67 protein-coding genes, 3 pseudogenes and 1 riboswitch are annotated in these 84164 nt (G+C 66.7%); of the genes and pseudogenes, 41 read left to right on the plus strand and 29 right to left on the minus strand.

Translation table 11 applies throughout. The annotated features are described in order from the left end of the window. Nucleotides 1-3 precede the first annotated feature (3 nt). The gene (locus tag AWB92_RS04855) at nt 4-246 is read right to left on the minus strand and encodes a hypothetical protein (RefSeq protein WP_085184289.1); all 243 of its coding nucleotides are present in this window, start codon (nt 244-246) and stop codon (nt 4-6) included. A gap of 94 nt (nt 247-340) precedes the next feature. Here AWB92_RS04855 and AWB92_RS04860 point away from each other — a divergent pair, with 94 nt between their 5' ends. Continuing rightward, a complete protein-coding gene (locus tag AWB92_RS04860; RefSeq protein ID WP_085184290.1) occupies nt 341-1330 on the plus strand; it encodes an LLM class F420-dependent oxidoreductase in 990 nt (329 codons plus the stop codon). 50 nt (nt 1331-1380) lie between these two features. On the opposite strand, the gene AWB92_RS04865 is transcribed toward AWB92_RS04860, so the two are convergent. Next, the gene (locus tag AWB92_RS04865; protein WP_085184291.1) at nt 1381-1674 is read right to left on the minus strand and encodes an antibiotic biosynthesis monooxygenase; all 294 of its coding nucleotides are present in this window, start codon (nt 1672-1674) and stop codon (nt 1381-1383) included. A gap of 315 nt (nt 1675-1989) precedes the next feature. Between AWB92_RS04865 and AWB92_RS04870 the strand changes: the two genes are divergently transcribed. Together AWB92_RS04870 and AWB92_RS04875 are read left to right on the plus strand one after the other, a co-directional pair. Then, on the plus strand, nt 1990-2403 hold the full coding sequence (locus tag AWB92_RS04870; RefSeq protein WP_085184292.1) for an OB-fold domain-containing protein: 414 nt from the start codon (nt 1990-1992) through the stop codon (nt 2401-2403). Nucleotides 2404-2469: 66 nt separating this feature from the next. Then, nucleotides 2470-3615 (plus strand): thiolase family protein, encoded by a 1146-nt coding sequence (locus AWB92_RS04875; RefSeq protein ID WP_085184293.1) that lies wholly within the window; start codon nt 2470-2472, stop codon nt 3613-3615. Here the strand turns inward: AWB92_RS04875 and AWB92_RS04880 are convergent. Both AWB92_RS04880 and AWB92_RS04885 read right to left on the minus strand, forming a co-directional pair. Next, on the minus strand, nt 3612-5261 hold the full coding sequence (locus AWB92_RS04880) for a DNA repair helicase XPB (RefSeq protein WP_085184365.1): 1650 nt from the start codon (nt 5259-5261) through the stop codon (nt 3612-3614). The two genes, AWB92_RS04875 and AWB92_RS04880, sit on opposite strands and share 4 nt — an antisense overlap. Before the next feature lie 8 nt (nt 5262-5269). Continuing rightward, entirely contained in the window at nt 5270-7522 is a 2253-nt protein-coding gene (locus AWB92_RS04885; RefSeq protein ID WP_085184294.1) for a helicase-associated domain-containing protein, read from the minus strand. Between the two features lie 105 nt (nt 7523-7627). Between AWB92_RS04885 and AWB92_RS04890 the strand changes: the two genes are divergently transcribed. The 4 genes from AWB92_RS04890 to AWB92_RS04905 are packed head-to-tail and all read left to right on the plus strand — an operon-like array spanning nt 7628 to nt 9236. Beyond that, on the plus strand, nt 7628-7828 hold the full coding sequence (locus AWB92_RS04890) for a hypothetical protein (protein WP_173817347.1): 201 nt from the start codon (nt 7628-7630) through the stop codon (nt 7826-7828). 3 nt (nt 7829-7831) lie between these two features. Beyond that, nucleotides 7832-8332, plus strand: a complete 501-nt coding sequence (moaC, locus tag AWB92_RS04895; protein ID WP_085184295.1) for a cyclic pyranopterin monophosphate synthase MoaC — start codon at nt 7832-7834, stop codon at nt 8330-8332. Next, nucleotides 8332-8814, plus strand: coding sequence for a MogA/MoaB family molybdenum cofactor biosynthesis protein (locus tag AWB92_RS04900; RefSeq protein ID WP_085184296.1), 483 nt, complete (start codon nt 8332-8334; stop codon nt 8812-8814). Before moaC ends, AWB92_RS04900 begins: the two co-directional genes overlap by 1 nt. Further along, nucleotides 8811-9236: a molybdenum cofactor biosynthesis protein MoaE gene (locus tag AWB92_RS04905; RefSeq protein ID WP_085184297.1), complete on the plus strand. Its 426-nt coding sequence runs from the start codon at nt 8811-8813 to the stop codon at nt 9234-9236. Before AWB92_RS04900 ends, AWB92_RS04905 begins: the two co-directional genes overlap by 4 nt. A gap of 74 nt (nt 9237-9310) precedes the next feature. On the opposite strand, the gene AWB92_RS04910 is transcribed toward AWB92_RS04905, so the two are convergent. The 4 genes from AWB92_RS04910 to AWB92_RS04925 form a co-directional block, all read right to left on the minus strand. Beyond that, complete coding sequence (locus AWB92_RS04910) at nt 9311-9928, minus strand: transglycosylase family protein (protein WP_085184298.1); 618 nt, start codon at nt 9926-9928, stop codon at nt 9311-9313. Nucleotides 9929-9939: 11 nt separating this feature from the next. Beyond that, nucleotides 9940-10159: riboswitch (cyclic di-AMP (ydaO/yuaA leader) on the minus strand. 205 nt (nt 10160-10364) lie between these two features. Beyond that, complete coding sequence (locus tag AWB92_RS04915; protein WP_085184299.1) at nt 10365-10655, minus strand: MoaD/ThiS family protein; 291 nt, start codon at nt 10653-10655, stop codon at nt 10365-10367. Further along, nucleotides 10648-11727, minus strand: a complete 1080-nt coding sequence (gene moaA / locus AWB92_RS04920; RefSeq protein ID WP_085184300.1) for a GTP 3',8-cyclase MoaA — start codon at nt 11725-11727, stop codon at nt 10648-10650. Before moaA ends, AWB92_RS04915 begins: the two co-directional genes overlap by 8 nt. Continuing rightward, nucleotides 11724-12137 (minus strand): YccF domain-containing protein, encoded by a 414-nt coding sequence (locus AWB92_RS04925; RefSeq protein WP_085184301.1) that lies wholly within the window; start codon nt 12135-12137, stop codon nt 11724-11726. The genes moaA and AWB92_RS04925 overlap by 4 nt, the downstream gene beginning before the upstream one ends. Before the next feature lie 162 nt (nt 12138-12299). Here AWB92_RS04925 and AWB92_RS04930 point away from each other — a divergent pair, with 162 nt between their 5' ends. The 3 genes from AWB92_RS04930 to AWB92_RS04940 all read left to right on the plus strand — a co-directional run bounded on the left by AWB92_RS04930 (nt 12300) and on the right by AWB92_RS04940 (nt 15843). Next, nucleotides 12300-12710, plus strand: coding sequence for a cold-shock protein (locus tag AWB92_RS04930; protein WP_068107525.1), 411 nt, complete (start codon nt 12300-12302; stop codon nt 12708-12710). A gap of 134 nt (nt 12711-12844) precedes the next feature. After that, on the plus strand, nt 12845-14806 hold the full coding sequence (locus tag AWB92_RS04935) for an acyl-CoA dehydrogenase family protein (RefSeq protein ID WP_085184302.1): 1962 nt from the start codon (nt 12845-12847) through the stop codon (nt 14804-14806). Between the two features lie 32 nt (nt 14807-14838). Next, a complete protein-coding gene (locus AWB92_RS04940; protein ID WP_085184303.1) occupies nt 14839-15843 on the plus strand; it encodes a glutathione S-transferase C-terminal domain-containing protein in 1005 nt (334 codons plus the stop codon). Between the two features lie 4 nt (nt 15844-15847). Here AWB92_RS04940 and AWB92_RS04945 read toward each other — a convergent pair whose 3' ends face one another. The 3 genes from AWB92_RS04945 to AWB92_RS04955 are packed head-to-tail and all read right to left on the minus strand — an operon-like array spanning nt 15848 to nt 18334. After that, a complete protein-coding gene (locus AWB92_RS04945) occupies nt 15848-16150 on the minus strand; it encodes a hypothetical protein (protein ID WP_068138498.1) in 303 nt (100 codons plus the stop codon). 19 nt (nt 16151-16169) lie between these two features. Continuing rightward, nucleotides 16170-16673: a DUF2771 domain-containing protein gene (locus tag AWB92_RS04950; protein ID WP_085184304.1), complete on the minus strand. Its 504-nt coding sequence runs from the start codon at nt 16671-16673 to the stop codon at nt 16170-16172. Further along, nucleotides 16670-18334: an MFS transporter gene (locus tag AWB92_RS04955; RefSeq protein WP_142281944.1), complete on the minus strand. Its 1665-nt coding sequence runs from the start codon at nt 18332-18334 to the stop codon at nt 16670-16672. The genes AWB92_RS04950 and AWB92_RS04955 overlap by 4 nt, the downstream gene beginning before the upstream one ends. A 131-nt stretch (nt 18335-18465) precedes the next feature. Here AWB92_RS04955 and AWB92_RS04960 point away from each other — a divergent pair, with 131 nt between their 5' ends. Beyond that, nucleotides 18466-19395 carry a DUF3027 domain-containing protein gene (locus AWB92_RS04960; RefSeq protein ID WP_085184306.1) on the plus strand — a complete coding sequence of 310 codons (930 nt, stop codon included), beginning with the start codon at nt 18466-18468 and terminating at the stop codon, nt 19393-19395. On the opposite strand, the gene AWB92_RS04965 is transcribed toward AWB92_RS04960, so the two are convergent. Together AWB92_RS04965 and AWB92_RS04970 are read right to left on the minus strand one after the other, a co-directional pair. After that, a complete protein-coding gene (locus tag AWB92_RS04965) occupies nt 19392-19847 on the minus strand; it encodes an SRPBCC family protein (protein WP_085184307.1) in 456 nt (151 codons plus the stop codon). The two genes, AWB92_RS04960 and AWB92_RS04965, sit on opposite strands and share 4 nt — an antisense overlap. Before the next feature lie 22 nt (nt 19848-19869). Next, on the minus strand, nt 19870-20145 hold the full coding sequence (locus AWB92_RS04970) for a DUF2530 domain-containing protein (RefSeq protein WP_085184366.1): 276 nt from the start codon (nt 20143-20145) through the stop codon (nt 19870-19872). Between the two features lie 174 nt (nt 20146-20319). On the opposite strand from AWB92_RS04970, the gene AWB92_RS04975 reads away from it, so the two are divergent. From AWB92_RS04975 to AWB92_RS04985, 3 genes are read left to right on the plus strand one after another with little or no spacing between them, the layout of a single operon-like run. Further along, nucleotides 20320-20751, plus strand: coding sequence for a MarR family transcriptional regulator (locus AWB92_RS04975; protein WP_067154866.1), 432 nt, complete (start codon nt 20320-20322; stop codon nt 20749-20751). Continuing rightward, nucleotides 20748-21572: an RNA methyltransferase gene (locus AWB92_RS04980; protein ID WP_241523362.1), complete on the plus strand. Its 825-nt coding sequence runs from the start codon at nt 20748-20750 to the stop codon at nt 21570-21572. The genes AWB92_RS04975 and AWB92_RS04980 overlap by 4 nt, the downstream gene beginning before the upstream one ends. Then, nucleotides 21569-21841, plus strand: a complete 273-nt coding sequence (locus AWB92_RS04985; protein WP_085184367.1) for a DUF2537 domain-containing protein — start codon at nt 21569-21571, stop codon at nt 21839-21841. The genes AWB92_RS04980 and AWB92_RS04985 overlap by 4 nt, the downstream gene beginning before the upstream one ends. Before the next feature lie 141 nt (nt 21842-21982). On the opposite strand, the gene sepH is transcribed toward AWB92_RS04985, so the two are convergent. Continuing rightward, nucleotides 21983-22738 (minus strand): septation protein SepH, encoded by a 756-nt coding sequence (gene sepH, locus AWB92_RS04990; RefSeq protein WP_068107543.1) that lies wholly within the window; start codon nt 22736-22738, stop codon nt 21983-21985. 121 nt (nt 22739-22859) lie between these two features. Next, nucleotides 22860-23978, minus strand: a complete 1119-nt coding sequence (serC, locus tag AWB92_RS04995) for a phosphoserine transaminase (RefSeq protein WP_085184309.1) — start codon at nt 23976-23978, stop codon at nt 22860-22862. Nucleotides 23979-24188: 210 nt separating this feature from the next. On the opposite strand from serC, the gene AWB92_RS05000 reads away from it, so the two are divergent. Both AWB92_RS05000 and AWB92_RS05005 read left to right on the plus strand, forming a co-directional pair. Beyond that, on the plus strand, nt 24189-25214 hold the full coding sequence (locus AWB92_RS05000) for a diiron oxygenase (protein ID WP_085184310.1): 1026 nt from the start codon (nt 24189-24191) through the stop codon (nt 25212-25214). Between the two features lie 17 nt (nt 25215-25231). Beyond that, a complete protein-coding gene (locus AWB92_RS05005) occupies nt 25232-26920 on the plus strand; it encodes an FAD-dependent oxidoreductase (RefSeq protein ID WP_085184311.1) in 1689 nt (562 codons plus the stop codon). Here the strand turns inward: AWB92_RS05005 and AWB92_RS05010 are convergent. Together AWB92_RS05010 and AWB92_RS05015 are read right to left on the minus strand one after the other, a co-directional pair. Next, nucleotides 26917-27375 (minus strand): VOC family protein, encoded by a 459-nt coding sequence (locus AWB92_RS05010; RefSeq protein WP_085184312.1) that lies wholly within the window; start codon nt 27373-27375, stop codon nt 26917-26919. The genes AWB92_RS05005 and AWB92_RS05010 overlap by 4 nt on opposite strands. Nucleotides 27376-27529: 154 nt before the next feature. Next, entirely contained in the window at nt 27530-28651 is a 1122-nt protein-coding gene (locus AWB92_RS05015) for a citrate synthase 2 (RefSeq protein WP_085184313.1), read from the minus strand. 72 nt (nt 28652-28723) lie between these two features. Here AWB92_RS05015 and pdxH point away from each other — a divergent pair, with 72 nt between their 5' ends. The 11 genes and pseudogenes from pdxH (at nt 28724) to AWB92_RS05065 (ending at nt 54622) form a co-directional block, all read left to right on the plus strand. Beyond that, nucleotides 28724-29383, plus strand: coding sequence for a pyridoxamine 5'-phosphate oxidase (gene pdxH, locus AWB92_RS05020; RefSeq protein WP_085184314.1), 660 nt, complete (start codon nt 28724-28726; stop codon nt 29381-29383). Nucleotides 29384-29451: 68 nt separating this feature from the next. After that, nucleotides 29452-32067, plus strand: a complete 2616-nt coding sequence (locus tag AWB92_RS05025; RefSeq protein ID WP_085184315.1) for a tetratricopeptide repeat protein — start codon at nt 29452-29454, stop codon at nt 32065-32067. A 676-nt stretch (nt 32068-32743) separates the two neighbouring features. Further along, nucleotides 32744-33748, plus strand: a complete 1005-nt coding sequence (locus AWB92_RS05030) for a class I SAM-dependent methyltransferase (RefSeq protein ID WP_085184316.1) — start codon at nt 32744-32746, stop codon at nt 33746-33748. Nucleotides 33749-33754: 6 nt separating this feature from the next. Then, nucleotides 33755-41269, plus strand: a complete 7515-nt coding sequence (locus tag AWB92_RS05035) for a type I polyketide synthase (protein WP_085184317.1) — start codon at nt 33755-33757, stop codon at nt 41267-41269. Continuing rightward, complete coding sequence (locus AWB92_RS05040; protein ID WP_085184318.1) at nt 41262-46934, plus strand: non-ribosomal peptide synthetase; 5673 nt, start codon at nt 41262-41264, stop codon at nt 46932-46934. Before AWB92_RS05035 ends, AWB92_RS05040 begins: the two co-directional genes overlap by 8 nt. Next, entirely contained in the window at nt 46931-48097 is a 1167-nt protein-coding gene (locus AWB92_RS05045; protein ID WP_085184319.1) for an NAD(P)/FAD-dependent oxidoreductase, read from the plus strand. The genes AWB92_RS05040 and AWB92_RS05045 overlap by 4 nt, the downstream gene beginning before the upstream one ends. A 162-nt stretch (nt 48098-48259) precedes the next feature. Then, nucleotides 48260-50560, plus strand: a complete 2301-nt coding sequence (locus tag AWB92_RS05050; RefSeq protein ID WP_085184320.1) for an MMPL family transporter — start codon at nt 48260-48262, stop codon at nt 50558-50560. Further along, nucleotides 50560-51492, plus strand: coding sequence for an SDR family NAD(P)-dependent oxidoreductase (locus tag AWB92_RS05055; RefSeq protein ID WP_085184321.1), 933 nt, complete (start codon nt 50560-50562; stop codon nt 51490-51492). The genes AWB92_RS05050 and AWB92_RS05055 overlap by 1 nt, the downstream gene beginning before the upstream one ends. After that, nucleotides 51489-52943 (plus strand): cytochrome P450, encoded by a 1455-nt coding sequence (locus AWB92_RS05060; RefSeq protein ID WP_277622276.1) that lies wholly within the window; start codon nt 51489-51491, stop codon nt 52941-52943. Before AWB92_RS05055 ends, AWB92_RS05060 begins: the two co-directional genes overlap by 4 nt. A gap of 29 nt (nt 52944-52972) precedes the next feature. Further along, nucleotides 52973-53749 (plus strand): annotated as a pseudogene (locus tag AWB92_RS30160) (phthiotriol/phenolphthiotriol dimycocerosates methyltransferase); the annotation flags it as partial. 87 nt (nt 53750-53836) lie between these two features. Then, on the plus strand, nt 53837-54622 hold the full coding sequence (locus AWB92_RS05065) for a phthiotriol/phenolphthiotriol dimycocerosates methyltransferase (RefSeq protein WP_241523368.1): 786 nt from the start codon (nt 53837-53839) through the stop codon (nt 54620-54622). 32 nt (nt 54623-54654) lie between these two features. On the opposite strand, the gene AWB92_RS05070 is transcribed toward AWB92_RS05065, so the two are convergent. After that, nucleotides 54655-57876 (minus strand): AAA family ATPase, encoded by a 3222-nt coding sequence (locus AWB92_RS05070; protein ID WP_085184323.1) that lies wholly within the window; start codon nt 57874-57876, stop codon nt 54655-54657. Nucleotides 57877-57998: 122 nt separating this feature from the next. On the opposite strand from AWB92_RS05070, the gene AWB92_RS05075 reads away from it, so the two are divergent. Together AWB92_RS05075 and AWB92_RS05080 are read left to right on the plus strand one after the other, a co-directional pair. Beyond that, on the plus strand, nt 57999-58937 hold the full coding sequence (locus tag AWB92_RS05075) for an amidohydrolase family protein (protein ID WP_085184324.1): 939 nt from the start codon (nt 57999-58001) through the stop codon (nt 58935-58937). A 179-nt stretch (nt 58938-59116) separates the two neighbouring features. Further along, nucleotides 59117-60412 (plus strand): citrate synthase, encoded by a 1296-nt coding sequence (locus AWB92_RS05080; protein ID WP_085184325.1) that lies wholly within the window; start codon nt 59117-59119, stop codon nt 60410-60412. Nucleotides 60413-60452: 40 nt separating this feature from the next. On the opposite strand, the gene AWB92_RS05085 is transcribed toward AWB92_RS05080, so the two are convergent. Both AWB92_RS05085 and AWB92_RS05090 read right to left on the minus strand, forming a co-directional pair. Then, nucleotides 60453-62036: an NAD(P)/FAD-dependent oxidoreductase gene (locus tag AWB92_RS05085; RefSeq protein WP_085184326.1), complete on the minus strand. Its 1584-nt coding sequence runs from the start codon at nt 62034-62036 to the stop codon at nt 60453-60455. A 2-nt stretch (nt 62037-62038) separates the two neighbouring features. Beyond that, nucleotides 62039-62302 (minus strand): DUF2630 family protein, encoded by a 264-nt coding sequence (locus AWB92_RS05090; protein WP_068107953.1) that lies wholly within the window; start codon nt 62300-62302, stop codon nt 62039-62041. A 107-nt stretch (nt 62303-62409) separates the two neighbouring features. Between AWB92_RS05090 and AWB92_RS05095 the strand changes: the two genes are divergently transcribed. From AWB92_RS05095 to AWB92_RS05100, 3 genes and pseudogenes are all read left to right on the plus strand, one after another. Beyond that, nucleotides 62410-63390, plus strand: a complete 981-nt coding sequence (locus tag AWB92_RS05095) for an OmpA family protein (protein WP_085184327.1) — start codon at nt 62410-62412, stop codon at nt 63388-63390. A gap of 11 nt (nt 63391-63401) precedes the next feature. Next, nucleotides 63402-63551 carry a hypothetical protein gene (locus AWB92_RS29985; protein WP_173817348.1) on the plus strand — a complete coding sequence of 50 codons (150 nt, stop codon included), beginning with the start codon at nt 63402-63404 and terminating at the stop codon, nt 63549-63551. Nucleotides 63552-64549: 998 nt separating this feature from the next. Next, a pseudogene (locus AWB92_RS05100) lies at nt 64550-64816 on the plus strand (hypothetical protein); the annotation flags it as partial. Nucleotides 64817-64825: 9 nt separating this feature from the next. On the opposite strand, the gene AWB92_RS05105 reads toward AWB92_RS05100, so the two are convergent. The 3 genes from AWB92_RS05105 to AWB92_RS05115 are packed head-to-tail and all read right to left on the minus strand — an operon-like array spanning nt 64826 to nt 68101. Beyond that, on the minus strand, nt 64826-66166 hold the full coding sequence (locus AWB92_RS05105) for a HAMP domain-containing sensor histidine kinase (protein ID WP_085184328.1): 1341 nt from the start codon (nt 66164-66166) through the stop codon (nt 64826-64828). Nucleotides 66167-66192: 26 nt separating this feature from the next. Then, complete coding sequence (prrA, locus tag AWB92_RS05110) at nt 66193-66903, minus strand: two-component system response regulator PrrA (protein ID WP_142276448.1); 711 nt, start codon at nt 66901-66903, stop codon at nt 66193-66195. Nucleotides 66904-66961: 58 nt separating this feature from the next. After that, nucleotides 66962-68101 carry an FAD-dependent monooxygenase gene (locus tag AWB92_RS05115; RefSeq protein ID WP_085184329.1) on the minus strand — a complete coding sequence of 380 codons (1140 nt, stop codon included), beginning with the start codon at nt 68099-68101 and terminating at the stop codon, nt 66962-66964. 101 nt (nt 68102-68202) lie between these two features. On the opposite strand from AWB92_RS05115, the gene AWB92_RS05120 reads away from it, so the two are divergent. Beyond that, entirely contained in the window at nt 68203-68757 is a 555-nt protein-coding gene (locus AWB92_RS05120; protein WP_085184330.1) for a TetR family transcriptional regulator, read from the plus strand. Here AWB92_RS05120 and AWB92_RS05125 read toward each other — a convergent pair. Next, nucleotides 68752-70221 (minus strand): annotated as a pseudogene (locus AWB92_RS05125) (carboxyl transferase domain-containing protein); the annotation flags it as partial. The gene AWB92_RS05120 and the pseudogene AWB92_RS05125 overlap by 6 nt on opposite strands. Nucleotides 70222-70247: 26 nt before the next feature. Between AWB92_RS05125 and AWB92_RS05130 the strand changes: the two are divergent. Both AWB92_RS05130 and AWB92_RS05135 read left to right on the plus strand, forming a co-directional pair. After that, nucleotides 70248-70982 (plus strand): enoyl-CoA hydratase, encoded by a 735-nt coding sequence (locus AWB92_RS05130; protein ID WP_068107963.1) that lies wholly within the window; start codon nt 70248-70250, stop codon nt 70980-70982. 5 nt (nt 70983-70987) lie between these two features. Next, the gene (locus AWB92_RS05135) at nt 70988-72106 is read left to right on the plus strand and encodes an MBL fold metallo-hydrolase (RefSeq protein ID WP_085184332.1); all 1119 of its coding nucleotides are present in this window, start codon (nt 70988-70990) and stop codon (nt 72104-72106) included. Nucleotides 72107-72110: 4 nt separating this feature from the next. Here AWB92_RS05135 and AWB92_RS05140 read toward each other — a convergent pair whose 3' ends face one another. After that, the gene (locus AWB92_RS05140) at nt 72111-72635 is read right to left on the minus strand and encodes a hypothetical protein (RefSeq protein ID WP_142281938.1); all 525 of its coding nucleotides are present in this window, start codon (nt 72633-72635) and stop codon (nt 72111-72113) included. A gap of 248 nt (nt 72636-72883) precedes the next feature. Between AWB92_RS05140 and AWB92_RS05145 the strand changes: the two genes are divergently transcribed. The 6 genes from AWB92_RS05145 to AWB92_RS05170 all read left to right on the plus strand — a co-directional run bounded on the left by AWB92_RS05145 (nt 72884) and on the right by AWB92_RS05170 (nt 78872). Continuing rightward, nucleotides 72884-74452 carry a serine hydrolase gene (locus AWB92_RS05145; protein WP_085184334.1) on the plus strand — a complete coding sequence of 523 codons (1569 nt, stop codon included), beginning with the start codon at nt 72884-72886 and terminating at the stop codon, nt 74450-74452. Next, nucleotides 74449-76836 carry an HAD-IC family P-type ATPase gene (locus tag AWB92_RS05150; RefSeq protein ID WP_085184335.1) on the plus strand — a complete coding sequence of 796 codons (2388 nt, stop codon included), beginning with the start codon at nt 74449-74451 and terminating at the stop codon, nt 76834-76836. The genes AWB92_RS05145 and AWB92_RS05150 overlap by 4 nt, the downstream gene beginning before the upstream one ends. 35 nt (nt 76837-76871) lie before the next feature. Further along, nucleotides 76872-77057, plus strand: coding sequence for an antitoxin (locus tag AWB92_RS05155; protein ID WP_085184336.1), 186 nt, complete (start codon nt 76872-76874; stop codon nt 77055-77057). Between the two features lie 5 nt (nt 77058-77062). Further along, nucleotides 77063-77536, plus strand: a complete 474-nt coding sequence (locus tag AWB92_RS05160) for an SRPBCC family protein (protein ID WP_085184337.1) — start codon at nt 77063-77065, stop codon at nt 77534-77536. Nucleotides 77537-77623: 87 nt separating this feature from the next. Continuing rightward, the gene (locus AWB92_RS05165; RefSeq protein ID WP_085184369.1) at nt 77624-78397 is read left to right on the plus strand and encodes a VOC family protein; all 774 of its coding nucleotides are present in this window, start codon (nt 77624-77626) and stop codon (nt 78395-78397) included. 49 nt (nt 78398-78446) lie between these two features. Further along, complete coding sequence (locus AWB92_RS05170; protein WP_085184338.1) at nt 78447-78872, plus strand: hypothetical protein; 426 nt, start codon at nt 78447-78449, stop codon at nt 78870-78872. A gap of 3 nt (nt 78873-78875) precedes the next feature. Here the strand turns inward: AWB92_RS05170 and AWB92_RS05175 are convergent, their stop codons facing one another. From AWB92_RS05175 to AWB92_RS05190, 4 genes are all read right to left on the minus strand, one after another. Then, complete coding sequence (locus AWB92_RS05175; protein WP_085184339.1) at nt 78876-79358, minus strand: VOC family protein; 483 nt, start codon at nt 79356-79358, stop codon at nt 78876-78878. Between the two features lie 2 nt (nt 79359-79360). Further along, entirely contained in the window at nt 79361-80875 is a 1515-nt protein-coding gene (locus AWB92_RS05180; protein WP_085184340.1) for a carotenoid oxygenase family protein, read from the minus strand. 2 nt (nt 80876-80877) lie between these two features. Then, nucleotides 80878-82104 carry an acetyl-CoA acetyltransferase gene (locus AWB92_RS05185; RefSeq protein ID WP_085184341.1) on the minus strand — a complete coding sequence of 409 codons (1227 nt, stop codon included), beginning with the start codon at nt 82102-82104 and terminating at the stop codon, nt 80878-80880. A gap of 224 nt (nt 82105-82328) precedes the next feature. Then, entirely contained in the window at nt 82329-83645 is a 1317-nt protein-coding gene (locus AWB92_RS05190) for an MFS transporter (RefSeq protein WP_152531365.1), read from the minus strand. Between the last annotated feature and the right edge of the window lie 519 nt (nt 83646-84164).

The following is an 84164-nucleotide window of genomic DNA, read 5'->3' on the forward strand; positions in this document are numbered from 1 at the left end:
GCGCTAGTTCTGCTCCTGGGCGTTCTGGGTGAAGATGTCGCCCGAGGTCTGGCCGTTGTCGTTGACGAAATTGGTGTCGTCGGTGGCGAAGGGCGCGGTGGCCGACGGGCCGGATGCTGCGTCGGTCGCGGTCTTGCAAGGTGGCGAGGCGATGAACAGTGTGAGCGCCGCGATGGCCGCGGCACCCGCGAAGATCAGTCGGAGCGCACGGACTTTGCGGTGGCGAGCGTGCCCGAGGTTTGTCATGCGTCATGTCTAAGGGCTGGTTGTCGGCGACGGCTGGGCCCACGCTATGCATCGCCTATGAGGTGCATCCGGCACCGGGCTAAAGTCCCTTGCTATGCGCTTCGGTCTCTTCATTCCGCAAGGCTGGCGGATGGATCTCGTCGGCATCGAACCCGAAAAACACTGGGCGGTGATGCGCGAGTTGGCAGCCCACGCCGACAACGGCGCATGGGACTCGCTGTGGGTCTACGACCACTTCCACACCGTCCCGATGCCAACGGGCGAGGCCACCCACGAGGCGTGGTCGCTGATGGCGGCTTACGCGGCGACGACGTCGCGGATCAAACTCGGTCAGATGTGCACGGCGATGAGCTACCGCAATCCGGTGTACCTGGCCAAGGTGGCCGCGACCGCCGACATCATTTCCGGCGGCCGCATCCAGATGGGAATCGGCGGCGGCTGGTACGAACACGAATGGCGCGCTTACGGTTACGGATTCCCGTCGGCCAAGGTGAGGTTGGCCCGGCTGGACGAGGGCGTACAGATCATGCGCGACGCCTGGCGCGACGGCAAGGTCAGCTTCGACGGCGAGCACTACCAGGTCGACGGCGCGATCGTCGCCCCGAAGCCGTTGCAGGACAACGGCATACCGCTGTGGATCGCCGGGGGTGGCGAGAAGGTGACCCTGCGCATCGCCGCGAAATACGCGCAGTACACCAACTTCACCCCGGAGCTCGAGGCGTTTGCACACAAGTCGTCGGTGCTGGAAGGGCATTGCCGCGAGGTGGGCACCGACTTCGGGGCGATCGTGCGTTCGGTCAACGTCAACGCGATCATCGGGACATCGGAAGACGACGTCAAGGACCGGCTGCGCCGCGTGCGCGACCGGTTGGCCGGCTATGTGCCCGAGGCCGCCGCCGATGCGATGGTCGCCGGCACCACCGGGCCGGACTCGGCGGTGGGCACCGCGGAACAGGCGATCGAGCGGCTCCAGAAGATCCGCGACCTTGGGTGCGAGTACGCGATCTGCTATTTCCCGGAGGCCGCGTACGACCGCTCGGGCATCGAGCTGTTCGAGCGGGAAGTCATTCCCGCGCTGAGCTAGGAGCGATCGCAAGCGCGGCGAAGCCGGGCGAAGCGGGTCGCGACCATGTCCTAGATGTCGGTGGTCGCGTACCGCGTCTTGACGGGCGGTGCGGCAAGCAGCGGCGGCAGCTCGGCGATCTTGCCCTCGCCGGCCCGGAACGCGCGGTAGGCCTCGTCGTGCTCGACCGTGTCCCAGAGCTCGTAGACCACCCAGTGCGCGTCGTCGTCCTCGTCGACGAGCACGTCGGTGACGAGGTTCCCGTCGAACGCGCGGGTGACTTGCAGCGCCCGGCCCATGACCTCGCTCGCCGCGGACACCGACTCGGGCTTCAACCTGAGTTCGAGCAGCACCGTGACCGACATAGTCGTCTCCTTATCGTCGCTCGGGGCTCCGACACCATAACGTGCCGGCGACGGTCACACCGGTCACACCAGTCTCTCGCCGAAGGGATGTCCAATGTGCCCGCCTCATAGCGACAATGCCAGGGGAGAACGCGGACCGTGGCCGGGGTTGTAGCTCGGAGGCGGGCAAAACGTCGACCCCCTCCGCCAGGCACTGTGGGCCCGGTGGTTGGACGAGATTCGGCTAAGCGACAATGAGAATGCGGTTTCCACTTTTCGGAAAGCTGTTATACGGTTCAGTTAGCATTGTTCTGTTCGGACGCTGGAGGATCCTTAATGCAGAAGGCGCTGGCCCCTGAAATCTCCACCTGGCCCGACGAGAACCCGCAGCTGATCGGGAGTCGCTGCGGCGACTGCGGTGCCACAACCTTCCCGGTGCAGCAGTGGTGTCCACGCTGCAGCGGCGGTGAGATGACCGAGGTGCTGTTGCCGCGCCGCGGCACCCTGGTGGCGTGGACCACCCAGGGCTTTCCGCCCGGCGCCCCCTATGCCGGCCCGACCGGCAACGATTTCGTGCCCTTCGGCGTCGGCCTGGTGCAGCTGGGCGACATCATCCGAGTCGAGGCGCGGCTGACCGAAAACGACCCGGCCAAGCTGCAATTCGGCCAAGAGGTCGAGCTGACGATGGTGCCCTTGACCACCGACGACGAGGGCGCCGAGGTCATGACGTTCGCTTTCCAGCCGGTGTAGTGGCGATCGCGAGCGCGGCGGAGCCGGGTGAAGCGGGTCGCCACCAATAATCAAAAGGAGCCTGAGATGACTAACGACGTTGCCATCATCGGTGTGGGCTTGCACCCGTTTGGCAGGTTCGACAAGACCGCGATGCAGATGGGGGCCGAGGCCATCCAGTCCGCGCTGGCCGACGCCCACGTGGAGTGGAAGGACATCCAGTTCGGCTTCGGCGGCAGCCACGAGGTGTCCAACCCGGACGCGGTGACCCGCCTGGTCGGGCTGACCGGCATCACGTTCACCAACGTGTTCAACGCCTGCGCCACCGCCGCCAGCGCGATTCAGCAGACCGCCGACACCATCCGGCTGGGCAAGTACGACCTCGGTATCGCGATCGGGTTGGACAAGCACCCGCGCGGCGCGTTCACCGACGACCCCGCCAAGCTGGCGCTGCCGCAGTGGTACGCGCAGAACGGGCAGTTCGTCACCACCAAGTTCTTCGGCATGAAGGCCAACAAGTACATCCACGACCACAACATCTCCCAGGCCACGCTGGCCAAGGTGGCGGCGAAGAACTTCCGCAACGGCGCTCTGAATCCGAATGCGTTCCGCCGCAAGCCGATTACCGAGGAAGAGATCCTTAACTCGGCCGTCCTCAACTACCCGCTGACGCAGTACATGTTCTGCGCGCCCGACGAAGGCGCCGCGGCGGTGATCATGTGCCGGGCCGACATGGCGCACAAGTACACCGACAAGCCGGTATATGTGCGGGCCTGCGAGATCCGTACCCGCCGTTACGGCGCCTACGAGGTGCACGCCACCTTCGCTCCGCTGGACGAGGATGTCTCCCCGACGGTGTACGCCGCCAAGGCGGCCTACGAGGCCGCCGGCATCGGGCCCGAGGACGTCGACGTGGCCCAACTCCAGGACACGGACGCGGGCAACGAGGTCATCCACATGGCCGAGACCGGCCTGTGCGCCGACGGTGAGCAGGAGAAGCTGCTGGCCGACGGCACCACCGAGATCCACGGCTCGATGCCGGTCAACACCGACGGCGGGCTGATCGCCAACGGCGAGCCGATCGGCGCGTCGGGCCTGCGGCAGATGCACGAGCTGGTGCGTCAACTGCGCGGCGAGGCGGGCGAGCGTCAGGTGCCCGGCAACCCGCGCGTGGGCCTGGCGCAGGTGTACGGAGCACCCGGCACGGCCTCGGCGACGATCCTGTCGCTCTAAATCGCAGGGCCCAGTAGGTCGTCCGCGTCGCGGATGATGTAGCCGTAACCCTGCTCCGCGAGGAAGCGCTGGCGGTGCGCGGCGTAGTCGGCGTCCAGGCTGTCGCGGGCCACCACCGAATAAAACATGGCCCCGCCGCCGTCGTGCTTGGGCCGCAGTAACCGGCCCAGCCGCTGGGCCTCCTCTTGGCGCGAGCCGAAGGTGCCCGAAACCTGCACGGCCACCGACGCTTCCGGCAAATCGATGGAGAAGTTCGCCACCTTGGACACCACCAGGGTGGACACCTCGCCGCGGCGAAAGGCGTCAAACAACGCCTCCCGTTCCTTGGTTCGCGTCGATCCCTGGATCACCGGGGCATTGAGCTCGGCGCCGAGTTCGTCGAGTTGATCGAGGTACGCGCCGATCACCAGCGTCTGCTCGCCGGGATGCTTTTCCAAAATCGACTTGACCACAGCGATTTTGGTGTGCACCGTCGAGCACAGCCGGTATCGCTCTTCGGGTTCGGCGGTGGCGTACATCATCCGCTCGTTGTCGGTCATGGTGACTCGCACCTCGACGCATTCCGCCGGCGCGATCCAGCCCTGCGCCTCGATGTCCTTCCACGGCGCGTCGTAGCGCTTTGGGCCGATCAGGGAAAACACGTCGCCCTCGCGGCCGTCTTCGCGGATCAACGTGGCGGTCAGGCCAAGTCGCCGCTTGGACTGCAGGTCGGCGGTCATCCGGAACACGGGCGCCGGCAGCAGGTGCACCTCGTCGTAGATGATGAGTCCCCAGTCGCGACTGTCGAAGAGTTCCAGGTGGCGGTATTCGCCCTTGGTGCGCCGCGTGATCATCTGGTATGTCGAGATGGTGACGGGCCGAATCTCCTTGCGCTCGCCGGAGTATTCGCCGATCTCGTCCTCGGTCAGCGAGGTGCGCGCGACCAGCTCGCGTTTCCACTGCCGGGCGGCGACGATGTTGGTGACCAGAATCAGCGTCGTCGCACCGGCTTTGGCCATCGCGGCCGCGCCGACGAGCGTCTTGCCGGCGCCGCAGGGCAGCACCACCACCCCGGAACCGCCCGACCAGAACGAGTCGGCGGCCAGCTGCTGGTAGTCGCGCAGGTGCCAGCCGTCCTGCTCGAGGTTGATCGGGTGCGCCTCGCCGTCGACGTAGCCTGCGAGATCCTCTGCGGGCCAGCCGATCTTGAGCAGCATCTGCTTGACCCGGCCGCGCTCGCTGGGATGGACGACGACCGTGTCCTCGTCGATGCGCGCGCCCAGCATCGGCGCGATCTTCTTGTTGCGCAGCACCTCCTCGAGCACGGCGCGGTCGAAGCTGACCAGCGTCAGGCCGTGCGCCGGATGCTTGACGAGCTGCAGCCGGCCGTAGCGGGCCATGGTGTCGACGATGTCGACCAGCAGCGGCTGGGGCACCGCATAACGGGAGAAGCTGACCAGCGCGTCCACGACCTGTTCGGCGTCGTGGCCGGCGGCGCGGGCATTCCACAGCGCCAGGGGCGTGATGCGGTAGGTGTGCACGTGCTCGGGCGCGCGTTCCAGCTCGGCGAACGGCGCGATGGCGGCGCGCGCGGCGCCGGCCAGCTCGTGATCCACTTCGAGCAGCACCGTCTTGTCGGACTGCACGATCAACGGTCCGTCGGTCATTTGACCCATTATCCGGACTCCGCCGACACCACCGATGTGATGCGGTGGATGGCGAAGTCACGCAGCCGCCCGGACGCCGAATCGAAGGCGACCAGCTGACCGCCCCGCACGGAGATCGGCGACACGACGCGCTGGGTGGCCACGCCGGCGGCGTCGAGGTAACCGATCACCAACGTGTCCTGATCCTTGGCCGCGCGCTGCAGCATCGACATAGTGACCGCGGGGTCGACGCGGATATTCCCGAACGGCGCGGCGGTCACCTTGCGCAGCACCGAGACGACGGCGTTCAGCGTCTCACCGCTGGGGCGCGGCGCGGGCCGGTAGGGCCGCCGCTGCTGGGGGGTGGGCACCCTCGCTCCGCGAGGCCGGACGTCGACGATCGAACCGGAGGAGTCCTCGGCGGCCGGGGCAAAGCCCGCCTGCCGCAACCTGACGAGCACCTCGGCGATCGGCGCCGGCGACACCGCGACCGTCGGCGCCAGGGCGCGCAACTGCAGGTCCTCCGCGGCCGCGACGGCCTGGGCGAGCAGCACCGGGTCCTCGCACCGCACGAATGATGCGGCCATGCCGATTCGGAGCTGGCCATGCCGACGCGCGACATCGTCGATGAGGTACGTGAGCCCTTGCGGCACCGGGGTTTTGGAATGCTTGGTGAAGAGCTCGTGCATCCAGTCGCGGGTCTTGCCGATGTCGAGGGCGTGCCGGATGGACTGCTCGCTGATGCGGTACACCATCGCCGTGCCGGCCGATTCGACGGTGGCGACGGTGGCCAGGTCCTCGGCGAGGTCGCGTTGCAGTGGGCCGGGCACCACGACGGTCAGGTCGGCCTGCAGCAGGAAGTGGTCGATCGGAGCGGGCATCGCGCGCGTCATCGCCTGCACGGCGAGCTCCGGGTCGCCGGCGTCGTCCAGCAGCGCTCGCCCGGGCGTGCTGAGCGCTCCCCGACCGACCAGGCCCAGCGCGTGGCATTCGGTCAGCAGATCGGATACGGGTTTCGGCTGCAGCCGTCTGGCCCAGCGCGGACGGCGCCAGATCAGCGCGGCCGAGGCGGTGACGGCGTCGACACCGGCCCCGGGCGGCAGCTCGGACAGCATGCCCAGCAGCAGTCGCCGGTCCAGCGGCGCGGCCGTCGAGTAAAGCGAATCGGTCAGGGCGCCATAGGGTTTCGCGTCGGGGCCGCGGGTGCCGACCAACGCGGGGCGGCCCGGAAGGTCGAGCCAGGTGCCGGCCAGCAGGTGCCAACGCTCGGCCGCGGTCATCGCGGAGAACCGTTCGGTGGCCGCCGTCGGCGCCCAATACGGTCCCTCGCCCTCGGCGGGCTCCGGGTCGGGCATGCCGCTGGCGATCAATCCGGCCGCGGCGGCGACCTCGAGGATCAGGCCCAGCCGCGGTTCGTCGACGCCGGTCGTCTTGGCCAGCCGTTTGAGGTCGCGAATTCCCAGTCCGCCGCTGCGAAGCTCGGAAACCGGTGCAGCGCCGAGGGTTTGGAGCAGCACGTCGAACTCGCGAAGCAGGTCGATGACGGCTCCCGCGGCCACCGCGTCCACGTCGTCCGCGGTGGTGGTCGACACCACCGGGTCGGGGGTCGTCAGCTGCATGGGCCCGGGATCCTCGCCGCGCAGCACCTGCCCGACGTGCCGGGGCAAGATCACGGTCTCGGCGTCGATGCGCCGCAGCAGACCCTTCGCCAGCAGCTGCGGCACCGGGCGATCCGCCGGGGCACCGGGGGCGGCGTCGCGGGTGCGGCCCATCGGCGAACCCTCGAGCAGCTTTTGCAGGACGTCGAGCTGGGCCTGATCGAGGGCGTCGATGAGACCGGCGATCTCCTCGCCGGTGCGGGAGCTGTCCTCGAGCGTCACTTGCCCCGGGTGCCACGGCAAGGCCGTGCCGGCATCGGCGGCCACCCGGACCGCGGCTTCGCCCCAGACCAGCGCGCGCTGCCGCAGGTCGTCCAGCGCGCCGAGCACGTCGGCCTCGGGGGCCCGGTCACCGATGAGCGCGAGCAGCTTGGCGATTTGTACCGGGGCCGAATCGGCCTGCAGGACCAGCAGCGCGTCCAGCACCGCCAGCCGCAAGAAGTCCAGGTCGTCGGTGGCGGCCTTGACCGACTGGCGCGCCTGGGCGCGCGCGGCCAGCGCCGCGATGCTGCCAGGCGGGGGCTGGGCGAGGTCTGGCCGGAGTTCCAGCAGTCGGATCAGCCGCTCGTCGGGCAAGTCGGCCAGCCAGGACCCCAGCGGGATGTCCGGGGTGTTATCGGTCATTGCTGACCAGCGTAAAGCAGTCCTCGCGACCCGCTGGTACGCAAATCCCACGGTCAGCGTGGCCTTGCGCCGCGGGCGTGGGCGCCACCTGTCAGAATGGACCCCGTGGCTGACTCTGCTGAAGGCAAGGCGCGCAAGACCAACTACGTCGACAACGGCTGGCCGACGACGGACCCGGACGACCACGCCGTGAGCGAACTGGTGAGCGACCGGACGGGTGCGCTGTCACCCTTCGGGGAGCTGGTCTTCCCGTTGCCCGCGACCGACCTGCCCTACGTTCATCCGGTCACGGTCGTCAACCGATAACCCATGGCTAGGGCCCCGGAGGCCGCCAAGGCCTCGGCAGGCACGCTCTCGCACCTGGACGAGCGGGGTGCGGCGCACATGGTCGACGTCACGGAAAAGGACGCCACTCGGCGCACCGCCGTCGCGGCGGGCGCCCTGCGCACCTCGACTGAGGTGGTGGCGCTCGTCTCGACCGGCGGCCTGCCCAAGGGCGACGCGCTGGCCACCGCGCGGGTGGCGGGCATTCTGGCGGCAAAGCGCACCAGCGACCTGATCCCGCTCTGTCATCAGCTCGCGCTCACCGGGGTGGACGTCGATTTCGCCGTCGGCGAGTCGGACATCGAGATCACCGCGACCGTGCGCAGCACCGACCGTACGGGCGTGGAGATGGAGGCGTTGACCGCCGTCAGCGTGGCAGGGCTCACGCTGTACGACATGATCAAAGCTGTGGACCCGGCCGCCCGTCTCGATGACATTCGGGTGCTTCGCAAGCAGGGCGGCAAGACCGGAACCTGGGAGCGGTGATGGGCGCGCGATCCGCACGAATAATCATCGCCTCGACCCGTGCGTCGTCCGGCGTGTACGACGACCGATGCGGGCCCATCATCGCGGAATGGCTTGAACAGCATGGTTTTTCGCCCGTGGAGCCCGAGGTGGTGGCGGACGGGGAGCCGGTCGGTGAGGCGCTGCGTGGGGCGCTCGACGCCGAGGTCGACCTGATCATCACCTCGGGGGGCACCGGTATCTCGCCCAGCGACGTCACACCGGACCAGACGGTCGCGGTGCTGGACTACATGATCCCCGGGCTCGCCGACGCGATCCGCCACTCGGGCCTGCCGAAGGTGCCGACGTCGGTGCTGTCGCGCGGCGTATGCGGCGTGGCCGGCCGCACGCTGATCGTGAATCTGCCGGGATCACCCGGCGGAGTGCGCGACGGGCTCGGGGTGCTCGCCGACGTGCTCGACCACGCACTCGACCAACTCGCCGGCGGGGATCACCAGAGATGACCCGCGTGCTGCGCGCCGCCATGACCGAAGAGCCGATCGTTCTGGCGGAGCACGAAGAGCTGGTGGGCCATCAGTCGGCCGGGGCGATCGTCGGCTTCGTCGGCATGATTCGCGACCACGACGGTGGGCGCCGAGTGGTGCGGTTGGAGTATTCCGCGCATCCTTCGGCCGAGCAGGTGCTGGCCCACGTCGTCGGCGAGGTCGCCGAGTTTTCCCGGGGGGTGCGCGCGATCGCGGCCAGCCACCGCATCGGCGTGCTGCACATCGGGGAGGCGGCGCTGGTGGCCGCGGTGGCCGCCGACCATCGGCAGGAGGCGTTCGACACCTGCGCGCAGCTGGTGGACACCATCAAGGCGCGGTTACCGGTGTGGAAGCACCAGTTCTTCGACGACGGCACCGAGGAATGGGTGGGCTCGGCCTAGAGACGACCCGGGCGCCCTCCCGCAATCGGCAGGTTTAGCGGGAGAGCGCCGGGCGTCTGGGATGAGTGGAGGCGTCAGCTGGCCTGGGGCGGCGGCGCCAGGGCGTCCAGCGCGTCGTTCCCGTGGATGTCGGCGCCGCGGATCGCGTCCAACAATTGCCGGGTGAAGCCCACGCCCGCAGTGTGCGGCGAGTCGGCCGGCGGCGGAACGTCCGTCGGCGGCGCGGCGTCCGCGGGCGGCGGAGCCAGCGGCGGCAAGCCGTTGAGGCCGGGCGCATCGATGGGGTTGTCCATGCCCGCGGGTACGGGCGCGGGAACCTGACGCGGAGTGGGGCCCGACAGCGGACCGCCGCACACCGGCCACGCGCCGCGACCCTGGGTCGCTAGCACGCGCTCGGCGACCGCGATCTGCTGTTCCCGGGTTGCCATCTCGGCCGACGGGGCGAACTCGCCGCCGCCGTGCGAGGCCCAGGTGCTCGAGCTGAACTGAACACCGCCGTGGTAGCCGTTGCCGGTGTTGATTCCCCAGTTGCCGCCGGACTCGCAGCGGGCCACCTGGTCCCATTCGCCGTCGGTGGCCGCGGCGGCCTGGCCGGCCAGGGCGATGCTGCCGCCACCAATTACCGCCCCGGTGAAGGCGATCTTGGCGACGCTGATGCTGGATGTTGTGGGCTTACGGTGACGTCCACTCATACGCGCCGAAATATTCCTCTCTCGTGACGCGCCTACGAGGTCAGCTGTCGGGTTCGGGTTGGAGAGGCCACCCGGCCGCCGCCGCGCTCCGCATGGGAGCCGGCGTTGGCTTCACCCCTAGGAGCCGCAAGCGGCTCCGGTCCGATCACGGTGGACCGGTGGGTCCCCCGCCTCCATCCGCTTTTGGTCGGTGATCCCCGCCTAGTGGATGGAGCTCGGCGCGATAGGAGGGGAGGAACGCCGTTCGGTAGATCGACGAACCGTCGGTGACGCTAGCGCGTTCTGTTCGTCTCGTCACGTCTTGCGAAACCCGGCGTTTCCCTCTCGGCCATTTGCGAAAAGCCCAGGAACGCTAGGGATTTCCGCTGGTCATAACCCCTGATATCGGAGCGTGATTTTGCCGTTATCGTTCCGTTACGTGAGGTATCTCACAGTTTCATCCGCCGGCGAAGGGCGGCAGAACGTCGATCGTGTCACCGGTCTGTAACGGTGTGGTTTCGTCGCGAACGGCGATGCCGTCGCGCAGGTAGGAGCACCGGCTCAACACGGTGGCGAGGCGCGATCCGCGGACTGCGAGACGCTCGGTCAACTCGGCGACCGTGGTGCCCGGGCGCACCACCAGAGTCTCCGATTCCGCGCCCGCCGCGGCGCGCGCGGCCGCGAAGTAGCGGACGGTCACCTGGATTCCCTCCGCCTCGGTCGCGGCCTGGCCCGCTGGGCTAGCCACCGATCGCGCTCATCGGACGGGCGGGCTGGATGAAGTCCGGATCGTTGATGCCATGGCCGGCGGGCTTGGCCCACATTGCGGCGCGCCACGCGGCCTCGATCGCGTCGTCGTCGGCCCCACCGCGCAGCAGGCCCCGAAGGTCGGTCTCGTCGGTCGAGAAGAGGCAGCTGCGGATCTGGCCGTCGGCCGTGAGCCGGGTGCGGTCGCAGGTCGAACAAAAGGCGTGCGACACCGACGCGATGACACCGAACTTCGCGCTCGGCGTGTTGGGGCCGGTGTCGACCAGCCAGAGCTCGGCCGGAGCCGAGCCGCGCGGCGCCGGGTCGGGGCGCAGCCGGAAGTGCGGGCGCAGCACCGCCAACACGTCGTCCGCCGTCAGCGCGGCGCCACGGCGCCACTGATGCCCGGCATCCAGCGGCATCTGCTCGATGACCCGCAATTGATAGCCGTGCTCGAGGCAGAACCGCAACAGGCCGACGACGTCCTCCCTCCCGGTCGCGGTGTCGAGCACGGCGTTGACCTTCACGGGAGTCAGGCCGGCCGCTTTGGCGGCCGCTAAGCCGTCCAGCACGTCGGCGAGCCGATCCCGGCGGGTGATCGCCGCGAAGTGATCTCGGTCCACGCTGTCCATCGACACGTTGACCCGATCCAGGCCCGCCTCGGCGAGGGCCGCGGCGCGCCGCGCCAGCCCCACGCCGTTGGTGGTCAGCGAGATCTCGGGGCGGGGTCGCAGAGCCGCCGCCGCGGCGATCACCTCTTCGAGGTGGCGCGACAACAGGGGCTCCCCGCCGGTGAACCGCACGCTGGTGATGCCCAGCCGCGTGACGGCGATGTGCATCAGCCTGGCCAGCTCGTCGGGGCTCAGCAATTGCTCGCCGGGGAGCCAGTCCAGGCCCTCGGCCGGCATGCAGTAGCTGCACCGCAGGTTGCAACGATCGGTCAGCGACACCCGCAGATCGGTGGCGGCACGTCCGTAGGTGTCCAGCAGCGGGCCGCTGCCCGGAATGTTTTGAGCGACGGGTCGGTCCGCGCGGCCGCGCACGGTCGGTAAGCCCAAAGCGGTCAGCGTCATGCGGCCACCGGCGCGAATCGGGTCGGCGGGGTTGGCGAGTTCGAGGGAACGATTTCTTTGCCCAGCGGCATCAACGACACCGGGATCAGCTTGAGGTTGGCCAGCGCGAGCGGAATGCCGACGATCGTGACCGCCATCGCCACCGCGCTCACCAGATGACCGATCGCCAGCCAAAACCCAAAAAGCAGCACCCAGACGACATTTCCGATCAGCGCGCCGGTCCCGGCGGTCGGTTTGTCGACGATGGTGCGGCCGAACGGCCACAATGCGTAGGACGCGATGCGCAACGATGCGAAGCCGAAGGGAATGGTGACGATGAGCAGGAAACTGATCAGCGCCGCCAGAAGATATCCGGCGGCCATCCACAGGCCACCGAATACCAGCCAGACGATGTTCAGGATCAGGCGCATCTCTCCTCCTGCGGTAATGCCCAGACTACCGAGTGACGGGTAACGGGGGTGCTCGTCAGGCGGGCATCCGAGTAGGATCAGAATCCAACATGCGTCCTGCGCAGGCGGGACGCTTCTTGCGTTGCCCATCCTAGTGTTCCGTCAGACAAGCAGGTGAGACCAGTGCCGACCGGCAAGGTTAAGTGGTACGACGCCGAAAAGGGGTTTGGCTTCCTGTCGCAGGAGGACGGCGAGGACGTCTACGTCCGTTCGTCGGCGTTGCCCGAAGGGGTCGAGGGGCTCAAGTCCGGGCAGCGGGTGGAATTCGGCGTCGCCTCGGGCCGCCGTGGCCCGCAGGCCTTGAGCCTCAAGCTGATCGATCCGCCGCCCAGCCTTGCCAAGACGCGCCGCGAGGCGGCGCCGGTCGAGCGCAAGCACAGCCCCGACGAGCTGCACGGGATGGTCGAGGACATGATCACGCTGTTGGAAAGCGCCGTGCAGCCCGAGTTGCGCAAGGGGCGATACCCCGACCGCAAGACCGCGCATCGCGTCTCCGAGGTGGTCAAGGCGGTCGCCCGGGAGCTCGATTCCTGAGCTTCGAGCCACTCGCGACGAACCGGTATGCCGAGAAGCTACTCGGTGGTAACTTCGACATGCGTAGGTCGTAATACTCCGCCCACCGGCGGGTACCCATGACCTCGATGTGAGTCGTTAGCGAGGAGGCGGCGATGGCACAGCAAGCTCAGGTCACCGAGGAACAAGCGAGGGCCCTGGCCGAGGAATCCCGCGAAAGTGGTTGGGATAAACCGTCATTCGCCAAAGAGCTCTTTCTCGGGCACTTTCCGCTAGAACTCATCCACCCGTTCCCCAAACCCTCCGACGCCGACGAGGCGCGCATCGGCGCCTTCCTCGGCAAGGTGCGCGAGTTCCTCGACACCGTCGACGGCAGCGTCATCGAGCGCGACTCGCAGATCCCCGACGAATACGTCAAGGGCCTGGCCGCGCTGGGCTGCTTCGGCATGAAGATACCCACCGAATACGGTGGCCTGGGCATGTCGCAGGTGGCCTACAACCGCGCGCTGGTGATGATCTCTTCGGTTCATCCCAGCCTCGGCGCACTGCTATCGGCCCACCAGTCGATCGGGGTGCCCGAGCCGCTCAAACTTGCCGGCACGCCGGAACAAAAGCGAAAGTTCTTGCCGCGCTGCGCCGCCGGCGCCATATCGGCGTTCCTGCTCACCGAGCCCGACGTGGGCTCGGACCCGGCGCGCCTTGCGTCGACGGCGACACCGCTCGAGGACGGCAAGGCGTACGAACTCGAGGGCGTGAAGTTGTGGACCACCAACGGCGTGGTTGCCGAACTGCTGGTGGTCATGGCCCGGGTGCCCAAGAGCGAGGGGCACCGCGGCGGCATCAGCGCCTTCGTCGTCGAGGCCGATTCGCCGGGGATCACCGTGGAGCGGCGCAACAAGTTCATGGGGCTGCGCGGTATCGAGAACGGTGTGACCCGACTGCACCGGGTGCGGGTGCCCGCAGAAAATCTGATCGGCCGGGAGGGCGACGGCCTGAAGATCGCGCTGACCACGCTCAACGCCGGGCGCCTGTCGATTCCGGCGAGCGCGACGGGATCGTCGAAGTGGGCGTTGAAGGTAGCCCGCGAATGGTCGGGGGAGCGCGTGCAATGGGGCAAGCCGCTCGCCAAACACGAAGCGGTCGCGAGCAAGATCTCGTTCATCGCCGCCACCACCTACGCGCTTGACGCGGTGCTCGAGCTGTCCGCCCAGATGGCCGACGAAGGCCGCAACGACATCAGGATCGAGGCGGCGCTGGCCAAGTTGTGGTCCAGCGAGATGGCCTGCCTGATCGCCGACGAGCTCCTGCAGATCCGCGGCGGGCGCGGGTACGAGACCGCCGAGTCGCTGGCCGCGCGCGGTGAGCGCGCGGTGCCGGCCGAGCAGGTGGTGCGCGACCTGCGGATCAACCGCATCTTCGAGGGATCCAGCGAGATCATGCGGCTGCTGATCGCGCGCGAGGCGGTCGACGCCCACCTGACCGCGGCCGGCGACCTCGCCAAGGCCGACACCGGCTTGCGGCAAAAGGCCGCGGCGGCCGTCGGCGCGAGCGGATTCTACGCAAAGTGGTTGCCGCAGCTGGTGTTCGGCGAAGGGCAGCGGCCCAGGGCCTATAGCGAGTTCGGCCAACTGGCGTCCCACCTGCGGTTCGTCGAACGCTCCACCCGCAAGCTGGCCCGCAACACCTTCTACGGGATGGCGCGCTGGCAGGCCAAGCTCGAGCAGCGGCAGGGATTCCTCGGGCGCGTCGTCGACATCGGCGCCGAGCTGTTCGCGATGTCGGCGGCGTGCGTGCGCGCCGAGGGGCAGCGGGCGGCGGACCCCACCGTCGGCCGGCAGGCCTACGAGCTGGCCGACACGTTCTGCCAACAAGCCACACTGCGGGTCGAGGCCCTGTTCCAGGCGTTGTGGGCCAACACCGACAGCAGCGACGTGCGGCTGACCCACGACGTGCTGGAGGGCCGGTACACCTGGCTGGAGGACGGGATCGTCGATCAGTCCGAAGGCACCGGACCGTGGATCGCGCATTGGGAGCCCGCCGAATCGACGGAGGCCAACCTGGCCCGCCGGTTCCAGACGGGCGCGAAGGCCGACGCGATGGGCGGAATCGCCGATTAGTTGATGCCCGGCGAAGGGGCAGAATTGTCGTCATGGCCTCTTATGTCGCCCCAGCGGGCGAATTCACCCGCGACACCAATTACATCAACACCCGCATCACCGCCGACGGACGTGACGGCTATCCGGTAGAGCCGGGCCGGTATCGGCTCATCGTCGCCCGCGCGTGCCCGTGGGCCAACCGCGCGATCATCGTACGGCGGCTGCTGGGCCTGGAAGACGTTCTCTCCATTGGGTTTTGCGGCCCCACCCACGACGAGCGCAGCTGGACGTTCGACCTGGACCCGGGCGGCGTCGACCCGGTGCTGAAGATCCCGCGGCTGCAGGACGCCTACTTCAAACGCTTTCCCGACTACCCCAAAGGCATCACGGTCCCGGCGATTGTCGACATTCAGACCGGCGCGGTGGTCACCAACGACTTCGCGCAGATGACGCTGGACCTGTCCACCGAGTGGACGGCCTACCACCGCGACGGCGCGCCGCAGCTATACCCGGAGCTGCTGCGCGCCGAGATCGACGAGGTGAGCAAGCGGATCTACACCGAGATCAACAACGGTGTCTATCGTTGCGGTTTCGCGGGCTCGCAGCAGGCCTACGAAGCTGCCTACGACCGACTGTTCACCGCGCTGGACTGGGTCAGCGACCGCCTGGCCAACCAGCGATACCTGGTGGGCGACACCATCACCGAGGCCGACATCCGGCTGTTCACCACCCTGGCCCGGTTCGACCCCGTCTACCACGGGCACTTCAAGTGCAATCGCTCGAAGCTGTCCGAAATGCCGGTCCTGTGGGCCTACGCGCGCGACCTGTTCCAGACGCCCGGGTTCGGCGACACCGTCGACTTCGTCCAGATCAAGCAGCACTACTACATCGTGCACGCCGACATCAACCCGACGCGCATCGTGCCCAAGGGGCCGGACCTTGCCGGCTGGCTTGCCCCACACAGCCGGGAAACCTTGGGCGGCAGGCCTTTCGGGGACGGAACTCCTCCCGGGCCGCCGGTCGACGGGGAACGGGTGCCGGCCGATCACAGCGCGTAACCGGCTACTCGTCTCGCCATTCGCTGCGCGCTCGCATGTCGTCCTCGTACGCCTGTGCTTCCGCCGCCATCTGCCGGAAGGCCGAGGCGGTTTCGGGTTTGTTGAATTCTTCGTTCAACCCGGCGGGCAGCAGGCGGATCAACTCGACCACGAACTGCAGGGACCGGCCGCTGTTCAGCGCGTCCGTGATCGAGTCGATCATGTCCTGAAACTGCATGTCGCTGTTAGTCGCCGCGGCCAGTGCGAGCGTCACGGCGGCGCGGCGGGTGTCGTCGGGCCAGATCGAATCGTTGTGCGGTGGTTTCATTTTGGCCTTCGGCGGAATGTCAGGAGTTCAGCCGCACCGACCATTCCGCGTGCGGGACGGCGCGAACGGCGTTGATGTCATTTTGTTGGCCGTCGTCGACCACCAACGTCAGCAATTGCACGACGATCCCGGTCAGCTTGCCGCGCTGCGGGTCCACCGCCGGAATGGTGACCGCGAGGCGCGCGCCCGGTCGAAACATGGTCGCGGTCGTGTTGGCGGGATCCTCATAGACCTGCAACAGGCGCCAGGGTGCCCGTGCGATGGCGTCGGGAACCGAAAGTTGCACCGGGTAGTGCTCGTTGAGCGGTAGCTCGCCCTGGGTCTGCGGCGTCTGGCAGTCGTTGAGGTTGAGCACATCGCAGTACAGGTACGGCCCCACCCGGGTGAGGTGCCCGTGCGTATAGGCGCTGATCTCGGGCTGCTGGGGGCCGGTGCGGCGCACCAGAATCCAGGTTCCGACGCCGACCCCGAGGCACGCCAGCGCCACCACGGCCGCGACGAGCGCGACCACGCCGCGTTTCACTCCGGCACCGCCGCCGGCCTGCCGGCGCCCCGGCGCGTGCCCTCCTGCTCGACCATGACGGGCCGGTTGCCGCCGAGTCCGGGGATCAAGGAGTCGCCGCGGAAGCTGACGAGGGTCTGGGCCAGGCCGAGGATGAGCAGGGCGCTGACGGCGGTGAAGCCGACCCAGAGCTCCGTGTACACCAGGACGCCGAGCGCCCCACCCAGCACCCAGGCCAGCTGCAGGGTCGATTCCGATCGCCCGAATCCCGACGCCCGCGACTCCTCGGGCAGATCGTGTTGCAGCGAGGCGTCGAGCGAGGCCTTCGCGATGGCGCTGGAGCCCGAGGTGATCAACGTGGCGATCACCGTCACCATCAACGTTCCCGCCACGGCGGCCGCCAGGGCGACGGCGCACACCGCCACCGCGCAGCGCACCACCAGCACGGCGGGCCTGCCAAGCTGCAGGCGCGCGCTGGTGAAGTTGCCGGCGAAGTTGCCGATCGCGGCGGCGGCCCCGATCATGCCCAGCATGGCCAGCTGGGCCCATCCGTTGGCCTGATGCGCCTTGGCGACGAACGCCGGGTACAGGAACAGGAAGCCCACCATCACCTTGATGGTGCAGTTGCCCCATAGCGAGGTGATGATGTTGCGGCCCAACGGTTGTCGGAGCGTTCCGCCGACCTTTTTAACCTCCTCGGGCCATCGGCGCCGCCCGTCGCCGTCGCGTCGGTAGCTCAGGGTGGCCGGGACTTCACCCGCGGTCACCTCGACCCAGCGCGGGATGCGCATCGACAGGAAGGCGCCCGCGATCGTGACGGCGACGACGACGAACAACGCGCCGGGGAGCTTGAAGAGGTGCGTGCAGACGAACTCGACGCCGCCCGCGATGGCGCCGCCGGCGATGGTGCCGCCGAGGAGACCGAACACGGTCAGCCGGGAATTCACGCGCACCAGGTCGATGGACGGCGGCATCACCCGTGGTGTCACCGCGCTGCGCAGCACGCTGAACGACTTGGACAGCACCATCATCGCCAGCGCGCACGGATAGAGCACCATCGACGGGAAGCTGCCGGTGGCGCCGTCGTAGTTCATGATCAGCAGCACCGCCAGCAGGGTGCGCAGCGCGAACGACAGCGCGAGCGCCACGCGCCGGCCGTGCTGCAGGCGGTCGAGCGCCGGGCCGATGAGCGGCGCGATCACCGCGAACGGCGCGATCGTAATCAACAGGTAGAGAGCCACTTTGGACTTGCTCTCCCCGCTGGCCGCGGCGAAGAACAGCGTGTTGGCCAGCGCGACGGCCATCGCCGAGTCGACCGCGAAGTTGGCGACCACGGGCCACGTCAGCGCTGTCAGGCCCGACTTGTCGGCGCCGTCGGCGGTGGCGGCGCGCTGCACCATCCAGTACATGCGCGAGCCCATTTCGCGGCTGCGCATCGCGGCGGCGCGGGTGACGGTGATGCGTTCGCTGGCGGTGGACCCGCGTGGGGTCGGGCCGCTGTTGCGGTCGGGCTCGGACTCCTCGCCCAGCGGTGGGAGGTACCGGTTCGCGCTCGGCATCGGCGGCGGACGGCGCGACGGGCGAGAGTCGGAGTCGTCGGCCGGGTAGTTGGCCATCCCCGGATGCTGGTTGGCCGAACCCTTGCCGTTCGGGCGGGGCCGGCGGCCCGGGTTAGCGGCCACCCGGCCCCGAGCATCACGCCGGCGTCCAGACACCACTCAATTCTGTCCTATACCGGCAGGCAACAGGGCGTGGCTCGCCAACCTAGTATGGAGACGCACTGTAGTCCGATCGCCACGAGAGAGGGGGCAGCGTGACCGGACCCACGGAAGAGTCAGTGGAACCCGCCGCCACGACCGTGGCCGAGTGGGCCGACGAGTTGGCCGCGCTGCTCACCGGTGCGGCCGATCAGGCCAGGGCCGCCGTCGAGGAGTTCGCCGGCCCGGAGGCCGTCGGGGACTACCTGGGCGTCAGCTACGAGGACCCGAACGCCGCGACCCACCGGTTCCTGGCGCATTTGCCCGGCTACCAGGGCTGGCAGTGGGCGGCCGTCGTCGCCGCCTACCGCGGCGCGGAGCACGCCACGATCAGCGAAGTCGTGCTGATCCCCGGCCCGACGGCGTTGCTGGCCCCGGAGTGGGTGCCCTGGCAGGAGCGGGTGCGACCGGGCGATCTGGGTCCCGGCGACCTGCTGGCGCCCGCGGTCGACGACCCTCGGCTGGTCCCGGGCTACGCCGCCAGCGGTGACCCGCAGGTCGACGAGACCGCCGCCGAGGTCGGGCTGGGCCGCCGCTGGGTGATGGGCCCGGTGGGCCGCGCCGAGGCGGCCGAGCGGTGGCACACCGGCGACTACGGTCCGGATTCGGCGATGGCGCGTTCGACCAAGCGGGTGTGCCGCGATTGCGGTTTCTTCCTGCCGCTGGCCGGAGCGCTCGGCGCGATGTTCGGGGTGTGCGGCAACGAGCTGTCCGCGGACGGGCACATCGTCGATAAGCAGTACGGCTGTGGCGCCCATTCGGACACACCGGCCCCGGCCGGCACCGGCTCGCCGATGTACGACCCCTACGACGACGGCGTGCTCGACGTCGCGGAGAACCCGCCGCCGGCCCAGGCCGAGGCGGTGGAGTCGCCGCCGGACGTGCCGGAGCCTCCGCAGGAGTCGTTGGAGCCTTCGCAGGAATCGCCGGAGCCTCCGACCGAATCGTCGGAGCCTTCGACCGAGCCGACCGAACCGGGGGACTAACCCTTCTCGGCCGCGGCTTTGATCCTCGCCAGCGAGGTATTCATTCCCTCGAGCAATTCCCGCTCGAAGATCGCGTTCCCGCCGAAGATTGCCTTGACCGACAGATTCGAAACGGCGGTGACGCCGTTCTCGGCGTGGCGGCTCTCGACCACCCGCGTGCCCTGACCGTTGGGCTCGAGCTCATAGGTCCACACGGTGTGGTTGGTGTTGACCCGGAACGCCAGCCGCTTCTCGGGAACGACCTCGAGCACCGTGCTCGTGGTGGGCCAGTAAACCCGGTTACGGCGGTTGAAGTTGATGGTGCGGGTGCCCGGACGCATTGGGCCGAGGGGCCGCATCAGGCGACACTGCGGGCTCCACTGCGGCATCCGTCGGAAGTCGGATATCAGTGCCCAGACCTTGGCGGCCGGCGCGTCGATGTCGATCTGCGCTTGCAGCAGCGGGGCGACCATCGCTCCTCCCGGGTCGGTGAATCTACTTGCGGTCGAGGTAAGTTTCGAGGCCGGTCTGCGCGCCGCGGGCGCCGCGGCGCGCGGCGGCAAGTTGCAACACGAAGATGCTGGTGCCTATCACTCCGACGCCCAGCCCGCCCAGCGTCACCGGGCGCCAACTGTGCAGAGCGGGCACGACAAACGCCAGGACCGCGCCGATCAGCCAACCCACGAAGCCGACCACGACCACGGGCCACACCTCGAGCAGCGAGGCCGGCAGCGGCGGCGCCTCGCGGCCGTGGCCGGGTTCGACAGTCATCGCGATCAACATAGCCCGGCGACGATGCAGGCCGCAGGGCGGCCTGAGGTCGGGGCACCTCCCGCTTGCGGGGAGAGTCGGGCGATTGGAACGAGCGCCCGCGAGCAAAGGACCAAAGTCCGTCGTTGGACGTTTCGTATCCCGTCTTTCTCGCGTTGCGTGTACCCTCGCGCCATGCCTGACAGCGATGCGCGGCTGGCGAGCGACTTGTCGCTGGCAGTCATGCGGCTGGCCCGCCAACTGCGGTTCCGCAACCCGTCATCGCCGGTGTCGCTGTCTCAGCTGTCGGCGCTGGCCACGCTGGCCAACGAGGGCGCGATGACGCCCGGCGCGTTGGCCATTCGCGAACGCGTCCGACCCCCGTCGATGACCCGGGTGATCGCTTCGCTGGCCGAGATGGGTCTGGTCGACCGCACCCCGCATCCCGTCGACGGCCGGCAGGTCCTCGTCTCGGTGTCCGAGTCGGGCGCCGAGCTGGTCAAGGCGAACCGTCGGGCCCGCCAGGAATGGCTGGCAAAGCGGCTGGCGACGCTGGACGTCGAACAGCGCGACACGCTGCGCGAGGCCGCCGACTTGATGCTGGCCCTCGTCGACGAAGGCCCGTGACCGACGGCTTGGACGTTCAGGACGTCACCGATCCCGACGATCCCCGCCTCGACGATTTCCGCGACCTGAACAGCGTCGATCGGCGTCCCGATCTGCCGACCGGCAAGGGCCTGGTGATCGCCGAAGGCGTGCTTGTGGTGCAGCGCATGCTGGCGTCCCGGTTCACCCCGCACGCCCTGCTGGGCACCGAACGCCGGCTGGCCGAACTAGAGGACGACCTGGCCGGCGCCGCCGCGCCGTACTACCGCGCCTCGGCCGAGGTGATGGCGAAGGTGGTCGGCTTCCACCTGAATCGCGGCGTGCTCGCGGCCGCCCGCAGGGTGCGGGAGCCGAGCGTCGTGGAGGTGGTCGAAAACGCCCGCACCGTCGCGGTGCTCGAGGGGGTCAACGACCACGAGAACCTGGGCTCGATCTTCCGCAACGCGGCGGGGTTGGGGGTGGACGCGGTGGTGTTCGGCGCGGGCTGCGCGGACCCGCTGTATCGCCGCGCCGTGCGGGTGTCGATGGGCCACGCCTTGCTGGTCCCGTATGCGCGGGCCACCGAGTGGCCCAGCGACCTCATGTTGTTGAGAGAGAGCGGATTTCGGCTGCTGGCGATGACCCCGCAGCGCGAGGCCTCCGCTTTGGCCGAGGCGATGGCCGCGGCGGTCGACGAACGCGTCGCGGTGGTGGTGGGCGCCGAGGGCCCGGGCCTGACGAGGGCCACCCTGCGGCTCAGCGATGTGTGGGTGCGCGTCCCGATGTCGCGGGGTACCGACTCGCTCAACGTCGCGACGGCGGCGGCCCTGGCCTTCTACGAGCGGGCTAGGCTCACGTGGTGAGCGACGAGTCCGTCCCCTGGGCAACGGGTTTGACGGTGTCCGCGTTCGTCGCCGCGGTCACCGGGATCGCCATCGTCGTGCTGAGCCTGGGGTTGATCCGGGTGCATCCGCTGTTGGCGGTCGGCCTGAACGTCGTGGCGGCGGGCGGGTTGGCGCCGACGCTGTGGGGTTGGCGGCGCACCCCGGTGCTGCGCTGGTTTGTGTTGGGCGCGGCCGTGGGTGTGGGGGGCGGGTGGGTGACGCTGCTGGCGCTGACCGTTTCGGGCTAGCGGCTCGGGCGTTGCGCGTGAATCGTGGGCCTTGTGTGTGAGCTTAGGGCGCAACAATCGGCCAGATGCCGCCGTCACTTCACACCGAAAGCCCTGAGCGCACAGTCAAAGCGCTGGCCGTTTCGGGCGCTTAGCGGGTGTCTACCGCTGCCCGCCTGAGCGCACACCGAGCAGCACGTCCTCCCAGGCCGGGATGACCGGCTTGCCGCGCCGGGTGTGCACCGGCTGTTCGGGCGGGGCGGGCGGCGCCGGCTTCGGCTCTTCTTCGCGTTCGAGTTGGGCAACCCGTGCGAGCGGCCGCAGGGGACGCTCGAAGTTCGGGTCGATGAGCTCGCTGGCCGGGTCGTCGATCGCCGTGACGGTGCCGCCGTGCGCGCCGGGAGTGAAGCAGAAGTGCGCGATGTTGTCGGTGCGGCCCGCCTTCCAGGCGAGCTGCACGGTCCAGCGGCTGTCCTCGTTGCGCCAGGCGTCCCAGCTGAGCCGGTCGGGTTCGAGGCCGCGCGCGACCAGTGCGGTGCTGATCGTCTCCAGCAGGGTCAGCACCGCGGGCCCATCGGCGAGCATCGGGTGCGCGGCCGTTGCCAGCTCGGCGGCGCGGGCGCGTTCCAGCAACACCGGATGCGCGAACCTGCGGACCCGCACGATGTCCGAGCCGGACGCCGCGGCCACCTGCTCGACGGACGCGCCGGCGCGGATGCGGGCCTGGATTTCCTTGGGGCTCAGCATGTTTGTGACCTGCATGTCGAGCGCCGGCTGCTCGGGTGGTGGCGACTCGCCGCGCAGGGCGGCGCGGAGTCTGTCGTCGGCCGCCAGCTTGAACCGATCCGCGGGGTCATCACCCTCGCAGATGATGTATTTGCCGTCGTCGTCGAGACCAACCACTTTGAGTACCCGCATGGCTTCTCCTCGCAGGCTCCGTCCCGCTGCGCGACGGACCCGTCAGGTGCGCACTCTAGTGCAGCTAACGCCGGTAACCCCCTCTGACACGCTGGCGGGTTGCAGGCCGATGACCGAGAGGTTAAAGGCGCTCGACCACCCAGTCGACGCACTGGGTCAGCGCGCCGACGTCCTCGGGGTCGACCGCGGGGAACATCGCGACCCGCAACTGGTTGCGGCCCAGCTTGCGGTAGGGCTCGGTGTCGACGATGCCGTTGGCCCGCAAAGTCTTGGCGACGGCCGCGGCGTCGACGTCGTCGGCGAAGTCGATCGTGCCCACCACCTGAGAGCGCAACGCGGGGTCGGTGACGAACGGCGTGGTGTACGGGCGCTCCTCGGCCCAGGAGTACAGCCGCTGCGACGAGTCCGCCGTCCGCTTGACCGCCCAGTCGAGCCCACCGTTGCCCAACACCCAGTCCAGCTGCTCGGCCATCAGCGCCAGGGTGCCGATCGCCGGGGTGTTGTAGGTCTGGTTCTTCAGGCTGTTCTCCACCGCGATGGGCAGCGACAAGAAGTCGGGAACCCAGCGGCCGGACGCGGCGATCGACTCGACTCGCGCCAGCGCGGCCGGGCTCATGACGGCCAGCCACAGCCCGCCGTCGCTGGCGAAGTTCTTCTGCGGCGAGAAGTAGTAGACGTCGGCCTGGGTGATGTCGACCGGCAGCCCGCCCGCTCCCGAGGTCGCGTCGATGAGGACCAGCGCGTCGTCGGCGCCGGCCGGCCGGCGGACCGGCACCGCGACCCCCGTCGAGGTCTCGTTGTGCGCCCACCCGATGGCATCGACCGACGGGTCGCTCTGCGGCTCGGGGGCGCTGCCGGCGTCCGACTTGATGATGATCGGGTCGCCGACGAACGGGTTCTTGGCGACGCAGGAGGCGAACTTCGAGCTGAACTCGCCGAAAGACAGGTGCAGCGAGCGCTTGTCGATCAGCCCGAAGGCGGCGGCGTCCCAAAACGCCGTCGCGCCGCCGTTGCCCAGGATGACCTCGTAGCCGTCGGGCACCGAGAACAGCTCCCTGACGCCGGAGCGGACCCGGCCCACCAGATCCTTGACGGGCGCCTGCCGGTGCGACGTGCCGAACAGCGGCGCCGCGGTGGTGGTCAACGCCTTCAGTTGTTCGGGCCGGACCTTCGAGGGACCGGAGCCGAAGCGGCCGTCGCGGGGTTTGATGTCGGAGGGGATCTCGAGCTGGTCAGCCATGTCAGTCAGCCTAGTGAGCGCTCCGGGGAGGCCGACGCCGTGGGCCGAGGTTGCCGGCCGAACCCGTGAGGTGTGTGAGCCACGCCACATCGCTCGGGTGACCACCGGTCAAGCCACAGTGCCTCCGACCGCTCTAGAAAAATACCCAGTACCTGCGGTACTGTCTGGACATTGCACGTCCGAATGTAAACCTCGTTGGGGAGGCTTGGAATGGACAGGACGCGATTGGTCCGGCGTTGGCGGCGCAACATGGAGGTCCGCGACGACGCCGAGTACGTGAACATGCTTGCCACACTGTCCGAGGGGTCGGTGCGGCGGAACTTCAATCCGTATACCGACATCGACTGGGACTCACCGGAATTCGCGGTCACCGAGGGCGACCCCCGGTGGATCCTGCCGTTGACCGACCCGCTGGGCCGCCATCCCTGGTATCAGGCCCAGTCCGAGGAACGCAAGATCAAGATCGGGATGTGGCGGCAGGCCAACGTCGCAAAGGTGGGCCTGCACTTCGAGTCGATCCTGATCCGCGGACTGATGAACTACACGTTCTGGGTTCCCAACGGATCGCCGGAATACCGGTATTGCCTGCACGAATCGGTCGAAGAGTGCAACCACACCATGATGTTCCAGGAGATGGTGAACCGCGTCGGCGCCGACGTTCCCGGCATGCCGCGGATGCTCAAGTGGCTGTCGCCGCTGGTTCCGCTGGTCGCCGGCCCGTTGCCGGTGGCGTTCTTCATCGGGGTGCTGGCCGGCGAGGAGCCCATCGATCACACGCAGAAAAACGTTCTGCGCGAAGGCAAGTCGCTGCACCCCATCATGGAGCGGGTGATGGCCATTCACGTGGCCGAGGAGGCCCGGCACATCTCGTTCGCGCACGAATTCTTGCGCAAGCGGCTGCCGGAGTTGTCTAAGCGGCAGCGCTTCTGGACGGCGTTGTATCTGCCGGTGACGATGCGGGTGTTGTGCCAGGCGATCACGGTGCCGCCCAAGGCGTTCTGGCGGGAGTTCGACATCCCGCACGAGGTCAAGAAGGAACTCTTCTTCCGGTCGCCGGAATCGCGAAAGTGGTTGAGCGACATGTTCGCCGACGTTCGGATGCTCGCCTACGACACCGGTCTGATGGAAACGCGTTCCGCACGGCTGATGTGGCGGCTCTGCAAGATCAACGGCAAGCCGTCGCGCTACCGCAGCGAGCCGCAGCGCCGGCACCTGGCCGCCGCCCCGGCCGCGTAGCACCCCGCGGGTTATCCATGCCGCACGTTATTACCCAGTCGTGCTGCAATGACGGGTCCTGTGTCTTCGCCTGCCCGGTGAACTGCATTCACCCCACACCGGACGAGCCGGGCTTCGCGGCGTCGGAGATGCTCTACATCGATCCGGTGGCCTGCGTGGACTGCGGTGCGTGCGTGAGCGCGTGCCCGGTGGGCGCGATCGTGCCGGACACCCGGCTGGAGCCCCAGCAGCTGCCTTTCGTCGAAATCAACGCCTCGTTCTACCCCGAGCGACCCGCCGACGTGAAGCTGCCGCCGACGTCGAAGCTGGCCCCGGTGATCCCGGCCGCCGAGGTGCGCGCGCGCCGTCGGCCGTTGACCGTGGCCATCGTGGGATCCGGGCCGGCGGCGATGTATGCCGCCGACGAACTGCTCACCCAAGACGGGGTGCGGGTCAACGTCTTTGAGAAGCTGCCCACGCCCTACGGATTGGTGCGCGCCGGGGTGGCGCCCGATCACCAGAACACCAAGAGGGTCACCCGGCTCTTTGACCGCGTATCGCGCCACCGCCATTTCCGGTTCTACCTCAACGTCGAGGTCGGCGAGCATCTCAGCCACGCCGATCTGTTGGCCCACCACCACGCCTTGCTGTACGCGGTGGGCGCCCCGGACGATCGCCGGTTGGACATCGAGGGGATGGGCCTGCCGGGCACTGGCACCGCCACCGAGTTCGTCGCGTGGATCAACGGGCATCCCGACTTCACCGATTTGCCGGTCGATCTCGGTCACGAACGCGCGGTGATCATCGGCAACGGTAACGTCGCCCTCGACGTGGCCCGAGTGCTGACGGCTGACCCGGAGGACCTCGCCCGAACCGACATCTCGGACCACGCGCTGGAAGCGCTTCGCCGCTCGGCCGTGCGGGAAGTGGTGATCGCGGCCCGGCGCGGGCCCGCCCATTCGGCGTTCACTCTGCCCGAATTGATCGGGCTGACCGGCACATCCGAGGTCGTGCTCGACGCCGCCGACCACCAGCGCGTGGCGAGCGATCTGGCGAGCGTTTCGGATCCGCTGACCAAGACCAAGCTGGAGATCCTCAGCAAACTGGGCGACGCTTCGGCACCCTTGTCGCGCAAGCGGATCCGGCTGGCCTATCAGCTCACGCCCGAGCGCGTGCTGGGTGAGCGGCGTGCGACCGGCGTGGAGTTCTGTGTCACCGGCACCGAGCAGGGGCAGCGGCTCGAGGCGGGCCTGGTGCTGACGTCGATCGGCTACCGCGGCAAGCGGATTCGCGACCTACCGTTTGACGAATCCGCGGCCGTAGTGCCCAACGACGGCGGCCGCGTCGTCGAGCCCGGCTCCGGCCTCCCGGTGACCGGCGCGTACGTGGCGGGGTGGATCAAGCGCGGGCCGACCGGGTTCATCGGCACCAACAAGTCCTGTTCCGTTCAAACCGTGCACGCCCTGGTGGCCGATTTCAACGAAGGCAGGTTGACCGATCCGGTGGCCGGGCCGGGGGCGCTGGATGAGTTGGTGCGCGCCCGCCAGCCCGACGTCGTCGACTCCGCGGGATGGCGCGCCATCGACGCCGCGGAGATCGAGCGGGGCGGCCACGATGGGCGGCCTCGCACCAAATTCACCGCGGTCGCCGACATGCTCGCCGCGGCGGCCGCGGCGCAACCGGCGCCGCGGATGCGACGCCGGCTGCTGGAGCGGCTGCGCGGTTAGCCGGCGCCCTGCCCGGCCATTGCGGCCGCGATCTCGTCGGGGCTGACCTCGCGCACCGGCTGTCCCAGCGACCAGTGGTGACCGAACGGGTCGGCGACGACGCCGTAGCGGTCTCCCCAGAACTGGTCGTCCAACGGCGCCACCACGGTGGCGCCCGCGTCCAGCGCCCGCTGGAACTTGGCGTCGACGTCGGTGACCGTCAGGTGAATGGTGACCGGGGTCCCGCCAAGCGACTTGGGCGTCATCGACTTGCCGCCGCAGGTTTCCGGGAAGTCGTCGTTGAGCATCACCGTGAAGCCGTTGATGCGCAGCGCGGCGTGGACCAGCCTGCCGTCGGGACCGGGCACGCGGCCCAGCTCCTCGGCGCCAAAAGCCTTGACGTAAAAGTCGATCGCCGCGGCGGCGTTGTCGACCACGAGGTGCGGGGACAGCGCCGGTTCGATGTTGATCGCCATGATGGCCTCCTCTTGTCGGTCTCGGATGCCAGCCCAGGCGGAGACTGGCTCACGGTTATTGACTTGGCCCGCGACCCAAACTCATCGCGGCCGGATCCATTGAACCGCCGGGTACCGACAACTAACGGACGCTTGCGTGACGCCAGCGCGAAGATCAGGCAGAGGTGAGAACCCGGTCCCAGCCCTCGACGTCTTCCGGGCTGCGCGGGCCCGGTCCGACATAGATGGCCGACGGGCGCACCAGCTTCCCGAGCCGCTTCTGCTCGAGGATGTGGGCGCACCATCCCGCGGTGCGACCACAGGTGAACATCGCCGGCATCATGTTGGCCGGCACCCGGGCGAAGTCCAGGATGACGGCGGCCCAGAACTCGACGTTGGTTTCGATGGCCCGGTCCGGGCGCCGCTCCCGCAGTTCGGCCAGCGCGGCCTGCTCCAGCGCGACCGCGACCTCGTGCCGCGGGGCGCCGAGCCGTTCCGCGGCCGCCCGCAGCACCCGCGCCCGCGGGTCCTCAGCGCGGTAAACCCGGTGGCCGAATCCCATCAGCTTGTCGCCGCGGTCCAGGATCGACTTGACCAGGCCGCGGGCGTCGCCGGTGCGCTCGACCTCCTCGATCATTGGCAGCACCCGCGCCGGGGCACCACCGTGCAGGGGGCCGCTCATCGCCCCGATCGCCCCCGACAGCGACGCCGCGACGTCGGCGCCGGTCGAGGCGATCACCCGCGCGGTGAACGTCGACGCGTTCATGCCGTGCTCGGCGGCCGACACCCAATAGGCGTCGATGGCCTCGACGTGCCGCGGGTCCGGCTCGCCCTGCCATCGGGTCATGAAGCGCGCTGTGACGGTGGGGCATTCGTCGATTACTCGCTGCGGAACGGCCGGCTGATAAATGCCGCGCGCCGACTGTGCGACGTAGGACAGCGCCATCACCGAGGCCCGGGCCAGCTGGTCGCGGGCGGTGGCCTCGTCGGTGTCGAGCAAGGGCTTGTAGCCCCAAATGGGGGCCAGCATCGCCAAGCCCGCCTGCACGTCGACCCGCACGTCGCCGGTGTGGATGGGCAGCGGGAACGGCTCGGCGGGCGGCAGCCCGTGGCCGAACTTTCCGTCGACCAGGAGCGCCCAGACGTCGCCGAAGGTGACCTGCTGAGTCACCAGGTCTTCGATGTCGACGCCGCGGTAGCGCAGCGCGCCGCCGTCTTTATCCGGTTCGGCAATTTCGGTGGTGAAGGCCACCACGCCTTCCAGGCCGGGGACAAAGTTTTCGGGGACAACAGTCATGGGAGAAATTCTCGCACCCCAGCTACAGGCGGACGCTACCGGCCGGTAGCTACCGCCGGTAGCGTGGGCGCAATGGCTGGACCAGCGGAGGAACACCTGCAGAGGATGCGCGTCGAGTACGGGTCGGTCGAGAAGGACGGCAGCCCGGACCTGGATGCGGATTGGTTGGCCGACGGGTGGCTTGCCTTGTTCCGCAAGTGGATTGAGGACGCCGAGCGCGCCGGGGTGGCCGAGCCGAACGCGTTCGTGTTGGCCACCGTCGCCGACGGCCGGCCGGTCAGCCGATCGGTGTTGTGCAAGAGCGCCGACGAGACCGGGATCACTTTTTTCACCAACTACGACTCGGCCAAGGGCCTCGAGCTGGCGGCGACGCCCTACGCGTCGGCCACCTTCCCCTGGTACCTGCTCGGCCGGCAGGTTCATATCCGCGGCTCGGTCACCAAGGTCGAGCAGCAGGTCACGCAGGATTACTGGTCCCAGCGGCCGCGCGGCTCGCAACTGGGCGCCTGGGCGTCGCACCAATCGCGGCCGATCGCCTCGCGCGCGGCGCTGCTCGACCAGCTCGACGAGGTCACGAAGCGCTTCGCCGCCCTGGAGGACGTCCCGGTGCCGCCCAACTGGGGCGGGTACCTGCTCGCGCCCGAGGTGGTCGAATTCTGGCAGGGGCGGGAAAACCGGGTGCACAACCGGATCAGGGTCGCCGGCGGCCGGGTCGAGCGCCTGCAGCCTTAACCGGCCTCGGGCGGGGGCCGTGTACAGAATGGCCCAGCAATTGCCGTGATCGCACGTAGTCTGCTGACGTGCGTTTGTCGTGGCCGTTGGTTGGTCGCTCAGAGGAGACCGGTGCTATCGAGGCCGCCATCTCGGCTTCGGGTGTTTCCGGGATCGTCGTCCACGGGGCGGCGGGTGTGGGCAAGAGCCGGATCGCCCGTGAGGCCATGTCTGCCGCCGAGTCGCACGGATTCGAATGCCGGTGGGTGGCCGGCACGTCGTCGGCGCGCGCGATTCCGCTCGGTGCTTTCGCCGCGTGGGCTCCGTCAGGCGTCACCGATACGGTTCAGCTGCTGCGGGGGGTGATTGAGTCGCTGACTGCGACACAGTCGTGCGCCACGGTGGTGATGTGTGTGGATGACGCACACCTGCTCGACGATTTATCGATGTTCGTGGTGCATCAGATCGTGCAGCGCGGCGCGGCAAAAGTAATCCTTACTGTGCTCGACGGCGAGCCGGCTGCCGCTCTGCAAGAGGCATGCTCCGTTGGCCAGTTCGACCGGCTTGACCTCCAGCCGCTGGCCTTCGATGAAAGCACCACACTGCTTTCGGCAACTTTGGCCGGGCCAGTGGATCAGGGGGCCGCCGAGCGGCTGTGGAAGCTGACGCGCGGCAACGTGTTGTACTTGCGCAACATCGTCGAACAGGAGGTCGCTGACGGCCGCATCGTCCAACGGGGCGGGTTTTGGCGGTGGCTCGGGGATCCGGTCATGCCCCCCGGGTTGGTCGAGCTGATCGAATCCCGCATCGGAACCCTGCCGGCGCCGGTCGGCGAGGTGATCGACGTGCTGGCTGTGGGGGAGCCCATGGAACTCGCGGCGTTGCAGCGCATCGCGGATCCGGCGGCGATCGAGGAAGCTGATATCCGTGGCATCATCACGGTCGAGCCAGTCGGTCACGCTATCGAAGTGCGGGTGGCGCACCCCCTCTACGCCGAGGTGCGCCGCAGACACGCGGCGCGCACTCGGCTGCGACGTTTGCGCGGACTGGTCGCCGCCGAGCTCGCCGCAACCGATGACCGCGACGACGTCCAAGTCCTTGTGCGCCGCGCCTCATTGACTGTCGACTCCGACCTCAAGCCGGACGCCGACCTACTCGTGCGGGCGGCCCACGGCGCCGTCTGGCTGGCGGACCTACCCCTCGCCGATCGACTCGCCGCAGCGGCAGTCCGCGCCGGAGCGGGACCCGAGGCAAAGTTTCTTCGGGCGCATGCCCTTTCGTGGTCGGGCCGAGGTGCGGAGGCCGAAGCGGTATTCGCCCAGATCCGCGCCGACCAGTTGACCGACGCCGAGCGCGGCAGACTCGCGTTCCTGCGGGCCAGCAACATGTTGTGGGCACTGGGTGAACCCGAGCGCGCGAAAGCGATGATCGACGAGGCCGCGGACAGCACATCACCCGCTGCCCGCAGCTATATCGATGCCTTCCTCACCGTGTACTGGTTTGCCACGGACCAGCCGGATCCGGCGATCCGGGCGTCAAAGAACCTGGTTTTGGACGAGTTGCCGCCCGTCGTCGGCGCCGAGATCGCCTGGGTCTTGGCCAGCATATTCGCGGATGCAGGGCGCACCGCAGAAGCCGTAGCCGTCGCGGAGGCTGGATACACTGCTGCGGCAGAGTCTTTCGATGCCCCCCACATGAGGTTCAACATCGCTGATTCACACGTCAGTGCGCTGCTACTGGCCGGCCGGATCGCGGACGCGCTGGACGTGGCCGACCGGGTGCGCCAGCAAGCGGCCGACCTGCCGGGCGCCGCTCAGTTGCTCGGTGCCGCCGTGGCGGGTCGCGCCGCGCTGGGTGCCGGACGCCTTAAATCCGCCCGAACGTTGCTCGCACAGGCAGTGGGACTTTCCGCCACGCATGCTTTGGGATGGGGATACCGCTACAGCGTCTCGCGCGCGAGCGCGCTCGCGATGTGCGGATCAACCGCTGAGGCGGCCACCGTGCTTGCCGCCGTCGACTCTCAGCGACGGCCATTCCGACAGCTGGACTTTGAACGGAGCGTGGCTCGAGCATGGGTCGCCGCAGGACAGGGCGCCGTCAGTGAGGCGATTGCCATTTTGTTGGCGGCCGCCGAAAGAGCTTCTGCTATAAATCAATTCGGGGCCGAAGTGATCTGCCTACAGACCGCCGCCCAGTTCGGCGATCACTCCGGCGCACTCAGAATGGGCGAACTGGCATCGATCGTCGAGGGACCTCGGGTTGACGTGGCTAGACGGTTCGTCGTCGCTCTGCGTGACAGCGACGCCACCGAACTGGCCGTGGTGTCGGAAGAATTCGAGCGTATCGGCGACCTGGTTGCCGCCGTCGATGCCGCCGCCCAAGCGGCCCTCGTCTATCGCAGCCAGGGCCGACGCGGATCGGCGTTGCAATGCGCGGCACGCGCGGAGGCACTGGCCGAACAATGCGGAGGGGCATGGACTCCTGCGCTTCGTCAGGCTAGCGAGCCCGTGCCGTTCACCGACCGTGAACGAGAGATTGTGACGCTGATCGGTGAGGGGCTGTCTAACCGCGCGGTGGCGGAGCGACTGACTCTTTCGGTGCGCACCGTGGAAAGCCACATCTATCGGGCGATGGCAAAGACTGGAACCGCCAGCCGCGAGGAGCTCGCCACCTTGATCCCGCGCCAAAGGGCACGGCCAGAGTGATGTCGCGGCTGCTCGCGTGCGCTCGGCGTCGATGATTAAGTATCGCCATACTGCATCGGCTCCGATGGCCGATGAACTCAGCTGACTCCATCGCGCTCGGCGCCGTCTACCGTTCCGGTATTAACGGGCGCCGACGCTGCGCGACGCCGGTGTCAATGCCGAAATAATTCGCCCGTACGCCGAAGTTGAATCTCCGTGCTGGCGCCTTTGGCGTGCGTCCGAGCTGAAACTCGTTGCGGCGCAACTCGCAGCCGATGATCGCCCCCAACCCGGTGCCGCTGAGGTAAGGGCTCGTACCGAGGGAGGTCTTGTCGCAGTATCGGCGCGTCTGGATGTCCGGCGGACGGCCCGACCCACAGCCGTCTGAGGGAGACCCTACTGCTGCGCAAGGCTGCGGCTCTGCAGTATCGCGCCGCGATAAACCGAGATTGAGGTATCGCACTACTGCGCTCGTCGTTCTCCAGTCGAGTGATGATTTCGGCGATGACTACCGCAACACCGGCCAACCGTGTCGATGCGACGACGACGATCGCTCGATATGCGACCGGCCGCCATCGGTCCAATGGCCGGACTATTCGGCGTCGACTACCACGAGCGCGGGAGCGAGCGGGTTGCCACGCATAGATGAGGACATACACGGTGTCGCGAACCGTTGGGCGCAGGACTAGGAGAAGCCATGAAGTTGCACGTGGTCGATGTGGATCGAGACCTTCCACAGCACGCCGGCACTTTGGAGCGAAACGCGGAGTTGCAGTCCTTCGAACAAGACTATGGCGCTGACCCCTTGGCGGACCGTGCGACGGACCTCTACCGCAAAGAATTCGTCATGGGCTTCGCCGAAAGATGGGACGAGCTGATCGATTGGGATGCCCGTGCGAAGTCGGAAGGGCAATTCTTCATCGATGTCTTGCTCGCTCACGGCAAGCAGAGCGTTCTCGACGCCGCCACGGGCACCGGCTTTCATTCCGTCCGTCTGATGGACGCCGGGTTTGATGTCATCAGTGTCGACGGCTCGGCGGCCATGCTGGCCAAGGCTTTTGAGAACGGCCGAAGACGCGGACTCATTCTCAACACCGTTCATGCCGACTGGCGCGAGCTCAGCCGGAGCATCCAGGGCAAGTACGACGCGATAATTTGCCTGGGCAACTCGTTCACGCACCTACACGGTGAGCTGGATCGCCGCAAGGTGCTGGCCGAGTTCTACGCGGCGCTGCGCTATGACGGAATTCTGATCATCGATCAGAGAAATTACGATGAGATGCTCGATCACGGCTTTAGGTCGAAGCACGTTTACTACTACTGCGGCGATCGGGTCACCGCGGAGCCCGAGTACCTCGATGACGGCCTGGCGCGCTTCAAATACGCCTTCCCGGACGGGTGCGAATACACCTTGAACATGTTCCCGTTGCGGAAAAGCTATCTCCAGCAACTGATTCGGGAGGCAGGTTTCGACCGGGTGCGCACCTACGGCGACTTCCAAGAGACTTACCAGGAGAGCGAGGCGGAATTCTTCATCCACGTTGCGGAGAAGTTTGTGTCCTCGAACTCCCACCTGTGTCGCCGCATTAGCTCCTTATCTCATAGACAACGCCCCTTGGGGGAGTCCCCTCCGGTCGCCGGAGAGGCGATGGTTGCGGCTTGTCTCGACCCGACACGTTCATGCACGACGAGGGAAGCCTGATGAGAGATGACCACTGAAGACATACTGCGTGCCACCAATGGGTATGAGCCGAACGAGCCGATCGCCATTCTTGGGATGGGTTGCCGCTTTCCGGGCGGTGTCAGCTCACCAGATGATTTGTGGCAGTTAGTCTCCGAGGAACGCGATGCGATCTCGCAATTCCCTACCGACCGGGGCTGGAATCTCGACAGGCTATTAGGTCCCGACCCCGAGGCACCAGGCGCGACATACGTCCGGGCAGGCGCGTTTGTGGACAACGTCGGCGATTTCGACGCAGGGTTCTTCGGGATCGGTCCGCGTGAAGCCCACGCCATGGATCCGCAGCAGCGGCTGCTGCTCGAGGTGACGTGGGAGGCGCTGGAGCGAGCAATGATCGACCCTACTTCCCTGCGGGGCAGCGATACAGGGGTGTTTGTCGGTGCCGGCGGTCAGGAGTACGGCCCACGCATCTATGAAGACACGGAGGGATTTGCCGGCTTCCTGACGACAGGCACCTCGACCTGCGTCGTGTCGGGTCGCGTGGCCTACACACTCGGTCTGCTGGGCCCGGCGTTGACGGTCGACACTGCCTGTTCATCATCAATGGTTGCCGTGCATCTCGCCGTTCGATCGCTGCGGTCCGGTGAATGTGATTTGGCGCTCGCGGGCGGTGTGACCGTGGTGTGCTCGCCCAGCATCTATATCGGTCTGGGCCGGCAGGGCGCGCTGTCCGAAGACGGCCTGTCCAAGCCGTTCGCCGCAGCCGCGGACGGGTTCGGCGTCGCGGAGGGCGCGGGCGTGCTGGTAATGGCGCGGATGTCGCGGGCGCGCACACTCGGTTACCCGGTGCTCGCGCTCATCCGGGGCACCGCCCTGGGACAGGATGGCGCGTCCGACGTATTGACCGCCCCAAGCGGTTCGGCTCAGCAGCGGGTGATTCGGCGGGCCCTGCTGGATGCGAACCTGACCGCCGGCGACATAGACGTCGTCGAGGCCCACGGCACCGGCACGAGACTCGGCGACCCGATCGAAGCCAAAGCGCTGCAGGCGATATACGGCAAAGCGCACTCGGCAGCTCGACCGCTGCTAGTCGGCTCGGTCAAATCGAACATCGGCCATGCGCAGTACGCGGCCGGCGTCGCGGGGATCATCAAGGTCGTACAGTCGATGCGGTACGGGACGGTGCCCGCGACCATGCATTTGGATGCCCCGACACCGCAAGTTGACTGGTCGTCTGGAACGGTCGAGGTTGTCGGCCGCGCACGTCCGTGGCCCGACCATGCCGACGAACCCCGACGTGCGGGGGTGTCCGGGTTCGGCATCAGCGGAACAAACGCCCACGTGATACTCGAGCAGGCGCCTGCTGGTGAGACCACGACGCCGGCCCGGAGCGATACTCCGGCGATACCATGGGTGCTGTCCGCCAAGACGGCGCCGGCGCTGGCGGGGCAGGCGGCCCGGCTCATGCGGTTCGTCCAGCAGCGCGCCGACGTGGATCCCCACGATGTGGCGCTGTCACTGGTCACCACCCGGGCGTTGTTCGACCACCGGGCCGTTGCCGTCGGCGGCGACCGTAACGAATTGCTGAGCGGCTTGGCGGCGATCGCATCCGGCGCCCCAGCCCCGAATGTGGTGACCGGAGCGGCCGCCGTCACCGGTCGAACCGTCTTTGTCTTTCCCGGCCAGGGTTCCCAGTGGCCGGGTATGGCAGCGGAGCTATTGGAGTGCGCGCCCGCGTTCGCCGACGAAATGCGGCGCTGCGAGGCAGCTTTCACCGAGTTCGTCGATTGGTCGCTGCTCGAGACGGTGAGTGGTTCCGGTGGCGCCAGCCTCGATCGGGTCGATGTGGTGCAGCCTGTGCTGTTTGCCGTGATGGTGTCGCTGGCGGCGCAATGGCGAGCGCTGGGAATCCGCCCGGACGCCGTCATCGGCCACTCGCAAGGCGAGATCGCGGCCGCCTACGTCGCGGGTGCGCTGTCGTTGCGGGACGCGGTAAAGGTCGTCACGTTACGCAGCAAGGCGATCAGGGCCATTGCAGGAACGGGTGGCATGGTCTCGATCCCGCAGCCCGTCGAGCGAGTTTTGGCGCTCATCAAACCGTGGGAGCAATCGATTTCCGTTGCCGCGCAGAACGGTCCGACTTCGGTCGTCGTCACAGGAACCGTGAACGCCTTGGACGAGTTGATGGCCGAATGCGAGCGAAACGACGTGCCGGCAACCCGGATTCCCGTCGACTACGCTTCGCATTCCGCAGATGTCGAAGAGTTGCGGGAGACGGTCCGGGAGTCGCTGTCCGGGTTGCAGCCGCGAACCGGCGATATCGCTTTCATCTCATCGGTCACCGGCGCCCGGCTGCATACTTCAATCCTCGACGGCGACTACTGGTTCGCCAATCTGCGGCAGCCCGTGCTGTTTGAACAAGCGACCCGTTGGGCGCACGAACACGGCTATCGCACATTCATCGAATCGAGTCCGCATCCGGTTCTGACTGTCGGTGTCCAGGAATTACTGGACGACCTCGGTGACGACCACAGTGTGGTTGGGACGCTTCGACGGGACGAAGGCGGAATGCGCCGGTTTTTGCTATCGGTTGCCCAAGCCCACATAAGCGCAAGGAAGCCCGAGTTGGCGAGCATGTTGCGCAAAAGCAACGCGCGCTGCGTCGACTTGCCCACATACGCGTTCGAACAGAAGCGATACTGGCTGGATCCCCCGTCCGGCGCCGTCGACGCGAGCAGTCTCGGTGTGACCGGAGCCGAGCATCCCCTGCTGGGCGCGCTCGTGCAACACGCGGATTCAGGAGACTTGATTCTCACCGGTCGGTTGTCGCTTGCGTCCCATCCCTGGCTGGCGGACCACAAGGTGCACGGGGTTGTGTTCGTTCCGGGTGCGGTGATGGTGGAGATGGCCCTGCACGCGGGCGATCGTGCGGGATTCCCGGGCGTTGAGCAACTTGTGCTGCACGCACCGATGGTCGTCGACGAGCGTGGTCTAACGGTGCAAGTCGTCGTCGGCGCATGCGGGGAGTCCGGCGATCGGCCGCTTCGAATCTTCTCGCGGATCGAACACGATGGCGTGGAACGCGAGTGGACACGCCATGCCGAGGGTTTACTCACTCCCACCCCCGAGCCCGGACCGCTGCCGGCGTTCGAACAATGGCCCCCGGAGGATGCGGAACCGGTCGATGTTTCCGACGCCTACCCCAAGCTGTCCGCGCGCGGATATGAATACGGTCCGGCGTTCCGAGGTCTGCGCTCAGTGTGGCGTCGCGGCGGCGAGGTGTTCGTGGAAGCGGCTTTGCCGGAGGGGGTGAAGGCGGATGCGGGCCGGTTCGGGCTGCATCCGGTGCTGCTCGACTCAGTCCTGCACAGCATTGTCGTCGGCGGCATTCTCGCGGAATCAGAGCTGACCCGATTGCCGTTCGAATGGGAAGGATTGGCGCTGTTTGCTGTCGGCGCCAGCCGGCTTCGCGCACGGATCACGCTCGTCGGCGAAGACACGGTGGCAGTAACCCTCTTGGACAACCGCGGGACGCTGGTTGGTCGCATTGATTCCCTTGCCGTGCGTGGGATTTCACCCAGTCGATTGTTAACAAGCAGGCGTGCCGATGACCGCCTGTACGGACTGGATTGGGTCGCCATCGGGCCGTCGGTCAATCATGTGGACGGCATCCTTCCGGACGATTGCACAGTACTGCGTTGCCCGACAACGACCGCGGATACTGAGGCATTCACCGACGACCTGCATCGACTGCTCGCAACGATGCTGGAACAAGTGCAGACGTGGCTGTCGGACGAAAGTCATGACGAGGAAGCGAGGCTCGTAGTTCTCACGTGCGGCGCGATCGCGGTCAACTCCTCCGAGGACGTCACCAATCTCGGCCAGGCGGCCGTCTGGGGACTGTTGCGGAGCGCGCAGACCGAGAACCCGGGGCGCATTGCACTGGTCGACGTCGATGACTGGGCCGAGGCCGATGTCGCGGTCGCCGAAGCGGCCCGCTGTGACGAACCGCAACTCGCGCTCCGTGAAGGCACCTTCTTCGGCCCGCGCGTGGTACGCACGGAACGACTCGATGGCGCTGAATTGGTCGAGGCGGGCAATTGGCGACTTACCGCCCTTGGAAAAGGCACGCTGGACACGCGCAACATCGTCTTGCGTTCGTCGCCCGAATCCAACCGGCCCCTCGGGCCAGGAGAGGTTCGATTGGCCCTGCGCTACAGCGGCGTGAACTTCCGTGATGTTCTGATCGCGTTGGGTGACTCACCGGACCACCTCGGCTTCGAAGGTTCTGGCGTAGTTCTCGAGGTTGCCGACGATGTGTTCCGTTTCGCTCCGGGCGATCGCGTGATGGGCCTGCTATACGGCGCCGGACCCGTTGTTGTCATCGATCACCGGATGCTGGTCAATATTCCGTCCGGATGGTCCTACCGCTGGGCAGCGGCGATGCCTGCGGCATTTCTGACCGCGTACTACGCGTTGGCGGACCTCGCGCGCGCCGGCGCAGCGGAACGGGTGCTGGTGCACGCCGGCACCGGTGGAGTTGGCATGGCTGCCGTGCAACTGGCTCGACACTGGGGCCTCGAGGTGTATGCGACCGCCAGCCCCGCAAAGTGGGGAACACTGCGCAGCATGGGACTCGACGACGAACACATCGCGAATTCGCGCACGGTTGACTTCGAGCAAAAGTTCTCCGCCGTAACCGGCGGAGCAGGCATGGATGTCGTAATCGATTGTTTAGCAGGAGAATTCGTCGACGCATCGTTGCGACTACTGCCGCGCGGTGGCCGGTTCATCGAGATGGGAAAAACCGACATTCGCAACGCCGAAGAGGTGGCCGCCCGGCATCCAGGTGTTCGCTATCGAGCGTTCTGTCTGCTGGTGGAGCCCGGTCCGGACCGTGTGCGCGAGATCCTGACCGAGCTCGTGAAGTTGTTTGAAAGCCATGAGCTGCATCCGATTCCGATGCGCTTCTGGGACGTGCGGCAGGCATCGGAGGCCTATCGCTTTATGAGTCGAGCCCGCCACATCGGCAAGGTGGTGTTCACCATGCCCAGGCCGCTCGACCCCGACGGGACTGTCCTGATAACGGGCGGCACCGGCGTGCTCGGGACGCTAGTGGCCCGCCATCTGGTGACTCGCCACGGCGCCCGCAACCTGCTACTGGTCAGCCGCAGCGGACGCGCTGCCGAAGGTGCGGTGGCGATCGAATCAGAGCTGACCGAGCTTGGTGCTTCGGTACGGATCGCATCGTGTGATGTGGCGGAACGAGATTCATTGCAGAGGCTGCTCAGCGGCATACCTGACGAGCATCCGTTGAGCGCTGTCATCCATGCGGCCGGGGTGCTCGACGACGCCGTGTTCGAGGCACTGACGCCAGATCACCTCAAGTCGGTACTGCGGCCGAAAGTCGACGCGGCGTGGAACCTGCACCAACTCACTACGTCCGCTGACCTTGCCGCCTTCGTGCTGTTTTCTTCGGCAGCCGGTGTTCTCGGCTCCGCGGGCCAGGCGAACTACGCGGGCGCCAATGCATTCCTGGATGCGCTCGCATCGCATCGCCGACAGCAGGGGTTGCCCGCGCTTGCGATGGCGTGGGGATGGTGGGAACAAGCGACTGGAATGACGAGTCATCTCGACTACCGTGACCGTGCGCGCATGAGCCGCAACGGCTTTGTTGCGATGTCCTCGGCCGACGGACTCGCGCTGTTCGATGCGGCGCTGGCGCAGGGTCGGCCGGTCGTGATACCGGCGCAGCTGGACCACGCCGCGCTGCGGTCACATTCGGCGGTTGCGGGCCTGCCACCGTTGTTCCGCGCTCTGATCGGCAGTGCCCGGCGCATCGCCGAGTCTGCTGCGCCGGCGGAATACCTTCCCGGTCTGCGACAGCGGATTGCCGCGATGAGCGCATTGCAACAAGAACAGGAACTGCTCGGCATCGTCCGATCCCACGCGGCCGTCGTGCTAGGGCACGATAGCGCGGACGCGGTGAGCGCGGACAAGGAGTTCAAGGAGCTGGGCTTCGATTCCCTGGGTTCGGTCGAGTTCCGGAATCGACTCAAATTGACGACCGGCCTGAAGCTGCCCACCACCGCCATTCTCGACCATCCGACACCGAGAGCATTGGCTCGGTACCTGGCCAGCGCATTGGGCACGGACGAGCCCCCGGATCCCCGGCAAGCACAAAGCGACCAGGGATTCCAACAAACATACTGGCTGTTGACGGCTTACCAGCGCGACATCGTCGCCGTTGGCGCGCGTTATCCGGATCTCCCAATCGTGCAGGCGGTCGGCTACACCAGACTCGAGGGCACGGTGGAAATGGCACGGATGCGCGCATGCTTGCGGAGAACATATCTGCGAAACGACGCGCTGCGATTGCGTTTTGAGATTCGCGACGGCGAATTCGTCCAGCGGGTTAGCACGGAGTTACCCGAGCCAACACTCCTCGACTTCACCAACGATTCCGACCCCCAGGCTGCGTGCCGACACTGGATCGAGGAAATGAGTCGCCGGGTGCTTACCCTGGACGGACCGCTGTCACATACCGCCGTGCTCGTCGATCGAACCGACTCGTTCCTGATATACGCCTGCTTTCATCACGCCGTGGGGGACGGATGGAGTGTCAATCTCGCGATGAGCCAATTGCTCAACGAGTACACGTCGGGCGTGGACCTGGACAACGACGACGACGTCGAGATGCCGAGCTATCTGGACTTTGTGCGCACAGAGAGCGAATACCGCGGCTCCCGGGACTGGGAGGCCGATCGCGAGTACTTCATCGCGAATTACCGCCACGTTGAGCCCGCATTGTTCGCCCGCCGCGGATCAATGCATAGTCGGCGCCGGGGGCATCACGCCTTCCGTGTGAACCCGGGAACAGCCCAACGGATTCGAGACACCCACCGGTCGGTCTTCGCGTTCACCGCCGCTGCCATCGGCGAGTATCTGCGCCGGGTACACCGCGCCGGCGATATCGTGATCGGGGTCCCGTTCCGCAACCGGTCATCCGATGCCGAACTCCGCACCGTTGGCTGCATGGTGAACTTGCTGCCGCTGCGGGTTCCGGTCGACAACGAGATATCGGCGCTCGAACTGACCGATCGGATCAACAGTCAAATTTGGGAACTGCAGGCGCGTCAGCGATTTGCTCTTGGAGACGTCGTGGCCGCACTGCACGAGGAATCAGGGAAGACTCCCACCCTGTTCGACGTGACGTACTCGTATCAGGCAGTCCCGAATATCGAAGACACCCAACCGGTGTGGAAGGGCATCGACATGCTGGCGTCGGGGTACGCGCTCGATGCGGTCAACATCGTCGTTCGCGACTATGAGCGGGACGGTTCGCTCGAGGTGGACCTTTTCTACGCCGATGACGTCTTCGACTCGAACTATCGGTTCAGCGATGCTCTGCGCCACGTGTTGACCTTGATCGATCGAGCGATCGAAGCACCCGATGTGCCGCTTGCCCAGATCGACATGCTCTCTGATGCCGATCACGTCGAGCTAAACGCATTTGCCTCAGGAGCGCCGATTGATGCTTGACGTCACGCGGAACATGACGGTCGACCGATTGGCCGCTGATATACCCGGTGAGTGCACTGCGGTGGTGTCTGCCAGCGGAACGCTGCGCTATTCGGAGTTCGACGGCGCGGTGAATTACATCGCGGAAGTGCTGCGCGCGCAGGGTATTGAGCGCGACGAGTGCGTCGCAATCATCGTGCCCCGGTCGCCGGAACTTGTGGTTGCAATCCACGGAATCATCCGCGCGGGCGCCGCGTACCTGCCGATCGACCCGGATCACCCCATGCTGCACATCCGCACGATCATGGAGGAAAGCGGTGCCCGGGTTCTCGTGGCCGGAACCGAATACGCCCAACTGGCCGATGAACTCGGTGTCAGCCTGGTCAAGCCGACCATTGCCGACGCAGATCCCGTCCAACCGGTCGCCTCACCCGGGGACTTGGCTTACGTCATATACACGTCGGGATCGACCGGCAGGCCGAAGGGCGTGGAAGTCGAGCACCGGTCAGTGATGAACCGACTGCTGTGGATGCAGCGCCGGTACACACTCGGCCCACACGACGTGATCCTGCACAAGACACCGGTGAGTTTCGATGTCTCCGTGTGGGAGTTGATGTGGTGGGCGATGGCGGGCGCGACCGTCGCACTACTGGAGCCGCGTGGCGAGCGCGACCCACGCAAGATCGTCGCGGCAGTGGAGCGACACCGGGTCACCGTGATGCATTTCGTGCCGTCAATGCTTGGGCCATTTCTGGACCAGCTTGAAGCACAGCCTGATTCGATGCACCGAGTTGCGTCTTTGCACACGGTGTTTTGCAGCGGGGAACCATTGAGCCCCGCGCTGGTCGAGAGATTCAACCGGGTGTTCAGTGCCATCGGGGTGCCGCGGCTGGTGAATCTCTACGGCCCGACTGAAGCGACGGTGGACGTGAGCTACTTCGACTGTCCGTCGGACGGGGCGGTCGAAGTGGTCCCGATCGGAAAGCCTATCGACAACACACTATTGCTGGTTCTCGACGACCGCGGAAACCCCTGTCCGGTCGGAGTGGCGGGTGAATTGAACATCGCCGGCGTGTGTCTGGCCCGTGGTTATCGCGGCCGCCCCGACTTGACCTCCGTCGCGTTCGCCGAGGACGAACGCGTGCCGCGCGGCCGACGTTACCGAACGGGTGATCTTGCCCGCTGGCGAGCCGACGGCAACCTGGAGTTCCTGGGCCGAACCGACCTCGAAGTCAAGGTCCGCGGCAACCGGGTGAGCCTCGAGCAGGTGCAAGCCGTGATGGAGTCGTGTCCGGGTGTCCGATCGGCGGTCGTGCTGGCCGAGCCGTCGGAAATTCACGGCACCCACCTGATCGGATACTTCGTCAGCGACTCCGTCACCACCGGTCAACTCGGCGATCACCTAGCACAAAGGATGCCCGCGTACATGATCCCCACCGGATACGTCGAACTTGACGTGCTTCCCCGTACGGCGAGCGGCAAGGTGGATCGTCGGGCGCTTCCCCGGCCGGGTGCGCCGGATCGATCTGCCGTCGCCCCGCGCACCCCAACCGAGGCGGCGCTGGTCGATGTGTTTGCCTCAGTGCTCGGCGCGGAATCGATCGGTGTGTACGACGACTTCTTCACCATCGGCGGAGATTCCATCCTCGCACTCTCAGTGCGCAGCGAGGCAGAAAAGCGCGGTATCGCCTTCGATATCGAGGAACTATTCGCCCGACCGACGGTTGCCGAGGTGGCCGAGTCGATTCACCAGATGGCGCCGGAGGCCAAAGGCGTCACGGATGCGTTCGCGCTGCTCCCCCTGATCGACCGCGCGGCATTACACGACGCCGAAGATGCGTTCCCCGCGACCGCGCTGCAACTCGGAATGCTCTTCCACAGCATCGAGCATGCCGAATCGACCATGTACAAGGACGTCTTTCGATACCGCATCGCGATGCCATGGCTGAAAGAGGAGTTTACGGACGCGTTCGATCGGCTCGTGGCGCGTCATCCCGCACTGCGTTCTTCGTTTGAACTGCAAGAACATTCGCTGCCGGTGCAAGTTGTCAGGTCACGGGTGCCCTCCGCGTTGGAGGTTGTGACTGCGGCCGACGATGCGGATGTCGCTGACTATATGGCTGCTCGGCATTCGCAAAGCTACGCCTTCGATCAGGCCCCGCTTTATAGCCTGGGTGCGTTTGTGCGGGATGAGAGTGTGGACCTGGTCTTTGCGTTTCATCACGCAATTCTGGACGGCTGGAGCGTTGCAAACCTAATGCGGGAGTTGTTACAGGACTATTTGTTCCATCTCGGTATCGACGTTGCGCCGATCGAGGCTGGGGTCCATTCGGCAACGATGTTGGCCGAGTATGCCCGCCTAGAGAGGGAGGCGCGCGAAAGTCTTGCTGCGCAGGAGTTCTGGCGAAATATCCTGGCCGGATCGCGCGCGACGTCGCTAGAATCCTATGTCGCCCATGAAGCCCCGGTAGCAACGGATCCGACCGTCACTGTCCTGATTCCGGAGTGGCTGCAGTGTTCCGCTGAACAACTCGCAAAGGCCAGTGGGCTGCCGATAAAATCGCTGTTGCTCGCCGTGCATTGCGTTACTCTGCAAAGATTCTCGGGTGACGCGAATGTCACGACCGGACTGGTGACCCACGGGCGCCCCGGCCGTGCCGGCGCGGAAGTGGTTGCGGGGCTATTTCTCAACACGATCCCGGTTAAAGTCGACGGCCGTCCCGCGACCTGGCTCGACTTGGTCGAACACCTTTCCCGATTCGAGCGCGAGGGCCATCGCTATCAGCGTTACCCCCTGCAGGCCATGCAATCTGATGCGGGCCACCGCGTGTTCAATGTGGTATTTGATTTCGTCAACTACCACCTGTTCGGCGAGTTGACCGATGTCGCCGGGGTCGAACTGCTCGCGTTCGAAGCTTATGAGCGAACGAATTTCGCGCTGTGGGTGACCGTCGCGACGGATCCACGAACCGGTCGACTGTCACTGCGGGTGAGCGGCGATCCGGCGCTGCTGACAGCGACGCAGGCACGTGAATACGCGAAGGCATTGCTCCGGGTGCTCGCGGCGATCGTGCGCGCACCCAAGGGGAACGTCGATTCCGCTACCGATGACCTGGAGGGTCGTAACGTCGTCCAACTGGTGTCCGAACAGGCGGCGGCCACGCCGGATGCAACCGCGCTAGTGACGAACACCGCCTGCTGGACGTACTCCGAATTAGATCGTGGCGCAGAGCGTATAGCGGCCGGCCTGCTGAAGGCGGGCATGCCGGCAGGGGCACGGGTAGGCGTAATGCTTGATCGGTCGGCGGAGCTGATCGCGATCGTACTTGGCGTTCTGAAGGCCGGTGCGGCGGTTGTCCCATTGGACCCGAGCTACCCGCGCGCGCGAATCGACTCGATGATCGATCTCGCCCGGCCGTTCCGCATCATCTCCGATACCACCGAAGTGCGGGAATTGCTTAACGTACCCGCGACCAGGACGCTGCCGGCAATCGCCCCCGACGCGCCGGCTTACGTGTTGTTCACATCTGGGTCGACGGGCGAGCCCAAGGGCGTCGCGATGCCGCACCGGGTCCTCCACAACCTCATCACTTGGCAGAACCGGCGCCCGTCGGGCGCCGTCGGCGGCTCCACACTCCAATTTTTCCCGCTGTCCTTTGACGTCTCCTTTCAGGAGATCTTTTCGACGCTCTGCGGTGGTGGCGCGTTGCGGTTGTTGTCGGGGACACAGCGTAAAGACTTGCCGGGATTGGTGCGCCTCGTTGCGGACGAGGGAATCGCACGCGTGTTTCTACCTTGCGTCGCACTCCAGGCATTCGCCGAAGCGGTATGCACGACCCGGACGCGGCTGGATTGCATGCGCGTAGTGATCAACGTCGGCGAACAGCTGAGGATCACACCGGAGATCCGCCAGCTGTGCACTGAGAATCCCGATCTTGTCCTGGAGAACCAATACGGTCCCACCGAGACGCACGAGGTGACCAGCTACACCATGAGCGGTTCGCCAGAAGATTTCCCAACGCTGCCACCCATCGGCACCGCGATCGACGGCGTAACCGTCAGCCTCCTCGGAGCTGATCTCCGCCCGGTTCCGCCCGGAACGAAGGGGGAGATCTACATCGGAGGTCTCTGTCTCGCGCTCGGTTACGAATCACGGCCAGATCTCACCGCAGCGAGATTCGTCGCGATCGGCGAACCAGGGGAGAGGATGTACCGGACCGGCGATCTAGGGGTCCAATTACCCAGCGGCGAACTGGTTTATCTGGGGCGGGCCGACACCCAGGTGAAAGTACGCGGTTTCCGCATCGAGTGTGCGGAGGTCGAAACCGCAATAATGAACCTTGGCGAGAAGGCGATCCGAGCGTCGGCTGTCGTAGCCCGCAATCTCGCCGCGTCGGACTCCGCGCTCGTGGCCTACCTCGTGGGCGACAGGGAAGACGTTGATATCGCAGCGTTCCGAGCCCGCCTCGGAGCGTTGCTGCCCGACTATATGATTCCGACGCACTTCCAATGGCTTGACGAGCTTCCGCTGCTGTCGAGCGGCAAGCGCGACGACAAGGCGCTTCGGGACTTGCCGCTGTCGGCCACGGTTGCCGCATCTGCGGACATTGACGTGGGTAGCGGCTATGAGCGAGCGGTCGCCGAGATCATGGCGGAGTTCGCCGGTTGCGCGGGCTTCGCAGCCGACACCAACTTCTTCGATGCCGGAGGTACGTCGATCGGTGCCATGCGGGTGGTGATGGCGATTGCGCGGATCTGGGATGTGGAGATTCCGCTCGACGCGTTCGTCATCGCGCCCACCCCGGCACACATCGGCAGCCTGATCGCAGCGGGCGGTGGTCCACGATCGTTTGATCCCGTTGTCGCGCTGAACACCTTCGGTGATCGTCTGCCGCTATTTCTGATTCATCCGATCGGCGGGAATGTCCTGTGCTATCTCAATCTCGTCAAGCACCTCGCGAACGACCGTCCGGTCTACGCGTTGCAGGCGGCAGGGGTCGAGCCCGGATCAAAGCCACTCCGCACGATCAGTGACTTGGCCGCGTCATATATCGCCGCGATTCGCAAAACGCACCCGTGCGGCCCCTACAACATCGGTGGATGGTCCTTCGGTGGCTACGTGGCCGTTGAAATGGCACGACAGCTGGCCGACGAGGAACTGGCCCGATTGATCCTGCTCGATGCAATCGCGCTGAGTGACGGCCCTCATGGCGAGATATCTGAGAGTGACTTGATCACATGGTTTTTCGCCGAGCTGCTATGGCATGCCAACGGTGCTGAGGCAGCACGGCTGCTGCATGACTACGACGGGACGGATCGCGACACCTCGTTCGACTCGATCCTCCGCGAAGCGATCGAGGCCAAGATAGTTCCCGCCGAGAGTTCGCCACAGTTGATCCGACGGCTCTACGAAATCTTCCGCGCCAACTACGAAGCGGCGCTGAATTATCGCCATGAGCCGTTGGATCGCGACATCACACTGCTGAAGTCGACGGAGCCAATGCCCGTAGATGCTGAGCATGTTCACTACATCGTCGGCAGCAACTTCACTAGCCAAACCAACGGTTGGGAGCGGTTGGCGCCCCGCAGCCTGACCGTAATCGACGTGGCAGGAGACCACTTGTCGATGATGGCCGAGCCAAACGTCGCCGACGTTGCGACAAAGCTGGAAATTGCACTGCAATGAGCACGCCCAATGTTCTGATCGCGGGGGCGGGCATAGGCGGCCTGACCGCTGCCATTGCTCTGCGCGCCAAAGGTATCGGCGTCGAAATCTGCGAAGCAGCAACAGAGTTGCCGGCCAGCGGAACAGGATTGGGGCTGGCCAACAATGCAACGAAGGTGCTGCGCGCGCTAGGTATCGATTTGGGCTTGGGTGCAAGTGGGCAGGCAATTGAACGTTTTGAGATACATACCGCGCGGGGCAGACTGATTCGCGCCCTCCCCATCCAGTCCGTCAGCGTGGAACTGGGCGATCCGATTGTCGGCATCCACCGCGGCGACCTAATGCGGGTGCTGCTGGACGCCGCGGGCGACACGCCAATTCGATTCGGTGCGGGAATAGTTGACTTCGAGGTTGCCGACTCGGGTGTCCGTGCGATATGCGCCGATGGCCGCGAAGCGCGGGCCGATGTATTGATCGGTGCAGACGGCATCCGGTCGACAATCCGATCAAAGATCGCGGGTGACGTGCCACCTACCGACTGTGGGTACTTATTCTGGCTTGCCACAGTTCCTTTCGCGCATGAACGTGTCATTCCCGGATACGCCGGCCACTACTGGGGGACGGGACAGCGGTTCGGGTTGATCGACATCGGTGGCGGAAGGGTCTACTGGTGGGGAAGCAAGAACATGCCGGTTGCACAGGCGCGCTCCTGGCGCGACCGGAAGACGGGGATACTCGCAGCCTTCGACGGTTGGGCTCGGGAAATAATCGACGTGATCGAGCAAACCCCGGATCACACCATCGTCACGGTGCCCGCGCAGGATCGACCGTTCCTCGAACAGTGGGGGAGCGGCCCAGTCAGCTTGCTCGGTGACGCGGCCCACCCGATGCAGACGAGCATGTCGCAAGGCGCGAGTTCGGCGGTGGAGGACGCGTACGTGCTGGCCCAGGCGATCGCCCGAGTGCCTGATCCCGTAGCGGCGCTGCGGAAGTATGAAGACATGCGCCGCAAACGCACTCGCATGCTGGTGCGGAATTCGCGGCGGCTCAGCAAGCTCGAGCAGGTGCACAACCCCGTCGTTCGGACTGCCCGGGATCTCGGGCTGCGATACGTGCCGTCGCCGATCCTGAGATGGCAAAACATCCGACCGATGCGGTTCGACCTGGCGTGGGATGCGCGATGAGTCCCGCTGACCGCAAGATGGCCCACGAGATATCGCCGCTCAACGGTTCTGCACGCGCGCATTTTCGCCTAAATCGAGCGGCCAACCAACTCGATTGGGCAACAGTCGATTCCGTCGCCGAACATCCGCGCGTGCGGTCGGCCTAAGCGAGAGGTCAAGCCAATGGAGGTTCTCGCGCGATGGGTTTCCCGCTATGCAGGCTGGATCGTTGCGGTTTCTGCAGTCCTGCTCGCGGTCTGCGGGTTGTGCTCCACGCAGCTGGATAGCCGGCTCAGGGGTGGTGGCTGGACGGTGCCTGGCTCGGAGGAGGCGCGGGCCGAGCGAGCGCAGGACGCCGGGTTCATAGGGCGTGGATCATCAAACATCGTCCTGCTGGTCCACGACGAACGGTTCGGTGCGCCGTCGGTCGAATTCGACCAGCGTGTTGCGGAAGTCGTTCAGCAGATCACGGCCGATCCGCGACTGTGCATTCGCGGCCATACCGGTTGGAGTTCGCTGCCTTCGCCGCAACGAGATGAGCTGCTCGGCCGCGATGGCCGGACGGCCCTTACAACTCTCGAGCTGGGCATCGATGACGGTACGGCAAAGCGTGTTCTTCCGGTGGTCGAGGCGGAGTTGCCACGCTTCGACGCGGAAGGGTTGCGGGTTCACTTGGTGGGCCAAGCGGCCGCGTTCGGCGCCGTCGACAAGCTTGGCGCGACCGCTCTCACACGCGTCGAACTCATCCTGTTTCCGCTTGTGGTGGCGATTCTGCTGATCCTGTACCGAAGCGTCGTCGCGGCGTTGATGTCCTTGGTCGTCAGCGTTTCCGCGATCGTTGTTGCGATGGGAGTACTTACCTCGATCTCCGGCGTGGTTCAGCTGAACATCGTCGTACAGAGCATTGCGACCATGCTGGGGCTCGGTGTCGGCGTGGACTACTCGCTAATCATGATTCGGCGCTTTATCGACGAGGTGGACCGTCTCGATCGAGACGCCGCGCTGATCAAGACCATGCGGACCGCGGGACGCACCGTTGCCGCGTCCGGAATCACGGTCGCCGCGGCACTCGTGACGCTACTCATCGTCACCCTGCCCGTCGTCCGTTCGATGGCAATTGCCGCGATCATCGTCGTCGTGGCCGCAGTCCTCACTTGCATCATCTTCCTTCCCGCGCTGTTGTACCTTGCTGGTCCCCGCGTAGCGGCATGGCGTGTGCCGTGGCTGCCGCGCACCCGGGAGCGAGCTCGCCGCCGTTGGGGCAGACTTGCCCAGATCACCATGGCTAAGCCGACTGTCGCGTTGATAGTCACAGCTGTCGCACTGATCGCCCTCACCGTGCCGGCGTTCGGGCTGAAGACAGTTAGCGGCGATCCCTCGGTTCTGCCCAAGAGTTCGTCAGTGCGTCAGGGCTACGACTTGGTTGAGGAGCAGTATGGAAAGGGTGCCATCGAGCCAATACTAGTCGCCGTCGAAGCCGACGAACCATTCTCCGGTACAACCGATTTCGCCCGTTTGGCGGCGATGGCTACCGGTTTCGGCCAACTCGATCATGTCGCGCGCGTCGCATCGCCGATTCCTATCCTGCAAGCCGCGATACCCGTTGACCCGTTCGCCGCCCTTCAACCCATCAATTTCCAGCGTCTGGCTGCGGATTCCAGGACAAGCATCGATCAGTTCGTGTCTGCGGACCGCAAAACGATTGCCATTGACATCTTTCCGAACGAGCGTGCTGGTGATTCCGATATCAAAACGCTCCTCAGAGAGGTTCGCGTAGTCGCGACAACCAACGCCGCACCGGGCTGGCATATATCAGTCGGGGGCGTGGCGGCCGTGCTATTCACTGCCAACGAACGCATTTCGCATGCTACCCCGATGGTAATCGCAACCATGCTCGCGGTGATCTATTTGCTGCTGGCTTTGACGTTCCGCTCGCTGTTATTGCCATGCAAAGCGATCGTTCTGAATCTGCTTTCCGTCGGTGCCGCGATGGGCTCGGTTGTGCTGATCTTCCAACACGGCCTTCTTGCGGACACGCTGAGAATTGCATCGGTGGGGCCGATACAGACCTTCGTGCCCATCCTGCTCGTCGTCGTGCTATTCAGCCTCAGCACCGACTACGAGGTGTTCCTGCTGAGCCGCGTGCGTGAACGCTACCAGCAGACTGGTGACAATACCGGAAGTGTCGTCTACGGGCTTGTAGAGACCGCGCCTCTGATCTCGGGTGCTGCCCTGCTGATGGGCACCATATTCACGGCATTCGTTGTAGTGCAGCTAGTTTCGGTGCAGCAGATGGGGTTAGCGATGGCCATCGCGATCACAATCGACGCTACGATCGTGAGGCTTGTCATGGTACCCGCGGCTATGCGTTTAATGGGTCGCTGGAACTGGTGGCTGCCCCACGGCATCACAACATATCGCGACTCGATCCGCCGGCGCGCTCACGATCCCGCACTAAGCCAGACTGCTGAAGAAGGCGCGTAATGGGTTCCGTGAGTGTTACGCCGTCATGTTCCAAATCAGTAGTCATCACCGGCGCCTCGAGCGGGCTGGGAATGGCGGCCGCTACCCACCTCAGCGAACTCGGCTATCGTGTGTTCGCGGGTGTGCGTACCCAGGCGAGCGCTGCTGAACTCGCCCGGATGTCGCCTTCGACAGGCGAACTCATCCCGGTGCTGCTTGACGTCACCGACTCGACGTCGATCGCGCGCGTCCGTGGACGCGTGGAGCGCCAGTGTCGCGACAGCGGGTTGTGGGCGGTCATCAACAATGCGGGTTTGTGCGTCAGCGCACCGCTCGAATGCGTTCCGATGGACGGGATGCGCATCCAGTTTGAAACCAATGTTATTGGGGCACTGGCTGTTACGCAACACTTCCTACCGCTGTTGCGTGCGTCTGGCGGGAGGATCGTCAACGTCAGTTCTGGCATAGGCAACGTCGCTCCGCATTATTTGGGGGTGTATGCGGCGTGCCAGTTTGCCAAGGAGGGGCTGAGCGATGCGCTGCGGCGCGAGCTGCGTCCGTTTGGGGTAAGCGTCTCGGTTATCCAGCCCGGCGCAATCTGTACACCGATTTGGGACAAGATCCGCGCCTGCGCGGATGACATCCTCAATGCGGCGCCCGCCGACGTTGTCGAGAATTACCGCGCACGATTCATCGCATGTGTCGAAATCAATGAGGCTCGGGCGCGTGCGAGCAGGACTACGCCCGCGGACTACGCCGCTGCCGTCGCCACCGCCCTGGCGGCCAGACGCCCAAAGACCCGATACCGCGTAGGCATCGATTCTTGGAGCAGTGCGCTAGTACGCCGCGTGCTGCCGGATCGTATGTTGGACGCTTTTATCCGAGTTTTTCTCGAGGGTTTGGGTGAAGCTGCTACTGCGCACCGGCTCAGGCGGAATGTGGTGCCATCGTGACACCGCGTGCGAAAGATGCGCGACAACGAACGAAAAGGCTTATCCGTAAGGGCGGAGCGACCGCCGCTCGCGCGCTGCTGAACGTCAAGACCGTTCCGTGCGATCTGTCCCGACCACCGGAAGGTAGTGGACTCCAACCAATTCCAGGAGATAAGGGTTTGCCGATTCTCGGCCACGCTCTCCCGGCGGTGGCGCTCGGAATAGAGTTCTTGGAAAGTCGACTGGAAAAGTACGGTGAGATTTCTTGGATGCGCGGCTTGGGGGTGCCGTTCGTTCTCGCGCTAGGACCTGATGCGGCGCAGGAGGTGTTCGCGAACAACGACCGTGTCTTCTCGCAGAAGGGTCAGGAACTTTTTCTCGGCCGGTTCTTCAAGCGCGGACTGATGTTCTTGGACTTCGAAGAACACCACTTCCATCGTCGGATCATGCAAGAGGCGTTCACCCGGAGGCGCCTGGGCGGCTACCTGTCTTCGGTGGACACTATCGGTCGCAGAGCCGCGGCGTCGGTACGCGCGGATGAGCTGCTGGTTTATCCGTACCTCAAACGCACACTGCTCGATATCGCAGCCGCCGTGTTCATGGGGGATGAATCCGGGCCGCAAATCGACCTGATGAATAGGGCATTCAGCGACTGCCTGCGGGCGGCCACCGCCATGATTCGGTTTCCGGTTCCTGGCTTGCGCTGGTCGGCGGGCGTTCGTGGTCGACGCGCGCTTGAGGACTATTTCCATACCAACATCGATGTGCGGCGGAGGTCCGGCGGCGACAACCTTTTCGCGGCCCTGTGCCGTGTCCACGATGGGAACGGCAATCGGTTCGCCGATGACGACGTCGTCAACCACATGATCTTTCTCATGTCAGCCGCGACCGACACCAGCGCGACCACTGCGACGGCAGTCTTGCATCAGTTGGCGCTGCACCCGGTGTGGCAGGACCGCATCCGCGCAGAGGCATTGGCTGAGATTGGCGATGGGTCAATTGATTTAGATGCGCTGGACCGCCTGCAGTCGTTGGGGATGGTGATCAACGAGTCGATGCGGCTGTTTGCCCCGGTCCCTGCGATCTTCCGGAAAACGTTGGCGGCCACCTCAATTCACGGGTACTTCGTGCCCGCCGACACGATCGTCGTGGTCGCTCCGTGGCTCAACCACTATTGGCCAGGTCTGTGGACGGATCCGCACGTGTTCGACCCCGAGCGCTTCAGTGACGCACGTCGCGAGGACCGATCGCACCGGCTTGCCTTTATGCCATTCGGTTCGGGCGCACACAAGTGCATCGGCATGCATTTCGCGATAGTCATGGTAAAGGTCGTAATCGTCCACTTGCTTCGGTGCTACCGAATCGAGATGCGTTCCGGTTACACACTGGAATGGGATATGACGGCAATGCCAACTCCGACCGACGGCTTCCCCGTGCTGGTCCGCCGGGTCGAGGATCCGCACCGGAATTGACCGTACTAACGCGAATTGGAGTGTCTCCCATGGAATTCACCTACTTCTTGGCATTCAACCGGTGGGTCTCGAAGCACTTTTATCGCATCCAAACCCGCTTAGTCGCTGCAGAGGACGTGGTGTTCCTCAACATTGGCTACGAGGAAGATCCGCCAATGGCCCTGCCACTGGCGGAATCCGACGAGCCCAACCGATTCCACATTCAGCTCTACCACCGGGTCGCGACCCAGGCCAACCTAAGGGATAAACGGGTGCTTGAGGTCGGTTGTGGTCACGGCGGCGCAGCCTCGTACCTCATGCGCACCTTGCGTCCCGCTTCCTACACGGGACTGGATCGGAACCGGGCCGCGGTCGCTTATTGCCGAAAGAGGCACAAACTACCCGGTGTGGACTTTGTGCACGGTGACGCCGAGAAGCTGCCCTTCCCAGACCAATCCTTCGACGCGGTGATCAATGTCGAGTCCTCTGCTGCCTACCCACACTTTTCCCGTTTCCTCGCCGAAGTGGCGCGCGTGCTGCGGCCAGGAGGCCATTTCCTGTACACCGACCTTCGCCCCCGAAGCGACATCGCCGAATGGGATGGCGCGCTGGCCGAGGCTCCGATGCGCATGCTTTCGCAGGAGGATATAAATGCGCAGGTTGTGCGCGGACTGGAGAAAAATACGCCTCGAATAATGGGTCTAATCGATCGCGTTCCGGCGATTTTGCGCCCCATAGGCCGCCAGTACTCCGGGGTGGAAGGCACGGCGTTCTATCGCGCAATGCGGAGCGGGAAGTACTCGTACCGGATGTACTGCTTCATCAGGAGCGAGGCGACCGACAAAGGGGCGACTTGCGCCCGACCGCCCTTGGCCCCGACGTCTAGCACTTTGCCCAAATCCCTCTTGCTGCGTCTGACCTGGATTCCACGTGTCACGCAACTCCTGGCGAAGTACCTCTACCCGGTTGTCACCCGCTTGGTCAGCAAGGATGACGTTGTCTTCCTGAACTACGGCTACGAGGAGGATCCGTCGATGGCCCTGCCTCTGGCCGCGTCCGACGAGGCCGACCGTTATCCCATTCAGCTTTACCACCGCACGGCTACGCAGGTGGACCTCGGCGGCAAACGGGTGCTGGAGGTCAGTTGCGGGCACGGCGGCGGGGCCTCATACCTCACGCGTACGGTGCGACCCGCCTCCTACACGGGGGTGGATTTGAACCCGACCGGCGTCAAATTTTGCCGAGAGCGGCACAATGCGCCAGGCCTGAATTTCGTGCAAAGCAACGCCGAGAAGCTTCCATTCGCCGACGAATCCTTCGACGCTGTGATCAATGTGGAAGCCTCCCACTGCTACGCTCATTTCCCCCTTTTCCTCACCGAAGTGGCGCGCGTGTTACGCCCTGGAGGGCATTTTCTGTACACCGATCTCCGCGTCCGCGAGCGTGTCCCTGATTGGGAGGCGGCGATTGCCGACGCACCGTTGCGGCTGCTTTCGCGTGAGCCCATCACTGATCAGGTTGTCCGCGGGTTGGGGAACAACACGCAGCGATTGCTGGACCAGTTCGGTCGCCGCTTGCCAAATATCGGGTTCTTGCACCGCATAGCTCGCGACTTCCTCGGCGGGCCGGGTTCGCGTGCCTACGACGATCTGGCAAGCGGAAAATTGACCTACCAGCTGTTCTGCTTCATGAGGGATTGAGCCGGGCGTTGCCTAAAAGGGCAGCTCCCAGGCTAGGGTGGCGTCAAACCGCGGTCGTCGCATACTCGAACGGCTTCCCCACCCGCGATCATCGCCTCGGCCCAGGCGATATGTCCTTCGTAGCCAAGAGATTCCGCCAGCGCACAATAGCGATTCACCAAGTCGCGGTGGGCGGCATGGTCGCCGCGGGCGCGGGCGAGCAGCGCGCGTAACCGCAGCAGGGTGATCTCGATGATCGCCGACTCTGTGCTTGCCGCCAAGTTGGCCAGCCGATCGTATGCCTGCTGGGCTTCGGCTAGGTCGCCCTCGGCGCCACGCTCAAGCAGCGTCTCCACCAGAACTCCGGTGCCCCAAACGCCATATCCGAGGCGTCCTGCCCGGTGCAGTTCGTCCACGGCCTGACGCATCGTGGTAAGAGCATCATCGCCGCTGGTTCGCCCGGCTTTCTCCCTGGCAACCCACAAATCAGTGACCGTGACCATGAATGGAGCGCGTTCACGCAGGAAGATATCGCGCGCCTGTTCCATCAGTTGCAGGCCGCGGTGTCGGTCGGCCGCGGCATCCCGACTCAGCAGTGCTAAACCCAAGGTGTACTTGATGAGGCCAACGGCGACATCGTTGGTGGATCCCACGGCGATCGGCAGCGTGTCCTCGATTGCGCGCAGCGCGAAGTCATCGGCCCGAAGCACTCCGTAATGTATTGCGTGGCTATAAGTCCAGGTGACGACGGCGGCGTGGGTTACGGCATTGCTGCGTCGTGCCATCGCGACCGCCGCGTCGAGATCCGGTCGCCACCCAGGACGGCCCAGCCACCACCGCGCAACGCCGCGATATACCAATGCGGCCGCCAGCGGTGATCCCACGCCGAACTCCGCACCTTTCGCGGGATCGCCTCCGGCGAGATCGACGACGGTCTGCGACCACCGCAAGATCTCGCCGAATTGACCGGCATCGAAACAGTTGCAGAATGCTGCGAACGCCACGGCCATGATGGGGGAGGGATCGCCGATCGACTCGAGCAGCGACATCTGTTCGCAGGCCAGCCGCGACCCCTCGCGCGAACGCCCGGCGTAGAGGAGCGCGGCTGCCGGCCCAGTCATGCCGATGGACACCGACACCTTGTCCCCCGCCGCGCTGCACAACTCCCGCAGCTCGGCGAAGCGGTCTTGGGTTTCCTGGAAAGTTCGGTCTTGCCAGTCGGTGGCACACAGCATGGTGCGAGGGGAGATGCGCATCGACAATTTGTCGGGGTCGTCGTCAGGTAGTTGATCGGCTATGCGGCGTGCCCGCTCCCAACTGAGCCGGGCTGCACCGGAGTCACGGTTGGCCGACCACGCCCCGGCACGCATGTGCCAGCCATACGCTGCGCGCGGCTCGCCGGCGGCTTGCAGATGTTCGGCAATCAGCGCCGCGTTTTCGTCCACCGACTCCGGTGCCTGTTGTTGCATCGCGGTGGCCACGCGGTTGTGGTAGTCGGCGCGATCTGATCTCAACTGTGATTCGTAGGCCACAGCGTGGATCAGCGGGTGCCGGAAGGCATATTCGGCGCTGGGGGTGAACCGTACCTGGTCGATCAGCTCGGCGCCCAGCAGCTCCTCGAGCACCGGCTCGAAGCCCAGCGCTCCGAGGAGCGCGGCTTCGAAGCGAGCACCGATCACCGACGCCGCATGCAACGTCTGCCGGGCCGGGCCGGTGAGCCGGTCGATGCGCGACGCGATGGCCGCCTGCACGGTGGCCGGCACGCTCAACTCGCCGACGCCTGCGGAACAGACATAGTTACCGCGCTCACCGGCCAGCGCGCCGCGCTGCACCAACTCGCGCACCATCTCCTCGGCGAAAAACGGGTTGCCGGCGGCCCGCTCGGCAATGGTTGCCGCCAGGTCGGTGATCGAGGGATCCGAGCCCAGGAGCTCACCGATCAGCGTCGCCGCATCCGAATCACCCAGTGGGGCAAGTGCAATCGTCTGGGCGCCATGCACCCGTGTGAGCATTCCCTGGTATTCGGGCCGGGATGTGATCAGCACCATCACCGAAGTTTGCGGGATGACGGTTAGGAAATCGGCGATCAGCGACTCGCTGACCGCGTCGATCCAATGCGCATCCTCGATGATGAACAGCGCCGGTCGGGTCCGCGCCAGCGACGCGGTGTTGACCAGCGCGGTTAACCGGCGGCGCCGCGCGTCGGGGTCGATCTGGGTCCTTGGCACATCTTGCTCGGCGATGCCGAGCAGATCATCAAGCAGCATTCGATCCTGCGGGTCGGTATCCGGGATCAGTTCCAGGACCCGGGCTCGGGCGGCCGCGCCGTCGAGGTCACTCACGCCCATAGCCGCGCGGAGCAACCGCGTCACAGCGTGGAACGGGACATCACGAGCGTGTGACTCGCAAAAGGCCCACGACACCTCGACTCCGCGATCGGCGGCCAGCGCCGCAACCTCTCGGGCCACCCGGCTCTTGCCGATGCCCGGCGGTCCCACCACCGTCACGACCCCCCCACGGCCGCCGATCGCGCGATCCCCCATGGCCTCGAGGGCGGCCATCTCCCAGCGCCGACCCACCAGGCTGGCGTCTGCCCTGCGGACCAGGCCGTCCGGCGGGCTGATCGCTAGCAGCTGGCGCACGCGCACGGGTTCGTCGGTGCCTTTAATGTGCACCCATTGCGGTTCGGCCAGCATCACGGTGTGCTCGACCAGTCGCGCGGTCGCCTCCGACAGCATCACGCCGCCCGGCGGCGCCACCGACTGCATCCGCTCGGCGAACCCGACCGGCGCACCGGTGGCCGTATACCTCAGCGCGCCCGAGCCGGCTTCACCGGCGATCACCCGACCCGAATTCAGGCCTACCCGGAACCGCAACGGCACACCATCACGCCGGCCCACCTCGGCCGCCAGCCGGTCGGTCTCCTCTTGGATCGCCAGGGCGGCAAGACATGCCCGAAAAGCGTGATCTTCCAGCGCAACTGGAGCGCCGAACAGTGCCATCAGCCCGTCGCCGTAGTATTCGACCGTCCCGCCGAAGGCACGCACCGCCGCCGCCGCACGCTCGACTACCTCGGTCATGATCTCGCGGAACCGCTCCATATCCACCGCGGCGGCGATATCCATCGAGCGCACCACGTCGGCGAACAACACCGTCACCTGCTTGTACTTCGGACCATTAACCGATGCCGGGATCGCCGCGCCGCACTCATCACAGAATTTGGCGCGTTCTCGCAAGCCAGTGCCGCACGACCCGCACGCCACCTGCGCCGTCATCCGAGCTCCACCGATCCAAGTCGTACCCCGATCGCCCAAGAATAAGGCGTCCACCAGCAAGTTGACCGGCAAAACTGCACCCAAGCGGTCGGCCGGCCGCCCTGCTGCCATCCTGACTGACGATGGACGAGGCGGAATCGGTGCGTCAGATCTGGCAGTCGCTGGGCCTGCGGGGCATCGTCGACGTGCACACGCATTTCATGCCCAAGCCAGTGATGGACAAGGTCTGGCGGTATTTCGACGACGCCGGGCCACTGGTGGGACGCCGCTGGCCGATCGCCTACCGCACCGACGAGCAGCATCGGCTGCGCACGCTGCGCGGGTTCGGGGTCCGGGCGTTCACGTCGCTGGTCTATCCCCACAAACCGCAGATGGCGGCCTGGCTCAACCAGTGGGCCGCGACGTTCGCCGCGGCGACGCCCGACTGCCTGCACACGGCGACGCTGTACCCCGAGCCCGGTGTCGAGGCCTACGTCCGTCAGGCCGTAGACCTGGGCGCGCGGGTGTTCAAAGCCCACGTTCAGGTGGGCCGGTACGACCCCACCGACCCGCTGCTGGATGGCGCGTGGGGCGTCATCGAGGACGCCGCCGTTCCGGTCGTGATCCACTGCGGGTCCGGTCCCGTCCCCGGCGAACACACCGGCGCCGAGCCCGTCGCGGCCCTGCTGGCGCGCCACCCCCGCCTGCGGCTGGTCATCGCGCACCTGGGCATGCCGGAGTACACCGACTTCCTGAACCTGGCCGATCGGCACGACGGGGTGAGATTCGACACCACTATGGCGTTCACCCCGTTCATCGAGGAGACAATGCCTTTCCCCCGGTCGCAGTACGGGCGGCTGCGTGACCATGGCGACCGCATCCTGTTCGGGAGTGACTTCCCCAACATCCCGTACGGCTTCGTCGACGCGATGCGGGTCCTGACCGGGCTGCCCGGCATCGACGACGACTGGTTGCGGAAAGTCTTCTACCGCAACGGCGCTCAGTTGTTTGATCTGGCCGGCCCGGCGCCGGCTTCGACGACGTGCGCGACGCCCGGCGCCGATGGCGAACCCGGGATTTGACCGGCGGCTACCTGCCGCGCGCCATCGGTTGTCTCGGCGGCGGCATCGGCGTCTGATGATTGCCTAAGGAACCTCTGGGGACCCGACCCCGCGCAGGCGCCTGCTGCCGATAACGACTACCTTCAGCTATAAGCATCGAGTCAGGGCAGCCAAGCCAGCCAGAGCGCAAAGGGGTTCTCGTGGCCGACACCGACGACACCGCAACTCTGAAGTATCCAGAGGGCGAGATCGACCTGGAGATCGTCCGGGCGACCGAAGGAGCCGACGGCATCGCGCTCGGACCGCTGTTGTCGAAGACCGGCTACACAACGTTCGACAACGGCTTCGTCAACACCGCGTCGTGCAAGAGCTCCATCACGTACATCGACGGTGACGCCGGGATCCTGCGCTACCGCGGCTACCCGATCGAGCAGCTCGCGGAGAAGTCGACGTTTATCGAGGTCAGCTACCTGCTCATCTACGGCGAGCTGCCGACCAAGCAGCAGCTGGACGAATTCACCAACCGGATCCAGCGGCACACCATGCTGCACGAGGACCTGAAGCGATTCTTCGACGGCTTCCCGCCCAACGCCCACCCGATGCCGGTGTTGTCGAGCGTGGTGAACGCCCTGAGCTCCTACTATCCCGACGCCCTGGACCCGGTGGACAACGGCCAGGTCGAGCTGTCGACCACCCGCCTGCTGGCGAAGCTGCCCACGATCGCCGCGTACGCCTACAAGAAGTCGATCGGGCAGCCGTTCCTCTACCCGGACAACTCGCTGAGCCTGGTGGAGAACTTCCTGCGGATGACGTTCGGCTTGCCGGCCGAGCCCTATCACGCCGATCCGGAGATCGTGCGGGCGCTCGACATGCTGTTCATCCTGCACGCCGACCACGAGCAGAACTGCTCGACGTCGACGGTTCGGCTGGTCGGCTCGTCGCGGGCCAACCTGTTCACCTCCATCTCCGGCGGCATCAACGCGCTGTGGGGTCCGCTGCACGGCGGCGCCAACCAGGCGGTGCTGGAGATGCTCGAGCAGATCCGCGAGAGCGGCGACGACGTTAGCGAATTTGTCCGCAAGGTGAAGAACCGCGAAGCGGGCGTCAAGCTGATGGGCTTCGGTCACCGCGTCTACAAGAACTACGACCCCCGGGCGCGGATCGTCAAGGAACAGGCCGACAAGATCCTGGCCAAGCTGGGCGGCGACGACGACCTGCTGAGCATCGCCAAGCACCTCGAAGAGGCGGCGCTCACCGACGACTACTTCGTCGAGCGCAAGCTCTACCCGAACGTCGACTTCTACACCGGCCTGATCTATCGGGCCCTGGGATTCCCGACCCGGATGTTCACGGTGCTGTTCGCGCTGGGCCGGCTGCCCGGCTGGATCGCGCACTGGCGCGAGATGCACGACGAGGGCGACAGCAAGATCGGCCGCCCGCGCCAGATCTACACCGGCTACACCGAGCGCGACTACGCGACCATCAACGACCGCTAGTTCCGGCCACCAGACGCAAAAGCCCCCTTTCGGCGCGAAATCAGGGGCTGTTACGTCTGCTCGCGAGGGAAGCCAGCACGGCCATCGCCGCGTTATGGCCGCCGATGCCCGACACCGCCCCGCCGCGGCGGGCGCCTGAGCCGCACAACATGATTCGTTCGTGGGCCGTCGCGACGCCCCATCGCCGTGCAGGGGTGTCCAGCGGGTCGTCGTCGTCGGCGAATGGCCACGATAGCCCGCCGTGGAAGATGTTGCCCGCGGTCATGCCCAGCGTGCGGTGCAGGTCCAGGGTGGTCGTCGTCTCGATGCAGGGGCGACCGTGCGCGTCGCTCTGGAGGACGTCCTGAATCGGTTCGGCCAGAACGGAATTCAGCGACTCCAGCACCGCCTCGGTCAGCCGGTCGCGCAGCGCGCCGGAGTAGCTGCCGTCGAACAGCGAGTGCGGGGTGTGCAGGCCGAACACCGTCATGGTGTGGGCGCCCGAGTCGCGCAGGGCTTCCGACACGATGCTGGGATCGGTCAGCGAATGGCAATAGGCCTCGCACGGCAGCGGATTCGGGATCTGCCCGCCCGCCGCGCGCCGGTACGCGCTGTCCAGTTGGGTCCACGTCTCGTTGACGTGAAACGTCCCAGCGAACGCCTCCTCGGGTGTGACGGCGGCGTCGCGCAACCGGGGTAGCCGGCGCAGCACCATGTTCACCTTGACCTGCGCGCCCTGCGCCGGCGCGGCGGGTCGTTCGCCGAGCAGGCCGGCCAGGATCGTCGGTGTCACGCCGGCCAGCACGAACCTTCCCCGGACCACGAGCTCGTCGTCGCCGCGCCGGTAGCGCACCTGGCCGTCCGGTTCGATGCCGAAAACCTCGGCGCCGGTGACTATTTCGGCGCCGTCGCCGGCGGCCGCAGCCGCCAGTGCCGTGGTCAACGCGCCCATCCCGCCGACGGGGACGTCCCAGTCGCCGGTGCCGCCGCCGAGCACGTGGTAGAGGAAGCAGACGTTCTGCCGCAGCGACGGCTCGTCGAGGCGGGCGAAGGTGCCGATGAGTGCGTCGGTCGCGATCACGCCGCGCACCAGGTCGCTGCCGACCGCCTCGGCGATGGCGTGGCCGATCGGCTCGTCGATCATCGCGCGCCACGCGTCCGCCGCGCCGGGATCGCCGGCGTCGGTGACGTGCCGGCGGGCCTGCTCGCGGCTGCACAGCGGCTCGAGCAGCGTCGGCCAGAGCCGCTGGGTGACCAGCCGGCAGCGTCGGTAGAACGCGGCGAACCGCGGCTCGTCCTCGGCGGCGCCGATGGCGGCGAACTGGCCGGGCCGCCCGATCAGCAACCCGGTGCGGCCACCGGTCGCGGGGTCGGGGGTGTACGACGAGAATCGCCGGCCGGCCAACCGCACGCCGACCCCGAGGTCCTCGAGGATGCGGGACGGCAACAGGCTGACCAAATACGAGTACCGGGAGAGCCGAACGTCGACGCCCTCGAAGGCCTGCACGGACACCGCGGCCCCACCGACCTGCGCCAGCCGTTCCAGCAGCCGCACCCGAAGGCCGGCCTGGGCCAGGTAGCCGGCCGCGACCAACCCATTGTGACCCCCGCCGACGATGACGACGTCGACCTCCGAAGGGGACACGCTCAGCCCAGGTAGCCCTCGACCTCGTCGGGCGGACGTACCTGCGCCTCGCGCGGGTCACCGCCGGTTTCGCGCAGGGCCCGGCGCTGCCGCAGCAGGTCCCAGCACTGGTCGAGTTCGACCTCCAGCCGGCGCAGGCGATCGTGCTCCTCGTCCGTGCTGATCTCGCCGTGCTGCAGCTGCGCCCGCAGGGTCTTCTCCTCGGCGACCAGTCCCTGGATGCGTGCCAGGGTCTCGCTGTCGGTCGGTTTGTTGCCGTTGGCCATGGGTCCAGTGTGCCCGACTTGGCAGGCGTTGCCGCGCCGACTCGGTAGGCTGCATATCGCCTGGAAGATGCAAACGTCGGGGGAGCTAACCGAGGGGAGACGCAAAAGTGGGGGTAGGCACGGGTTTGCGGCATCCGGCCGCAAGCACCGACTCGGTGCCGGTGCCGGAGATTCACCGGCCCTCGGCCAGCCTGCCCTGGCTGATCGCGGTGGCGGTAATTCCGTTGCTGATAGCGGCGATCGGCTACGGCGCGTTCGATCAACCGCGGCCTGCCCACCGGGCGGGCGGCCCGGTGCCGGCGCAGGGGACGTCGGGCACGTCCACCGCTCCGAAGTTATCCCTGGCATTCTTGTCGATCACCCGCAACGGCAACGACTTGACGCTTGCCGGCGACTTCCCCGACGACTCCGCCAAGGCGGCCCTGCTGACGGCTGTCAAGGGCTCGCTGCCGGGTGTCAACGTCATCGACGAGATCCACATCAACCCCAACATCGATGCGCTCGATTTCGCAAAGGCGGCACCGATATTCAAAGACAGCGCCTCGATTCCCGATTTCAGTCTCGTGGCCGGCGGGGACACGGTCACGCTCGCGGGCACCGCGGCGTCACCAGACCAGAAGAACGCCGTCAGCCAGGACGCCGCGCGCACCTGGTCCACTTTGAAGGTCGTTGACAAGCTTGTGGTCAGCGGGCCGGTTCCGCCGCCGGCACTGCCTGCCGCGGGACAATGCAACGATCTGCAATCGGCGATCAATGCGGTGACGGGCGGGCCGATCATGTTCGCGAACGACGGGTTCAGCCTGACCCCGGCCGACTACCAGATCCTGATTCAGGTGTCGGGCAGGCTCAAGGCGTGCCCCACCGCGCACGCGACGATCAACGGCTTCAGCGACAACTCCGGCGTCGAGGCGATCAACATCGCATTGAGCAGCCAGCGGGCCCATCGCGTGGCCGACTTCCTGGCTGCCAACGGCGTCGCGGGCGCGGTGCTGATTGTCAAGGGTCTGGGTTCGGTCAATCCCGTCGCCCCCAACGACACGGTCGATGGTCGTGCCAAGAACCGTCGCGTCGAAATCGTTGTGAGCTAAGGAGATCCGGCATGGATTTCGTGATCCAGTGGTTGTGGTACCTGCTCGCATTCGTGGCGGGCTCGGCCGTTGCCCGTGTGATCGCCAACATCTTGAACAAGCGCGTCGTCGTTGAGGAAGTCCCCGCTGTTGCGAACCGGCACGAGAGGGACGACGAGTGATGGACCACGTGCACTGGTGGCTGTTCGCCCTGTCCTTCGTGACGGGTTTGGTGTTGACGCTCGCGCTGCGGGTGCGTCCCGTCAAACGTCAAGTGCCAGTGGGGGTGCCGAACGCGGGCGGGGCTACCGCGGACGCCGAGCCGGACCGGCCCACGACCGTGATACCCGTCGAGCAAGAGACGATTCCGGTTGCCGAGAAGCGGCCGACGACGACGGTTGGCGCTCAGCTTGATTTGTCGACCTCGAAGCCTCCCACCGTGGAAGAGGCGGAAGAGCTTGCGACGACAAAGGTTCCGGCCGCCCAAGAGCCGCCGACGGCGATGATTCCCGCCGAGCAACCGACCGAGGCGGCGGATAATCCGCCCGCGGACGAGCCGGAGGCCACGACTCCGGCCGAACAACCGACCGACGCGACGGAGAATCGGCCCGCGGACGAGCCGCCGACCACGACTCCGGCGGCCGAAGAACCGCCCAAGCCCGGCCGATCCTTCCGGAGGTTCCGGCCGAAGCGGGCGCGGACCGCGGAAGACCCGCCGACGGAAATTCTCCCGATCGATCGACTGGCCGAGCTGACGGAGCCTCCCGTCGACCCGGGGTCCACGGCGACGGAGATCCCCGCCGATCAACAGCCGACCGCCATGATCCCGGTCGAGCCGGAGCCCGAGACGACCCAGATTCCCGTCGACCAAGAACCGCCGACGACCATGCTCCCCGTCGAGCCGGAGCCTGAGACCACGGAGATTCCCGTCGCTCCCGAACCGCCGCCGGCGGAAGAGCCACGAAAGACCGGGTTTTCGTTCTTTCGAAGATTCTTTTCCAAGCCGGAGCCGACCGCCGAAAAGCCGCCGAGGGGCAAGCGACCGGCGGCGAAAAAAGCCCCCCCGAAGAAGGCCCGCCCGGGCGCTAAGGGATCGACGAAGAAGACTCCCGCCGGCAAAAAGCCGCCGCCGCGAAAGGTTCCGCCGGGCAAGAAGCCGCATGGCGCCAAGGCGCGCCCGGCGAAGCCGGGGCCGGTCGCCAAGCAGCCGGCAACCAAGTGGACCCCGGTGTTGCCGTACGAGCCCTATGGCCCAGGCTCCGCTCGCGCCACCCCGGATGGCGGCGGGCCGGCGGGATGGCTGGTGAAGGGCCGTTCGGATACCCGGCTCTACTACACCCCCGACGATCCGGCCTACGACCCGACCGTCGCGCAGGTCTGGTTCAAGGACGAGGCGGCCGCCGCGCGGGCCTGTTTCACGCCGTGGTGCAAGAGCTCGAGGAAGTAAACGCAGGACCTAGGTCGGCGCCGGGATGCGCAGCAGCAAGCGCGCCCCACCCAGCGGGCTGTCCTCCAGCGACGCCGTCCCACCGTGCAGGTGCGCCTGCTGGGCCACCAACGCCAGGCCCAGGCCCGACCCCGAATGCGAGGCCGTCGATCCGCGCGAGAACCGCTCGAACACCACCTGGCGCTCGGCCTCCGGGACCCCGCTGCCGTTGTCGTCAACGGCGATCTCCACCCCGGCGCGCGAGCTGACCGCCGACAGCTGGACCCGGGTGGCGCCGCCGTGTTTGACGGCGTTGGCGATCGCGTTGTCGACGGCGAGGCGCAAGCCCGCGGGCAGACCCACGATGATGCAGGTCGGCGAGGGCACCAGGGAGACATCGAGGTCGGGGTAGACCCGCATGGCGTCGTGCGCCGCGCGATCGAGCAGCTCGGTGATGTCGACCGGCACCTGATCGTCCGACGTCGACAGCTCGCCCTGGGCCAACCGCTCCAGCGCGCTCAGGGTGGCCTCGATCCGCGCCTGCGTGCGGATGACGTCGTTGACCACCTCTTTGCGTTGGTCGTCGGACAGGTCCAGGGTGGTGAGCACCTCGAGGTTGGTGCGCATCGCCGTCAGCGGGGTGCGCAGCTCGTGGGAGGACACCGCCGCGAAATCGCGGGCCGATTCGAGCGCCTCCTTGGTCCGGTTCTGCTCGTCCCAGATGCGCTGCAGCATTCCCCTCATCGCCTCGGCGATCTCGACGGCCTCGCTGGCGCCGTGCACTTCGACTCGCGGCGCCTCGTCGCCCGCGTCGATCGATCGGGTCTGCTGGGCGAGCTGTTTGAACGGGCGCACCGCGAACGCGGCCAGCAGCCACGCGAAAACCGCGGACGCGCCGATGGCGAACCCGCAGATCAGCATCACCCGGCGGTGCAGGTTGTTGGTCTCGGCGAGGGTGGCGTCATAGGTGGCGCCGACGGCGAGCGAACTCGGTCCCGGCCCGGGTATCTCCACGGTCCGGACCCGGTAGCGCACCCCGTTGACGTAGGCGTCGCCGTAGTCGACGTCGAGTTTGGGCAGCGTGACGTCCGAATTCGACTTGACCTGGTTCCCGCGCCGGATCGTCATGATCGCGTCACGGTCGTTCGGTGAGCGCGGGATTTCGTCGAGACCGCGCGGCAGGAAGGGAATCGCGAAACCGGCGGCCTCGTCGAGCCGGCGGTCCAGCCGTTCCTTGCGGTCGTTGGTGATCCCAACCCAGACGACGGCGCCGACGATGAGCACCGGAATCGCCGCGCCGATGACCGTCGCGAGCACCACCCGGGTTCGCAGCGACGGCGTACGGGCAAAGATCCGGGACAGGAGGTTCATGACTGTGCGATCTGGTTACTGCATGGCTACTGCATTCGCAGCACGAACCCGACTCCGCGGACGGTGTGCAGCAGTCGGGGACCGCCGTTGGCCTCCAGCTTGCGACGCAGATACCCGATGAACACGTCGACGACGTTGGTGTCGGCGGCGAAGTCGTAGCCCCAAACCAGCTCCAGCAGTTGCGCCCGGGACAGCACCGCGGTCTTGTGCTCGGCCAGCACCGCGAGCAGGTCGAACTCGCGCTTGGTCAGGTCGACGTCGACTCCGTTGACCCGAGCCCGGCGACCGGGGATGTCGACCTCCAGCGGACCGACCGTGATGGTTTCGGAGGAAGAGGTCGCGGTGGAGCCGCGGCGGCGCAGCAGCGCCTTGACCCGCGCGACCAGCTCGGCCAGCACGAACGGCTTGACGAGGTAATCGTCGGCGCCGGCTTCCAGCCCCGCTACCCGGTCGTCGACCGAGCTGCGCGCGGACAGCACGCAGACCGGCACGTCGTTGTCCATGGCCCGCAGCGCCGTGACGACGCTGACTCCGTCCAGCACGGGCATGTTGATGTCGAGGACGATCGCGTCCGGGCGCGTCTCCGTGGCGCTGCGCAATGCCTCGGCGCCGTCGACGGCCGTCGACACCTCGAACCCGGACAAGCGCAGGCCACGTTCCAGCGAGGCGAGTACGTCGGAGTCGTCGTCGACGACCAAGACCCGGGGCGAGGTGGGACCAGTGTCCATGCCGCCCATCTTGCCTGATTGTCCGCGGTGGCGGTGGGAGGCGCGGCTCAGCAGCGGGCGGCCGCAATCACCGGCGACTCAGGCCGCTGAGCTGGACCGCGAGCTGCCGTCGTACGGCGGGGACCTGCGCGGCCAGCCGTATCCCCGAATTGCGGATCGGTCGCAACGGGCGCGGCAGGGTGGCCATCCGAGTCAGCCGTCCGGTCAGCGTCAGCACCTGCTCGGCCCACCGCCGCTGGGTGGTGACGTAGGCGTCCAGGGCCGTGTCGGGGCCGCCGCCCAGCACCTCGGTGAGCGCCCCGGCCAGTGCGATCGCGTCGGTGATGCCAAGGTTCATGCCCTGGCCCCCGGCGGGGCTGTGCACGTGGGCGGCGTCGCCGGCCAGCAACACCCGGCCGGCCCGGTACGTGTCGGCGACCCGGTGGTGGATGTGGAACCGCGTGCCCCACAGCAGCTCGCGGACCACCAACTCGCCGGGTCCGAACGTACGGGAATCCAGCAGCGCCTGCACGAATTCGACCGACGGCGTCTTCGGAGCGTCGGCGGCCGGCGCGACGATGCGGAAGATGCCGCCGGGCAGCGGCGCCACCACGGTCAGGCCTTCCTTGGCGTAGAACAGGATCACCTCGTCGCGGGGCGCCGGGCCGGCCAGCCGCACGTCGGCCAGCGCGAAGGACTCGGCGAATTCGCTTCCGGCGAACCCGATTCCGGCCTGTTCGCGCACCGTGCTGTGCATCCCGTCGGCCCCGACGACGTAGCCGGCCCGGATGGTGTCGCCGTCGTCGAAGACGGCGGTGACGCCGTTCGCCTCGGGGGTGAGGCGGCTCAGGGTCTTGGGCCGGATCACCCGGCCGCCCAGTTCGTGCAGCCGCTCCAGCAGCAGGCGTTCGGTGTCGGCCTGGGAGAGCATCAGGCTGTACGGATATTTCGTCGGCAGCGCGCTGAAGTCGACCGGGATCAGGATCCGTCGGCCCGCGCGCATGGTGAATCGCGGCGCGATCAGGCCCGCCTTGACCATCCGCCGCGCCACGTCGAGCTCTTCGAGTACCTCGAGCGTGCGGGCGTTCACGACGGCCGCGCGGGTGGTGTTCTGGCCCTCGGCCAACGCGTCCACGACGACGGCGCGGACCCCCTTGGCGGTCAGGGAAGCGCCCAATGCCAGGCCGGTCGGTCCGGCGCCTACCACCAGGACGTCGGTGTCGTTCATGGTCGGCTCCTCTCACTTCGTTAGTCAACGCTTGTTGGCATAACTCCATGCTGGCGCGTCGGAGATAGGATGTCAACAGTTGTTGGCCTACAATTGTTGACATGAGGAGGTCCTCCGAGCAGACCAAGGCCGCGATCCTGGCGGCCGCCCGCGAGCGGTTCGGCGCGTCCGGTTTTCAGGCGGCCACCATTCGGGCGATCGCCTCGGACGCCGGGGTCGACCCGGCGATGGTGATGCGCTACTACGGCAGCAAGGACAAGCTGTTTGCCGCGGCGGCGGACTTTGACCTCAGGTTCCCGGAGTTCGCGGAAGGCGAGCGCTCGCAGGTCGGGCGGTCGGTGGTCCGTCACTTCCTTGAACGCTGGGAGGGGGACGAGGCGCTGGTCATCCTGCTGCGGTCCAGCGCCACCAATGGCGAAGCGGCGCAACGCATGCAGGAGATTTTCGGGACGCAGCTGCAGCCGCTGGTCGCCACCTTGGTGCCGGCCGGGGAATCCGGGGTGCGGGCGGGCCTGATCGCCACCCAGATCTTGGGTATGGCGTTGTGTCGTTTCGTGTTACGCCTGCCGCCGGTCGTCGCGATGTCGCGCGACGAGATCGTCGACTGGCTCGGGCCGACGATCCAGCGCTATCTCTCCGAGGCTGCTGGTGGGTAGGCCGATGTTGCGGTAGCGGCGGAGCCGCGCGGACAGCCGCTCAGCGGACGGTATTTCGCGCAGCGCGCATACTTCGGCGGCGATGGCGCGTGACAGCCGTTGGGAAAACTCGGTCGGTTCGTCCGCGGCGTCGGGATGCTCGGGGACGATGGCATCGACAATTCCGGACTCCAAAAGATCAACTGACCGAATGCCTTGCGCCCCAGCAAGTTCCGGGGCGTGGACGGTGTCGCGGTACACGATCGCGCTGGCGCCCTCCGGCGGCAGTGGCGCGAGCCAGCCGTGCAGCGCGGCCAGCACCCGATCAGCGGGCACCATCGCCAGCGCCGGTCCGCCGCTGCCCTGGCCCAGCAGCACCGACACCGTCGGCGTCTCCAGCGTGACGAGCTCGGCCAGGCACTGGGCGATCTGGCCGGCCAGGCCGCCCTCCTCGGCCTCGGCCGACAACGCCGGTCCGGCCGCGTCGATCAGCAGTACCAGCGGCAGTCGCAGTTCGGCAGCCAGTGCCATGCCGCGCCGGGCCTCGCGCAGCGACGCGGGTCCGACGAGCCCGCCGCTGACTCGCTGCTGCCCCAGCACCACCGCGGGCTGGCCGTTGAAGCGGGCCAGCGCCAGCAGGGTGGTCGCAGCTTCGCCGCGGCCGGTGCCGGAGAGCAGCACGCAGTCGGTGGCGCCGTGGCGCAGCAGGTGCCCGACGCCCGGCCGGTCCGGCCGTCGCGAGGCCACGACGGAGTCCCAGGCCGGCACGTCGGGCGTCGGTTCCGGTGGCGCCGCCCCGGGCGGCGCGTCGGGCGGATCGGCGATCACCCGCAGCGCCCGATCCAGCATCGGGCGCAGCTCGTCGAGCGCGACCACGCCGTCGATCACCCCGTGCCGCTGCAGGTTCTCCGCGGTTTGCACGCCGGCCGGGAACGGCTCGCCATAGAGCAGCTGGTAGACGCGGGGCCCGAGGAAGCCGATCAGGGCGCCGGGCTCGGCGACCGTGATGTGGCCCAGCGAGCCCCAGGAGGCGAACACCCCGCCGGTCGTTGGGTGGCGCAGGTAGACCAGGTAGGGCAGGCGTTCCCGTTTGTGCAGCGTGACGGCCGCGGCGATCTTCACCATTTGCAGGAAGGCGACCGTGCCCTCCTGCATGCGGGTGCCGCCGGAGCTCGGCGAGGCCAGCAGCGGCAGCCGCTCGGCGGTGGCGCGTTCCACAGCGGCGATGATCCGTTCGGCCGCGGCGACGCCGATCGAGCCGCCGAGGAAGTCGAACTCGCACACCACGAGAGCGACGCGGCGCCCGAATATGCGGCCCTCGCCGGTCAGCACCGCCTCGTCCCGGCCGGTGGCGGCGCGGGCGTCGGCAAGCTCGCGTGCATAGGACTCGGACACCGGCATGGCCATCGGATCGCTGTCCCAGCTCATGTAGGAGCCCTCGTCGAGCACGGCATCTTGCAGTTGTTCGGTCGTGATACGAGTCACCAGACGAGGCTATATAGGCTGGGTGAATGATCGGCGTCACCCAGACCGAAGCCGTTATGACCATCGAGCTGCAGCGTCCCGAGCGCCGCAATGCCCTGAATTCCCAGCTCGTCGACGAGTTACGGGAGTCCATCCAGAAGGCGGGCGACGACGGGTCGACGCGCGTGATCGTGCTGACCGGCCAGGGCACCGTGTTCTGCGCCGGCGCGGACCTGTCCGGGGACGTATTCGCCGCCGACTACCCCGACCGGCTCATCGAGCTGCACAAGGTCATGGATGCGGTTCCCGTACCGGTGATCGGGGCGATCAACGGCCCCGCCATCGGCGCCGGCCTGCAGCTGGCCATGCGGTGCGATCTGCGAGTCGCCACACCGGACGCGTTCTTTCAGTTTCCGACCTCGAAATACGGTCTGGCCCTTGACAACTGGAGCATTCGCCGGCTGTCTTCGCTGGTCGGGCACGGACGGGCCCGGGCGATGCTGCTCACCGCGGAGAAGCTCACCGCCGAGGCGGCGCTGCAAACCGGCATGGTCAACCGCATTGGGACGCTGGCCGACGCCCAGGCCTGGGCCGAGGAGGTTGCGGGTCTGGCGCCGCTGGCAATACAGCACGCCAAGCGGGTGCTCAACGACGACGGCGCTTACGAAGAGCAGTGGCCGGAGCACAAGGAGCTCTTCGACAGAGCCTGGGCAAGCCAGGACGTGATCGAGGCGCAGGTCGCGCGGATCGAGAAGCGGCCACCGAAGTTCCAGGGAGCCTGACAGTCATGCCGCGGGGGGCGCTGCGACTGGCCGCCGGCACGGCCTCGCTTGCGGTCGGCAGTTGGTTGGTGCGTGCGCTGCACGGCGCGCCGGCCGCCCTCGGTGCGTCACCCGCCTCCATCCGCGCGGTGGCCGAGGGGTCGCCGCACTATTCCGACGGCGAATTCGTCAACCTCGACCCGGCGTCCATCTACAAGATGGACCGCGAGGAACTGCGCCTCATCGTGTGGGAGTTCCTGGGTAACCGCGGCGGCAGCCGTCCGCGCGCACCGATCCCGTTGGCCGCCCCGGAAATCTTCGACGGCGACGCCGCCCGGCTGGCCGTCAGCTGGTTCGGTCACTCGACGGCGTTGCTGGAAATCGACGGCTACCGCGTGCTGACCGATCCCGTGTGGAGCAATCGATGCTCGCCGTCGGACACCGTCGGGCCCCAGCGGCTGCACCCGCCGCCGGTGCAACTGGAGGGGCTGCCCGCCGTCGACGCCGTGGTGATCAGCCACGACCACTACGACCACCTCGACATCGACACCGTCATGACGCTGGCACACACCCAGCGGGCCCCGTTCTTCGTGCCGCTCGGGGTCGGCGCCCACCTGCGTGCGTGGGGGATTCCCGAGCACCGCATCATCGAACTCGACTGGCATCAAGGCGCCAAGCTCGACGAGCTCACGGTGATTTGCATGCCGGCGCGGCACTTTTCGGGCCGCTTCTTCGACCGCAACACCACGCTGTGGGCGTCCTGGGCCTTTCTTGGTCCCCGCCACCGCGCCTATTTCGGCGGCGACACGGGCTACACCAAGAGCTTCACGGAGATCGGGGCCGACCACGGCCCGTTCGACCTGACCCTGCTGCCGATCGGCGCCTACAACACCGCGTGGCCGGACATCCACATGAACCCCGAGGAGGCGGTCCGCGCGCACCTCGACGTCACCGACTCGGGTTCGGGCCTGCTCGTGCCCATCCATTGGGGGACCTTCCGGCTGGCGCCCCACCCGTGGGCCGAACCCGTCGAGCGCTTGCTGGCGGCGGCGGACCCCGCCCGGGTCGAGGTGGCCGTGCCGTTGCCCGGCCAGCGCATCGATCCCGCCGCCCCGCGGAGGTTCAACCCGTGGTGGCGACTTTGACCCGCTAGAGCTCGGGCTGGCCGCGCTCGTACACCGTCACCCGATCGTGTTGGCCCCACCATTGCACGGGCTGACGGGAATCGACTTCGGTCCAGTCGGTTTCGAGTATCCGGTGCATGCGATCGTCGCCGGTGGCGCCGCCCTGGCCGTCGCCGACATAGATGACGCGATTTCCCTTGTAGGCCAGCAGGATTCGCGCACCGACGTCCTGGCCGTGGGGCGGCCACGAGAGGAACAACGTCCGGTCGGGGTGTGACGCCGCCGCTTCGGCGCAGTCCTTCGCGCCGACGTCGACGTGCAGGACTTCGTCGTGCCATCCGTTGGTGGCCAGTTCCGCGCCCGGGTTGAGGTCATAGCAGACGACGCCGACGCCCACCTGCGCAAGCAGGTACGCCCAGTAGCCCGTACCCGCGATCGGATCGACGAGGCCGCCGTGGGCGTGCTTCGCGACGAACGCCACGGTGTCGGGGTCGGGGATAGTCCAGCAGTACTTCCTGACGAGCAGCTGCCGGTTCGGCGCGCGCGCCATGCTTTCTTCCACGCTTCGGTCCAAGCGGAACTCACCGACCACGGGATTACCCCGGAAACTGTCGGCCTCGACGCAATCCCTGACGGCTTCCCAATAGGGATTGTCAATGTTCGAATCGTCCGTGTCGAAGACCTTTCGTGCGCTGTCTTGCAGACAAATGTTGCGCCACATCGTGTCCGCGGGGGGTCCGGAATGTTAAATCGAACGTCGTTCCGTCGGCCATCGTCGCCAGGCTAAAGTGTGCGGCCATGACGAAACGCGCGGCGGCGGCCGCGTCGCTGGCTTTACTCGCGTTGACGGGGTGTGGGCCGGCGCGTCCGGTGTCCAGCCCGCCGCCCGCGCCGCCCAACGAGGTGTCGGGCCTGGCGATCCCGGCCGGTCGGATCGACGAGGCCGTGGCGAAGGTCGACGGCCTGGTCGGCGACCTGATGAAGAGCACCGGCATCCCAGGCATGGCCGTCGCCATCGTTCACGGCGGGAAGACCATATACGCCAAGGGTTTTGGGGTAAGGGATACCAGCAAGGGTGATGCGCAGGGCAACAAGGTGGACACCGACACGGTCTTCCAATTGGCGTCGGTGTCCAAGTCGGTTGGTGCGACGGTGGTGGCGCACCAGGTCGCCGATAGCGTCGTCGCCTGGGACATGCCCGCGGTGTCCAAGCTGCCGTGGTTCGCGCTGAGCGATCCCTATGTCACCGGCCACGTGACCATCGCCGACCTGTACTCGCACCATTCCGGACTGCCCGACCACGCCGGTGACAAGCTGGAAGCCCTCGGCTACGACCGCCGACAGGTGCTCGAGCGCCTGAAGTACCTGCCGCTGGCGGCCTTCCGGAACAGCTACGCCTACACCAACTTCGGCGTGACCGCGGCCGCCGAGGCCGTGGCGGCCGCGGCGGGCAAGCCGTGGGAGGACCTGTCCGCCGACGTGCTGTACCGCCCGCTGGGGATGACGGCGACAAGTTCGCGGTTCGCCGACTTCATCGCCAGGCCCGACCACGCCGTCAACCACGTCAAGGTCGGCGACAAGTGGGAGCCGCGCTTTCAGCGTGATCCGGATCAGCAGTCGCCCGCGGGCGGAGTGAGCTCCTCGGTCAACGACATGGCGCACTGGCTGATCATGTTGCTGGGCAACGGGACCTACCAGGGCCAGCGGATCACCTCGCCGGAAGCCCTGCTGCCCGCCACCACGGCGCAGGTGATCGCGTCTCCCGCGACGACGCCGAAAGCCCGCTCCGGTTTCTACGGCTACGGATTCAACGTGTCGGTGACTTCGTCGGGCCGCACCGAGTACAGCCATTCCGGCGCGTTCTCGCTGGGAGCGGCGACGAATTTCGTGGTGCTGCCGTCGGAGGATGTGGGGATCATCGCGCTGACGAACGCCGCGCCCATCGGGGTGCCGGAGACACTGACCGCCGAGTTCATGGACTTGGTTCAGTACGGTGAGGTCCGGGAAAACTGGGACCAGCTCTACAAGCAGCTGATCGGCTGGATGAACAACCCGGAAGGATCGCTGGTCGGAAAGCGGCCCCCGCCCAACCCGGCCCCCGCGCGACCGCTGCGCGACTACGCCGGCGTCTATGCCAGCGACTACTGGGGCCCGGCCGTCGTTGCCGAGCGCGACGGCGCGCTGCAGTTGTCGCTGGGGCCGAAGAATCGGACGTTCACGTTGACACACTGGGACGGCGACACCTTCACCTTCCCGGTGACGGACGAAAACGCCCCGCCCGGAACGATTTCCAAAGCCGTGTTTTCAGGCAATGCGGTCAACCTGGAGTACTTCGACTCCGACAAGTTGGGGACCTTCACCAGATGATCTCGGGCCTCACCGATGCCGAGGTGGCCCAGCGGGTAGCCGAGGGCAAGAGCAACGCCGTCCCCGAACGCGCCACCCGCAGCGTCGCGGCCATCGTTCGGGCCAACGTCTTCACCCGGATCAATGCGATCCTCGGTGTTCTGCTGGCGATCGTGCTGGCGACGGGCTCGGTGATCAACGGGCTGTTCGGCCTCCTCATCATCGCCAACAGCGTCATCGGCATGGTGCAGGAGATCCGGGCCAAACAGACGCTGGACAAGCTCGCCATCGTCGGGCAGGCGAAACCGTTGGTGCGCAGGCAATCCGGCACCACCACGCTGATGCCGGGTGAGGTCGTGCTCGACGACATCATCGAGCTCGGACCCGGCGACCAGGTCGTCGTCGACGGCGAGGTCGTGGAGGAGGAGAACCTCGAGGTTGACGAATCGCTGCTGACCGGCGAGGCCGACCCGATCACCAAAGCCCCAGGGGACGCGGTGATGTCCGGCAGCTTCGTCGTCACCGGCATCGGCGCGTACCGCGCCACCAAGGTCGGCCCGGAGGCCTACGCCGCCAAGCTCGCCGAGGAGGCCAGCAAGTTCAGCCTGGTGAAATCCGAACTGCGCAACGGGATCAACCGGATCCTGCAGTTCGTCACCTATTTGCTGGTGCCGGCCGGTCTGCTGACCATCTACACCCAGTTCTTCACCACGCACGCCGGCTGGCGGCAATCGGTTTTGCGGACCGTGGGCGCGCTGGTGCCCATGGTGCCCGAAGGCCTGGTCCTGCTGACGTCGGTCGCGTTCGCGGTCGGGGTCGTTCGGCTCGGCCAACGCCAATGCCTGGTACAGGAACTGCCCGCGATCGAGGGACTGGCGCGCGTCGACGTGGTGTGCGCCGACAAGACCGGCACCCTGACCGAAAGCGGCATGCGGGTTTCCGAGGTCGTGCAGGTCGCGCCGTCCGAACCAGTCGCCGACGCGCTGGCCGCGCTGGCCGCGGCCGACCCGCGCCCCAACGCAAGCATGCGGGCGATTGCCGAAACCTATGACCGGTCCCCGGCGTGGATCCCCACTGCGACAGCGCCTTTCAAGTCGGCCACCAAATGGAGCGGGGTGTCCTTCGGCGAACCCGGCGACTGGGTGATCGGCGCGCCCGACGTGCTGCTGGATCCGGCGTCGGAGGCCGCCGAACGGGCGGAAGGCATCGGGGCCCAAGGGCTGCGGGTGCTGCTGTTGGGTCGAGCCGAGGTGGCCGTCGACCACCCCGACGCGCCGGGACGGGTCACGCCGGTCGCGCTGGTGGTGCTCGAACAAAGGGTGCGCCCCGACGCCCGCGGCACCCTGGAGTACTTTGCGGCCCAAGATGTTTCGGTCAAGGTGATCTCGGGCGACAACGCGGTGTCGGTCGGGGCCGTCGCCGGCAAGCTTGGGCTGCACGGCGACACGATGGATGCGCGTCAACTACCTACGGACCCAGGCCAATTGGCCGACGCGCTGGACAGCTATACCACGTTCGGGCGGGTGCGGCCCGATCAGAAGCGGGCCATCGTGAAGGCGCTGCAATCGCACGGCCACAGCGTGGCGATGACCGGTGACGGCGTCAACGACGTGCTGGCGCTCAAGGACGCCGACATTGGCGTCGCGATGGGCGCCGGCAGCCCGGCGTCGCGGGCGGTCGCGCAGATCGTCTTGCTGGACAACAGGTTTGCCACGCTTCCGTACGTCGTCGCCGAGGGCCGGCGGGTGATCGGCAACATCGAGCGGGTCGCCAACCTGTTCTTGACCAAGACGGTGTACTCGGTGCTGCTGGCGCTGTTCGTGGGCATCGAGTGCCTGCTCGCCAAGCCGCTCAAGGCCGACCCGTTGCTGTACCCGTTTCAGCCGATCCACGTCACCATCGCGGCGTGGTTCACCATCGGAATCCCGTCGTTCATCCTGTCGCTGGCACCCAACAACGAACGCGCGTACCCGGGGTTCGTGCGCCGGGTGGTGTCGTCGGCGCTGCCGTCCGGGCTGATCGTCGGCGCGGCGACGTTCGCCTCCTACCTGGTGGCCTACCACGGGCGTCATGCCACGTTCCGCCAGCAGGAGCAGGCGTCGACGGCCGCGCTGATCACGTTGCTGGTGACCGCGCTGTGGGTCCTCGCGGTGGCGGCGCGGCCCTACCAGTGGTGGCGGGTGGCGCTGGTCGCGTTCTCCGGCGTGGCGTACGTGGTGATCTTCAGCCTCCCGCTGGCGCAGGAGAAGTTCCTGCTTGACCCGTCGAACGCGGTGGTGACCTCGACCGCGCTCGGCATCGGCGTGCTGGGCGCCGCGGCGATCGAGGCGGCGTGGTGGGTCCGGGCCCGGATGCTGGGGGTGCGGCCGCGGCTGTGGCGGGATCCGGTGACGGCCGCCAAGTAAAATTCCGGGCGAATCCTCGGGGAAGGGGTACGAAGATGGGATTCCTGGACAAGGCGAAGGACCTGTTGGCGCAGAACGCCGACAAGGTCGAGATGGCGATCGACAAGGCCGGCGAATTCGTCGACGACAAGACGCAGGGCAAGTACTCCGACACCATCCACAAGGTGGCCGAAGAGGCGAAGAAGGCTGCCGATTCCGATGTCACCGGCGACCAGAACTAGAGCGCATGGCGAAACTCTCCGGATCGATCGACGTACCGCTGCCGCCCGAGGTGGCCTGGAAGCACGCCTCTGACCTGTCCCGGTACAAGGAATGGCTGACCATCCACCGGGTGTGGCGCAGTACGTTGCCCGACGACATCGAAAAGGGGACGGTCGTCGAGTCGATCGTCGAGGTCAAGGGCATGTACAACCGGATCAAGTGGACGGTCGTGCGCTACAAGCCGCCGGAAGGCATGACGCTGAACGGCGACGGCGTCGGCGGCGTCAAGGTGAAGCTGATGGCCAAGGTGCGGCCCGCGGAGGAGGGCTCCACCGTGGGCTTCGACGTGCACCTCGGCGGTCCGGCGCTGTTCGGGCCGATCGGCATGATCGTGGCCGCCGCGCTGCGCAGCGACATCAACCAATCGCTGCGGAACTTCGTCAGGGTGTTCACCGCCGCCGATCCGCACACGAACGGGGACGGCGGCGTCCGTCGGTGATGCCCGGCCGATGAGTTTTCTTCCCGGCGGTAGTCGATACGTGTGAACCCCGATCACGGGGCCAAGACACCTCAGGAGGAGATCATCGTGCCCATCCGTGACGGCGCGCCGCTGGGCGCTCCCTGCTGGATCGACCTGACCACGTCTGACCTGGACCGCGCCCAGGACTTCTACGGCACGGTGTTCGGCTGGACATTCGAGTCCGCCGGACCGGAGTACGGCGGATACGTCAACGCCGCGAAGGACGGACACCCTGTCGCCGGCCTGATGGCCAACAATCCCGAGTTCGGGTCGCCGGACCAATGGGCCACCTACTTCCACACCGGCGACATCAACGCGACCGTCTCCGCGATAACCGCGGCGGGCGGCACGCTGTGCATGGGACCCCATGAGGTGCCGGCCAAGGGCCACATGGGTGTGGCGACCGACCCGTCGGGCGCCTTCTTCGGCCTGTGGCAACCGCTCGAGCACCGCGGCTTCGAGGTTATCGGGGAGGCCGGCTCCCCCGTGTGGCACCAGCTGACCACGCGCGACTACCGCGCCGCGCTCGACTTCTACCGCGAGGTGTTCGGCTGGCGCACCGAGCAGGTTTCCGGCACGGACGAATTCCGCTACGCCACCGCATCATTCGACGGTCAGCAATTGCTCGGCGTAATGGACGGCACCAGCTGCCTTCCCGAGGGCGTTCCATCCAACTGGAGCGTTTTCCTCGGCGCCGAGGATGTCGACAAGACGCTGCAGGTGATCGCCGACAACGGCGGCGCCGTGGTGCAGGCGGCCGAGGACACCCCGTACGGCCGGTTGGCCGCGGCGAGCGACCCGACCGGCGTCGTCTTCAACCTGTCGTCGCTGCAGAGCTAGCGGGCGTTGATCACACCGGCGCAGCGGCGGGTCAGCTAGTCTCCCAACCATGACTCGCCGCCTGCGTCCCGGTTGGCTGGTCGCGCTTTTTGCCCTGCTCATCTCGGCCAGCACCTGGATGCCGTGGCTGACGACGGCGACGGGCGGTGGGGGCTGGGCCAATGCCATCGGCGGGACGCACGGCAACCTGATACTGCCGAGGGGCTTCGGTGCCGGACAGCTGATCGTGTTGCTGTCCTCGACGCTGCTGGTGGCGGGGGCGATGGTGGGCCGTGGCCTGTCGGTGAAGGCCGCTTCGGTTGCGGCGCTGGTCATTTCGCTGCTGATCGTCGGGCTGACGGTGTGGTACTACAAGCTCAACGTCAACCCGCCGGTCTCGGCGGAATACGGTCTTTATGTCGGCGCCGTCGCCGCGGCCTTCGCGGTGGTCTGCTCGCTCATGGCGGTGATCACGGCGCTGGCTTCGAGCCGGTGACGTTCAGCCCGACGGGAACTCGTGCGTGCCCGAGGCGGCGCTGCCCTCGGGCTCGTTGACGCCGAACACGAAGGGCGCGAACACGATTTCACGCCCGTCGGGGTCGCGATAGGTGACCGCGCCAGTGGCCTCCCAGTACGGGTGCTGCTGCACGGGCTCCAAGCCCGCCGCCCGTAGCCGCGCGATCGCGGCCTGCTGCGCCTCCCGGTCGGGGAAGTACAGGCACAGCTGTTCGTGGGGATCTACGGCGACGGGCTCGACCGACTCGACGATCTCCAGCGTCAGGTTCCAGCTGGGCAGGCCGAAGATGGCGCCGTTGCTGCCGTAGCTGGCCTCGAACGTCTCGTAGAGCGGAAGCCCCACCAGCTCACGGTAAAACCGCACTGTCTCTTCGAAGTTCGACGAGCGCCGGGCGAAGCGGAGGCCGCCGAGCGGCGCCAACTGCGGTGGCCAGTGCGTGTGCCGGCGACGGGATCCGTGGGACATCGTCACAGCCCCACCGCGCTCGCCGCCGAATCCGCGGTATGCCAGCGCCGCAGCTGATCCCCGGGGGCCCATGTCGAATGCGTGCCGCTGGAAATACGCTCCGGGAGTTGGAGTTTGCACACCGGGCCGTCGCCGATCCGGGCGGCGTCGAAGACCAGGCAGTACGAGGCGTCGGCATTCATGTCGGTGGTCAGCGTGACCAGGTAGCCGTCTTCCTCACCGCTTCCGCCGACCCGCGGCGCCATCGCGGTCTCGCTTCCGTAGACGCCGTGGCCGAACGAGATGCCCTCCTGCTTTCCGGTGAGCACGTCGTGTTTGACCAGGCCGTCGAACAGGAACCAGCCCGGTTTGCCGGTGGCGGCGTAGGTGTACCGGTAGGCGCTCGTGGCGTAGTCGGGGTTGATCGTCCCGAATTCGGTGATCGATTCCGACAGCTGCTCTTCGATCACCGCGCCGGTGACCAGGTTGAAGCGCCACCGGTGCAGCCGGGCCTGCAGCCGATCCAGAGCCAGGAACCGAAAGAGCTTCTCCCACTTGGTTCCTCCGGTGTCGAGCGGTTGCGGATCGCCCTCGAAAAAGCCGTCGAGCACGATCTCGTCGCCGTCCTCGTAGGCGTTGACGAAGTGCAGCACGAAGGTCGGGTCCGCCTCGAACCATCGAATGTCGCCCGTCGAGCCCCGGCGGGGGAGCACAGCGAAGCGCGACGGGATATCGGGGTAGAAACGCGGCAGGTGCACGTCGTGCTCCAGCAGGTGCGGATCCCAGAACAACGGGAAATCGTTGAGTATCACGTAGTTTTCGGTGAACGCCATGTCGTGCGGTAGCCGCGGTCCCGGCAGCGGGATGTCGACGTAGTGGACCAGTTCGTCGCTCTGGTCGACCACGCCGTAACGCATGTACGGCTCCTGCTTGCTGTAGTTGAAGAACAGCAGCTCGCCGGTCTTGCTGTCGACCTTGGGATGCGCCGACACGCCCCAGTCGGTGGGGAAGCGCCCGTTCCAAGTCTCCTTCCCGATCGTGTTGGCCGAATACGGGTCGACCCGGTATAGGTCGCCGCACTGATAAAAACTGGTTAGCGCGATTCCCCGGTGCACGATCACGTCGGTGCTCGATGCGTCCTTCATCCGGGTGCGGGCACCCCAGCCGTCCTCCCGCTTGGTCAGTTGCACGGCCTCGGCCAAACCCGGCCACAGCGGTTCGCCGGCCTCGTTCTCTGCGAGGAAGCCGTCCGTGCGGACAAAACGGTTGCGGTAGAAGGCTTTTCCGTCCCGGAAGCCGACCACGTGCAGCATGCCGTCGCCGTCGAACGGGTGGTAGGTCTTCAGCGCCGGGTGCAGCGGATTCTCGGTGTTGCGCAGGTAGATGCCGTCCAGGTCGCGGGGGATTTCCCCCTCCACGGCGGTCAGGTCGTCGGCGTCCCACTCCGTCGTCTGCGGGCGCCAGGGCCCGGTCCGGTAGGGATGGTCGTCGTCCTCGGGGAGGGTGGACAGGTACTTGCCGACGATCTCAACATCCATGGTCACGATCCCTCGGTTGCGCTCACGACGAAACTGACGGTGGTGGCGGTGCTGCCGCCGAAGTTCAGGGTGCCGAAGGTCTTCGCGTCCTCGACCTGATAGTCGCCGGCCGCGCCGCTGACCTGTCTGGCCGCGTCGAGCAGCATCCGAACGCCGGACGCGCCGACGGGGTGGCCGCCGCCGATCAGTCCGCCGCTGGGGTTGATGGGCAGCCGGCCGCCGATCTCGATCTCGCCGTTTTCGATGGCCTTCCAGGATTCGCCCGGGCCGGTGAGCCCGATGTGGTCGATGGCGAGGTACTCGCTGGGCGTGAAGCAGTCGTGCACCTCGAACCCGTCGAGGTCGTCGAGCGTCACGCGCGCCCGGCGCAGGGCGTCGAGGACCGCCGCCCGCACATGGGGAACCACATAGGGGTCGTCTACGGCGCGGTCGAGCTTTTGCCGCAGACCCAGCCCGACGGTGCGGTGTCCCCACCCATCGATGCGGCCGATCGGGCGTGCGTCCGGGTGGTCGCGCAGGTATGCGTCGTTGACCAAGACCACTCCCGCGCCGCCGTCGGTCATCTGGCTGCAGTCGAACCGGCGCAACCGGCCCTCGGTGATCGGGTTGGTCGCGTCGTCGTCGGTGATCGGGTCGGGCACCGTCCAGCCGCGCGTTTGGGCGTTGGGGTTGCGCCGCGCGTTGGCGAAGTTCAGCTGCGCGATCGCCCGCAGGTGCGTGTCGTCCAGGCCGTACCGCCGGTCGTATTCGTCGGCGATCTCGGCGAACATCGACGGCCACAGGTAGCGAGCGCCGGCGCCCTCGTGTCCGGTCCATGCGGCGGCGCCGAGATGCTGGGCCGCGGTGTCGCCCGGCACCGTCTTCTCCAGCTCGATGCCCACCACCAGCGCGGTGTCGTAGGCGCCCGACCGCAGATCGGCCATCGCCGACAACGCGGCGACGCTGCCCGACGCGCACGCCGCCTCGTGCCGTGAGGCCGGGGTGTCCCAGAGTTCGTCGCATACCGTGGCCGGCATCGCCCCGAGGTGACCCTGGCCGGCGAACATCTCGCCGAACGCGTTCCCGACGTGCACGACGTCGATATCGGCGGCGTCGACTTTCGCCGCGGTGAGCGTCCCCTCGACGACCTCGGCGGTCAACGAGGCGAAGTCGCGGCCCTCCTTGGTGAGGTTGCGAGCGAAATCGCTTTGGTAGCCGCCCAGTATCCACACGCCCGTCGAGCCGTCCATATGCCGCACGCTACTCCTGGACGGTTCGGCCGAGTGGCCAAAAAGGGACGGCCCCGTCGGCTCTCGGGCTGAACCGACGGGACCTAGACGAACGCGAAGGCCGGCCGCCGCATTCGCCTCTTTTGGAACATTGCCGCCGAGCGCGATCGACAAACAAATTGGCTCAACCTGGCAGCCGATAGTCAGAACCGGCGCTGACCTGGCGCAATTTGGCTTTGCCCCGTTCAGGGCGCTGCGGCGTCTCGCGCGGGTTCGGTCGGCCGCTGCTGGAGGGCTTGGGCGTCGGCGCGGTCGAGGGTTGCCAGGTCGATGCCCTTGGTCTCGCGGGCGGCCAGCGCGGACACGGCGCTCACCGCCGCGGTGGCCGCCAGGTACCAGGAAATGGGCACCGAGGATTTGTAGGTCTCGAGCAGGCGCACGGCGATGATCGGTGCCAGCGAACCGGCGACGATCGAGGTGACCTGGTAGCCGAGCGACACCCCCGAATAGCGCATCCGGGTCGGGAACATCTCGGCCATGGCCGCCGGCTGGACGGCGTACATGACGCCGTGGAAGACCAGGCCGATGATGACGGCCGCCAGGATGATCGCGTTGCGGCGGGTGTCCATCATCGGGAAGGCGAAGAATCCCCAGGTGCACGCGCAGACCGCGCCCACGAAATAGATTGGGCGCCTGCCGAATCGGTCGCTGAGGCTTCCGGCCAGCGGGATGACCACGAAGTGCACGGCGTGCGCAATCAGCAGCCACGACAGGATCGCCTTGGTGTTGGTGTGCACGTGGACTTTGAGGTAGGTGATGGTGAAGGTGACGACGAGGTAGTACATGGTGTTCTCACCGAAGCGCAGGCCCATGGCGGTGAAAACGCCGCGCGGGTAACGCCTTAAGACCTCAATAGCGCCCAACTGCCTGGCCTTGGTGCGGTCGACCTCCCGTTGCGCCTCGAGAAAGATGGGCGCGTCGGTCACCTTCGTGCGGATGTAGTAGCCGATCAGCACGACGACCGCGGACAACCAGAACGCGACGCGCCAGCCCCAGCTCAAGAACGCCGCGTCAGACAGCGTCCAGGTGAGACAAAGCAGCACGATGGTGGCCAGCATGTTGCCGCCGGGCACGGCCGCCTGGGGCCAGCTCGCCCAGAAGCCGCGGCTTTCCTTAGGGCTGTGCTCGGCGACGAGCAGGACGGCGCCGCCCCATTCGCCGCCGACGGCGAAGCCCTGGAGGAAGCGCAGCACCACCAACAGGGTGGGCGCCCAATAACCGACCTGGGCGAAGGTGGGCAGGCAGCCCATCAGCACGGTCACGGCGCCCACCAGCAGCAGGCTGAACTGCAGGAGCTTCTTGCGTCCGTACCGATCGCCCAGTTGGCCGAAGACGAGGCCGCCGAGCGGGCGGGCGGCGAAGCCGACGGCGTAGGTCACGAAGGAGGCGAGGATCGCGTCGAGCTCGTTGCCGCCGCGCGGAAAGAACACCTTGCTGAACACCAGCGTGGCCGCTGTGCCGTAGAGGAAGAATTCGTACCATTCGACGACGGTGCCGGCCATAGACGCGGCGACCACGCGGCGAAGAAAGGTCCGGTTTTGGAATGGGTCCTGCTGCAACTGATTAGGGGCACTCACCGGATGTCCTCCTAGGTGGACCGCCCGCGGGGGCGCCGACCGCGTGTGCTGGCGGAACGGAGCGTACCGCGCTTTGGTCGGCATCGCGCCGTGGCCTCGGCATCGCCAGGCGTCGCGTGATCCGCGTCGTATCGCACGTGGTGGGTGAGAAACCGGTGAGTTGCGACACGGTCACGGATGCATACCTATCCGCTGATCGCTGGTCACATTAGCCCCGTGAATCACTATCGTCACATGAGCCAGCTGCGGACGTCAATTGCGACGGCCCGCTCCCGGGAAAGGTGTGACATTGACGGCGATTCCCCGGATCGTGTCGTTATCGATGGCGTCGGTGACCGCCCTCGGTTTCTTCGTCGTGGTCGGCCCCGCGCCGACAGCGAACGCCACTCCCTGCGGCGCGCCCGAAGCGAACGCCGACCCCCCGGCCGCGCCGCCCCCGATGCC

Origin of the sequence: Mycobacterium sp. IEC1808, from assembly GCF_002101935.1 — a bacterium.
Lineage (GTDB): Bacteria > Actinomycetota > Actinomycetes > Mycobacteriales > Mycobacteriaceae > Mycobacterium.

Bases quoted from the DNA above. Each gene is read 5' to 3' on its own strand.
- AWB92_RS04855 (WP_085184289.1), bottom strand. From the start codon at position 246: ATGACAAACCTCGGGCACGCTCGCCACCGCAAAGTCCGTGCGCTCCGA.
- AWB92_RS04860 (WP_085184290.1), top strand. From the start codon at position 341: ATGCGCTTCGGTCTCTTCATTCCGCAAGGCTGGCGGATGGATCTCGTC.
- AWB92_RS04865 (WP_085184291.1), bottom strand. From the start codon at position 1,674: ATGTCGGTCACGGTGCTGCTCGAACTCAGGTTGAAGCCCGAGTCGGTG.
- AWB92_RS04870 (WP_085184292.1), top strand. From the start codon at position 1,990: ATGCAGAAGGCGCTGGCCCCTGAAATCTCCACCTGGCCCGACGAGAAC.
- AWB92_RS04875 (WP_085184293.1), top strand. From the start codon at position 2,470: ATGACTAACGACGTTGCCATCATCGGTGTGGGCTTGCACCCGTTTGGC.
- AWB92_RS04880 (WP_085184365.1), bottom strand. From the start codon at position 5,261: ATGACCGACGGACCGTTGATCGTGCAGTCCGACAAGACGGTGCTGCTC.
- AWB92_RS04885 (WP_085184294.1), bottom strand. From the start codon at position 7,522: ATGACCGATAACACCCCGGACATCCCGCTGGGGTCCTGGCTGGCCGAC.
- moaC (WP_085184295.1), top strand. From the start codon at position 7,832: ATGGCTAGGGCCCCGGAGGCCGCCAAGGCCTCGGCAGGCACGCTCTCG.
- AWB92_RS04900 (WP_085184296.1), top strand. From the start codon at position 8,332: ATGGGCGCGCGATCCGCACGAATAATCATCGCCTCGACCCGTGCGTCG.
- AWB92_RS04905 (WP_085184297.1), top strand. From the start codon at position 8,811: ATGACCCGCGTGCTGCGCGCCGCCATGACCGAAGAGCCGATCGTTCTG.
- AWB92_RS04910 (WP_085184298.1), bottom strand. From the start codon at position 9,928: ATGAGTGGACGTCACCGTAAGCCCACAACATCCAGCATCAGCGTCGCC.
- moaA (WP_085184300.1), bottom strand. From the start codon at position 11,727: ATGACGCTGACCGCTTTGGGCTTACCGACCGTGCGCGGCCGCGCGGAC.
- AWB92_RS04925 (WP_085184301.1), bottom strand. From the start codon at position 12,137: ATGCGCCTGATCCTGAACATCGTCTGGCTGGTATTCGGTGGCCTGTGG.
- AWB92_RS04935 (WP_085184302.1), top strand. From the start codon at position 12,845: ATGGCACAGCAAGCTCAGGTCACCGAGGAACAAGCGAGGGCCCTGGCC.
- AWB92_RS04940 (WP_085184303.1), top strand. From the start codon at position 14,839: ATGGCCTCTTATGTCGCCCCAGCGGGCGAATTCACCCGCGACACCAAT.
- AWB92_RS04945 (WP_068138498.1), bottom strand. From the start codon at position 16,150: ATGAAACCACCGCACAACGATTCGATCTGGCCCGACGACACCCGCCGC.
- AWB92_RS04965 (WP_085184307.1), bottom strand. From the start codon at position 19,847: ATGGTCGCCCCGCTGCTGCAAGCGCAGATCGACATCGACGCGCCGGCC.
- AWB92_RS04970 (WP_085184366.1), bottom strand. From the start codon at position 20,145: ATGACTGTCGAACCCGGCCACGGCCGCGAGGCGCCGCCGCTGCCGGCC.
- AWB92_RS04975 (WP_067154866.1), top strand. From the start codon at position 20,320: ATGCCTGACAGCGATGCGCGGCTGGCGAGCGACTTGTCGCTGGCAGTC.
- sepH (WP_068107543.1), bottom strand. From the start codon at position 22,738: ATGCGGGTACTCAAAGTGGTTGGTCTCGACGACGACGGCAAATACATC.
- serC (WP_085184309.1), bottom strand. From the start codon at position 23,978: ATGGCTGACCAGCTCGAGATCCCCTCCGACATCAAACCCCGCGACGGC.
- AWB92_RS05000 (WP_085184310.1), top strand. From the start codon at position 24,189: ATGGACAGGACGCGATTGGTCCGGCGTTGGCGGCGCAACATGGAGGTC.
- AWB92_RS05005 (WP_085184311.1), top strand. From the start codon at position 25,232: ATGCCGCACGTTATTACCCAGTCGTGCTGCAATGACGGGTCCTGTGTC.
- AWB92_RS05010 (WP_085184312.1), bottom strand. From the start codon at position 27,375: ATGGCGATCAACATCGAACCGGCGCTGTCCCCGCACCTCGTGGTCGAC.
- AWB92_RS05015 (WP_085184313.1), bottom strand. From the start codon at position 28,651: ATGACTGTTGTCCCCGAAAACTTTGTCCCCGGCCTGGAAGGCGTGGTG.
- pdxH (WP_085184314.1), top strand. From the start codon at position 28,724: ATGGCTGGACCAGCGGAGGAACACCTGCAGAGGATGCGCGTCGAGTAC.
- AWB92_RS05030 (WP_085184316.1), top strand. From the start codon at position 32,744: ATGAAGTTGCACGTGGTCGATGTGGATCGAGACCTTCCACAGCACGCC.
- AWB92_RS05035 (WP_085184317.1), top strand. From the start codon at position 33,755: ATGACCACTGAAGACATACTGCGTGCCACCAATGGGTATGAGCCGAAC.
- AWB92_RS05040 (WP_085184318.1), top strand. From the start codon at position 41,262: ATGCTTGACGTCACGCGGAACATGACGGTCGACCGATTGGCCGCTGAT.
- AWB92_RS05045 (WP_085184319.1), top strand. From the start codon at position 46,931: ATGAGCACGCCCAATGTTCTGATCGCGGGGGCGGGCATAGGCGGCCTG.
- AWB92_RS05050 (WP_085184320.1), top strand. From the start codon at position 48,260: ATGGAGGTTCTCGCGCGATGGGTTTCCCGCTATGCAGGCTGGATCGTT.
- AWB92_RS05055 (WP_085184321.1), top strand. From the start codon at position 50,560: ATGGGTTCCGTGAGTGTTACGCCGTCATGTTCCAAATCAGTAGTCATC.
- AWB92_RS05070 (WP_085184323.1), bottom strand. From the start codon at position 57,876: ATGACGGCGCAGGTGGCGTGCGGGTCGTGCGGCACTGGCTTGCGAGAA.
- AWB92_RS05075 (WP_085184324.1), top strand. From the start codon at position 57,999: ATGGACGAGGCGGAATCGGTGCGTCAGATCTGGCAGTCGCTGGGCCTG.
- AWB92_RS05090 (WP_068107953.1), bottom strand. From the start codon at position 62,302: ATGGCCAACGGCAACAAACCGACCGACAGCGAGACCCTGGCACGCATC.
- AWB92_RS29985 (WP_173817348.1), top strand. From the start codon at position 63,402: ATGGATTTCGTGATCCAGTGGTTGTGGTACCTGCTCGCATTCGTGGCG.
- AWB92_RS05105 (WP_085184328.1), bottom strand. From the start codon at position 66,166: ATGAACCTCCTGTCCCGGATCTTTGCCCGTACGCCGTCGCTGCGAACC.
- prrA (WP_142276448.1), bottom strand. From the start codon at position 66,903: ATGGGCGGCATGGACACTGGTCCCACCTCGCCCCGGGTCTTGGTCGTC.
- AWB92_RS05115 (WP_085184329.1), bottom strand. From the start codon at position 68,101: ATGAACGACACCGACGTCCTGGTGGTAGGCGCCGGACCGACCGGCCTG.
- AWB92_RS05120 (WP_085184330.1), top strand. From the start codon at position 68,203: ATGAGGAGGTCCTCCGAGCAGACCAAGGCCGCGATCCTGGCGGCCGCC.
- AWB92_RS05130 (WP_068107963.1), top strand. From the start codon at position 70,248: ATGATCGGCGTCACCCAGACCGAAGCCGTTATGACCATCGAGCTGCAG.
- AWB92_RS05135 (WP_085184332.1), top strand. From the start codon at position 70,988: ATGCCGCGGGGGGCGCTGCGACTGGCCGCCGGCACGGCCTCGCTTGCG.
- AWB92_RS05140 (WP_142281938.1), bottom strand. From the start codon at position 72,635: ATGGCGCGCGCGCCGAACCGGCAGCTGCTCGTCAGGAAGTACTGCTGG.
- AWB92_RS05145 (WP_085184334.1), top strand. From the start codon at position 72,884: ATGACGAAACGCGCGGCGGCGGCCGCGTCGCTGGCTTTACTCGCGTTG.
- AWB92_RS05150 (WP_085184335.1), top strand. From the start codon at position 74,449: ATGATCTCGGGCCTCACCGATGCCGAGGTGGCCCAGCGGGTAGCCGAG.
- AWB92_RS05155 (WP_085184336.1), top strand. From the start codon at position 76,872: ATGGGATTCCTGGACAAGGCGAAGGACCTGTTGGCGCAGAACGCCGAC.
- AWB92_RS05160 (WP_085184337.1), top strand. From the start codon at position 77,063: ATGGCGAAACTCTCCGGATCGATCGACGTACCGCTGCCGCCCGAGGTG.
- AWB92_RS05170 (WP_085184338.1), top strand. From the start codon at position 78,447: ATGACTCGCCGCCTGCGTCCCGGTTGGCTGGTCGCGCTTTTTGCCCTG.
- AWB92_RS05175 (WP_085184339.1), bottom strand. From the start codon at position 79,358: ATGTCCCACGGATCCCGTCGCCGGCACACGCACTGGCCACCGCAGTTG.
- AWB92_RS05180 (WP_085184340.1), bottom strand. From the start codon at position 80,875: ATGGATGTTGAGATCGTCGGCAAGTACCTGTCCACCCTCCCCGAGGAC.
- AWB92_RS05185 (WP_085184341.1), bottom strand. From the start codon at position 82,104: ATGGACGGCTCGACGGGCGTGTGGATACTGGGCGGCTACCAAAGCGAT.
- AWB92_RS05190 (WP_152531365.1), bottom strand. From the start codon at position 83,645: ATGGCCGGCACCGTCGTCGAATGGTACGAATTCTTCCTCTACGGCACA.